This is a genomic window from Pseudomonas sp. Z18(2022) (assembly GCF_036346535.1).
In the GTDB taxonomy this organism is placed as follows: Bacteria; Pseudomonadota; Gammaproteobacteria; order Pseudomonadales; family Pseudomonadaceae; genus Aquipseudomonas; species Aquipseudomonas yamanorum_A.
Genome location: NZ_JAOTOA010000003.1, coordinates 223411 through 336812, shown reverse-complemented (window position 1 = coordinate 336812; position 113402 = coordinate 223411). Strand labels below are relative to the sequence as shown.

General features: G+C 61.7%; 104 protein-coding genes and 1 pseudogene (2 of these 105 only partly in view). 48 read left to right on the top strand and 57 right to left on the bottom strand.

Features of this window, described 5'->3' with window-relative positions; translation table 11 throughout:
* From V3W39_RS09615 to aspA, 7 genes are all read right to left on the bottom strand, one after another.
* Window positions 1-327: the start of a polyamine ABC transporter substrate-binding protein gene (locus V3W39_RS09615; protein ID WP_177079140.1), read on the bottom strand. Its footprint begins 765 nt before the window's first position; 327 of the gene's 1092 nt are visible here — the first part of the coding sequence; its start codon is at window positions 325-327; its stop codon lies off the left edge, out of view.
* Entirely contained in the window at window positions 324-1358 is a 1035-nt protein-coding gene (locus tag V3W39_RS09610) for a histone deacetylase family protein (protein ID WP_330212541.1), read from the bottom strand. The genes V3W39_RS09615 and V3W39_RS09610 overlap by 4 nt, the downstream gene beginning before the upstream one ends.
* A gap of 133 nt (window positions 1359-1491) precedes the next feature.
* Window positions 1492-2484 (bottom strand): AraC family transcriptional regulator, encoded by a 993-nt coding sequence (locus V3W39_RS09605; RefSeq protein ID WP_259195413.1) that lies wholly within the window; start codon window positions 2482-2484, stop codon window positions 1492-1494.
* Window positions 2485-2532: 48 nt separating this feature from the next.
* Complete coding sequence (locus V3W39_RS09600; protein WP_330212540.1) at window positions 2533-7101, bottom strand: hypothetical protein; 4569 nt, start codon at window positions 7099-7101, stop codon at window positions 2533-2535.
* Window positions 7102-7201: 100 nt separating this feature from the next.
* On the bottom strand, window positions 7202-8179 hold the full coding sequence (locus V3W39_RS09595; protein ID WP_259195415.1) for an asparaginase: 978 nt from the start codon (window positions 8177-8179) through the stop codon (window positions 7202-7204).
* An 86-nt stretch (window positions 8180-8265) separates the two neighbouring features.
* Entirely contained in the window at window positions 8266-9717 is a 1452-nt protein-coding gene (locus V3W39_RS09590) for an alanine/glycine:cation symporter family protein (RefSeq protein WP_259195416.1), read from the bottom strand.
* A 391-nt stretch (window positions 9718-10108) separates the two neighbouring features.
* Window positions 10109-11533, bottom strand: a complete 1425-nt coding sequence (gene aspA / locus V3W39_RS09585) for an aspartate ammonia-lyase (RefSeq protein ID WP_010168341.1) — start codon at window positions 11531-11533, stop codon at window positions 10109-10111.
* A 181-nt stretch (window positions 11534-11714) separates the two neighbouring features.
* Here aspA and V3W39_RS09580 point away from each other — a divergent pair, with 181 nt between their 5' ends.
* The 5 genes from V3W39_RS09580 to V3W39_RS09560 all read left to right on the top strand — a co-directional run bounded on the left by V3W39_RS09580 (window position 11715) and on the right by V3W39_RS09560 (window position 15510).
* Complete coding sequence (locus V3W39_RS09580; RefSeq protein WP_177043671.1) at window positions 11715-12623, top strand: LysR substrate-binding domain-containing protein; 909 nt, start codon at window positions 11715-11717, stop codon at window positions 12621-12623.
* Between the two features lie 331 nt (window positions 12624-12954).
* Entirely contained in the window at window positions 12955-13446 is a 492-nt protein-coding gene (gene purE, locus V3W39_RS09575; protein WP_003195648.1) for a 5-(carboxyamino)imidazole ribonucleotide mutase, read from the top strand.
* A 12-nt stretch (window positions 13447-13458) separates the two neighbouring features.
* Window positions 13459-14544 carry a 5-(carboxyamino)imidazole ribonucleotide synthase gene (locus tag V3W39_RS09570; protein WP_083356067.1) on the top strand — a complete coding sequence of 362 codons (1086 nt, stop codon included), beginning with the start codon at window positions 13459-13461 and terminating at the stop codon, window positions 14542-14544.
* A 105-nt stretch (window positions 14545-14649) separates the two neighbouring features.
* On the top strand, window positions 14650-14895 hold the full coding sequence (locus V3W39_RS09565) for a GlsB/YeaQ/YmgE family stress response membrane protein (protein ID WP_003213408.1): 246 nt from the start codon (window positions 14650-14652) through the stop codon (window positions 14893-14895).
* Between the two features lie 78 nt (window positions 14896-14973).
* A complete protein-coding gene (locus V3W39_RS09560; protein ID WP_177043673.1) occupies window positions 14974-15510 on the top strand; it encodes a DUF3299 domain-containing protein in 537 nt (178 codons plus the stop codon).
* A 58-nt stretch (window positions 15511-15568) separates the two neighbouring features.
* Here the strand turns inward: V3W39_RS09560 and V3W39_RS09555 are convergent, their stop codons facing one another.
* Entirely contained in the window at window positions 15569-16468 is a 900-nt protein-coding gene (locus tag V3W39_RS09555) for a D-hexose-6-phosphate mutarotase (RefSeq protein WP_330212539.1), read from the bottom strand.
* 58 nt (window positions 16469-16526) lie between these two features.
* On the bottom strand, window positions 16527-16931 hold the full coding sequence (locus tag V3W39_RS09550) for an acyl-CoA thioesterase (protein ID WP_003176975.1): 405 nt from the start codon (window positions 16929-16931) through the stop codon (window positions 16527-16529).
* 457 nt (window positions 16932-17388) lie between these two features.
* Between V3W39_RS09550 and V3W39_RS09545 the strand changes: the two genes are divergently transcribed.
* The 10 genes from V3W39_RS09545 (at window position 17389) to V3W39_RS09500 (ending at window position 28539) form a co-directional block, all read left to right on the top strand.
* Window positions 17389-18678, top strand: a complete 1290-nt coding sequence (locus V3W39_RS09545) for an MFS transporter (RefSeq protein WP_330212538.1) — start codon at window positions 17389-17391, stop codon at window positions 18676-18678.
* A 262-nt stretch (window positions 18679-18940) separates the two neighbouring features.
* Complete coding sequence (locus V3W39_RS09540; protein WP_065883793.1) at window positions 18941-19927, top strand: phosphate ABC transporter substrate-binding protein PstS; 987 nt, start codon at window positions 18941-18943, stop codon at window positions 19925-19927.
* Window positions 19928-20162: 235 nt separating this feature from the next.
* Window positions 20163-22448, top strand: coding sequence for an ABC transporter permease subunit (locus tag V3W39_RS09535; RefSeq protein WP_330212537.1), 2286 nt, complete (start codon window positions 20163-20165; stop codon window positions 22446-22448).
* A 15-nt stretch (window positions 22449-22463) separates the two neighbouring features.
* Window positions 22464-24134 (top strand): phosphate ABC transporter permease PstA, encoded by a 1671-nt coding sequence (pstA, locus tag V3W39_RS09530; RefSeq protein WP_177079145.1) that lies wholly within the window; start codon window positions 22464-22466, stop codon window positions 24132-24134.
* Window positions 24135-24309: 175 nt separating this feature from the next.
* Window positions 24310-25143, top strand: coding sequence for a phosphate ABC transporter ATP-binding protein PstB (gene pstB, locus V3W39_RS09525; RefSeq protein ID WP_177043677.1), 834 nt, complete (start codon window positions 24310-24312; stop codon window positions 25141-25143).
* Window positions 25144-25215: 72 nt separating this feature from the next.
* Window positions 25216-25977: a phosphate signaling complex protein PhoU gene (phoU, locus tag V3W39_RS09520; RefSeq protein WP_177043678.1), complete on the top strand. Its 762-nt coding sequence runs from the start codon at window positions 25216-25218 to the stop codon at window positions 25975-25977.
* A 124-nt stretch (window positions 25978-26101) separates the two neighbouring features.
* Window positions 26102-27001 carry a response regulator gene (locus V3W39_RS09515; protein WP_177043679.1) on the top strand — a complete coding sequence of 300 codons (900 nt, stop codon included), beginning with the start codon at window positions 26102-26104 and terminating at the stop codon, window positions 26999-27001.
* Between the two features lie 190 nt (window positions 27002-27191).
* Entirely contained in the window at window positions 27192-27515 is a 324-nt protein-coding gene (locus tag V3W39_RS09510) for a type II toxin-antitoxin system RelE/ParE family toxin (protein ID WP_259195425.1), read from the top strand.
* Window positions 27516-27519: 4 nt separating this feature from the next.
* Window positions 27520-27819 (top strand): helix-turn-helix domain-containing protein, encoded by a 300-nt coding sequence (locus tag V3W39_RS09505; RefSeq protein ID WP_259195426.1) that lies wholly within the window; start codon window positions 27520-27522, stop codon window positions 27817-27819.
* A 66-nt stretch (window positions 27820-27885) separates the two neighbouring features.
* Window positions 27886-28539: a M23 family metallopeptidase gene (locus V3W39_RS09500; protein ID WP_259195427.1), complete on the top strand. Its 654-nt coding sequence runs from the start codon at window positions 27886-27888 to the stop codon at window positions 28537-28539.
* Between the two features lie 3 nt (window positions 28540-28542).
* On the opposite strand, the gene V3W39_RS09495 is transcribed toward V3W39_RS09500, so the two are convergent.
* The 3 genes from V3W39_RS09495 to phoB all read right to left on the bottom strand — a co-directional run bounded on the left by V3W39_RS09495 (window position 28543) and on the right by phoB (window position 32063).
* Window positions 28543-29883, bottom strand: a complete 1341-nt coding sequence (locus V3W39_RS09495) for a hemolysin family protein (protein WP_076013189.1) — start codon at window positions 29881-29883, stop codon at window positions 28543-28545.
* Window positions 29884-30006: 123 nt separating this feature from the next.
* Window positions 30007-31329 (bottom strand): phosphate regulon sensor histidine kinase PhoR, encoded by a 1323-nt coding sequence (gene phoR, locus V3W39_RS09490; protein ID WP_177043681.1) that lies wholly within the window; start codon window positions 31327-31329, stop codon window positions 30007-30009.
* A 44-nt stretch (window positions 31330-31373) separates the two neighbouring features.
* Window positions 31374-32063, bottom strand: coding sequence for a phosphate regulon transcriptional regulator PhoB (phoB, locus tag V3W39_RS09485; protein WP_003195617.1), 690 nt, complete (start codon window positions 32061-32063; stop codon window positions 31374-31376).
* A gap of 152 nt (window positions 32064-32215) precedes the next feature.
* Between phoB and V3W39_RS09480 the strand changes: the two genes are divergently transcribed.
* Entirely contained in the window at window positions 32216-32596 is a 381-nt protein-coding gene (locus V3W39_RS09480; RefSeq protein ID WP_177043682.1) for a COG4315 family predicted lipoprotein, read from the top strand.
* A gap of 145 nt (window positions 32597-32741) precedes the next feature.
* Here V3W39_RS09480 and ubiA read toward each other — a convergent pair whose 3' ends face one another.
* Both ubiA and V3W39_RS09470 read right to left on the bottom strand, forming a co-directional pair.
* Window positions 32742-33632, bottom strand: a complete 891-nt coding sequence (ubiA, locus tag V3W39_RS09475) for a 4-hydroxybenzoate octaprenyltransferase (RefSeq protein WP_177043683.1) — start codon at window positions 33630-33632, stop codon at window positions 32742-32744.
* Complete coding sequence (locus tag V3W39_RS09470) at window positions 33632-34195, bottom strand: chorismate--pyruvate lyase family protein (RefSeq protein ID WP_259195428.1); 564 nt, start codon at window positions 34193-34195, stop codon at window positions 33632-33634. The genes ubiA and V3W39_RS09470 overlap by 1 nt, the downstream gene beginning before the upstream one ends.
* A gap of 196 nt (window positions 34196-34391) precedes the next feature.
* Between V3W39_RS09470 and V3W39_RS09465 the strand changes: the two genes are divergently transcribed.
* From V3W39_RS09465 to V3W39_RS09455, 3 genes are all read left to right on the top strand, one after another.
* A complete protein-coding gene (locus tag V3W39_RS09465; protein WP_003213373.1) occupies window positions 34392-34559 on the top strand; it encodes a rubredoxin in 168 nt (55 codons plus the stop codon).
* Between the two features lie 29 nt (window positions 34560-34588).
* Window positions 34589-35737 carry an NAD(P)/FAD-dependent oxidoreductase gene (locus V3W39_RS09460; RefSeq protein WP_259195430.1) on the top strand — a complete coding sequence of 383 codons (1149 nt, stop codon included), beginning with the start codon at window positions 34589-34591 and terminating at the stop codon, window positions 35735-35737.
* 191 nt (window positions 35738-35928) lie between these two features.
* Window positions 35929-36204: an HU family DNA-binding protein gene (locus tag V3W39_RS09455; RefSeq protein ID WP_003213368.1), complete on the top strand. Its 276-nt coding sequence runs from the start codon at window positions 35929-35931 to the stop codon at window positions 36202-36204.
* Between the two features lie 109 nt (window positions 36205-36313).
* Here V3W39_RS09455 and V3W39_RS09450 read toward each other — a convergent pair whose 3' ends face one another.
* From V3W39_RS09450 to tssA, 16 genes are all read right to left on the bottom strand, one after another.
* Entirely contained in the window at window positions 36314-36688 is a 375-nt protein-coding gene (locus V3W39_RS09450; RefSeq protein WP_330212536.1) for a DUF4259 domain-containing protein, read from the bottom strand.
* Window positions 36689-36822: 134 nt separating this feature from the next.
* Window positions 36823-37020, bottom strand: coding sequence for a hypothetical protein (locus V3W39_RS09445; RefSeq protein WP_330212535.1), 198 nt, complete (start codon window positions 37018-37020; stop codon window positions 36823-36825).
* 132 nt (window positions 37021-37152) lie between these two features.
* Window positions 37153-37914, bottom strand: coding sequence for a pentapeptide repeat-containing protein (locus tag V3W39_RS09440; protein ID WP_177043687.1), 762 nt, complete (start codon window positions 37912-37914; stop codon window positions 37153-37155).
* A gap of 11 nt (window positions 37915-37925) precedes the next feature.
* On the bottom strand, window positions 37926-38084 hold the full coding sequence (locus V3W39_RS09435; RefSeq protein WP_177043688.1) for a hypothetical protein: 159 nt from the start codon (window positions 38082-38084) through the stop codon (window positions 37926-37928).
* Between the two features lie 71 nt (window positions 38085-38155).
* The gene (locus tag V3W39_RS09430; protein ID WP_218171055.1) at window positions 38156-38743 is read right to left on the bottom strand and encodes a hypothetical protein; all 588 of its coding nucleotides are present in this window, start codon (window positions 38741-38743) and stop codon (window positions 38156-38158) included.
* Window positions 38743-43065: an RHS repeat-associated core domain-containing protein gene (locus V3W39_RS09425; RefSeq protein WP_330212534.1), complete on the bottom strand. Its 4323-nt coding sequence runs from the start codon at window positions 43063-43065 to the stop codon at window positions 38743-38745. Before V3W39_RS09425 ends, V3W39_RS09430 begins: the two co-directional genes overlap by 1 nt.
* Before the next feature lie 14 nt (window positions 43066-43079).
* Window positions 43080-43514, bottom strand: a complete 435-nt coding sequence (locus tag V3W39_RS09420; protein WP_259195435.1) for a DUF1795 domain-containing protein — start codon at window positions 43512-43514, stop codon at window positions 43080-43082.
* A gap of 15 nt (window positions 43515-43529) precedes the next feature.
* The gene (locus tag V3W39_RS09415) at window positions 43530-45476 is read right to left on the bottom strand and encodes a type VI secretion system Vgr family protein (protein WP_177112359.1); all 1947 of its coding nucleotides are present in this window, start codon (window positions 45474-45476) and stop codon (window positions 43530-43532) included.
* A gap of 3 nt (window positions 45477-45479) precedes the next feature.
* Window positions 45480-48143 (bottom strand): type VI secretion system ATPase TssH, encoded by a 2664-nt coding sequence (gene tssH, locus V3W39_RS09410; RefSeq protein WP_330212533.1) that lies wholly within the window; start codon window positions 48141-48143, stop codon window positions 45480-45482.
* Window positions 48136-49179, bottom strand: coding sequence for a type VI secretion system baseplate subunit TssG (tssG, locus tag V3W39_RS09405; protein WP_330212532.1), 1044 nt, complete (start codon window positions 49177-49179; stop codon window positions 48136-48138). Before tssG ends, tssH begins: the two co-directional genes overlap by 8 nt.
* Entirely contained in the window at window positions 49143-51002 is a 1860-nt protein-coding gene (gene tssF / locus V3W39_RS09400; protein ID WP_330212531.1) for a type VI secretion system baseplate subunit TssF, read from the bottom strand. Before tssF ends, tssG begins: the two co-directional genes overlap by 37 nt.
* Window positions 50999-51514: a type VI secretion system baseplate subunit TssE gene (tssE, locus tag V3W39_RS09395; RefSeq protein ID WP_010168272.1), complete on the bottom strand. Its 516-nt coding sequence runs from the start codon at window positions 51512-51514 to the stop codon at window positions 50999-51001. Before tssE ends, tssF begins: the two co-directional genes overlap by 4 nt.
* Window positions 51515-51733: 219 nt before the next feature.
* Window positions 51734-52222, bottom strand: coding sequence for an Hcp family type VI secretion system effector (locus tag V3W39_RS09390; RefSeq protein ID WP_003213345.1), 489 nt, complete (start codon window positions 52220-52222; stop codon window positions 51734-51736).
* Between the two features lie 174 nt (window positions 52223-52396).
* Window positions 52397-53893, bottom strand: a complete 1497-nt coding sequence (gene tssC, locus V3W39_RS09385; protein WP_017476732.1) for a type VI secretion system contractile sheath large subunit — start codon at window positions 53891-53893, stop codon at window positions 52397-52399.
* A 2-nt stretch (window positions 53894-53895) separates the two neighbouring features.
* Entirely contained in the window at window positions 53896-54402 is a 507-nt protein-coding gene (gene tssB, locus V3W39_RS09380; RefSeq protein ID WP_010168268.1) for a type VI secretion system contractile sheath small subunit, read from the bottom strand.
* Window positions 54403-54456: 54 nt separating this feature from the next.
* Window positions 54457-55476 carry a type VI secretion system protein TssA gene (tssA, locus tag V3W39_RS09375; RefSeq protein WP_330212530.1) on the bottom strand — a complete coding sequence of 340 codons (1020 nt, stop codon included), beginning with the start codon at window positions 55474-55476 and terminating at the stop codon, window positions 54457-54459.
* A gap of 404 nt (window positions 55477-55880) precedes the next feature.
* Between tssA and tagH the strand changes: the two genes are divergently transcribed.
* The 13 genes from tagH to V3W39_RS09310 all read left to right on the top strand — a co-directional run bounded on the left by tagH (window position 55881) and on the right by V3W39_RS09310 (window position 73390).
* Complete coding sequence (gene tagH, locus V3W39_RS09370) at window positions 55881-57203, top strand: type VI secretion system-associated FHA domain protein TagH (RefSeq protein WP_177079157.1); 1323 nt, start codon at window positions 55881-55883, stop codon at window positions 57201-57203.
* Between the two features lie 62 nt (window positions 57204-57265).
* On the top strand, window positions 57266-57772 hold the full coding sequence (gene tssJ, locus V3W39_RS09365; protein ID WP_177043696.1) for a type VI secretion system lipoprotein TssJ: 507 nt from the start codon (window positions 57266-57268) through the stop codon (window positions 57770-57772).
* Between the two features lie 14 nt (window positions 57773-57786).
* Window positions 57787-59121 carry a type VI secretion system baseplate subunit TssK gene (tssK, locus tag V3W39_RS09360; RefSeq protein ID WP_330212529.1) on the top strand — a complete coding sequence of 445 codons (1335 nt, stop codon included), beginning with the start codon at window positions 57787-57789 and terminating at the stop codon, window positions 59119-59121.
* A 6-nt stretch (window positions 59122-59127) separates the two neighbouring features.
* A complete protein-coding gene (locus tag V3W39_RS09355) occupies window positions 59128-60417 on the top strand; it encodes a DotU family type VI secretion system protein (protein WP_063033833.1) in 1290 nt (429 codons plus the stop codon).
* A complete protein-coding gene (tssM, locus tag V3W39_RS09350; RefSeq protein ID WP_330212528.1) occupies window positions 60414-63914 on the top strand; it encodes a type VI secretion system membrane subunit TssM in 3501 nt (1166 codons plus the stop codon). Before V3W39_RS09355 ends, tssM begins: the two co-directional genes overlap by 4 nt.
* Window positions 63911-64564, top strand: a complete 654-nt coding sequence (gene tagF / locus V3W39_RS09345) for a type VI secretion system-associated protein TagF (protein WP_177119971.1) — start codon at window positions 63911-63913, stop codon at window positions 64562-64564. Before tssM ends, tagF begins: the two co-directional genes overlap by 4 nt.
* Complete coding sequence (locus V3W39_RS09340; RefSeq protein ID WP_330212527.1) at window positions 64565-65284, top strand: PP2C family protein-serine/threonine phosphatase; 720 nt, start codon at window positions 64565-64567, stop codon at window positions 65282-65284.
* Window positions 65281-68283 carry a serine/threonine-protein kinase gene (locus tag V3W39_RS09335; RefSeq protein ID WP_330212526.1) on the top strand — a complete coding sequence of 1001 codons (3003 nt, stop codon included), beginning with the start codon at window positions 65281-65283 and terminating at the stop codon, window positions 68281-68283. Before V3W39_RS09340 ends, V3W39_RS09335 begins: the two co-directional genes overlap by 4 nt.
* Window positions 68283-68987: an ABC transporter ATP-binding protein gene (locus V3W39_RS09330; RefSeq protein WP_330212525.1), complete on the top strand. Its 705-nt coding sequence runs from the start codon at window positions 68283-68285 to the stop codon at window positions 68985-68987. Before V3W39_RS09335 ends, V3W39_RS09330 begins: the two co-directional genes overlap by 1 nt.
* Window positions 68987-70171 carry an ABC transporter permease gene (locus V3W39_RS09325; RefSeq protein WP_330212524.1) on the top strand — a complete coding sequence of 395 codons (1185 nt, stop codon included), beginning with the start codon at window positions 68987-68989 and terminating at the stop codon, window positions 70169-70171. The genes V3W39_RS09330 and V3W39_RS09325 overlap by 1 nt, the downstream gene beginning before the upstream one ends.
* Window positions 70164-71876 carry a formylglycine-generating enzyme family protein gene (locus V3W39_RS09320; RefSeq protein WP_330212523.1) on the top strand — a complete coding sequence of 571 codons (1713 nt, stop codon included), beginning with the start codon at window positions 70164-70166 and terminating at the stop codon, window positions 71874-71876. The genes V3W39_RS09325 and V3W39_RS09320 overlap by 8 nt, the downstream gene beginning before the upstream one ends.
* Before the next feature lie 84 nt (window positions 71877-71960).
* Window positions 71961-72884, top strand: coding sequence for a type VI secretion system-associated lipoprotein TagQ (tagQ, locus tag V3W39_RS09315; protein WP_010168230.1), 924 nt, complete (start codon window positions 71961-71963; stop codon window positions 72882-72884).
* Window positions 72885-73009: 125 nt separating this feature from the next.
* On the top strand, window positions 73010-73390 hold the full coding sequence (locus V3W39_RS09310; RefSeq protein ID WP_010168229.1) for a hypothetical protein: 381 nt from the start codon (window positions 73010-73012) through the stop codon (window positions 73388-73390).
* A 147-nt stretch (window positions 73391-73537) separates the two neighbouring features.
* Here the strand turns inward: V3W39_RS09310 and V3W39_RS09305 are convergent, their stop codons facing one another.
* The 9 genes from V3W39_RS09305 to exbB all read right to left on the bottom strand — a co-directional run bounded on the left by V3W39_RS09305 (window position 73538) and on the right by exbB (window position 82174).
* Window positions 73538-74938 carry an aminoacyl-tRNA deacylase and HDOD domain-containing protein gene (locus V3W39_RS09305; protein WP_177112372.1) on the bottom strand — a complete coding sequence of 467 codons (1401 nt, stop codon included), beginning with the start codon at window positions 74936-74938 and terminating at the stop codon, window positions 73538-73540.
* Window positions 74939-75016: 78 nt separating this feature from the next.
* Entirely contained in the window at window positions 75017-77092 is a 2076-nt protein-coding gene (recG, locus tag V3W39_RS09300; RefSeq protein WP_330212522.1) for an ATP-dependent DNA helicase RecG, read from the bottom strand.
* 8 nt (window positions 77093-77100) lie between these two features.
* Window positions 77101-78021, bottom strand: a complete 921-nt coding sequence (locus V3W39_RS09295; RefSeq protein WP_003213305.1) for a hydrogen peroxide-inducible genes activator — start codon at window positions 78019-78021, stop codon at window positions 77101-77103.
* A gap of 113 nt (window positions 78022-78134) precedes the next feature.
* Window positions 78135-78665, bottom strand: a complete 531-nt coding sequence (locus tag V3W39_RS09290; RefSeq protein ID WP_330212521.1) for an iron transporter — start codon at window positions 78663-78665, stop codon at window positions 78135-78137.
* Between the two features lie 19 nt (window positions 78666-78684).
* The gene (locus V3W39_RS09285) at window positions 78685-79503 is read right to left on the bottom strand and encodes an FTR1 family iron permease (RefSeq protein WP_177119976.1); all 819 of its coding nucleotides are present in this window, start codon (window positions 79501-79503) and stop codon (window positions 78685-78687) included.
* A gap of 3 nt (window positions 79504-79506) precedes the next feature.
* Complete coding sequence (locus V3W39_RS09280) at window positions 79507-79842, bottom strand: cupredoxin domain-containing protein (protein WP_330212520.1); 336 nt, start codon at window positions 79840-79842, stop codon at window positions 79507-79509.
* Window positions 79843-80009: 167 nt separating this feature from the next.
* Window positions 80010-80759 carry a TonB family protein gene (locus V3W39_RS09275; protein WP_177043710.1) on the bottom strand — a complete coding sequence of 250 codons (750 nt, stop codon included), beginning with the start codon at window positions 80757-80759 and terminating at the stop codon, window positions 80010-80012.
* A complete protein-coding gene (gene exbD / locus V3W39_RS09270) occupies window positions 80756-81181 on the bottom strand; it encodes a TonB system transport protein ExbD (protein WP_017476711.1) in 426 nt (141 codons plus the stop codon). Before exbD ends, V3W39_RS09275 begins: the two co-directional genes overlap by 4 nt.
* 6 nt (window positions 81182-81187) lie before the next feature.
* Window positions 81188-82174: a tonB-system energizer ExbB gene (gene exbB, locus V3W39_RS09265; protein WP_330212519.1), complete on the bottom strand. Its 987-nt coding sequence runs from the start codon at window positions 82172-82174 to the stop codon at window positions 81188-81190.
* A gap of 189 nt (window positions 82175-82363) precedes the next feature.
* Here exbB and V3W39_RS09260 point away from each other — a divergent pair, with 189 nt between their 5' ends.
* Window positions 82364-83215, top strand: coding sequence for an SDR family oxidoreductase (locus V3W39_RS09260; RefSeq protein WP_177119978.1), 852 nt, complete (start codon window positions 82364-82366; stop codon window positions 83213-83215).
* A gap of 5 nt (window positions 83216-83220) precedes the next feature.
* Here V3W39_RS09260 and V3W39_RS09255 read toward each other — a convergent pair whose 3' ends face one another.
* The 7 genes from V3W39_RS09255 to V3W39_RS09225 form a co-directional block, all read right to left on the bottom strand.
* Window positions 83221-83955, bottom strand: a complete 735-nt coding sequence (locus V3W39_RS09255) for a hypothetical protein (RefSeq protein WP_330212518.1) — start codon at window positions 83953-83955, stop codon at window positions 83221-83223.
* A 172-nt stretch (window positions 83956-84127) separates the two neighbouring features.
* On the bottom strand, window positions 84128-84871 hold the full coding sequence (locus V3W39_RS09250; protein WP_177079167.1) for a hypothetical protein: 744 nt from the start codon (window positions 84869-84871) through the stop codon (window positions 84128-84130).
* A 63-nt stretch (window positions 84872-84934) separates the two neighbouring features.
* Complete coding sequence (locus V3W39_RS09245; protein WP_003213288.1) at window positions 84935-85315, bottom strand: RidA family protein; 381 nt, start codon at window positions 85313-85315, stop codon at window positions 84935-84937.
* 36 nt (window positions 85316-85351) lie between these two features.
* Entirely contained in the window at window positions 85352-87457 is a 2106-nt protein-coding gene (gene spoT / locus V3W39_RS09240; RefSeq protein WP_008439435.1) for a bifunctional GTP diphosphokinase/guanosine-3',5'-bis pyrophosphate 3'-pyrophosphohydrolase, read from the bottom strand.
* 60 nt (window positions 87458-87517) lie between these two features.
* Complete coding sequence (gene rpoZ, locus V3W39_RS09235) at window positions 87518-87781, bottom strand: DNA-directed RNA polymerase subunit omega (RefSeq protein ID WP_003176920.1); 264 nt, start codon at window positions 87779-87781, stop codon at window positions 87518-87520.
* A gap of 167 nt (window positions 87782-87948) precedes the next feature.
* On the bottom strand, window positions 87949-88569 hold the full coding sequence (gmk, locus tag V3W39_RS09230; RefSeq protein WP_010168203.1) for a guanylate kinase: 621 nt from the start codon (window positions 88567-88569) through the stop codon (window positions 87949-87951).
* 11 nt (window positions 88570-88580) lie between these two features.
* Window positions 88581-89444, bottom strand: a complete 864-nt coding sequence (locus tag V3W39_RS09225) for a YicC/YloC family endoribonuclease (protein ID WP_177043715.1) — start codon at window positions 89442-89444, stop codon at window positions 88581-88583.
* A 216-nt stretch (window positions 89445-89660) separates the two neighbouring features.
* On the opposite strand from V3W39_RS09225, the gene rph reads away from it, so the two are divergent.
* Both rph and V3W39_RS09215 read left to right on the top strand, forming a co-directional pair.
* Window positions 89661-90383, top strand: coding sequence for a ribonuclease PH (gene rph / locus V3W39_RS09220; RefSeq protein WP_003213280.1), 723 nt, complete (start codon window positions 89661-89663; stop codon window positions 90381-90383).
* A gap of 22 nt (window positions 90384-90405) precedes the next feature.
* On the top strand, window positions 90406-90774 hold the full coding sequence (locus V3W39_RS09215; protein ID WP_088422066.1) for a DUF4870 domain-containing protein: 369 nt from the start codon (window positions 90406-90408) through the stop codon (window positions 90772-90774).
* A 58-nt stretch (window positions 90775-90832) separates the two neighbouring features.
* Here V3W39_RS09215 and V3W39_RS09210 read toward each other — a convergent pair whose 3' ends face one another.
* Window positions 90833-91612 carry an exodeoxyribonuclease III gene (locus V3W39_RS09210; RefSeq protein WP_003195493.1) on the bottom strand — a complete coding sequence of 260 codons (780 nt, stop codon included), beginning with the start codon at window positions 91610-91612 and terminating at the stop codon, window positions 90833-90835.
* Between the two features lie 82 nt (window positions 91613-91694).
* Between V3W39_RS09210 and pyrE the strand changes: the two genes are divergently transcribed.
* Window positions 91695-92339 carry an orotate phosphoribosyltransferase gene (pyrE, locus tag V3W39_RS09205; RefSeq protein WP_177043716.1) on the top strand — a complete coding sequence of 215 codons (645 nt, stop codon included), beginning with the start codon at window positions 91695-91697 and terminating at the stop codon, window positions 92337-92339.
* Between the two features lie 90 nt (window positions 92340-92429).
* On the opposite strand, the gene argB is transcribed toward pyrE, so the two are convergent.
* From argB to coaBC, 4 genes and pseudogenes are all read right to left on the bottom strand, one after another.
* Window positions 92430-93335 carry an acetylglutamate kinase gene (gene argB, locus V3W39_RS09200; protein ID WP_003213275.1) on the bottom strand — a complete coding sequence of 302 codons (906 nt, stop codon included), beginning with the start codon at window positions 93333-93335 and terminating at the stop codon, window positions 92430-92432.
* Between the two features lie 21 nt (window positions 93336-93356).
* Window positions 93357-94772: pseudogene (locus V3W39_RS09195) on the bottom strand (phosphomannomutase/phosphoglucomutase); the annotation flags it as partial.
* Between the two features lie 259 nt (window positions 94773-95031).
* Window positions 95032-95487, bottom strand: a complete 456-nt coding sequence (gene dut, locus V3W39_RS09190) for a dUTP diphosphatase (RefSeq protein WP_003213270.1) — start codon at window positions 95485-95487, stop codon at window positions 95032-95034.
* 5 nt (window positions 95488-95492) lie between these two features.
* Window positions 95493-96701 (bottom strand): bifunctional phosphopantothenoylcysteine decarboxylase/phosphopantothenate--cysteine ligase CoaBC, encoded by a 1209-nt coding sequence (coaBC, locus tag V3W39_RS09185; protein ID WP_010168193.1) that lies wholly within the window; start codon window positions 96699-96701, stop codon window positions 95493-95495.
* Window positions 96702-96831: 130 nt separating this feature from the next.
* Between coaBC and radC the strand changes: the two genes are divergently transcribed.
* Window positions 96832-97506: a RadC family protein gene (gene radC / locus V3W39_RS09180; protein ID WP_177079169.1), complete on the top strand. Its 675-nt coding sequence runs from the start codon at window positions 96832-96834 to the stop codon at window positions 97504-97506.
* A gap of 58 nt (window positions 97507-97564) precedes the next feature.
* Here radC and V3W39_RS09175 read toward each other — a convergent pair whose 3' ends face one another.
* A complete protein-coding gene (locus V3W39_RS09175; RefSeq protein ID WP_177043719.1) occupies window positions 97565-99157 on the bottom strand; it encodes an ABC transporter substrate-binding protein in 1593 nt (530 codons plus the stop codon).
* Window positions 99158-99615: 458 nt separating this feature from the next.
* Here V3W39_RS09175 and rpmB point away from each other — a divergent pair, with 458 nt between their 5' ends.
* Both rpmB and rpmG read left to right on the top strand, forming a co-directional pair.
* Window positions 99616-99849, top strand: a complete 234-nt coding sequence (gene rpmB / locus V3W39_RS09170; RefSeq protein ID WP_003213263.1) for a 50S ribosomal protein L28 — start codon at window positions 99616-99618, stop codon at window positions 99847-99849.
* A gap of 11 nt (window positions 99850-99860) precedes the next feature.
* Entirely contained in the window at window positions 99861-100016 is a 156-nt protein-coding gene (gene rpmG / locus V3W39_RS09165) for a 50S ribosomal protein L33 (protein ID WP_003176906.1), read from the top strand.
* Between the two features lie 71 nt (window positions 100017-100087).
* Here rpmG and V3W39_RS09160 read toward each other — a convergent pair whose 3' ends face one another.
* Entirely contained in the window at window positions 100088-100450 is a 363-nt protein-coding gene (locus V3W39_RS09160) for a cupin domain-containing protein (protein WP_177043720.1), read from the bottom strand.
* A 230-nt stretch (window positions 100451-100680) separates the two neighbouring features.
* On the opposite strand from V3W39_RS09160, the gene V3W39_RS09155 reads away from it, so the two are divergent.
* On the top strand, window positions 100681-102174 hold the full coding sequence (locus tag V3W39_RS09155; protein ID WP_177043721.1) for an aldehyde dehydrogenase: 1494 nt from the start codon (window positions 100681-100683) through the stop codon (window positions 102172-102174).
* 183 nt (window positions 102175-102357) lie between these two features.
* A complete protein-coding gene (locus tag V3W39_RS09150) occupies window positions 102358-103500 on the top strand; it encodes an MFS transporter (protein ID WP_259195464.1) in 1143 nt (380 codons plus the stop codon).
* 124 nt (window positions 103501-103624) lie between these two features.
* On the opposite strand, the gene V3W39_RS09145 is transcribed toward V3W39_RS09150, so the two are convergent.
* Complete coding sequence (locus V3W39_RS09145; RefSeq protein ID WP_177043723.1) at window positions 103625-105187, bottom strand: phospholipase D family protein; 1563 nt, start codon at window positions 105185-105187, stop codon at window positions 103625-103627.
* A gap of 62 nt (window positions 105188-105249) precedes the next feature.
* A complete protein-coding gene (locus V3W39_RS09140) occupies window positions 105250-106674 on the bottom strand; it encodes an aminotransferase-like domain-containing protein (RefSeq protein WP_330212517.1) in 1425 nt (474 codons plus the stop codon).
* A 165-nt stretch (window positions 106675-106839) separates the two neighbouring features.
* On the opposite strand from V3W39_RS09140, the gene V3W39_RS09135 reads away from it, so the two are divergent.
* On the top strand, window positions 106840-107076 hold the full coding sequence (locus tag V3W39_RS09135) for a DUF1127 domain-containing protein (protein ID WP_177079174.1): 237 nt from the start codon (window positions 106840-106842) through the stop codon (window positions 107074-107076).
* Window position 107077: 1 nt separating this feature from the next.
* Here the strand turns inward: V3W39_RS09135 and V3W39_RS09130 are convergent, their stop codons facing one another.
* Window positions 107078-108370 carry an NAD(P)/FAD-dependent oxidoreductase gene (locus tag V3W39_RS09130; protein ID WP_177079175.1) on the bottom strand — a complete coding sequence of 431 codons (1293 nt, stop codon included), beginning with the start codon at window positions 108368-108370 and terminating at the stop codon, window positions 107078-107080.
* Window positions 108371-108485: 115 nt separating this feature from the next.
* On the opposite strand from V3W39_RS09130, the gene V3W39_RS09125 reads away from it, so the two are divergent.
* Complete coding sequence (locus tag V3W39_RS09125) at window positions 108486-108839, top strand: YkgJ family cysteine cluster protein (RefSeq protein ID WP_177043727.1); 354 nt, start codon at window positions 108486-108488, stop codon at window positions 108837-108839.
* Window positions 108840-108842: 3 nt separating this feature from the next.
* Here the strand turns inward: V3W39_RS09125 and V3W39_RS09120 are convergent, their stop codons facing one another.
* Window positions 108843-109331 (bottom strand): Lrp/AsnC ligand binding domain-containing protein, encoded by a 489-nt coding sequence (locus V3W39_RS09120; protein ID WP_003206849.1) that lies wholly within the window; start codon window positions 109329-109331, stop codon window positions 108843-108845.
* Between the two features lie 156 nt (window positions 109332-109487).
* Between V3W39_RS09120 and dadA the strand changes: the two genes are divergently transcribed.
* The 5 genes from dadA to V3W39_RS09095 all read left to right on the top strand — a co-directional run.
* Window positions 109488-110789, top strand: a complete 1302-nt coding sequence (gene dadA, locus V3W39_RS09115; protein WP_063033857.1) for a D-amino acid dehydrogenase — start codon at window positions 109488-109490, stop codon at window positions 110787-110789.
* Window positions 110761-111114 carry a RidA family protein gene (locus V3W39_RS09110; RefSeq protein ID WP_046034864.1) on the top strand — a complete coding sequence of 118 codons (354 nt, stop codon included), beginning with the start codon at window positions 110761-110763 and terminating at the stop codon, window positions 111112-111114. The genes dadA and V3W39_RS09110 overlap by 29 nt, the downstream gene beginning before the upstream one ends.
* Window positions 111115-111194: 80 nt before the next feature.
* Window positions 111195-112271, top strand: coding sequence for an alanine racemase (gene alr / locus V3W39_RS09105; protein WP_177043728.1), 1077 nt, complete (start codon window positions 111195-111197; stop codon window positions 112269-112271).
* Between the two features lie 116 nt (window positions 112272-112387).
* Entirely contained in the window at window positions 112388-112936 is a 549-nt protein-coding gene (locus V3W39_RS09100) for a cupin domain-containing protein (protein ID WP_003208755.1), read from the top strand.
* A 182-nt stretch (window positions 112937-113118) separates the two neighbouring features.
* On the top strand, window positions 113119-113402 hold the 5' portion of the coding sequence (locus V3W39_RS09095) for a c-type cytochrome (RefSeq protein WP_003208757.1). It continues 133 nt past the right edge of the window; 284 of the gene's 417 nt are visible here — the first part of the coding sequence; the start codon lies at window positions 113119-113121; its stop codon lies beyond the right edge, outside the window.

Sequence of the window (113402 nt, the reverse complement as noted above, 5' to 3'; positions counted from 1 at the left end):
CTTGGGATCGAGGTGGTTCCAGTTCGGCAGTTTGCTGCGGTCCAGAGGCTGGAACACCGAGGCTTCGATCTGCTTGGCCAGGAACACGTTGGACGGCACCACCACGTCATAGCCGGAGTTGCCGGTCAGCAGCTTGGCTTCCAGGGCTTCGTTGGTGTCGAAGATGTCGTAGACCAGTTTGACCTTGGGGTTCTGGGCCTTGAAGTCTTCCAGGGCCTTGGGGGTGATGTAGTCGAACCAGTTGTAGACCCGCAGGGTGGTTTCTTCGGCGTGTGCCACACCGCTGAACACCGCGGCGCACAGGACCAGATGCTTGAGCATGTTCATGATGCTGCCCCCTCAAACCCTTCAAGAACGTTGACGGCGTTGATGCCGATTTCTTCGACGGCGTAGCCGCCTTCCATCACAAACAGGGTCGGCTTGCCCAGTTGGGCGATGCGCGCGCCCATGGCCAGGTAGTCCGGGCTGTCGAGCTTGAACTGCGAGATCGGGTCGTCCTTGAACGTGTCGACACCCAGGGACACCACCACGATGTCGGCGCCATAGCGCTGGATTTCCTCACAGGCCTGTTCCAGCGCCGCACTCCAGATATCCCAGCCCGAACCGGCCGGCAGCGGATAGTTGAAGTTGAATCCTTCGCCCGGGCCTTCCCCCGGCTCATCGGCGTAACCCAGGAAGAACGGAAACTCCGCTTCCGGGTGGCCGTGGATCGAGGTGAACAGCACGTCGCTGCGTTCGTAGAAGATCGATTGGGTGCCGTTGCCGTGGTGGTAGTCCACGTCAAGAATCGCGACCTTTTTGTGGCCCTGGTCGAGAAACGCCTGGGCGGCGATGGCGGCGTTGTTGAGGTAGCAATAGCCGCCCATCAAGTCGCTGGCAGCGTGATGCCCGGGCGGGCGACACAGCGCGAACGCACTGCGGGCGCCTTGCTGGATCGCTTGTTGGGCGGTCAGTGCCACCTGGGCTGCGCTGTAGGCGGCTTGCCAGGTGCCGGCGGTAATCGGCGCGCCGCCGTCGAAGCTGTAATAGCCAAGTTGGCCGTGCAGGCTGGTGGGAATCACCTTGCGCAAGGTGCGGGCGGGCCAGGTGTAGGGCAGCAAGTCGCCGTCCTGGTTAAATTCCGTCCAGCGTTGCCAGGCGCCTTTGAAGAAGTCCAGGTAGGCCGGGCTGTGGATACGTTGCAGCGGTGCCAGGCCGAAGTCGTGTGGCGCATGCACCGGGCCCAGCTCGCGGTCCTTGACCCGTTGCAGCACATGGTCGGCGCGGGAGGGCATTTCAAAGCAGGGCATCAACTGCCCGTCCATCAACTCGCAGCGGCCGTGGTGCAGGTGGTGATCGTCTGAATAGATCGTCAGCATATTGTTGTTCTCCGCAGGCTGTATCGGTGCATGCAGTCTTGCGGCGGGCAGGGTTTATGAGAACGGCAGGAGCGGCCAAAAGGGGATAAATACGGCCAATGTGTGTGACCGCAATTCGCCCCTCAATGGGGCGTCATGCGCGAAATTGGCTCGGCGCCACGCCGCTCCAGCGTACAAATGCGTGGCGGAAGCTGGCGGTCTCGCTGAAACCCAGGGTTTCGGCGATCCGATAGATCGGCAGCTCATCCTCCCCGAGCAACTGCTTGGCCCGCTCGAAGCGTAGCTCGTCGAGCAGTTCCTGGTAGCTGCAACCCTGTTCGTGCAGGTGCCTGCGCAGGGTGCGCGCCGAGCAGTTCATCTGTTGGGCCAACCCCTCAAGGCCGGGCGCGGCCTGCAATTGGCCGGCGAGCACTTGGCGGATTCGGCCCAGCCACGCCTGGCGGCCGGTGAACTCCAGGTTCTGCTTGCGGCAACGCTCGGCCATGGCTTGGTGGGTAACGGCGTCGGCCAGTGGCAACGGCTGGTCGAGCCAGCGTCTGTCGAAGGCAAAGGCATTGGCGGTGGCTTGAAACTGCAACGGGCAGTCGAAGCGTTCGCGGTAGCGCGCCTGATAATCCGGCGCGTCGTATTCAAAGCGCGCACCGAGCAATGGCAGCGGATGGCCCAGCAAGTCGTCGCAGATGACTTTCAGGGAGACCAGGCAGAACTCGACGTTGAAGGTTTCCAGCGCCGGGTTCTCCCGGTAATCGCCGGCGCTGAACCAGATGCGCTCGCCGTCTTCCACCAGGCTCAGCTCGAAAAGTGTTCCCAACAGCGCCGGATAACGCAGGGCCAGGCGCAAAGCGTCACCGAAGGTGGCACTGGTAAGCAGGGCATAACCGAGCATGCCGTAGGACGAAACGTGCATGCGCCGGCCCAGTTCCAGGCCGATATCCCGCTGCAACGCCACGGCATTGGCGCACACCCGCATCTCCTGGTTGGTGGTGATGCGGGTGTCGGCGCGGCTCAAGTCCGCCGGGCAGATGCCGCTGCCGGCGAGCAGGGTTTCAGCGGGCAGGCCCAGGTGCTTGAACGCGTCGAGTACCAGCGAGACGGCATTGAGGGTGGTGAGGTGGGAGTGCAGCATGCGGGGTTCCAGGCAAGGGTTGCCTGGAACCGAGCAAGTTGTGTGCCGTCACTCCGCCCCGAAGAACACTCGCCTTGCCTGTTCCAGGCTGATTTCACTGCGGTAGAAGTCGATCTTCTGTTGATCGCTCAGATTTGGGATGTGGTTGGCGTCCGCACCTTGGCGCACTTCTTCCGGGGTTTTAAGGCGTGCCGAGATAAATGACTTGGCCATGGTCCACGCGGCTGAATAGTGAAAGTGTGCGTACCAGAGGAGCATGTGGGTGCTGCGTTCGCTGATGGTGTACACGTCCAGATAGTCGGTCGGCCCCTTGCGCTGGCGGTTGACGGTTTTTTTGATGCTGATCTCATTTTTGCTTTTGAGCCACTCAATGCCCTCGACGGTGGGTGGCCGTTGCTTGATGGTGAGCAGCCGGTAGCTGCTGGCCTCCTCATACAGCTTCTTCACCGCAGTGCTGAGCTGTTTGCCCACGGTGGCGGCCGAGCGTGTCTCGCTTTCGGTGGCATTGCTCTGGGTAAGGGCGTGCTCGACGGCGTCGTTGGCCCGCTCCAGCGACATGGCATGCTGGTGCAGCATGTATTCGATGCCGGACGCGGTGCGGGTAGCCTCGCTGATCTGGGTACTGGCGCGTTGATTGAATGCCGGCAACCCGTCAAGCAATGCCTGGCCGGCGTCGATACTGGCCGGCAGGTCGAGCGCTGGAGCCGGCGTTGCGGAGGGCTTGATTTGCTGGACCCATTGCCCGGGCTGTTTCTCATGAAAGGTCGCCATCACTTGCTGGGTCAGCGGTGAGCGAATGTCCACCATGTCGGTCTCCAGCCCCGCCGGCGTCAGACGCGGCTCGCCGATGAGCACGCCGTTGTAGCGTGTGTTGATGAATTTCTTCTTGGGCCTGGGGGGCGTGGGAGGCGGGGTCGGGCGGCTTCTGAGGGATTCTCGGTCAGTGTGCAGCATGCCCAGCTCGATCAATGCCCGTCGAGCATAGATGCCGATCTGCTCACGCAAGCGCGCAATCGGCTGGTCCTGGGCCTGGTCGGGGAAGTCTTCCTGGAAGTCCTGCAAGCGTTCGTCGAGCGTCTTGAACTGCTCGATCAGGCTGTTGAGGGTTTCGATGCGTTCGTCGAGCCGTGCTTCGCTGCGTTCCTCCAGAGTATCGCGCAGGCTCTGCACGGCGATTTCGGCGGTATCGACAATGCGGTCGATGGCCACCCAGGCGTCTGGTGCGCTGGCTGTGCTGTTCTCGGACAAACACAAATTGCGCGCCAGGGTGACTTGCAGGGCGTTGAGGTCCTCGCGGGTGTACGCGGGCATCAGGCGTTTGGTGTACTGGATCAGTTGCAACCCTTCCCGTGCCAACCCCTGGAGACGGATGAAACGCGACTGCACGTAATCCAGGCGCGCGATCATGTCGCGGTTCATCTCGCTCATCTGCCGGGCGTCCGCGACATGCCGCTGTTGCGGGGATTCGGCTTGGATTTCGATCTGGTTGAGGACGGTCCTGAGCTTGGGCGTAAAGGTGGTAAGGGCTTCGGTAATGCCGGCCTGTGAGAGGTCCAGTTGCGCCTTCAGGTAGCCCAGGGCTTGTTGCTGATAGTTCGTCACCGGCGCAAAGACATTCAGAGTCTGCAGTTGCGTCAGTGCGGTTTCGTAGTCCTGGCGCTGGTTTTCCAGAGTGGCCAGGTACAGCCGGCGATGGGTGGCTTGCGCGGAGGTGGACGGCGCGTCGGCCATGGCATTCTGGACTTGTTGCAGATGGGTTTGGGCGGCGGTTTTTTCGCGCTCGAACTTCTCCAGCTTGGCACGCACCTCAAGGGCTTTCAGGCTCGCCACGTCCTTGGCCTTTTTGGTCTTGAGCTTGGGACCGCCACCACGCAGGCGCAGGCGCGTATCGATAAACCATTCGCCCTTGGCATTGTTGATCAGGGGTGGGCCGTTATGGCCTGGCTGTTTCGGGTCGATGATGACGACGGTATCGCCTTCATCCACCGTGACCTCAAACCAGCGCGGCCCCACCGGGGCATACCATTTTGGCCCCAGGGGGTAGAGATGCGTGTAGGCACCGGTGGCGGTGTTCTGGCTGCCCAGGCCTTGAGGCTTGCTGACTTTGATGCTGTCCAGCCGCTTCGCCAGGCTGCTTGCGGTGAGTGTTATGGCACCGCCGGTGTACAGGGATTGTGGATGATCGTGCGGCAGTTCGGGGCCGCTGATGTCCTTGAGTTGTTTCACATCCAGCGCGACGGGGGCGGCAGATACCGGCTTCTCGGCAGAGCTTGCGGGCAAACGGCGCCTGGCGGGCTGGGTGCGACGCACAGCGTGCAAGGTGATCGCCATGCCCAGGTTCATCAGCAGTTCAACGAGGGCCGCCCAGCGCTCCTGGTCTTTAGGGCGCTGCTGGGCGTCGACGACCTGTTGCAGTTGGTCCATGACTTGCCAGACCCACGCGGCGGCGCCCGCGGTACTGCCCAGAAATGGCAGCGCGGCATTCAGCGCCAGCCAGCCGGCGTGCTTGAAGGTGGCCCAGCGGTTTTCTGCATTCGACACCGATTGGCGGTCGGCCAACTCCACCAGCGCATTGGCGTTGGCCTTGAACAGGCTGGCGAGCAGGTCGCCGTTGAGCGGCGTGCCGCCGAGGCTCATGGGGCCGCTCATAATGAGCAGTTTGGCCGGGTCCACCAGAAAACGCACAACCGCCCACGGCGACGGCAATTGCCCCGGGAAGGTGTAGTTGGCGTAGTCATTGCGCACGGCCTCTGGCAGCCAGGCGAGCACTGCGTCCCGCAGGTCGAGGTCCTGGGTTATCGCGTAAAGCAGGTTGGTGGGTGACGGATATTGGATCAGCGGCGGTTCGAACAGCGGGCGATACAACAGGCACGGGCCAGTGCTTGGGTCCTGGGGGCCGATGACATACATATTCGCCACCTCATCGGCGGCGCCGCCGTCCCGGCGCAAGGGCAAAAAGGCCAGGGGCCGCAAGACGATGGGTTGGCCGTCTACCTGGCGGTCGGCGTCCAGTGGCTCCATCAGTGCCGCCACATACCGATAGCCGCGCTCGTCGATGCCGGACTGCCCGAGAATCTTGTACTGCAGGGCCAGCAATGGCAGTTGGATGCGCAGGTGCTGGCTGTACAGGGCTTGCCGGCGTGCCGATTCCTGCGGGTCGTCCAGCAGTTTTTGCTTGATCAGCAGGGGGTATTGGCGGCCGATATCGACCTGGCTTACGAGGCTTTCCACATAGTCCGTGGACAACCACTCGGGCACGCTGCGCGCGTTGTGCAGCACCAGGCTCTTGTTGCCCAAGGGCAGGGCGATCAGGTTTTGCAGCGCCAGGTCGACCAGGCTGAAGGTGGCCGTCTCGACCTTGCCAGGCACCGTGAACAGCCCCCAGACCACCTGGCTTTGCACGCGAATCTCGAGGTCGCCGAGGGTGAGCGCTGCGGCGTCGGCATGTTGCGCAATCATCTGCGTGCGCAGCGCATCGAGGGTGTACTCGCGCAGCGGCGCGATACCTTCCTGATAGGACGCGCCGGCGTTAGTGCTGTGCAGCGCCGCCAGCTCCTTGAGGTGTCTGGAGTACAACGCCATGTCGCTGCTGGACGCGCTCTTCAACCACTCGGGCAGCGCGTCCTGATACCACTGGATGTCCGGGCCATTGGAGGGAGTCAGGGTCTCGACTGCGGGCGGGGAACTTAGCGTCACGCCGTTGGCATCACCTTGGCGCATGGCGGAAAAATCAATCGCGCCGATGGCCTCGAGCTGGATTGCAATCAGCGCGCAGGCCTGCTGGTCGAAGAAGTTGCCGTCGGGTTCGAACAGTCGCCATTGCAGGGGCGCGTCGGACCCCGAGGCGATCACATACCGCGGCAAGGCCTTGCCCAGCTCCGCCAGGGAGTCGAATCGTTCATAACCGTGCAGCAGCGAGTACGTGAGAATAATCGTGCGGGTTTCATGGGTGCCGGCCAGTACTGCGATTGGCAGTACCTTGAGGCTGCTGGTATCTGTCTCCACACCTTGCCCAATATCGATCAGGCAGGCTTTGCAGGCGAACGGATCGCCCGTCCGGTTCAGGCGGTCGGGGTTGTTGAACAGCTGGCGCGCCATGTCGAAGTCCTTGCCTTTCCAGTTGGGGGCCGTGGTCACATCCCACATGTTGCGCAGGCAGGTGGACAGCATCTGCCACTGCGGCGCCATGCCGTTGCGGGTGTTCCAGAAGGCGAGCTGCTGCTCCTGATAAGCGCTGAGCATCACCGGCGCCAGCAGGTTGATCAGGTTACCGACCTCGCTGATGCGCACCGGCAAATGCACGGCCGGTACGGTAATGGGCTGTTGGGTGAGGAAGTGTTCACTCTCAATGAACACGCTTGGTACAGCAAGTACGGCCTGTATGGCGAGCACGTCGGTCAGCGCCTGGTAGTGCGCGGGGGCAGGCAGGATCTGATCGTCCACGATGTGCCAGGCGGGTGTGCAGACCAGGGTGATATCTGGGTCGATAGCCAGCGTCGGATATAAGTCCCGCAGCGATTGACGCAGCAGCGTTGCGGCGATTTCGCGGAAGGAGGGGCCGAGGCGCAGTTGGGTCAGCAAGGCGTCGGCGGCGTTGGAGTGGGTGGGTGAGGTCATGGGCGTGCCTGTCATGCGCATAGGGAAACCCGAGGCAAGACCTCGGGGTTTCCATGCTAAGCAGCGGCGCGCCAGGCAGGCGGTGGATATGTAGCGGGCTTTAGCTCAGCTCACCGCAGAGGTCGAGTTCGATCAGCCGGCGAACTTCGGCATTCTCCAGGCCCGCGCCGAGCAGCGCATTGAGCTTGCCGAACACCGCTTCCCGGGTCATCCCGCCGCCGGACAACACGCCCACGCTGCGCAAGCGGCTGCCGGCTTCATACACATCCAGCTCCACGCCGCCTTCATGGCATTGGGTAATGGCGACGACGATTACGCCGTTGTCCTGCGCCCGCTTGAGGCTGGCGAGGAATTCGGGGTTATCGCTCGGCCCGGTGCCGCTGCCGAAGCATTCGAGCACCAGCGCCTGGATGCCGCTGTCGATCAGCGCGTCCAACTGCGCGGCGCCAATGCCGGGCACCAATGGCAGCACGCCGACATTGGCCAGCCCCTTGGCCTGGCGGTAATGCAGCGCTGCCGGAAGCATTTCTGCCTGGGCCACGCCGCCGTTACGCTGCAACGCGGCAAACGGATGGCGACCAAAGCTGCGGATTTTTGCGCAGCGGGTTGGGGCCATCAGCACGCCGTGGAAATACAACTGCACGCCCGGTACCAGGCCTTCGCCCAAGGCCACCAGCGCGCCGCTGACGTTTTCCCAGGCATCGCTGTCGGGCACGCCGGCCGGCAGCATCGAACCGGTAAACACCACCGGTACAGGCAGGCCCAGCAGTTGGAAACTCATGGCCGCCGCACTGTAGGCCAGGGTGTCGGTGCCGTGCAGGATCAGCACGGCGTCGCAGCCGGCATCCACCGCTTCGATCACCGCCACACGCAAGCGCTGCCAGTAGGCGGGCGTCATGTTGGCGCTGTCGATCAGTGGGGACATTTCCTGGAAGCGCCAGGCCGGCACGTCCAGTTGGGCGAGGGCTTCGCTCATGCGGGCTTCAAAACCCGAAGCCGGCGCCAGGCCGTTTGCACTGGCCTGCATGCCGATGGTGCCACCGGTGTAGAGCACCATGATGTTAGTAGCTGGGGACATCGAAGAATCTCCTGAACGAAAAACGCCGCCGGGCCCAGAGCATGCCCAAGGCCGGGCGGCGTGTCATCTATCTAGGCTTGCGACGCTTAGCGCTGGGCTTGAGCGTTCAGCTCTGCCGTTGCTTGAGCGGCAGGTTCCGGCTTCACCGGATTAGCCGGCCAGGCCTTGCGGTCCAGGTCCAGGTCCGGGAACTGGCTGGAATCGAACACCGGAGTCTTGATGCCCGCAGCGCGCTGGTTGTCGTAGTCGTTCAGGATGCGCATGGCGATCTTGAACAGGAACGCCAGGGCGAACAGGTTGACGAACGCCAGCAGGGTCATGGTGATGTCGGCGAAGGCGAACACGGTGCCGAGGTTCTCGATGGAACCCCAGAAAATCAGCACCAGCACCAGCGCGCGGTAGCCCATCAACACCTTGCGGTTGTCGCCCACAATGAAGCGCAGGTTGCTCTCGCCGAGGTAGTAGTTGTACATGATCGAGGTGAACACGAACAACGCCAGGGCTACCGAGATGAACATCCGGCCCCAGTCACCCACCACGGCCGCCAGGGAGTTCTGGGTCAGGGCAATGCCGTCGCCTTCGAAGCCCGGGGTGTAGAAACCGGACAGCAGGATCAGCAGCGCGGTGCAGGTGCAGATCACGAAGGTGTCGAGGAATACGCTGAACGCCTGAACCACGCCTTGTGCGATCGGGTGTTCAACCGAGGCCACGGCCGCCACGTTAGGCGCACTGCCCAGACCGGCTTCGTTGGCGAACACGCCGCGCTTCACACCCATGATGATTGCGCTGCCCACCAGGCCACCGAAGGCTTGGTCGAGGCCGAAGGCGCTCTTGACGATGGTCGCGAGCATGGCCGGCACGTGGTCGAATTGCAGCACGATCACGTACAGGGTCACGGCGATGTAGACCAGGGTCTTGACCGGTACCAGCAGGTCCGCAATCGAGGCGATACGCTTGATCCCGCCGATGAACACCAGGCCCAGCAGCACGGCCAGGGCCAGGCCGGTGTAGGTGGTGTCCAGGCCAAACGCATTGTTAAGCGAGTGAGTCACGGCGTGGGCTTGCAGGCCGTTGAAGGCGAAACCGAAAGTCACCAGCAGCAGGAACGCCATCACCATGCCCAGCCAGCGTTTTTGCAGGCCGTGCTGAATGTAGTAAGCCGGGCCGCCACGGTAGGTGCCTTCAGCGTCGGTGCGCTTGTAGAGCTGGCCGAGGGAGCACTCGATAAAGCTCGAGGACATGCCCACCAGCGCGGTGACCCACATCCAGAACACGGCACCGGGGCCGCCCAGGGTCACGGCAATGCCGACGCCTGCGATGTTGCCGGCACCCACGCGCCCGGCGAGGCTGAGCATCAGCGCCTGGAACGAGCTGAGCTGGCCGGAGCTGCTCTTGAGGCTGTCTTTGAACACCGAAAACATGTGGAAAAAGTGACGCAACTGAACGAAACGCGAGCGGATCGTGAAGTAACCACCGAGCCCGACAATGAGCACGATCAATACTTTCCCTGAGAGGAAGTCGTTGATGACTTCTAGCATGGAGTGTTCCTCGCTGATTTTTCTAATGGCAAACGCAGGACGGTCCGACGCATCGCTCGGCACCAGGCAGTGCACGACGCTTCGCCCCAATCCTTTTGCGGGTGTTGTTATTCATGCGGTTTCGCGCTTCCCAGGGTCTCGTTACCGACGACCGCTGACGCGAAGAGGGGCGGCACTATACCTAGGAGTGTGTGATCCGTCTGCACGAGGCGATTAAAGGTTTCAGCCAAGGCGTTACGGGCAAGGCGGGTTTGCTGGGCGATCTTGGAGTTTTTATTGGCGTCATTTCACAACCTTGAGGCAAAAAAAAGGGCCTGAAGAACGAGCCTTCAGGCCCTCAAAAGGTGAGAGGTGTCTAGTCCCTCAACCTGGTGAGCGGTGCAACAAACGCTTAGGCCTTCAACGGGACCAAACGTGGGGCAATCATGTTTTCGGGGCGCAGGATGTCGTCGAGCATGGCGTCGTCGAGCAAGCCTTCTTCGCGCACCAGTTCCAGCACGCCGCGGCCGCTTTCAAGGGCAATACGGGCGATGCGGGTGGCGTTTTCATAGCCGATGTACGGGTTCAAAGCGGTGACCAGGCCGATGGAGTGTTCCACCAGCTCGCGGCAGCGGGCTTCGTTGGCGGTGATGCCGACGATGCAGTGCTCGCGCAGCATGTCCATGGCGCGTTGCAGCAGGCGGATCGAGTCGAAGATCTTGTAGGCGATCAACGGCTCCATCACGTTCAGTTGCAGCTGGCCGCCTTCGGCCGCGATGGTCAGCGCCAGATCGTTACCGATGATCTGGAACGCCACCTGGTTCACGGCCTCCGGGATTACCGGGTTGACCTTGCCGGGCATGATCGAGCTGCCTGGCTGGCGGGCCGGCAGGTTGATTTCGTTGATGCCGGTGCGTGGGCCGCTGGACAGCAGGCGCAGGTCGTTGCAGATCTTCGAGAGCTTCACCGCGGTACGCTTGAGCATGCCGGAGAACAGCACGAAGGCGCCCATGTCGGAGGTGGCTTCGATCAGGTCGGCAGCCGGTACCAGCGGCTGGCCGCTGATGGTGGCCAGGCGTTGAACGGCCAGGGCCTGGTAACGCGGGTCGGCGTTGATGCCGGTACCGATGGCGGTGCCGCCCAGGTTCACTTCGGTCAGCAGTTCTGGCGCCAGGGTTTTCAGGCGGGCCAGGTCTTCACCGAGGGTGGTGGCGAAGGCGCGGAATTCCTGGCCGAGGGTCATCGGCACGGCGTCTTGCAGCTGGGTACGGCCCATCTTCAGGACGTGGCTGAATTCTTCACCTTTGGCGGCGAACGACTGGATCAGGCTGTCGAGGCTGGCCAGCAGGGCGTCGTGGCCCAGCAGCAGACCCAGGCGGATCGCGGTCGGGTAGGCGTCGTTGGTCGACTGCGCCATGTTCACGTCGTTGTTGGGGTGCAGGTACTGGTATTCGCCCTTGTTGTGGCCCATGGCCTCCAACGCGATGTTGGCGATGACTTCGTTGGCATTCATGTTGGTTGAAGTGCCAGCGCCGCCTTGAATCATGTCCACCACGAACTCTTCGTGGAAATCGCCGCGGATCAGACGGGCACAGGCTTCGCTGATGGCAGCGTGCTTGGCTTCGCTGAGCTGGCCCAACTCGCGGTTGGCGTCAGCGGCCGCTTGCTTGACCATTGCCAGGCCGACCACCAATTTCGGGTAATGCGAAATCGGAACGCCCGAGAGGCGGAAGTTGTTCACCGCTCGCAGGGTCTGGATGCCGTAATACGCTTGAGCAGGTACTTCGAGTACGCCAAGCAGGTCTTTTTCTGTGCGGAAAGATGCAGCGGAGGACATGACGGAAATCATCTCGATATGGACCCGGGCTAGGCCGGAACGCTGTGAATGCTAGGCTTGCGGGAAGTTTTGGGCCAATGCTGTTAAACACTGGCCTATGCATAAACGGCATAATGTCGGTGTGACCCCGTTACCATGGCGGACGTGTGTGCCAAAATGGTGCGTGCCCCGGGAGGATGTGATGAACCTTGAAAGCAAATGGCTGGAAGACTTTAGCGCCCTGGCTGCTACTCGCAGCTTCTCCCAGGCGGCTGAGCGGCGCTTTGTCACCCAGCCGGCGTTCAGTCGGCGCATCCGCAGCCTGGAGGCGGCGCTGGGGCTGACCCTGGTCAATCGCTCGCGCACGCCGGTCGAACTGACGGCAGCGGGGCAGTTGTTCCTGGTCACCGCGCGTACCGTGGTCGAGCAGCTCGGCGAAGTGCTGCGGCACTTGCATCACCTGGAAGGCGGGCAGGGCGAAGTCATGCAGGTGGCGGCGGCCCACTCCCTGGCGCTGGGCTTTTTCCCACGCTGGATCGCGCAACTGCGCAATGAAGGACTGAACATCGCCACCCGGTTGGTCGCCACTAACGTCGGCGACGCGGTGCACGCGCTGCGCGAAGGCGGCTGCGACTTGATGCTGGCGTTCTACGACCCGGACGCCGCGATGCAGATGGACCCGGAGATTTTCCCGTCGCTGCACCTGGGCAACACCGAGATGCTCCCGGTGTGCGCCGCCGATGCTGACGGCAAGCCGCTGTTCGACCTGGAAGGCGAGGGCAGCGTGCCGCTGCTGGCCTACAGTGCCGGCGCGTTTCTCGGGCGTTCGGTAAACCTGTTGCTGCGCCAGCGAGCGCTGCGCTTCACCACGATTTACGAAACCGCCATGGCCGACAGCCTCAAAAGCATGGCCCTCGAAGGCCTGGGCATTGCCTGGGTGCCGCAGTTGAGCGTGCGGGCGGAGCTGGCGCGGGGCGAACTGGTGGTGTGCGGCGGTGCGCAATGGCATGTGCCGCTGGAGATTCGTTTGTACCGCTGCGCCCTGGTGCGCAAGGCGAACGTGCGGTTGTTGTGGCGCAAGCTGGAAGGTGGAGCGGCGCAGAATACCTGAGCCAACACAGGTCAAAGGTGGGAGCTGGCTTGCCTGCGATTGCGGTGGGTCAGCGCCTGAAATGTTGGCTGATACACCGTTATCGCAGGCAAGCCAGCTCCTACAGGGTTTTGCGGTGTTTTCGCTGACCTGGAAGTCAATAAAACCGCTACTTTGCGCCACTGGACAGATGGTCATTCCAGGGGCTGTTTATCTGCGTTATTACGGTATACTGCGCGGCCTTCGGCCGGTCCAACCGGCCTTAATTCGTACACCAAGCCACGCCGGATTTCCCGCGTGGCTTGTTGTTTTTTGACGCGCCTGCGGGCGCCCAGAGAGAAGAGGCACGACGATGAGTGCATTGGTTGGCGTGATCATGGGCTCCAAGTCCGATTGGTCCACCCTTAGCCACACCGCCGATATGCTGGAAAAACTCGGCATTCCCTACGAAGTGAAGGTGGTTTCCGCCCACCGCACTCCGGATTTGCTGTTCCAGTATGCCGATGAAGCAGAATCCCGTGGCATCGAGGTGATTATCGCCGGTGCCGGCGGTGCCGCTCACCTGCCTGGCATGTGTGCCGCCAAGACTCACCTGCCCGTGCTGGGCGTACCGGTGCAGTCGTCGATGCTCTCGGGCGTGGATTCGCTGTTGTCCATCGTGCAGATGCCCGCCGGTATTCCGGTGGCTACCCTGGCGATCGGCAAGGCCGGCGCGATCAACGCAGCATTGCTGTCTGCCAGCATCCTCGGCGCCAAGCACCCGCAGTTCCACGCGGTGCTGAAAAAATTCCGTGCTGAGCAGACAGACAGCGTCCTGGACAATCCGGACCCACGCATTGCCTGAGGTTGTTGATTGATGAAAATCGGTGTAATCGGTGGCGGCCAACTGGGTCGCATGCTGGCCCTGGCGGGTACGCCGCTGGGGATGAACTTCGCTTTCCTGGACCCGGCGCCAGACGCCTGCGCGGCTGCGCTGGGTGAACACCTGCGGGCTGACTACAGCGACCCGGATCACCTGCGCCAGCTGGCCGATGAAGTCGACCTGGTGACCTTCGAGTTCGAAAGCGTCCCGGCTGAAACCGTGGCCTTCCTGTCGCAGTTCGTGCCGGTGTACCCGAGTGCCGAAGCCTTGCGTATCGCTCGCGACCGCTGGTTCGAGAAGAGCATGTTCAAGGACCTGGGCATCCCGACGCCGGCCTTCGCCGACATCCAGTCCCAGGCCGACCTGGACGCTGCAGTCGCCTCCATCGGCCTGCCGGCCGTGCTGAAAACCCGCACCCTGGGTTACGACGGCAAGGGCCAGAAAGTCCTGCGCACCGCTGCCGATGTGGTCGGTACCTTCGCCGAGCTGGGCAGCGTCGCCTGCCTGCTGGAAGGCTTCGTGCCGTTCACCGGTGAAGTCTCGCTGATCGCCGTGCGTGCCCGGGATGGCGAAACCCGCTTCTACCCGCTGGTGCATAACACCCACGACAGCGGCATCCTCAAGCTGTCCGTGGCCAGCACCGACCACCCGCTGCAAGCCCTGGCCGAAGATTATTCGAGCCGCGTGCTCAAGCAGCTGGATTACGTCGGCGTGATGGCGTTCGAGTTCTTTGAAGTCGACGGCGGCCTCAAGGCCAACGAAATCGCTCCGCGAGTGCACAACTCCGGGCACTGGACCACCGAAGGCGCCGAGTGCAGCCAGTTCGAAAACCACCTGCGGGCGGTAGCGGGCTTGCCATTGGGCTCCACGGCCAAGGTCGGCGAGAGCGCCATGCTCAACTTCATCGGCGTGGTGCCGCCGGTTGAGCGCGTGATCGCCATCGACGACTGCCATCTGCATCACTACGGCAAGGCCTTCAAGGCCGGGCGCAAGGTCGGCCACGCCAACCTGCGCTGCAAGGACCGCGCGACGCTGCAAGCGCAGATCCTCAAGGTAGAGGCGTTGATCGCCGAGCAATAAGCCGAGTCCGACGGGAACCATTGGTGACCGTCGTCTCTCTGATTGCAGGACGCCAAAGTCTGACTAGGCTTTGGCTTACGCACACTCAATTCAGAGGGAAATGCCATGGGCATCATTGGAACCATCTTTATCGGCCTGATCGTCGGCCTGCTGGCGCGTTTCCTGAAACCAGGCGACGACAGCATGGGCTGGATCATGACCATCCTGCTGGGTATCGCCGGTTCGCTGGTTGCGACCTATGGTGGCCAGGCACTGGGCATCTATCAGGCTGGCCAGGGTGCAGGCTTCATCGGCGCGCTGGTAGGTGCCGTGGTACTGCTGGTGATCTACGGTCTGCTGAAAAAGAAGTAATTTAGCGACCAGGCCCTCTGCGCTGCGCAGGCGCAGAGGGCTAGAATGCCGGCACTGTATTCCTTGCCGAGCCTCTCCATGCGCCGTCTTCTGTTGACTCTTCTTTTGCTGGGCTGTGGCCTGGCGCACGCTGGCGAACTGCCGGAAACCGACTGGCTGGAACTGATGCCCAAGTCGGACCAGAAAGCCCTCGAAGAAATGCCCGAAATCGACCACAACTCCCCGGAAGCCCAAGGCACCTTCACCGCAAAGGGTGGCCTGAAGCAGAGCAAGGGCTTGCCAGCGGTGATGTATTCCACCAAGACCGTGGCCGCGATGAACGGCAAGAACATTCGCATCGGCGGCTACCCTGTGCCGCTGGAAACCGACGCCAAGGGCCGCAGCACGCTGTTCTTCCTGGTGCCTTACCCGGGCGCGTGCATCCACGTGCCGCCACCGCCGCCCAACCAGTTGGTGCTGGTGCGTTATCCCAAGGGGTTGAAGCTGGATGATATCTACACGCCGCTGTGGGTCACGGGCACGCTGAAGGTGGAGAAGGTCAACAACGACCTGGCCGATGCGGCCTATGCGCTGGATGCGGGGAAGGTACGGGCAGTCAAAGAGTCGGACTTGTAAGCCGCGACGCAATTCAAAATGTGGGAGCTGGCAAACCAGCTCCCACATTTGATTGGGTTTACAGGGCGATACCGCTGATGCTCACACCCAGGGTATGGCTTTCGCCCGGTGCCAGTGTCACCGCATCGTCCAGCACGTTCGCCGTCTCGATGCACAGCATGCCCTGCCAGCCGTCGTCGGCCATGTCGCTGAAGGCCTTGGCACGTTCGGTCCACGGGTTCCAGATCACCGTCGAGCGCGAGCCCGTGCTGGTGAGCTGGACGCGACGCTGCCAGTCTTTATCGACAATGTTCAGTTGCGCCGGCGTGTCGAGGTAGATGCGGTCGGTCTCGGCGGTGAAGTGCAGGAGCCCGGATTGCTGCTTGTGGGTCCAGCCGTCGGCGGTATCGATATAGGTCAGGCCGTCCAACCCTTCGACCTGCACCTTGCGTACATCACTGACGGCAAAGTAGCTGTGCAGCGCCTGGCTGAGGCTGACGGTCTCGGTGCCACGGTTATGGCTGGTCAGGCGGATGTGCAGTTGATCATCCAGCAGGATGCTCATCTTCACGTCGACCTGATGGGGCCAGCCCGGGAATCCACCTTCGGGCACCGGCAGCTCCAGCTCAACCTGCAGCGCTGTGCCTTGCGCTTCAACGCCCGCCAACGTCCAGTCGGCGGTCCGCACGAAACCATGGGCGCCAGCCGGCTCATCACCCTGGTACATGGCCTTGACGCTCTGCGGGTTACGGTCAAATACGCCAAACCACGGCCAGCACACCGGCACGCCGGTACGAATGCCTTTGCCTTTCTTGAACACCACTTCGTCGTTGGGCCAGATCAGCGGCTTCTCGCCGGCGCGCTGGTAGCTGACGATGTGCGCACCTTGCTGGGCCACCACCAATTCGGCGCCGTCATGGCGGATGCGCCAAGCATTCAGCTCATCCAGTTTTACGGTTTCAACGTTGGGTGTAGACATGGGCGCGCGCTCTCAATGGCAGACAATGGGGCAATGGACCGTCAAAACGTCGCGATGTTTAACGCGCCCGCGACGGAACCGAGCGGGTGCGACCGCTGCCGTCGATGGCCACGAACACAAACACTGCCTCGGTCACCTTGCGCCATTCGCTGGACAGCGGGTCGTCGCTCCATACTTCGACCATCATCTGGATCGAGCTGCGGCCGATTTCCAGGGCCTGGGTATAGAAGGACAATTGCGCGCCGACAGCCACCGGCACCAGGAATGCCATGCGGTCAATGGCGACGGTCGCCACGCGGCCACCGGCAACCTTGCTCGCCATGGCCGTGCCGGCCAGGTCCATCTGTGCGACCAGCCAGCCGCCGAAGATGTCGCCGAAACCGTTGGTTTCACGCGGGAGTGCGGTGATTTGCAGGGCGAGATCGCCTTGCGGGATAGGATCTTCTTGTTCGAGTTCGATCATGCCGGTGCCTCTGACCCGTGACGCTTCATGGGTATTTCAAGTGGATAGCCGTCTTCTGGAAAAACGTTTCAGCACCAACATACACCGCTCGATGCGTTTCTCGTAAGGCGTACTAAAGGGAAACTCTGCCAAATCGGCTGGCGGGCGGCCAACGACGTTTTGGCACAGCAGCCCCTCAAGGATGCGGGTCTGGCGCTTGCAATGGCCGAGTATATCGAGCCGTCGGCGCCACGACGACCTCCCGCGGCTCATTTGGTCGGTAAATAGACGCTGTATCGCGGCTTTTTCCGGCAACTGTGCTCCTGGTCATATTAATTGCCCCTCTGCGACGGGAATATTTCGCGGATCTGAACTGTTAAGTGCTCAACGCTGTGCTTTTTCAAGCGATTTGCTATCTTGCCAAGCCTGCCGCAAGTCCCGGGCTTGCCGTCCTGACTACTATAAGAGAAGCCTTGCCATGTCCTCCGTGCCCGCAAGCAGTGCGCAACCGTCGCGCCCGCTAACCCGCAACGACTACAAAACCCTGTCGCTGTCTGCCTTGGGCGGGGCGCTGGAGTTCTACGACTTCATCATTTTCGTGTTTTTCGCCACGGTAGTCGGGAAGCTGTTCTTCCCTGCCGACATGCCTGAATGGCTGCGCATGATGCAAACCTTCGGTATCTTCGCCGCCGGCTACCTGGCGCGGCCGCTGGGCGGGATCATCATGGCGCACTTCGGTGACCTGCTGGGCCGCAAGAAGATGTTCACCCTGAGCATCTTCATGATGGCCGTGCCGACCCTGATCATGGGCCTGCTGCCGACCTACGCGCAGATTGGCCTGTGGGCACCGATCCTGTTGCTGCTGATGCGGGTGATCCAGGGCGCGGCGATTGGGGGTGAAGTGCCGGGCGCCTGGGTATTCGTGTCCGAGCACGTGCCGCCGCGTCATATCGGTTATGCCTGCGGCACCCTGACCAGCGGCCTGACGGCGGGCATCCTTTTGGGTTCGCTGGTGGCAACCGTCATCAATACCCTCTACAGCCCGGAGCAGGTGTCGGATTACGCCTGGCGGATTCCTTTCCTGTTGGGCGGTGTGTTTGGCCTGCTGTCGGTATACCTGCGTCGCTGGCTGCATGAAACCCCGATCTTCGCCGAAATGCAGCAGCGCAAGACCCTGGCGGCTGAACTGCCATTGCGTGCCGTGCTGCGTGACCACCGTGGTGCCATCGTGCTGTCGATGCTGCTGACGTGGCTGCTGTCGGCGGGTGTGGTCGTCGTTATCCTGATGACGCCGACCGTGCTGCAAACGATCTACCACTTCAGCCCCACGGTGGCGCTGCAGGCCAATAGCCTGGCCATCGTTACCCTGAGCCTGGGGTGCATTGCCTCCGGTGCCCTGGCCGACCGTTTTGGTGCCGGCCGCGTGCTGATCATCGGTTGCGCCTTGTTGCTGGCCACTTCCTGGACGCTCTATCACAGCCTGATGGCTCACCCGGACTGGCTGTTCCCGTTGTACGCCTTGACCGGCCTGTTTGTAGGCACCATCGGTGTGGTCCCCTACGTCATGGTGAAAGCGTTCCCGCCGGTGGTGCGTTTCAGTGGCTTGTCGTTCTCCTACAATGTCGCCTACGCCGTATTCGGTGGCCTGACGCCATTGGCGGTGTCGCTGCTGATGAAGGAAAGCCCGATGGGCCCGGCCTACTACGTCGCTGCCCTGTGTGTGATGGGGACGCTGGTGGGTGCTTACCTCTGGAAACGCGGGCGCTGACTTACCGATAACCTTGTGGTGAGGGGGCAAGCTCCCTCACCACAGATTTTGCTCGGCAACGCTTACAGTGTGTTTCCAACGAACTGCTGCAGTCGCTTCAACCTCCTCGCAAGCCCCCGGATTTATTGATTTTCCCCTTCCTGACAGGTTTTTCATAAATGATGGCCTTTCATCTAATTGTCATATTCCAGACATAGAGTGTTCACACGGCCTACCGATACTTGGCCCCGATCCAATTATCCCTATCTGCTAGGAGCAAGGCATGAAACTGAAACGTTTGATGGCGGCAATGACTTTTGTCGCTGCTGGCGTTGCGACCGCTAACGCGGTAGCCGCTGGTGTTGACCCGGCCATTCCGGCTTACGTGAAGACCACTGGTGTGTCGGGCAACCTGTCCAGCGTTGGTTCCGATACCCTGGCAAACCTGATGACCTTGTGGGCTGAGGGTTACAAGAAGGAATACCCGAACGTCAACATCCAGATTCAGGCCGCCGGCTCCGCCACTGCACCACCTGCGCTGACTGAAGGCACCTCCAACCTGGGCCCGATGAGCCGCAAGATGAAGGACACCGAACTGGCTGCCTTCGAGCAGAAGTACGGCTACAAGCCAACCGCGATCCCGGTTGCCGTGGATGCCCTGGCCGTGTTCGTGCACAAGGACAACCCGATCCAGCACCTGACTATGGAACAGGTCGACGCGATCTTCTCCTCGACGCGTCTGTGCGGCGCCAAAGCTGACGTCAAGACCTGGGGCGACCTGGGCGTGACCGGCGACCTGGCCAACAAGCCAGTGCAACTGTTCGGTCGTAACTCGGTATCCGGCACCTACGGCTACTTCAAGGAAGAAGCCCTGTGCAAAGGCGACTACAAACCTAACGTGAACGAACAACCTGGTTCGGCGTCGGTTGTACAGTCCATCAGCTCCTCGCTGAACGGCATCGGTTACTCGGGCATCGGTTACAAGACCGCCAGCGTGAAAACCGTGGCCCTGGCCAAGAAAGGCAGCACTGAGTTCATCGAAGACAGCGAAGAAAACGCCCTGAACGGCAAATACCCGCTGTCGCGCTTCCTGTACGTTTACGTCAACAAAGCCCCGAACAAGCCTCTGGCCCCGCTGGAAGCCGAGTTCGTGAAGCTGGTTCTGTCCAAACAGGGCCAGGAAGTGGTAGTGAAAGACGGCTACATCCCGCTGCCAGCCAAAGTTGCCGCCAAGGCACTGGCTGACCTGGGTCTGAAAGAAGGCAACTAAGCCTGTAATACCCTGTGTAGGGGCAGGCTTTTAAGTGGGAGCGGGCTTGCCCGCGATGCTGGCGACGCGGTTCAAGGTTGAAATCGTGTTGATGCCATCGCGGGCAAGCCCGCTCCCACACAAGCCCGGCCTACACCATCAATTTTTTAATCCGCTGCCAGCCATGCTACGCGGCGGATTTCTTGCGTCACTACACTGTCATCTTTCTGTCATACAGGACCGCTAGGGTGTGCGCATGAATGATCTGGCCAATTCCACCATGACGACGACTTCTCCCCCCAAGCGCATTGATTTCAATACGCCTGAGCTGCAACGCAAGCGCCGTATTCGCGCGCTCAAGGATCGCCTGACCCGCTGGTATGTGCTGATTGGCGGCCTCGCCGTGCTGGGCGCGATCACCTTGATCTTCTTCTTTCTGGCCTACGTGGTCGCGCCGCTGTTCCACGGTGCCAACCTGACCAAGGAAGATGCGTTGACGCCGGCCTGGCTGCAGGACGCCGGCAAGTCGCTGATGATCTCCATGGAAGAGCAGAACCAGGTCGCCATGCGGGTTTCCGACAAGGGCCAGGCGCTGTTCTTCAACGTTGATACGGGTGCCGAGCTCAAGCGTGTAGACCTGCCGTTACCGGCCGGTGCCACAGTCGCCTCCATTGGTGAAGACCAGCCCGGCAGCCCGCTGGTGATCCTTGGCCTGTCCAACGGCCAGTCGCTGGTGTTCCGCCACACCTATAAAGTGTCGTACCCGGACGGCAAGAAAACCATCTCGCCAGCCATCGAATACCCTTACGGCGAAACGCCGATCGTCCTCGACGAACAAGGCCTCCCGCTTGAGCACGTAGCCTTGAACGCTACCGACTCGTCGCTGGTGGTGGCCGGTTCCAGCGGCGCCCATCTGAACGTGCTGTCCATCAGCCGTGAAGAAAACATGATGACCGAGGAAGTCACCACCGAGCAGAAGCGCATCGAACTGCCGCAGATGACCGAGCCGGTGAAAGCCATCTTCGTCGATCCGCGCCAGCAGTGGCTTTACGTGATCAACGGCCGTGCCCAAGCCGACGTTTTCAGCCTGCGGGACAAGAGCCTCAACGGTCGATACAAATTATTGGAAGATGGCGTGGCGCAAGTCACGGCCAGCACCCAACTGGTGGGCGGCATTTCGCTGATTATCGGTAACTCCAGCGGTGGCCTGGCGCAGTGGTTCATGGCCCGCGATCCGGACGGCGAGCAGCGCCTGAAGCAGATCCGCACCTTCCAGATGGGCACCGCGCCTATCGTTGAAATCACCGCCGAAGAGCGTCGCAAAGGCTTCACCGCCCTCGATGCTTCCGGCAAGTTCGGCGTGTTCCACAGCACCGCCCACCGCACGCTGCTGGTGGACAAGGTGGTCGACGGCACCGGTGTCTTCGGCATGTCGCCACGGGCCAACCGGGTGATCGTCGAAGCCGGCGGCAAGCTGCAACCGCTGTTGCTGGACAACCCGCACCCGGAAGTTTCCTGGAGCGCGTTGTGGAGCAAGGTCTGGTACGAAAACTACGACGAGCCTAAATACGTCTGGCAATCGACCGCCGCCAACACCGACTTCGAACCCAAGATGAGCCTGGCGCCGCTGACCTTCGGTACCTTGAAGGCTGCGTTCTACGCCATGCTGCTGGCGGCGCCACTGGCGGTTGCCGCTGCGATCTACACGGCCTACTTCATGGCCCCGAGCCTGCGCCGCAAGGTCAAGCCGGTGATCGAATTGATGGAAGCGATGCCGACGGTGATCCTCGGTTTCTTCGCCGGCCTGTTCCTGGCGCCGTATGTCGAAGGGCATCTGCCGGGGATTTTCAGCCTGCTGATGCTGTTGCCGATTGGCATCCTGGTGGCCGGTTTCATCTTCAGCCGCCTGCCTGAGTCGATCCGCCTGCGGGTCCCGGATGGCTGGGAAAGCGCGATCCTGATTCCGGTGATCCTGTTTGTGGGCTGGCTCTCGCTGTACATGAGCCCGTACCTGGAAACCTGGTTCTTCGGCGGCGACATGCGCATGTGGATCTCCCATGACCTGGGCATCACCTACGACCAGCGCAACGCCCTGGTAGTCGGCCTGGCCATGGGTTTTGCGGTGATCCCGAACATTTACTCCATCGCTGAAGATGCCGTGTTCAGCGTGCCGCGCGGCCTGACCCTGGGCTCCCTGGCCCTGGGCGCCACGCCATGGCAGACCATGACCCGCGTCGTCATCCTGACCGCCAGCCCGGGCATTTTCTCGGCGTTGATGATCGGCATGGGCCGTGCGGTGGGTGAAACCATGATCGTGCTGATGGCCACCGGCAACACCCCGGTGATGGAGATGAACCTGTTCGAGGGCCTGCGCACCCTGGCGGCCAACGTCGCGGTGGAAATGCCCGAGTCGGAAGTCGGCGGCAGCCACTACCGCGTGCTGTTCCTCTCGGCGCTGGTGCTGCTGCTGTTCACCTTCGTCATGAACACCCTCGCCGAGCTGATTCGTCAGCGTCTGCGCAAGAAATACTCGTCGCTTTAAGAAAGGTAGAAGTCTGTGAAACAGAACTCCCTGAATGGATGGTTCAAGAGCGGCGCCCCGGGCGTCTGGATCAGCGGTGGCGCGGTGTCCATCGCGGTCATCATGACCATTGGTTTGCTGGCCGTGATTGCTGTGCGTGGCCTGGGCCACTTCTGGCCGGCCGACCTGATCCAGGCCAACTACAACGTGCCGGGCCAGGAAAACCATATCGTCATCGGCGAAGTGGTGCAGAAAGAAGAAGTGCCCCGCGAGCGCCTGAAAAGCGCAGGCTTGCCGGTGCCCGACCAAGGCCCGGAGTTCATGACCCGCGAGCTGATCAAGGTCGGCAACCGTGACTTGAACGGCAACGACTTCACCTGGATCGTCGGCGAGTGGCTGACCAATCAGACCAAGCCCGCCGAACTGATGACCATCGAGCGTCGTGAGTGGGGCAACTTCTACGGCACCCTGGTCAACGTCAAGCAGGACGGCAAGGTGATCGCTGAAGGCGAGGCCGCCTGGCCGGAGCTGCAAGCCCGCGTCGACCGCGTCAACAAGCTCGCCGCCCAGCTCAAGACCCTTGAGAAGTCCGACATCGGCGCGATCAACGCCGGCCTCGAACGCATCCGCCTGCACGGTCGCAAACTGGAGCTGGAAGGCAAGCTGGACGCCACCGCTCAAGCCGACATGGACAGCGGCCGCGCCGAACTGAACAACCGCTACAAAGACATCGAAGCCCGCCTGGCCGACCTGCACACCCAGTTCAACCGCGACAGCCTCACCGCCCGCGATGGCAACGGCAAGGAAATCGAAATCGGCATCGGCAAGGTGGTGCACGCTTACCAGCCGAACGCCATGGGTTACCTGACCAAGGTCGGTTTCTACTTCAGCAAGGTCTGGGAATTCCTCAGCGATGACCCACGGGAAGCCAACACCGAAGGCGGGATTTTCCCGGCGATCTTCGGCACCGTGATGATGACCCTGATCATGGCGATGATCGTGACCCCGTTCGGCGTGCTGGCGGCGGTGTACCTGCGTGAGTACGCCAAGCAGAACACCCTGACCCGCATCATCCGCATCGCGGTGAACAACCTGGCCGGTGTGCCTGCCATCGTTTACGGCGTATTCGGCCTCGGCTTCTTCGTCTACGTACTGGGCGGCTCGGTCGACCGGCTGTTCTTCGCCGAAGCGTTGCCGGCGCCGACCTTCGGTACGCCGGGCCTGCTGTGGGCATCCCTGACCCTGGCGCTGCTGGCGGTGCCGGTGGTGATCGTGGCCACCGAAGAAGGCCTGGCGCGGATTCCCCGCACCGTACGTGAAGGCTCCCTGGCACTGGGCGCGACCAAGGCGGAAACGCTGTGGAAGATCGTGCTGCCGATGGCCAGCCCGGCGATGATGACCGGCATGATCCTCGCCGTGGCCCGCGCCGCCGGTGAAGTGGCGCCGCTGATGCTGGTGGGTGTGGTGAAACTGGCGCCGTCGCTGCCGGTGGACGGCAACTACCCTTACCTGCACCTGGACCAGAAGATCATGCACCTGGGCTTCCATATTTATGACGTCGGCTTCCAGAGCCCCAACGTCGAGGCCGCGCGGCCGCTGGTGTACGCCACTGCGTTGCTGCTGGTGCTGGTGATTGCCACGCTCAACCTGTCGGCGGTGTGGATTCGTAACCACCTGCGCGAGAAGTACAAGGCGCTGGACAGTTAAGCGGGCACCTGTGGGAGCTGGCTTGCCTGCGATGCAGGCGACTCGGTTGAACAGGTACACCGCGGTGATGCCATCGCAGGCAAGCCAGCTCCCACAGGGTTGGCGCTAGACACAGATTTTGAGTAAGCCGCCCCGGCGGTTCAACGAAACGAATTGGTAGCACAGGGAGCATCCCATGCAACAAGAAACCCATTCCCACGGCATCAACATGTCAGCCCTGGGTCGCGACAAGCAGAGCCTGAGCCTGGCCCAGGAAACCGTGGCCATCGAAGTGCCGGGCCTGAGCCTGTACTACGGCGACAAGCAGGCGCTGTTCGACGTCAGCATGAATATTCCGAAGCAGCGCGTGACCGCCTTCATCGGCCCGTCCGGCTGCGGCAAGTCGACCTTGCTGCGCACCTTCAACCGGATGAATGATCTGGTGGACGGCTGCCGCGTCGAGGGCGCGATCAACCTCTACGGCACCAACATCTACCGCAAGGGCGAAGACGTGGCCGAGTTGCGTCGCCGGGTGGGCATGGTGTTCCAGAAGCCCAACCCGTTTCCCAAGACCATCTACGAAAACGTGGTGTACGGCCTGCGCATCCAGGGCATCAACAAGAAGCGCATTCTCGACGAAGCCGTTGAATGGGCACTGAAAGGCGCGGCACTGTGGGATGAGGTCAAGGACCGCCTGCACGAATCGGCCCTGGGCCTGTCCGGCGGCCAGCAGCAACGTCTGGTGATCGCCCGCACCATCGCCGTGGAGCCGGAAGTGCTGCTGCTCGACGAACCGTGCTCGGCACTCGACCCGATCTCCACGCTGAAAGTCGAAGAGCTGATCTACGAACTGAAATCCAAGTTCACCATCGTGATCGTGACCCACAACATGCAACAGGCGGCGCGGGTTTCCGACTACACCGCGTTCATGTACATGGGCAAACTGGTGGAGTTTGGCGACACCGACACCCTGTTCACCAACCCGGCGAAGAAGCAGACCGAAGACTACATCACCGGTCGTTACGGCTAGCAGCTGGCAGGTTGCACACTGAACTGATGCTGCGGTCGACCGCACCTTACCGGACGTTCCAAGGACGCCAACATGATTAGCAAAGAAGGCCTTACCCATCACATCTCCGCGCAGTTCAACGCCGAGCTTGAGGAAGTGCGCAGCCACCTCCTCGCCATGGGCGGGCTGGTGGAGAAGCAAGTCAACGATGCCGTCACCGCGCTGATCGAGGCCGACTCGGGCCTGGCCCAGCAAGTGCGCGAGATCGACGACCAGATCAACCAGATGGAACGCAACATCGACGAAGAATGCCTGCGCATCCTGGCCCGTCGTCAGCCGGCGGCGTCCGACCTGCGTTTGATCATCAGCATCTCCAAGTCGGTGATCGACCTGGAGCGTATCGGCGACGAAGCCACCAAGATTGCCCGTCGCGCCATCCTGTTGTGCGAAGAGGGCGAAGCGCCGCGGGGCTACGTCGAAGTGCGCCACATCGGCGACCAGGTGCGCAACATGGTCCGCGATGCGCTGGATGCGTTTGCCCGTTTCGACGCCGAGCTGGCGTTGTCGGTGGCCCAGTACGACAAAGTCATCGACCGCGAATACAAGACCGCCTTGCGTGAACTGGCCACCTACATGATGGAAGACCCGCGCTCTATCTCGCGGGTGTTGAACATCATCTGGGTGCTGCGTTCCCTGGAGCGCATCGGTGACCACGCGCGCAATATCTCGGAACTGGTGATCTATCTGGTGCGTGGTACCGACGTACGACACATGGGCCTCAAGCGCATGAAAGCTGAAGTTGAAGGCACCGCCGATCAAATCCCTAATGTTCCTGGCGTTCCTGACGATAAGTAAGATTGCCCGAGAAATAAACGCCCGGCCTTTGGTCGGGCGTTTTTGTTTGCGGTGTCTGAATATTTGGCAAATTGCCATCAGGGAAGCGTTATGCTTGCCGAGGTTTTTATAGGATGAAGGGTCGATGAGCAAAGTCAGTGTATTGGTGGTGGATGACGCCTCGTTTATTCGCGATCTGGTGAAGAAGTGCCTGCGCAACTACTTCCCGGGGATCAAGATCGAAGATGCGGTGAACGGCAAAAAGGCCCAGGCCATCCTGATGCGCGAAACCTTCGACATGGTGCTGTGCGACTGGGAAATGCCGGAAATGTCTGGCCTGGAACTGTTGACCTGGTGCCGCGAGCAGCCTCATCTCAAAGCCATGCCGTTTGTGATGGTGACCAGCCGTGGCGACAAGGAAAACGTGGTGCAGGCGATCCAGGCCGGCGTTTCTGGCTACGTCAGCAAGCCGTTCACCAACGAACAGCTGCTGAACAAGGTCAAGCAGGCGCTGAACAAGATCGGCCGCCTCGACGCACTGATCGCCAGCGCACCGACCAAGATGAACTCGGCGTTCGGCAACGACTCCCTCAGCGCCCTGACCGGCGGCAAGCCTGAAGCGGTCAAGCCGGCTCCAGTGGCCGCACCCAGCAAAGGCCTGCTCAACAGCCCGCCGGTGCAGGCCGCTCCGGCAGCGTCGCCTGCCAGCGGGCGTGGCCAGGGCCAGTTACGGCTGTCCAGCGGCACCCAGCAATGTGTGATCAAGGCGCTGAGCATCAAGGAAGCGCTGCTGGTGGTGCGTCGCGGTGAAGTCCTGCCTCAGGTACTGGAAAGCGCCGTGCTCGACCTGGAGCAGGGCGACAACGCCGAAGTGGCGCGTCTTAACGGCTACCTGCACGCCGTCGTGGCCTACGAGCCCAAGCCGGACAGTGATTGGCTGCAACTGACCTTCCGGTTTATCGACCAGGATGCGCAGAAGCTCGATTACATCTCGCGGCTGATCGCCCGCGGGACTGCGCAGAAGCATTTTGTGCCGGGTGCGTGATTTCCCCTCTAATACCGGGAATCGACCAACCGTCTGATTCTCGGTCTTCGGCTTGATTTATATCGATTTGGATATAGTCTTTCGTTGGCAGCACCACTGCTATCAACTGTTCGCTACGCCTTGAAACATACCGCCCCCTCTCTGAGCTGAATCATCTATTACGCTTCTCCTTCCAGAACAGGAGAAGTGGATGCCAAGGCACAAGGATGTGGTGTTTGTGGGGAGCTCGCTCAAGGATCTCAAGTCGTTCCCGCTTGATGCGCGACGAGCCGCCGGTTTTCAGTTGGACCTCTTGCAGCAGGGGGAACAGCCTTTTGACTGCAAGCCGATGAAGACCATCGGGCGTGGCGTTCATGAGATCAGGATTTTCGACGAATCAGGAGCGTTTCGGGTTTTTTATGTGGTCAACCGGCCGGAGGCCATCTATGTGCTGCATGCGCTGCGTAAGACCACTCAGAAAACCGAAATGCGGGATATTGAATTGGCTCGCGCCAGACTGCAGGAGCTAGGTTAAGCCCATGACAGATCAACAGTTTCAAACCGAACGTTTCAGCAGTGTTTGGGATGCCCTGGAAGATACTCCCCAGCAGGCGGCCAACATGCGTTTGCGTTCAAAGCTCCTTCTGGAGCTGTGCAAAACCATTCGCAGTTGGGAGCTTTCCCAGAACGACGCAGCCCATCGACTTCACATCAGCCAGCCGCGCCTTAATGACGTTCTGAGCGGCAAGATCGACAAGTTCTCGCTGGATGCTTTGGTTAACCTGTCAGCAGCGGCTCATATGGACGTGGATATCTGCTTCACACCACTGCCGGCCTGAGGCCACTTAGCACTGTCATGATCCCTTGTTAGCCTGCCATTCAGTCGTCCCTGGCAGGCCAACCCCATGCTCGTGCGCTCACTGCTGTTCTGTGGACTGTTCGCCGTCGCCACGTCGGCGATGTCCATGACCCTCTACAAATCCATCGATGCCGACGGTGTCGTGGTCTTCAGCGACCGGTACACGCCCGGGGCGCAGGCGTTTGTGTATCAGGAGCGGGTGATACCCAAGCGGGTCTATCCTGCCCAACCCGCCGCGTCCTATCGTTATCCCTTGCCCTGGCGCGGCGGCCCGTTCCGTCTCACCCAAGGCCCGAATGGCACCTTCAGCCATTCCGAGCTCAAAAGCCGCTATGCGATGGACATCGCCATGCCTGAAGGCACGCCCATCATCGCGGCCCGTGGCGGCGTGGTACTGAAAACCGAGAACGACCAGAGCGGGCGCGGCGGCGACCCGTCGGGGAATTTCGTGCGGGTGCAGCACGATGACGGCACCCAGGGCGTGTATCTGCACCTCAAGCAAGGTTCGGTCAGCGTCAGGGAAGGGCAGCGAGTGGCGGTGGGCAGCCCGCTGGCGCTGTCGGGCAATACCGGCAACAGCAGCGGGCCGCATCTGCATTTTGTGGTGCAGCGCACGACGGCGTCGGGGCTGGTGTCGATTCCTTACGAATTCAACCAGCCGGTGCAGGCGTTGCCCAATTTTGCATTGGGCACGCGGTGAGGCTTAATCGAGCAGCAGCACCTTGGCCAATACGATCTTCGGCCCTTTCATCTTCTTGATAATGATGCGCAGGCCTTCGACTTCCAGCACTTCTTCCTCTTCCGGCACCCGTTTCAGGGTGTCGTAGATCAGCCCGGCGAGGGTTTCAGCTTCGATGTGGTCCAGGTCGACGCCCAGCAGGCGCTCGACCTTGAACAGCGGCGTGTCACCGCGTACCAACAGCTTGCCCGGCTGATACGCGAGGATGCCGCGCTCGGCCTTGCGGTGTTCGTCCTGGATGTCGCCTACCAGCACTTCCAGCACGTCTTCCATGGTCAGGTAGCCGATGATCTTGCCGTCGGCTTCTTCCACGAGGGCAAAGTGCGCGCCGCCTTTGCGGAACTGCTCGAGCAATTGCGACAGCGGCATGTGGCGCGATACGCGCTCCAGTGGGCGGGTCAGCTCGGCCAGGTTGAACGACTCGGGAATGTGGTCCAGGGCCGCCAGTTCCAACAGCAGGTCCTTGATGTGCAGCAGGCCGACGAACTCGTTGCGCACCGCGTCGTACACCGGGTAGCGGCTGAACTTGTGGCGACGGAACAGTGCCAGGATTTCCTTGAGCGGGGCGTTGAAGTCCAGGGTCACCAGGTCTTCCCGGGAGTTGGCCCAGTCCACCACTTCCAGCTCACCCATTTCCACGGCGGAGGCCAGTACACGCATGCCCTGGTCGCTCGGGTCCTGGCCACGGCTGGAGTGCAGGATCAGTTTCAGTTCTTCACGGCTGTAATGGTGCTCGTGGTGCGGGCCTGGCTCGCCCTGGCCGGCGATGCGCAGGATGGCATTGGCGCTGGCGTTGAGCAGGTAGATCGCCGGGTACATGGCCCAGTAGAACAGGTACAGCGGCACGGCGGTCCACAGCGACAGCAACTCGGGCTTGCGGATGGCCCAGGACTTGGGCGCCAGTTCACCGACCACGATGTGCAGGTACGAGATCACGAAGAAGGCGGCAAAGAACGACACGCCCTTGATCACTTCCGGCGATTGCACGCCGATTGCACCCAGTAACGGTTCGAGGATGTGCGCAAAGGCCGGCTCACCGACCCAGCCCAGGCCCAGGGAGGCGAGGGTGATACCCAGCTGGCAGGCCGACAGGTACGCGTCGAGCTGGCTGTGTACGGTGCGCAGGATCTGCCCGCGCCAGCCGTTTTTGTGGGCGATTGCCTCGACCCGGGTCGAGCGCAGTTTGACCATGGCAAATTCCGCCGCAACGAAGAAGCCGTTGAGCAGTACCAGGATCAGTGCAAAAAGAATCATGCCGAAGTCGGCGAAGAGTGTCGCGAGGGTGATGCCAGGGGAAGGGTCCATGATGGGGTTTTGCGGGTTCCGTCTAATCAAAAAGGGTGAGCAGGCGGCCTGAAAGGCAGGCGCAAGTCAGCCAATGTAGCGGCTGACGGGGCGCTTGCCTAGTGGCGGCTGCCGGATGGAGGGTCACTCGTCCTGATGAACGACCCGTGAACGTGTCACCTGGGCCGGCGGGAAATGACAGGTGAAGGTACTGCCATGGCCCAGCACGCTGCTGATTTCCAGCCGCGCGCGATGGCGCAGCAGCACATGCTTGACGATGGCCAGACCCAGCCCCGTGCCGCCGGTGTTGGAGTTGCGGCTGGAGTCGACGCGGTAGAAGCGCTCGGTGAGGCGCGGCAGGTGTTTGGCGTCGATGCCCATCCCCGAGTCCTGCACGCTGAGGTGTGCGCCCTGGTCATCGGCCCACCAGCGGATGCGGATATTGCCCTTGTCCTGGGTGTATTTGACGGCGTTGAACACCAGGTTGGAAAACGCGCTGCGTAACTCGCCCTCGCTGCCCTTGAGCAGGATCGACGGGTCGGCTTCCAGGGTGATGTTCTGTTCGCGTTGCCCGGACAGGGCCTGGGCGTCGCCCTTGATGGTCTGCAACAGGCTTTGCACCGACACCGGATGGTTGTCGGAGGGGTAGTCGGTGGCTTCGAGCTTGGCCAGCAACAGCAGGTCGTTAAGCAGGGTCTGCATGCGCGAGCCTTGCTGCTGCATTTGCTGCAGGGCGCGGGTCCAGCGCGGGTTCACGTCTTCGACGTTGTCGAGCAGCGTCTCCAGGTAGCCGCAGATCACCGTCAGCGGGGTGCGCAGTTCATGGGAGACGTTGGCGACGAAATCCTTGCGCATCTGTTCCAACTGATGGATGCGCGTGACATCGCGCACCAGCATCAAATGTTCGTTATTGCCATAGCGCGTCAGGTACAGCTGGATGCGTACGCGGTCGTTGGTCGGTGACGGGATTTCCAGGGCTTCTTCGTAGTTGTCCTGCTCGAAGTACTCCTTGAAGCGCGGGTGACGCACCAGGTTGGTCACCGGCTGGCCGCTGTCCTGGGGCGTCTTGAGGCCCAGCAGGGTTTCTGCGGCGCGGTTCCACCATTCCAGGTTGCCGTCGCTGTCGAGCATGATCACCGCGTCTTTCAGTGCGGCGGTGGATTCCTGCACCCGGTCGATCACTGCCTGCAGACGCCCGCGTACGCGCTGGTCGCGGCGTTGCAGGTGATAGATGCTGTCGAACACCTCGCCCCACAGGCCGTAGCCGTCGGGTGGTGCTTCATCGGGTTTGTGCTGGCGCAGCCACTCGTGCAGGCGCAGCAGTTGCTTGAGGGTCCAGCCGAGGTAGAGACCCAGGCCGACGGCCAGGCTCCAGCCGTAATAGCCGCTGACCAGGCCCACCAGCAGGCAGCCGGTGATCAACAGCAACATGTGGCGGATCAGGGTGCCATACCAGTTTTGGTTCACTTAAACACGCGTCCTTTCAGCTGTCTGGGGCAGTTGGATCCGGTTCAGCCTTTGGTGGAAAACCGGTAGCCGGTGCCGCGCACGGTTTGTACCAGATTCTCGTAAGCGTCGCCCAAGGCTTTGCGCAGGCGGCGGATATGCACGTCGACGGTGCGCTCCTCCACATACACGTTGCCGCCCCAGACCTGGTCCAGCAGTTGGCCGCGTGTGTAGGCGCGCTCTTGATGGGTCATGAAGAATTGCAGCAGGCGGTATTCGGTAGGGCCCATCTCGGCGGGTTTGCCGTCGATGGTCACGCGGTGGCTGATCGGATCGAGGATCAGGCCGTCGACTTCGATAGGCGCTTCGCCATCGGTGGGGCCGGCACGGCGCAGAACGGCTTTCAGACGGGCGACCAGTTCCCGTGGGGAAAAGGGCTTGGTGATGTAGTCATCGGCGCCAACTTCCAGGCCCTGGATCTTGTTGTCCTCTTCGCCCTTGGCGGTGAGCATGATGATCGGGATGTCCCCGGTCAGCTCGTCACGCTTCAGCCGGCGGGCCAGCTCGATGCCGGAGGTGCCGGGCAGCATCCAGTCCAGCAGGATCAGGTCAGGCTTGCGGTCGACGATAATGGCATGGGCCTGCTGGGAGTTCTCCGCCTCCAGGCAGTCATAGCCGGCCATTTCCAACGCAACGGCGATCATCTCGCGAATGGGCGCTTCGTCGTCAACGATCAGAATGCTCCTGCCAACCATGCTAAATCCTCTTGTCATTTAACTGTCTTGCGCCGCATTAGATAACGGAATTATTGCAGTCGTGTGACAGTAATTTAGTCGCTTGGGCAATCCTTGCCTCCCTGGACTACGCTTTGGGTCCGAATCCTGACAACCACAAAAGGAAGGTTCCCATGACTCACAGTACTTTTTCCTGGAAAGCCCTGCTGGTAACGGCCGCGTTAACGCTGCCGACACTGGCCTTTGCGGCAGACCCTGCGATGACCAAGGACGGGATGCTGGTGGACCACAAGGGCATGACCCTCTACACCTTTGCCAAGGATGCTGATGGCAAGTCCATGTGCAACGACAAGTGCGCCACCAACTGGCCGCCACTGATGGCCGAATCCACCGACAAGCCCATGGGCAAGTGGACCGTCATCACCCGTGACGACCAGAAAAGCCAGTGGGCCTACAGCGGCAAGCCGCTCTACACCTTCGTCATGGACAAGAAGGCCGGTGACATGACCGGCGAAGGCAAAATGGACGGTGCCTGGAAGGTTGCCAAGCCCTGATCTACGTCGACCTTGAGACCATCGCGGGCAAGCCCGCTCCCACAGTTGATCTTCAGCGCACACGAAATATGTGTTCAACAGAGATCCCTGTGGGAGCCGGGCTTGCCCGCGATTGCGTCGGCTCGAACGCCGCCATTCCCAAGCTCTAGCGAAACCCGTAGTCCGCCACAATCCCGACAAAAATCGCCAACCCGGCCCAGTGGTTGTGCAAAAACGCCTTGAAGCATTTGAGCCGGTCCTTGTCCCGGGTGTACCAGAACTCCCAGGCAAAACACCCGGCGGCCGCCAGCAAGCCCAGGTGGAACCAGCCGCCCAGCTCAAAGCGCATTCCCGCCAGCCACAGGCACACCAGTGCCAGGCCCTGCAAGGTCAGGATGATCACCCGGTCGGCATCGCCGAACAGAATGGCGGTGGATTTGACCCCGATTTTAAGGTCATCGTCGCGATCGGTCATGGCGTAGTACGTGTCGTAACCCACCGTCCACAACAGGTTGGCGATGTACAGCAGCCAGGCCGCCGCCGGCAGGCTGCCCGTCTCGGCGGTGAACGCCATCGGCATGCCCCAGGAAAACGCCGCGCCCAATACCACCTGCGGGTAATAGGTGTAGCGCTTCATGAACGGGTAGCTGGCCGCCAGCGCAAGGCCGCCCAGGGACAGCCAGATCGTCGTGGAGTTGGTCAGCAGCACCAGCAGGAAACTGATGAACATCAGCACCGCGAAGAACACCAGCGCCTCTTTCGAGCTGATCTTGCCGCTCACCAGCGGGCGCTGCTCGGTGCGCTTCACATGGCCGTCGACCTTGCGGTCGGCCCAGTCATTAATGACGCAGCCACCGGCCCGGGTGAGTACCACGCCGAGCACAAAGATCAGGATATTGAGCAGCGATGGCGAACCCTTGCCGGCAATCCACAGCGCCCACAGCGTAGGCCACAGCAGCAGATAAATGCCGATGGGCTTGTCCATGCGGGTCAGCTGGACGAAGTCCCAGGCCCTGGGGTTCAGGTGATTCAGGGATTTGAGCAGGCGCTGATACATCAGCAATTCTCCGGGTGGTCGTGCACGGCTTGCCACAAGGTCGGCAGGAAGATTTCGGCCACCAGCACGCTCAGCGGCCCGCGATCAAAGCGCGAGCGGCGCGCCCACAGGTGATCGGCCTGGTCCGCCGTGGGCAGCCATTCCCGTGGGTAACGGCACACCTCGATGGCCTGGCGCGTGAAGGCGTGGTCACAAAACAGCAACTCCCCCAGCGACCGGCTGCCCAACTCATCCATGTGCAAACCGTCACCCTGCAAGGCGCTGCGGGCCGCCACGCTGCGGGCAAACACCCACGGCTGGCCATGGCCACGCAAATACACCTCGCGCACCCAGCCGATGCTGGCGGCGGGCAAGTCCAGCGTGGCGCATTCGTCGTCCCGCAGTGGCTGCCAGCCTTCGAACAGCGGCGTCACGCTGAAGCCATCACCGGACAGGCGCGTGAGGCGCCGGGTCAGCGAACCTTCATCGAACAGCCAGTTGAGTGTCAGCGGCGCGGGCAGGGGGCTCAGAAGGCTCTGGGTCAGCCATCGGCAAACATCTGGAAGGGCGTTTGAATGCGGCACGGAGGGTCATTATTGGCAGTTAATGAGGCGGCGAGCTTACCATGGCGCCCTGGACTTTTGCCGGAGCGCGCCAGGCCCATGCGTCGATCATGCTTGCATCTGCGCCGGCTGATCAGTACAAAACGCCCTGAGCCGTGCGGCAAGGTTACATCTATCGACCGTCGGCCAACGCGCCTGGACCCTGAGGAAGCAAGTAATGAAGAAGTGGCAATGTGTCGTCTGTGGCCTGATCTACGACGAAAAAGACGGATGGCCGGATGACGGTATCGCTCCGGGCACCCTGTGGCAGGACGTTCCCGAAGACTGGCTGTGCCCGGACTGCGGTGTGGGCAAGATGGATTTCGAAATGATCGAAATCGGCTGAAACCAGAATTTAACTACAAGGAGAAAGGAATGAACGCACCTGTCGTGATCGTCGGCACGGGTTTGGCCGGTTATAACCTGGCTCGGGAGTTTCGCAAGCTCGATAGCGAGACCCCGCTGTTGCTGATCACTGCAGATGACGGGCGCTCCTACTCCAAGCCCATGCTCTCCACCGGCTTTGGCAAGAACAAGGAAGCCGACGGCCTGAGCATGGCCGAACCGGGCGCCATGGCCGAGCAACTGAAGGCCGAAGTGCGCACCCACACCCGCATCAGCGGCATCGACCCGGGCCACAAGCGCCTGTGGATCGGTGAGGAAGCGGTGGCCTATCGCGACCTGATCCTGGCCTGGGGCGCAGAAACCGTGCGGGTGCCGGTACAGGGCGACGCCGCCGAGCTGATTTTCCCGATCAACGACCTTGAAGACTACGCACGCTTTCGCGCGGCGGCGGCGGGTAAACGCCGGGTGCTGCTGCTGGGCGCCGGCCTGATCGGTTGCGAGTTCGCCAACGACCTGATCCTTGGCGGCTACGAGATCGACCTGGTGGCGCCGTGCGAGCAAGTTATGCCCACCCTGCTGCACCCGGCAGCGGCCGCAGCGGTGCAGGCCGGGCTGGAAGGCCTGGGAGCGCGTTTCCACCTGGGCCCGGTGCTCAATCGCCTGCAACGCAGCGCTGACGGCCTGGAAGCCCACCTGTCTGACGGTGAAGTAATCCAGTGCGACCTGGTGGTGTCTGCCATCGGCCTGCGCCCGCGGGTCGACCTGGCCGCCGCCGCCGGCTTGCAGACCAACCGCGGGATCATGGTCGACCGTCACCTCAAGACCTCCCACGCCAACATCTACGCCCTGGGCGACTGCGCCGAGGTCGATGGCCTGAACCTGCTGTACGTGATGCCGCTGATGAGCTGCGCCCGCGCGCTGGCCCAGACCCTGGCGGGCAACGCGACGGCCGTCAGCTACGGCCCGATGCCCGTCACGGTCAAAACCCCGATCTGCCCGCTGGTCGTCTCGCCACCGCCACGGGGCACCGAAGGCGTTTGGAGCGTCGAAGGGCAGGGCGCGGACATCAAGGCCCTGTGCCGCGACGCCAACGGGCGCCTGCTGGGTTATGCCCTGACTGGCACGGCCGTGATGGAAAAACTGGCCCTCAACAAAGAACTTCCGCCGTTGCTGGCGTAAATAGCGGTCGTTCTGTCGGATTAAGCATCATTTTGACCGTAGAAAGGTCGCCGTGAGACTGGCGCAGGCCCCGATGGCATGCCATCCTCACTCCCGTCTGCCGCAGAGTAGAGCCTGCGGCGCCTTGGGCGCTGCTCCGATAGAGAGCAGCACGGACATAACAACAAAAAACCGTCAAAGAGGCTTCACTTATGCGTAAACCAGAACTCGCAGCCGCTATTGCAGAAAAAGCAGACCTGACCAAAGAACAGGCCAACCGCGTACTCAACGCCGTACTTGAAGAAATCACCGGCGCGCTGCATCGCAAGGACAGCGTCACCCTGGTCGGCTTCGGCACCTTCCTGCAGCGCCACCGCGGCGCCCGCACCGGCAAAAACCCGCAAACCGGCGAGCCGGTGAAAATCAAGGCGAGCAACACCGTTGCGTTCAAGCCAGGCAAGTCGCTTAAAGACAGCGTCAATCCGTAAGTCATGTAGAACGCGCTACGCACATGCGAGTGTGAGCGCGGGATGAAAAATGGGCACGCCGACTGGGTCGGGTGCCCATTTTTTGTTGGGGGCTGGTACGTATGCCAGATTAAGCCAGTTCGCCTAAACGCGTTTTTAGAGCGTCGATTTGCTCTTCCACTGCCTTGATGACATCAGCACTGCCTCCCCACATATCAAGAAACCCCCAGTCTTCATTGGTTGGGTCAATCATTTGCGTCAGTATTGAAATCGCGTGCTGGATCAGGGGCTTCAGTTCTGCCAAAGGCTCCGCTGGCCATATATAGGGGTTGCCTAGGGTTTGTAATAGATAACAGGCAGCCCTAAAGGCGTCATAACGTTCTTCATTGGGATCAAACTGGTTAATTTCGCTGATCAGGACTGCGAAATTCTGTTGTTTCCAAAATTCTTGAAACCAGTCGGCGGCTTCATCGTTTTCCCAAGGGTTGTAATTCCAGGCGCCCATTTTTTACTCCTCAGAAAATTTTCCGCCGGTGACGGGGAAGGATTTATTTAATTGATCTGATGATGGTTGATCTAAATAAATCTACCCCCGTTTATAGTTCTCAGGCCTAGTCCTCACTCTATAAGCATTGCACTTTATAACACCATAGGGGTGTACGAAATAATTTTGTCGGCTATGAAATCAGCGGTCCATTCATGTTGGAAAATATAGTCGACAGCTTCCGGATCTAAAACACTATTTTCCAATAAATCCATGTCCGCATCTGTCTCTTCTTCAGTACCTTCGTTGCACTGAATTTTTAATATAAGCTTTATTAACTCGTCGCGAGACATAGCCAACTCCTAAGAAGTGATTTTCTCTGCCTAGTACATCCAAATTGAGTTTATAGGCGTAGGAGGGCAGGTTAGTGTGCGATAGATTAAAAGGCCACCCCCTCTTAATGTGTCTTTTCCCTTGTGTCTTTCTTAAGCATCTTGAAGAAGTGAGATAAATCGTGAGGTGAATTCCTTGCCCTCATAATCTTCAAGGTTTTCAATGTTGAAAACAGCGCCTCGTTGAGTTGTAAGTTTTAACAGTCGTCGCTTCAATATTTTATTGATCTGACTTTCAGTTTCTGCAGATATGATAGTAAGTGCTTTTTTTGCACGGACTGCCACGTCTTTGAAGAAAATGTGTTTGGCCTCGATGGGCGGGATTATGTTTTCCAGATTGCAGTTTTCAAAGGTTACATAATCGAGCTTGCAGAGTTCAAAGTCGGCAGAAAGCGGGGTGCTGGGTTGGTCTGATATGAAATTAACTTCCTGGAGTTTTCCAGCGAATTTAATGGCGGATATATTTTTTACATTAAATGAATTGTCAATGATTTTGCACTGAGAGAATGTGCAGTTGACGAAGGTGCAGTCCTTCAAGGACGCTTCTCGAAAGTCGCACTTCACAAACGTGCAGTTCTCAAATTCGCTATCGCTGAAACCTGATCCTTGAAAGTTTGTATTTTTGAACGAGCAATGGGTCAAGGATGTTTTATTGAAGAATCGCGAGCCGGAAAGGTCAGCTTTCTCAAAGTCGCAATCTTCCAAAATACATTGATCAAAAATCGGATCGCAGAGTTTCGCGTCTTTTAGTTTGCAACCACTGATCAGCTCGTTTTCAAAACGCGTTTTTTTAGGCAAAACGAGTCCGTCCTGCGCAACGCCGGACAGTACTTTTGATGGGATTTTGCCACTCACCATAATATTCCTCATAACCATTGCCCCAATCCTAAGGGTAAATGGTCTTCGTCTTCGTAAAGCTGGCTGGCGAAATCCTCCGCGCCGTCAGCCTCAATCGAGGCGGATTTCTTTTCAGCAACAGCCATCTCCGCGCCCCAGAAAACGTGACAGTCAGTCAGCTGGTTCATGTCCGATCTCTTAAAGCGTGCTTGAACATTGCGCTTAAACCCTCGCCTTAGATCCTATGATAATTCTCCAATTACATGAGGATGATGGGATGGAACTCCAAAAAAGAGTGATCGAAATCTAACTCTAGCAATTTCTCTTTGTACGCTTCTCCAATGATGATATTGAACGCTCCTCCCCAGCCCACCAAACGAAAGACCTCAGCACTCTCAGGGATTTTTTCGGCGATCAGTACCGGTTCGAAAAAAAAACGTCCTCTTGGATTTTGCCATTCCTTGGCCACGTGATCTTCGGGCCAGGCTTCGTATTTGGATAAGGCCCAATCGACGCAGTCGACATAATTGTAGGCATGCAAGAGTCGGTAACGTACTTTTTGGCTTTCGTGGGTGATGCGCAAATATTGCACACGCTCGGTCGCCAGGTTATCCAGCCCTTTAATAGACTCATCGAATACGAAGAAGTCCGCTCCGATTGTGTTGACCGGGGCGGTTATACCGTCGACAAGAATTTCATAATGCAGCGGTTTCAAATTGCACGGTGCTCGGCTATTGGAAAGCGCTATGTCATCGACCTCTTCGCCCTTGTAAATGAGCTCTCCAAGATTGACGTAACCATCCCATTTCTCACTGCTGACATTTGGATTGAGCTTGAAATAGTTCATTAATCAACCATCCTCAAAATTTTGTTAAGAGCGGATGTGGGGTCTAGCGCTTCCTTTTTAAGCTCTGCGAGCTCCGCTTTAAACTGATCCGATCCTTTTCTGCTAGCAGCTTTCAAACGTTTATAAATCTCTGCGTGCATTTTTTCAGGGTGCGGGCCTTTGTGTCCAGGCACATCAACTTTGTTCAACGGGTCATTGAGGACATCTCTGCGGGATTTGCCATTTTTGAACTTGCCCAACCCGTTTTTCTCAAACAGGACGCGAAATTTAGCAGTCCATTTAGAGTGTTTATTGGTGGCAATGTGATGTGTCGGCGCGCATGCCGAAAGCCCCCAAGGATCAACCCAGCCTGTCGGATTTACCGCGTACTGATATAGATTGATCCCCCCAGCCAACCCAATCGGATCCGGCGTCGTAAACCGCCCGACAGCCGGATCGTAAAACCTGAACGTATTGAAATGCAGCCCCGTTTCCCGATCCAGGTATTGCCCCTGAAATCGCAGGTTCTGTTCTTCAATGTAGGACGGCTCACGCACCTCTTCCGACGTGTTACCCCAGACACGATAGCTCGCGCGCCAAACATCGTGACCGTCGTCCTCAGTTAGCTGCTCCGGCAAGCCACTGAGGTCGTTGTGGTAGTAGCGGATTTTTTGCAGCGGCCCGATACCGTCGACCCGCGCAAGGGGTTCGTAACCCTCTTCCTCATAAATATAGAGGCTGGTTTGACTGTGTTTATGTTCCTGCAGCAGGCGTAATCCGTCCCAGGTGAAGCGCGTTACGCCCAGTGGATAGCCATCGTTGTCATGCTCTGTTTTTTCAGTGCGACGGCCCAATGGGTCGTAGGTCATCCTGACCACATTGCCGTTTTCGTTGTGCACTTCAACTAGTCGGTTTTCTGCGTCGTAGGCAAATCGCTGCAACCCTCGAGCAGCACTACGCTTTTCAATCATTCGACCAAAAGCATCGTATTTATAGCGTTTATCTTGGTAGGTGAGCAGCCTGTTATGCCTTACCAAGCCACCCTGTAGTGGGCCGTCGAGCAGGTTGGCTGCCGCGTCATAAGCAAAGGTCTCGGTCTGGCCTACCTGGTGGCTTGCGAGAATACGTTCGGTACTGTCGTAACCCAGCTGCTCTTGACGATCATGAACACGGTCAACACGCCGACGCCCGATCAGGTTATCGCTGGGATCGTAGCTGTAGTCAGTCTCAACCAACGGCGGCAACTGCCACGGTTGATCAATACTGCGGCGCTGGCGCGAGCGAACCCTTCCACTGCGGTCATACGCGGTGTTCGTTCTGAGTTGGCCCTGAGTGCGCTGCACTTCGCGATGCAGACGATCACGCTCGAAGTCGCTGATGACCTTCCCATCGAGATTCAACTGATGCAGGTGACCGCTGCCGTAGTAGAGGCGGTTCAGCCATCGACCGTCGGGCAACTGGGTCTGAATCAGGTTCCCCAATTCGTCGTAGTGATGCTGCAAGGAGCCCGCTGTGCTTTGCTCCTGCAGCAGTTGCCCCAGCGCGTCGTAGCTGAAACCCAGTCGCTGCTGCTGACCGTCAAGCGCGGTGAACGTGACGCCGACCAGTTGGTCGTTCAGATCATGTTCATAAACGGTGGAACCGTCCGCTGTCACTTTGCTGACCAGACGTCCAACAGCATCTCGCTGAAACTGGTGCGACAACGGCGCTACCGGTTCGCCTTCCGTCCCCGGCAGGTAGTCCACGGCGACGACATCATCCAGCGGATCATAGGTGTAGCAGCGCCGACTCTGGTCGAGGTCTTGCTGCTGAACCATGCGGTCGCACGCATCCCACTCAAAGCGATAGCTTTCGCCGTTCTCATTGGTCAGCTTGCGCAGTCGCCCATAGGCGTCGTGATCGAACATGACTGTGCGGTTGTGCGCGTCCCAGCGTTGTTTGACCAGGCCACGCAGGTCATAGGCATAGCGCGTGGTGCTACCGGCCGGGTCGACATGGGCCGTGAGGTAACCGCTGGTACTGCGTTGGAACTGCTCCACGCGACCATCCGGGAGCTGGCATTCCAGCAATAACCCCTCGGGTCCGTACCGGTAGCGAACCGACTCACCTTCCGCATTGGTCTGCACCACCAGATTGCCGAAGGCGTCGTATTGATAACGGGTGGGATAACCCGAGCAATCCACCGCTTCGACCAGTTGGCTCCATTCGTTCCAATGCAGCGTTTTGGTTTTTTCGGTGGCATCGATAATGCGCACCGGCTGGCCGAACCCGTCATAGACGTAGCGTGTGCTGTTGCCCAGTGGGTCGACTTCCTCGATACAGTTGCCGCGCTGGTCGTAGCGATAATGCCAACTGTTGCCTGCCGGGTCGGTTTCCACCTGGGGCAATGCCCAATGTGCCAACCACTGTGTGCCGCTGGTTCTGGACAGTGGGTCGATCACCGCGCTCAGGTTGCCGGACTCATCGTAATTGAAGCGCCACTGGCCGTTTTGTGGATCAATCGCGCCGAGCAACAGGCGATCTTCGTTCCATTCGAATTGCCAGGTATGGCCCAGGTTGTCGACGTAGCGGGTGATCTGGTACTGAGGGTTCCAATGCCGGGTGCTGACACGCATCAGGCCGTCGGTCACCCGGGTAATGCCGGCGTCGAGATCGTAGTCGAAGCTGTATTCATCGCCTGCGTCTGTCCAGTGGCGACTCACGCGCCACTCCTCACCGTGGGGCCCGGACACTGCCGCCCATTGATAGAAGCAGCGCAGGCCACTCGGCAGCTGGTGTTCGACCATTCGCCGGCCATGGTCATAAGCAAAGCGTCGACGGGTTGTACCTTGCACGTCCAGGACTTCAGACAGGTCGCCGTTGCTGTCATAGCGGTAACTGACGAGCACATCGCTGCGCGCATCGAAATGTTCCTGGCGCAGGTAACGCCGTTCGATGTGGCTCACGCGCCGTGGGTGTTCGGCCGAGTAGTTCAGTTCGACGTGCATCAAGTCATGGGTGTCGCGCAGGCGATGCAGCCGGCCCTGAGTGTCGTAGTCGAGAAAGATCCGCCCTTCATTGCGATCACCCAGCAGCTGCAGACGCATCCGCGCGCTGTTCAGCGGGTCGGGCTCGAACAGTCGATACAGACCGTCGATGCTCTCGATCAATACCGCGCCGTCGGCACTGCGCCTGACCGCAAGGCCTTGGCCCGGGTCGAACGCTCCGCCAAACAACGGGATGTAGCCGATCTCCAGGCGGCGCCCTTGCTCATCGATGTAGAGCAGGTTTTCGTCTGCATCTACCTCGATCGACACTTCATACGCAACGCTCCAGCCCGCGCCAAAGAGGCCGTCCTGGCGTGTGTCGAGGCTGCTGTAGAAGCGCTGCCAGTCTATCGGGAGCAAGCCCGGCAGCACGAAATCCAGCTCTTCATCCCCGCCGAGGATCTTGGCCCCAGTGGCACTGTGAACCGGATTGGGCGAACCATTCATGGCGCTCTTGAGCGCCGAAGTGACCTTGCTGGTTGCGTATGAGATGGCGCCACCCACCAGCAAACCACCGACCAGGCACGGCAGCTTGGTCCAGAAGCATTTCAGGTTGCCCCGCAACGCCATCACCACGGCAATTGCCAGGCCTACGCCCGGCGTTTTTCCGCTGCGAATTTCCTGCACCACGATGGTCCCGCCACCGATGCGCACATCCGGCGAGATCAGGCCCGGGGCTGTACCAATCTTGGCGTCGCACGTACTGCGATCGCCACTGCGCGCCGCAGGCTGGCCGTTGATGAACACCGAGCTGGACCCCTCGGCAATGAATTGCAGGGGCATGGGCGGGTGCTTGGTGCACGCCACGGTATCCAGCGGGCAAGGCTCGGTGCCGGGGGCAGGCGAGGCGACGGTCGGGCGCCACATTTGTGAGAAAAACTCCCCGGCCATGTCCAGGAAGCTGGGCGCCGGTGGCTCGCTGGGCGCGACCGGCACGGCCGTCATCTTGCCGGCGGCGCGGGCCGCCTTTTTGCCATTGATGAAGACGTCGTCCGAGCCGCTGGTGATAAAGGCGTCGATCACCGGCGGGAACACCCAGTTGGCGGCTGACTCGCACCAACTGGATATTTTCAGATCAGCCCCTGTTAGCCCCGCGGTAATGCCTACGACGGCACCCACGACCAACACCAGGGCAACGCCGCCGGTAGCGATAGTCGCACCGGTTGTTATGGCAACAGCCGCCGCTACCGCCAGGCAGCCCACAGTGGTGATCGCCGCATAGGCTGCCACTTCCAGTACACCGCCGAGAATATCGGCCATCACCGAGGTGTGCAGCAGTGCGTCGCCTTCGCGGGCAGCCCAGAGGTCTTCACTCATTGTTCAGACTCTGCTCAGGGGGTGACGGCAAAGTTGAGCGTGTTCTTGAGCGTTGCCCAATGTGCCGCCTCGGCAGGCCCCAGGGGCTGGGTCTTGACGTAGCTCAAGGCGATCAGGTTGCGTGTGCCGGGTATCTGCATTGCCAACTGATATTGGTAAATATTGTCGCTGCCCTTGTTGAAACGGTTCTGGACTTCAAAGGCGTCGATGTCCTGCGCCGGCCCCACCTTGATGGCTTGCGCTGGCGAATAACGAAGGTCTTTGACCTGCTGTTCGAGCTTTTTCAGCTGGCCCTCGAAGTTGTCTTGCAAGGTCTCGCCATCTGCCAACGGGCTGCGACTCACCACCAGCGTGGTGCCCAGCTTGGCGAATTTGAGAATGTTGATCGAGGTGTCCTGTACCTCAGCGTCGGGCAGGGTGAATTGGGCTTCGTTGATCAGGTAATTCATGGTGGATAAATCTCGTTATTGACCAGCGCCGGGCTTGCCGGGAAATTTTGATTCGACGGCGGACTTGATCGTGCTTTGCACACCTTGGGCGCCGGGCACCGTGCCCTTGTCGCTGCCCAGGTTGATATCCAGTTTGCCCTTCGTCTGGATTTTGCTGCTGCCGGTGGAAAACAGATTGAACGAGCCACAGGTCAGGTTGATGTCGCCGCCAGCCTTGAGCTCGATGACGCTGTCACCGCATACCAGGCGAATACTGTCGCCGGCCTCGATGGTGTAGGTCGTGGCGGCGCTGTCGGACTTGGCACCGCCCACAATCACGGTGTCGTTGTTGCGCACAACCCGCAGGCGGTTACTACCAATCGTCACCGTCTCGTTATGCCCAATACTCTTATTCCGGTCATGCCCCACCGAATGGCTCTCATCCACCTCAACCACGATGTCCTGATTCCGCTCGGCATGGATGTACAACTGCTCCAACCCCTTCTTGTCCTCCATGCGGATTTCATTGAAGTTGGCCGGTGTGCCGCCTTTGCTGGAGCGGCTTTTCATCCCGCTTTGGGTGGCGTTTTCCGGCAAGTCGTAAGGCACGGTCTGCTCGGCGTTGTACACCCTTCCGGTGATGATCGGCCGGTCCGGGTCGCCTTCCAGGAAGCTCACAATCACTTCCTGGCCGATCCGTGGAATCTGCATCGAGCCCCAGTTTTTCCCGGCCCAGGACTGTGACACGCGAATCCAGCACGAGCTGTTTTCGTTCGATTGGTCGTGGCGGTCCCAATAGAAATGCACCTTCACCCGGCCATATTGGTCGGTCCAGATTTCCTCGCCCTTGGGGCCCACCACCAGTGCGGTTTGCGGGCCTTTGACGATGGGCCGGTAGGTGTTGGCCAGCGGGCGGAAGCTCTGTTGTGCGTCGATGCAGGTGAGGGTGCTTTCGAACTGGGCCGAAGGCGCGCCACCTCCGCTTTCGAGGCTCTCCTGGGAGATGTAGTAACGGGCGCCGACGATCAGGTATTCGCGGTTCTGGTCGCGGCGGCTGAAGCCGGTGAGGCTGAACAGGTGTCCGGAACCCAGGCCCCGCGCGTTGCCGCTGAACTCCACTTGTTCGTGCAGGGTTTGCAGGGCTTCGATGCGGGTGCGCGCGTAGTGTTCGCCGTCTTCGCTTTTGACGTAGGTGCCGGGGTAGTCGTACAGCGGGTAGTCGCCGGCGGTGTGCGGGCGCGGCATGGCCGAGCGCACGTCGATGCTGGCGCTGGGGCGCTGGAAGTCGTAGTCGTTGAGCTCAAGGGAACCGGGCTGTACTTCCTGCGCCAGGTGCCAGTTGTGCATATGGTCGCGTTCGCGCTGCTGCGCGTCCTTGGGGTAGTACGGCACCGAGGCGTAGCCAGGCACGTTGGCGTGGGCGCCGTAGGCGTCGGCCAGCACCAGCACATGGCGGTCCTGTTCGTGGCGGAAGAAGTAGTAGATGCCTTCCTGTTCCATCAGGCGGCTGACGAAATCGAAGCTGGTCTCGCGGTACTGCACGCAGTATTCCCACTCGCGGTACGGCCGGCTCAAGGCGTCTTCGAAGTCGGAAAACCCCAGGTCGCGGAACACCTGCTTGATGATCTGCGGGATGCTCAGGTTCTGGAAAATCCGGCAGTCGGACGTGCGGCTCAGCAGCCACAACCACGGGCGCAGGGTCACCTGGTAACTGGCGAACTGGCCCTGGTCGATGTTCTGGCTGCAGCGCGCGACGATGCCGTGGAAGTGCCGCTCGCCACCGTCCGCCAGTTGCAGGTTCAGGCTCATGGGCTTGCCCAGCAACTGGTTGAGGTCGATGTTGGCGTCCAGCGAGGTCAGCTGCAATTCGAAGTTGAACAGCCGACCCAACTCTTCGCCGCCGCCCATTTCATTGAGCAACAGCACATCCGGCCCCAGGGGGCTGGTGATCTTGGCCAGGCGTGACGATTGGTTGAATAGCATTGTTTACGCCGCGTCGCTGAAGTCGTAGTGCAATTCGTTATCCCGCGTGCTGATGCGCACGCCTGCCAGTGCCTTGCCTTCGAGCATGCGGGTGAGGAATTCGCGGCTCATGTCCGGCAGCAGGCTGTTGGTCAGGAGGGTGTCGATCATCCGCCCGCCACTTTCGGTTTCGGTGCAGCGGGACACGATCAGGTCGACCACGTCGTCGTCGTAGTTGAAGTCGACCTTGTGGGTGTTCTCCACGCGCTTTTTGATGCGGTTGAGTTGCAGGCGAGTGATCGCTTTCAGCATCTCGTCGCTGAGCGGGTAGTACGGGATGGTCACCAGGCGGCCGAGCAGCGCCGGCGGGAAAATCTCCAGCAGCGGCTGGCGCAGGGCCTTGGCGATTTCTTCCGGCTCGGGGATGTTCGCCGGGTCCTTGCAGACCCGGGAAATCAACTCGGTACCGGCGTTGGTGGTGAGCAGGATCAAGGTGTTCTTGAAGTCGATCACCCGGCCTTCGCCGTCTTCCATCACGCCTTTGTCGAACACCTGGAAGAAGATCTCGTGCACGTCCGGGTGGGCTTTTTCCACTTCGTCCAGCAGCACCACGCTGTAGGGTTTGCGCCGCACGGCTTCGGTCAGCACGCCGCCTTCGCCGTAGCCGATGTAGCCCGGTGGCGCGCCCTTGAGGGTGGACACGGTGTGGGCTTCCTGGAACTCACTCATGTTGATGGTGATCACGTTCTGCTCGCCGCCGTACATGGCTTCGGCCAGGGCCAGGGCGGTTTCGGTCTTGCCCACGCCGGAGGTGCCGGCGAGCATGAACACGCCAATCGGCTTGCTCGGGTTGTCGAGGCCGGCGCGGGAGGTCTGGATGCGCTTGGCGATCATCTGCAAGGCATGGTCCTGGCCGATGATGCGTTTCTTCAGGTGCTGGTCGAGGTTGAGCACCGTCTCCAGTTCGTTGCGGGCCATGCGGCCCACCGGGATACCGGTCCAGTCGGCGACCACCGAGGCCACGGCCTGGTAATCCACGGTCGGCAGGATCAGCGGGGTTTCACCTTGCAGGGTGCTGAGGCGCTGTTGCAGGTCGACCAGTTGGGCGCGCAGTTCATCGTTGCCGCTGTCCACGACGCCGACTTTTTCACGCAACGTGGCGCGGGTAGCGAGCAACTCATCGACCAGGGTTTTCTCTTCGGCCCAGCGGGTTTCCAGAGTAGCCAGGCGCTCGCGTTCGGCGCTGAGCAGGGCTTCGCTGTTGGTCTGGCGCGCACCGATGGCGATGCCGATTGCATGCTCGCGGGCGATGATTTGCAGCTCGGTTTCCAGTGCCTCGATACGCCGCCGGCTGTCATCCACTTCCGCCGGCACCGCGTGCAGGCTGATGGCGACGCGGGCGCAGGCGGTGTCCAGCAGGCTGACGGATTTGTCCGGCAACTGGCGCGCCGGGATGTAGCGGTGGGACAGCTTCACCGAAGCTTCCAGCGCTTCATCGAGGATCTGCACCTGATGGTGCTTTTCCATGGTCGAGGCCACGCCGCGCATCATCAGCAGCGCCTTGTCTTCCGAGGGCTCGGCCACTTGCACCACCTGGAAACGGCGGGTCAGGGCCGGGTCTTTTTCGATGTGCTTCTTGTACTCGGCCCAGGTAGTGGCGGCCACGGTACGCAAGGTGCCGCGAGCCAGTGCAGGCTTGAGCAGGTTGGCCGCGTCACCGGTACCGGCGGCGCCACCGGCACCCACCAGGGTGTGGGCTTCGTCGATAAACAGGATGATCGGTTTCGGCGAAGCCTGGACGTCTTCGATGACCTGGCGCAGGCGCTGCTCGAACTCGCCTTTCATGCTCGCGCCGGCTTGCAGCAGGCCCACATCGAGGCTACGCAGTTCCACGTCTTTCAGTGCAGGCGGCACGTCGCCGGCGACGATGCGCAGGGCGAAGCCTTCCACCACAGCGGTCTTGCCGACGCCGGCTTCACCGGTGAGGATCGGGTTGTTCTGGCGCCGACGCATCAGGATATCCACCAGCTGGCGGATCTCTTCATCGCGCCCCACGATCGGGTCCAGCTTGCCGCTGCGGGCCTGCTCGGTCAGGTCGACGGTGAAACGCTTGAGGGCTTCCTGCTTGCCCATGGCGCTGGGGGCCATGGCGCCGCTGGCTTCGCCGGGTACGGCGCCGGCATTGAAACCGTCGCTGGCGCTCAGGGCGTTTTCCGGCGAATCACCGACGTATTCATCAAAGCGTTCGCTCAGTGCTTCGGCCTTGATCTTGTCGAACTCACCGGACAAGCCCAACAGCGCATGGCGCAGGCTTGGCGTCTTGAGAATCCCCAGCACCAGGTAACCGGTGCGCACCTGGCTTTCGCCAAACATCAGGCTGCCGTAGACCCAGCCACGCTCCACGGCTTCTTCCACATGGGACGACAGGTCGGTGATCGACGTCGAACCACGGGGCAGGCGGTCCAGGGCCTCGGTCAGGTCACGAGCCAGCCGCGCCGGCTCGACATTGAACTGGCGGATGATGCGGTGCAGGTCCGAGTCCTGCAGTTGCAGCAACTGGTGAAACCAGTGGGCCAGTTCCACATACGGGTTGCCCCGCAGTTTGCAGAACACGGTGGCGGCTTCGATGGCCTTGTAGGCCACGCTGTTGAGTTTGCCGAACAGTGCGGCGCGACTGATTTCACCCATGCTCTGGATTCCTTGAGGTGTTGGCGTGTTCGGCGTAATGCCGGGCCAGGATTAGGTCGTTGGCGTCGTGCCCGGGTTGGCCGAGCCAGGTGTTGAAGCCCAGGCGGAACTGGCCGTTGAGTTGCAGGGCCGGTACTTCCGGTTGTTGCAGGATCAGGTTCAGGTCCCAGTCCAGTTCATGGCCCAGGTACTCGGCGACCCACGCCACCAGCTCGTTGAACGGCTGGCTGCCGGGCAGCATGCCCATGTAGTCATCGAGCTTCAGCGGGCCGAGACGAATGCGGAATTTATGCTGGCGGTCCCACACATGGCTGCCCAGGCAAAAGTCCACGCCCAGCTGGTTGGCACTGACACTCACGCGGCTGCGCTCGGGCAGTTCCAGCCATTGGCCGACGTATTCTTCGATCTCCACCGGCAGCCCGAAGTACTCGCCGAGAATCGCCTTCAGGCCGTCCGGGTAGCGGGTTTGCGCCGACAGGTGGCCGCTGTAGTGCAGCTTTGCCGTGTCGGGGATCAGGCCCTGGTTGAGCAGGCTCGGGGTGCCTCGACCGCTCAAGGCGGCCAGGCGCGCCGACCAGTAGTCATCGTCCGGGCGGTCGTGGCTGACCGTGGGCCGCGCCTCCGCCCAGGCCCGGTAGAACAGGGTCAGCAGACGGTGGTGGAACACATCCAGGAAGCGCTTGCTGGTGCTGTCGGCATTGTTGCGCTGGCGCTCGCGCACGTACTCGGTGATGTGCAGCGGCAGCGGGCCGTTGGGGCCGCCGAGGCCAAAAAAGAACTGCTCCAGCCGTGCCGGTTTGCCATCCGCACCGGGCTCGACCGAGGCCAGTGTGGCCGGCGCAAAGGTGCAATCGGCCTGCTGCCCGAGGCGCAACGGATCATCCGCCAGGCGCAGGGAATGCCCCAGGCGTGGCAGGCCGGGCGATTCGCACTCGATACGACGCAGCGCCTGGAAGAAGTCATATTCCCAGGGCTCCTGATGCATCGCATCCAGGGTGGTCACAGGGTCGGACGGCGTCCGGGCTTGGCTTTCCATCGCATGATCTCGCCGCGTTCGGTGGTACGGATCACCGTCTCGGTAAAACTGTTGATCGACACGTAGCGTGCCAGGAACCGTTCAAACACTGCACCGAGCAGGAACACGCCGGTGCCGCGGAACGCGTTTTCATCAAATTCCAGGGTGATCTCCAACCCCCGGCCAAACACGATCGGGCCGGGCATCGGCAGGCGGCGGGTCACCGCCTTGCTGCTGACCTCGCGCAGGCCCTCGATCTGCAGTTGCAGGGCGGCGTCGTTGCTGTCGCCATACAGGCGCAGCAGCTCGCGCAGTGCGGCGGCGCCCTGGCCTTGTTCGCTCAGCGACAGGTAGTTCAACGACAACTGGCTGATCAGGCGCCAGGCCTTGGCATCGTGGGCATGACTGGCGCGCGGGCGGCTCGGCCCGGCGACGCAGCGCACCGCCAGCACCGGGGCACTGTCGGCCAGCGTGAAGTCAGTTTTGCCATTGCCCACGCTCATGAACAACGGCAAGTCGCGGTTGGTGCACAGGGCGGTGACGCCCAGTTGGCGCAGGTCATGACGGTACGGCGCTTGCTGGCTGTCCACCAGGCTGACGAAGGTTTCGCTGCCCACGTAGGTGGAGCGCGGCCCGTTGCGGCGTTGGTCGCTCGACAACACGCGGGGTTCGCGACGCACCGTGTAGTAAGCCTGGTCACGACCGTAGCGCGACGGATCGCGCACGGCGTAGAACGGCAAAAATGGCTGCTCTGGTCCGGTGCCGTGGCCCGTGATACCGCTCAGGGAGTGAATCTCGAAATCCATCGGCCGGGTGCGGTCGGCGATCACGTGGTGTTCGTTGACCCGCTCGGACAAGTGAATCCGATCCACGCGCTTGGGAAACAGGTTGATCGCCGGGGTGCAGAACGGCACGAATTGCGCCTTGCCGACGCTGCCTTCCAGGCTCGGATCGTGACGGTCGAACAGCACGATCAGCTCCAGATCCTGGCCGTCACAGCGTTTGACTGCGCGGCTCAGTTCAGCGAACTCCACGAACAGGAATCGGTGGGGCAGGGCGAAGTATTCCTGGAGCAAGCGATAGCCCTGGAAGGCGCGGGGCACCACCGGCATCGCAGCATCGGCGTCGTCAAAACCCCGGGAGCGCAATGCGTCCGGCGGCAGGCGCTCGACCCAGTCGCCACCAGGTTTGCGTGCAAACACCGCGCAGGCATTGCCCAGCAATTGTTCGTAGAGGCGGAACGGTTGCTCGTCGGCACCGCTGAGGTACAGCGGCAAGTTATCCAGAGCGAGGCTGTTGAACGGCAGTTCGGCACCGGTGCGCAGGGTCAGGCGCAGGCCGGCCTTGGCCTTGGGCTCACTGGCGGCCAGGCGTCCCAGCACCGCGGACGGGTTGCCGAAGTACTCGGCCTGGGCGACCTGCAACGGCCACAGCGTCACCGGGTGAGCGGTGCGGTACTCGCAGCAGGTCTGGGTTTCGCGGCCCAATGCGGCGCGCAATACGGTGTCGCGGGGCAGCGGAAAACCGCTGGCCAGGGAACCCTCATCGGGATCGGCCTGCAACTGCACCACGGTCATCGACGGGGTCGGCGCCAGGTAGTGCGGGTAGGCGATCTCCAGCAGGTTATTGGTGAAGGTCGGGTACTCGGCGTCGAGCTTGAGCTGGACCCGGGCCGTGAGATAGGCAAAGCCTTCGAGCAAGCGTTCGACGTACGGGTCGGCGCAGTCCATGCCGGACAGGGTCAGCCGACTGGCGATCTTCGGGTATTCCTTGGCGAACTCTGCGGCGCTTTCGCGCACGTGGTGCAGTTCCTGGTTGTACAGCTCCAGCAGGCGCGGGTTCATGGGCGTCTCCGCTGGTCGGCGTTCACCACACGCACATGGCCCGACTCCAGGTCCAGGTCGGTTTGCAGCAACAGGCGCAACGGCACCGGCTGCGCCCACAGGTCGCCCTCGATCTCGAAGCTCAAGGCGTTATGGTTCATCTCGCCATGGCCGACGCGTGCCTTGACCCGCAGGGTATGGCGCAGGATACGTGGCTCGAAGGTCGCGATAGCCTGTTGGATCAAGGCCTCCAGGGCACTCACGTCGACACTGGAGACACTGTTGCCCGCCAGCGCCGGCAGCCCGTAATTGACCACCGAGGTACCGGCCGGCGTGTGCAGCGTGGCATCGGCGTTGAGCAATGAAGTGGTGTTGAGCAGCCACGTCAGGTCACGCAGCACCGAGGCTTTCAATTGGCTCAGGGACAGCACGCGTTTGTCGGCGCTTTCCTTGGGATTGGTCGGGTCATCGTCGGTCAACCGGTCCAGCAGGGACGGTTGCAGACGATCGCGGGAAGCAATTTCAGTTACCACCAAAGCAGCTCCACGGACGGGTTGCGAGAGGAACAAAGTACCGACCCGTAGCAGCTGTCGAGCGAAGCGAGGCTGCGTTCGGCTGCGTTCGGCTGCGAAGCAGTCGTAAAACGGACACCGGGACTTATCAGTCAATTATCGGTGGCCGGATTGCGAGGACTTCGTCCTCGAACGCAGCCTCGCTCCGCTCGTCAGCGGCTACGGGGCGAGGGTTACAGATCAGCGTTTGGTGTTGGAGCGGATGTTCCAGCCAAACTTGATCGCGCCACCGTCTTTGGTGCCGTCGGCTTTCTGTGGCTGGTAGTCCACCATCACCTGGGCAAAGTTCAGGGTGACGTTTTCGGTCAGGCGATCATCGCTGCCCGAGCCGCCGGTGCTCAGGGAGGTCACCAGCACTTCTTCCAGGTTGATGATCATGTACTCGACCTGGCTTTCACCGCCGGCCTTGCGCACGGTCAGGGTGACCTTGTCGATGTGCTTGCCGCTGGCGCAGTGCATCATCAGGTTCGGCGAGGCCTTGTCGACGTACTTGGTCAGCGACAGGTCCTGGATGTTCACCTTGCCCGCGCCGCCGCCACCGCCCACGTGCATGTTGCCGGACTGGGCCATGCCCCAGCTCCAGTTCAACACGTCGATTTCGTCCTTGTGGGCCTTGTCCATGGACTCGCCCTTGATGTCGCCGATCTTGATGAAAATATCAACAGCCATGTTTTCTCCCTGTGTGGTCTCAGCCACGATATTTGGTTAACCCAAGGGCGGTGCTTTTCTGTGGGAGCCGGGCTTGCCCGCGATGGCATCACTGCGGTCTGACTGACAGACCGCGTCGCCTGCATCGCGGGCAAGCCCGGCTCCCACAAAAAGCCCGATCCCGGCGGATCTTTATTACGCGCCTTTCGCCGAAGGCAGTTTCGATACCAGACGCAGCGACACGGTCAGCCCTTCGAGCTGGTAGTGCGGGCGCAGGTAGAACCTGGAGTTGTAGTAACCCGGGTTGCCTTCAACGTCTTCCACGATCACTTCGGCGGCCGCCAATGGATGCTGGGCCTTGGTGGTTTCGGTGGAGTGCGCCGGGTCACCGTCGACGTAGTTGAGGATCCAGTCCTGCAACCAGCGCTGCATCTCGTCCTTCTCTTTGAAGGAGCCGATCTTGTCGCGCACGATGCACTTCAAGTAGTGGGCGAAACGGCAGGTGGCGAACAGGTACGGCAGGCGCGCGGCCAGGTTGGCGTTGGCGGTGGCGTCCGGGTCATCGTATTCGGCCGGTTTCTGCAACGACTGGGCGCCGATGAAGGCGGCGAAGTCGGTGTTTTTCTTGTGCAGCAGCGGCATGAAACCGTTCTTCGCCAGCTCCGCTTCACGGCGGTCGCTGATGGCGATTTCGGTCGGGCATTTCATGTCCACACCGCCGTCATCGGTCGGGAAGGTGTGGGCGGGCAGGTTCTCGACTTCACCGCCCGACTCCACGCCACGGATGCGCGAGCACCAGCCGAAGTGCTTGAACGAGCGGTTGATGTTCACCGCCATCGCGTACGCCGCGTTGGCCCAGGTGTACTTGGAGCTGTCGGCACCGTCGGTGTTTTCTTCGAAGGCGAAGGCTTCCACCGGGTCGGTCTTGGCGCCATACGGCAGGCGCGCCAGGAAGCGTGGCATGGTCAGGCCGATGTAGCGCGAGTCTTCCGATTCACGCAGGGAGCGCCAGCCGGCGTATTCCGGGGTGGTGAAGATCTTGGTCAGGTCGCGCGGGTTCGACAGTTCCTGCCACGAGCCCATGCCCATTACGGTCGGCGAGGCAGCGGCAATGAACGGCGCGTGCATCGCAGCGCAGACTTTCGACAGCTCGCCCAGCAGCTCTACGTCGGGAGGCGACTGGTCGAAGTAGTAATCGCCTACCAGGCAACCGTAAGGTTCGCCGCCGAACTGGCCGTATTCTTCTTCGTACATCTTCTTGAAGATCGGGCTCTGGTCCCACGCGGTGCCCTTGAATTTCTTCAGGGTCTTGTGCAGGTCCGGCTTGGAGATATTGAGCACGCGAATCTTCAGTTGCTCATCGCTCTCGGTGTTGTTCACCAGGTAGTGCAGGCCACGCCAGGCGCTTTCCAGCTGCTGGAAATCCTGGTGATGGATGATCTGGTTGACCTGGGCGGTGAGCTTGGCGTCGATGGCGGCGATGATCGATTCAATCGACTTGATCGCGTCGTTGGACACCAGGTCCGTCTGGGCCAGTGCCTGCTCGGCCAGGGTGCGTACTGCCGTTTCCACGGCTTCGCGGGCGCGCTCGGTCTTGGGTTTGAATTCTTGCAGCAGCAGCGACGCGAACTCGCTGGTTTCTTCGGTGGCGCCCAGGTTCTGGGCGCCTTCGCGTGCGGTATTCTCGGTCATGATTACTGATCCCCTGCCGGCTTCGGCGCGCTCGCAAGGGCCTGCAGCAATGCCGGGTCCTTGATCGCTTTCATGATGATTTCTTCAGCGCCGGTCTTGCCGTCCATGTAGGTCAGCAGGTTGGCCAGTTGCGTGCGGGCTTCGAGCAGCTTGTTCAGCGAATCGACCTTGCGCGCCACGGCGGCGGGGCTGAAGTCGTCCATGCTTTCGAAGGTGATGTCCAGGCTCAGGTTGCCTTCGCCGGTCAGCTCGTTTGGCACGTGGAACGCGACGCGTGGCTGCATGGCCTTGAGACGCGAGTCGAAGTTGTCGACGTCCACTTCAAGGAACTTGCGGTCGGCCACAGGCGCCAGAGGTTCGGCGGGCTTGCCGGCGAGATCGGCCATCACACCCATGACGAAGGGCAACTGGACCTTTTTCTCGGCGCCGTAGAGCTCGACGTCGTACTCGATCTGCACTCGAGGCGCACGGTTGCGCGCGATGAATTTCTGAGAACTTTGCTTCGCCACGTTGCTGCTCCTGGTCGCTTGAGCGACGGTGTTGTAACTGCGCGATCCGTACGCTTACTCGCTGTCCGGCCCACGCAGATTTTCAAATTGGGACATGCCGTCCGGAATCAGGTTGCGCACGATGGCCGCAAAGTCGGCGTGCACCAGATTCTTCGCCCTGTTCAACAGTACCGGCAGCGGGCTCGAAGGCTCGTGCCGGGTGTAGTACGCAAGGATTTTGTCGAGGCTGCGCAGCACTTCATCGCGGTTGGCGATGTCGCCGCTGGGGCGTGCTGCAACGGGCGCGGCGGGGTATTCAACCGAGGGGGCATTGTCGTCACTGACAACCTCGGGCTCGCTGGCGGCGCCACTGTGTGGGGCATATTGGTTGAGTATCTGCACGGCCTGCTTGAGCAGTTGCTTCAAGGGGCCGAGGTCTACGCCCTGGGCGGAACCGACCTGGTCGCTGACGTGTTGTTCGATGGCTTCGCAGGCCGTACGGGCGGCGTTCAGCGCGTCGCGGGTGGCTTGCAGTTGCTCGGCGTCGCTGTCGAGGAATGCGCCGTTGAGCTGTTCGGCACCGAGGTTTTCGCCGGGGAAAGGTTGCAGCCCGCTGGCATTCAGCGCAGCCCGCAGGCTGACGGGGCCGAAGGTGCGCGAGCGGGTGAGAATGGCTTCGCGCAGCAGGCGGATGTTCGCGTCGCTGGTCACGCCGCTGAGGGCGTTGATGCGCACGGTGGGGTCGTTGTCGTCATCGGCATCCAGGCGCGGATGCAGGTCGGCCCAGTACTCGCGCAGCAGCGCGTTGATCAGCGTGAGCGCGTCGGCAAGCCCCGCAATACCCTGGAGGGCGAGGGCGCTTTGCAACAGGAAATGGGTGATGCGCAGGTCTTTGCTGCGTTGCAGGAGGTCGAGGCTTTGCTGCTGGATGCTGCGCCATTCCGGAGGTTCGGCAGGCAGGATCGAGTCGCCCATGCTGCGCTCGGGTTGACCCTGTGCGGCACGCTCAAGATGCAAATAATCGGCGTCATATTCCAAGTCTTCGCCACAAGGCGAAGTCGCGGAAACGGCGGCGAGCAGCAGAGGCACATCCACTAAATTCGATCTCCCTATCAGCCCGTTAGATAACGGGCAACTCATGCATTAGTTGCGCGAGGAACTTTGCATGTTTTCTTGGTCATATTAAGCGCTTTGACATCGTGTTGATTTCAAAGTGCCATCATTGGTGTTCAAGAAGTTGTGCATTTTTGGTGTAGTACTTATGCCTTGTCAAGGTAAGCTATTCGCCCTCTATGACAGATGTGCGGTGCTTAACATCTTGTGCGACTGATCAGTCGAAGCAGGTGCCGGGGCAGGATTTTTGTCATAGAGGCCGGTTAAGATCAGCAATTACGCGGGTTGAAGCAGGCTTTCAAGGTATTGGAAGGATCTGTCGTGGATCTCTCGGGAGCACTTCTCCCCAGGGATGGCCGCGCGCGAAGTATCAGCAAGGAGGCAAGATGTCGCTGTGCTTGACTATCACTAGTTATCACAAGATTACCCCTGGCCAGTGCCCTGAAAAGTCCATGGAACAGGGAGTGATGGCTATTGGCCGCGGTTCCGAAAATGACTGGATACTGCCTGATCCCGAGCGCCTGGTTTCCACGCAACATTGCGTTATTCAGTACAAAGAGGGTCGTTATTATTTAACCGATAACAGCACTAATGGTGTTGAGTTAGTGCATGCCGGTATTCGTTTGCGCCGGGGAAACAGCGAGCCATTACACGACGGCGAACTGATCCGCATCGGTGATTACGAGATCCAGGCGCGCATCGATTTCAACCTGAAAGTGACAGACAACCCGGCGTTCGCCGGCGACTCCTCCAACAGCTTCGAAGCTCTGATGGGCGCCGCCGTAAAGGCCCCGACGCCGCAACCGGTGATCGCGCCGCAGTTCCAGGGCGCCTCGTCGATGGACACCCTGCCGGACCTGTTCGACTTCCTCGCGCCCACCAGCGTCCCGCCGGCCACCGTGCACGATCACGTGCCGGCCGAACAACACGACTTCCGCCCGCCGACGCCGCAGCCTGTGGTTGAGCCACCGGCGCCGGTGGTCTCCGGCTCGGTGATTCCTGAAGACTGGGATCTGTTCGGCGACGCCCCAGCGCCCAAGCCGCTTGCGCCGCCACCAGCGCCACCACCGATCATCGAGCCACCCAAGGTCGAGCAACCGCTCCCGGTGGCCGACGCCAATCAACCTGATTTGCTGCAAGCCTTCCTGCGCGGTGCGGGCCTTGATCAATTGCGCCTGGACAAGGCCCAGGCTGAAGCGCAGATGGAAAGCATCGGCCGCAGCTACCGGCTGATGGTCGAAGGCCTGATTGACGTGTTGCGTGCCCGCGCCAGCCTCAAGGGCGAGTTCCGCATGCAGCAGACGGTGATTCAACCGGTGGAAAACAACCCGTTGAAATTCGCTCCGAATGCCGATGAAGCGTTACTGCTGCTGCTACGCCACAGCAACCAGGCGTTTATGGCGCCGGACGTGGCCGTGCGCGACAGTTTTGATGATCTGCGTGCTCACCAACTGGCCGTCATGGCCGGGGTCGAAGCCGCCATCAAACACCTGCTGACACGCTTCGAACCGGCGCAGCTCGAAGAGCGCATGGGCAAGCCCGGCGGGCTGTCGAGCCTCTTTAACGGTTCGCGCCAGGCCCAGTACTGGCAACAGTTCACCGAGCTCTACAGCAATATTTCCCGCGAAGCCCAGGAAGATTTCCAGGACCTGTTCGGGCGTGAATTCAGCCGTGCCTACGAAGAGCACAGCACCCGACAGCGACGCTAAAAACACCGCCGCATCGCAACAATGGAACAACGGATAGCTAAGTACGTCATTGAGGACGCAGGATGATTCCCAGGTTTTTACTCGCAGCCGCTACAGCGTTTCTGCTGACGGCGTGTGCCAAGGACGCAGCCAAACCCGAGGCCCCCGAGGCTGAGGCCGACACCGCCGCCGTCGAGCTGCATTTTCACGCCATCTCCGGGCTCAACCCCGGTTCCAATGGCCAGGCAGCCCCGGTGCGGGTGCGGATTTTCGAACTGAAAAACGCCGCCACCTTCAGCCGTTCCGACTACTTCGCCCTGGCCGATCGCGCCCAGTCGACCCTCGGCCTCGACCTGCTCGACCAGGACGAAGTGGTGATCCAGCCCGGCCAGCAATTGAGCGTCCAGCGCGACCTCGACCCGTCCACCCGCCAGATCGGCCTGCTGGTGGGCTATCGCGAACTGGACCGCGCCGAGTGGCGCACCGTACTGAATGTGCCGGCGCGTCAGTACACCGAATACCAGATCAGCCTCGATGTGCATGCGGTGCGTGCCGACGTCGTGGCTCCCCCATCCAGCCCTGCCCAATAAGAATCGGAGCCCCCATGTCCTGGAACAATCGCGTGGTCTGGTCGGAAGGCATGTTCATCGGAACGCAGCACTTCCAGCAGCATGACCGTTACCTGGAAAACCTGATCGATGCGCGCAGTCGTCCGTTGTCGGCGGGGGCCTGGGGTTTCTCCGAGTTGTTGATCGACCAGGGCCTGCTGGCCCAGGGCAAGCTGGCGATCGTCTCGGCGCGTGGCCTGTTGCCCGACGGCACACCGTTCAATATCCCCCAGGATGACTTGGCGCCGAGCCCGCTGAACATCGACGAGCACCTGCGTGACGGCCTGGTCTACCTGGCGTTGCCCCTCAAGCGTGCCGGCGCCCGCGACACCGTCGACGAAGGCGAAGCCCTGGAAGCGGCGCGCTACGTCAGCCAGGTGCGCGAAGTGCGCGACGACAACGCGCCCTTCGAAAACCGCGCGCCCGTGGCGGTCGGCTCCCGCGCCTTGCGCCTGTTGACCGCCCAGGATGGCATCAGCGACTACGCCGCCATCGGCCTGGTGCGCATCAAGGAAAAACGCGCCGACCGCGCGCTGGTGCTGGACGACAGTTACATCCCGCCGGTACTCGACGTGACCGCCAGCAAACCGCTGGCCGCGTTTCGCAGCGAGCTGCTGGGCCTGCTGCACCAGCGTGGTGAAGCATTGGCCGGGCGCGTGGTCGCGTCTGGCGCCGGTGGCGCTTCAGAGATTGCCGACTTCATGCTGCTGCAACTGGTCAACCGCGCCCAACCGCTGATCCAGCACCTGAGCCAGTTGAGCCCGCTGCACCCGGAACGGTTCTTCAGCGAACTGGTGAGCCTGGCCGGCGAGTTCTCCACCTTCTCCACCAGTGGTCGCCGCCCCCAGGAATACCCGCAATACCAGCACGACGACCTGAGCCTGAGCTTCACCCCGGTGATGCAGGCCCTGCGTGAAGCACTGTCGATGCTGATCGACAGCAAGGCCACGCCGATCCCGATTGTCGAGAAAGCCTACGGCGTGCACGTGGCGATGCTGGCCGACAAAACCCTGATCGACAGCGCCAGTTTTATCCTGGTGGTACGCGCCGACGTGCCCGGCGAAACCCTGCGCGCGCGCTTCGGCCAGCAAAGCAAAGTCGGCTCGGTGGAACACATCCGCGACCTGGTCAACCTGCAACTGCCGGGCATTGGCCTGCTGCCGCTGCCGGTGGCGCCACGGCAGATTCCGTACCACGCAGGCTCCACCTACTACGAGCTGGACCGGGGCAGCGAGCACTGGCAGCAACTGAGCAACTCCGGTGGTTTTGCGTTCCACATCGCCGGCCAGTTCCCGGGGTTGAACCTGGCTTTCTGGGCCATCCGAGGATAATCCGCGATGCATCCGAATGACGATGACCGCACCCAGTTCATGCCGCGCCCGGGTGGCCGCGCGCCGGAGCCTGTTCGTGCAGAGCCGGCGCCGCTGTCGATGCCTGCCGCACCGATTTTGACCGGCAAGGCCCAAGGCCTGAACCCGCTGGAAAGCGCCGCCGGCCCGCTGCTGTCGCTGCTGACCCGCCTGCGCAACACAATCTCGCACCCTGCGCCGTCGAGCCTGCGTGCGCAGTTGCTGGCCTACCTGCGCCAGTTCGAAGAGCGTGCCGAGGCGGCCGGCGTGGCGCGCAATGACGTGCTGCTGGCGCGTTACGCGCTGTGCACCGCCCTCGATGAAGCGGTGCTGAGCACCCCGTGGGGCAGTGCCAGTGACTGGGGCAAGCAGAGCCTGCTGATCACCGTGCACAACGAAGCCTGGGGCGGCGAAAAGGTCTTCCAGTTGCTGGATCACTGCCTGCAAAGCCCGCGCGAACGCCTGTACCTGCTGGAGCTGTTGTACCTGTGCCTGTGCCTGGGTTTTGAAGGCCGCTACCGCGTGATGAACGACGGCCGCAGCCAGTTGGAAGCCCTGCGTGAGCGCACCGCGGCGGCGATTCGCAGTGCCCGTGGCGAGCATGAGCGCGAGCTGTCGCCCCATTGGCGCGGCGTGACCGTGGCCCGTGATCGCCTGGCGCAATTCATGCCGCCGTGGATCGCCGTGGCCATCGGCGTGGCGCTGCTGCTGGCGTTGCTGTTCGGGTTGCGGATGAAACTGGCGTCGGATGCCGAGCCGGTATTCAAGAACATTCATGCCCTGGGCGAGATCCCGGTGCAGGCCATCGACCGTCCGGTAGCCCAGCCGAAAATCATCGAGCGGCCACGCCTGGCGGGTTTCCTGGTGGAAGACATCAAGGCCGGCCGCGTCGCGGTGGAAGATGCCGTCGACCGTTCGGTGGTGACCATCCGTGGCGACGAACTGTTCGCCTCGGCCAGCTCCAGCATCGTCGATGACTTCCAGCCGCTGATGCTGCGCATCGCCGACGCCATCCGCAAGGTCAAGGGCCAGGTGCGCGTTACCGGCCACAGCGATAACCGTCCGATTGCCACCCTGCGGTTCCCGTCCAACTGGGCGTTGTCCGAGGCGCGGGCCAAGTCGGTGCTGGAGATTCTCGCGGCCAAGACCGGCCAGGCGGAACGCTTCAGCGCCGAAGGCCGCAGCGACACCGAGCCGGTGGCGACCAACGCCACCGCTGAAGGCCGTGCGCGCAATCGCCGGGTAGAAATCACCGTATTGGCGGAGGGGGTCGAGTGAAGGCGTTTTTCAGTTTTGTGATTCGCTGGGTGATCCCTTTGCTGGGCCTGATCGCCTTGAGCCTGATCATCTGGTTTGTGGGGCCGTTGCTCGATGTGCTGGTGCCGGAAGGGCGCCGCTGGGCGCTGATCATCCTGGTGTTCGCGGTGTGGATTGCCTACCGCGTATTCCGGGTGATCCAGGCCCGCCGTCAGGCGGCCGAAGTGATGCGCAGCCTCGCCGCAGAAACTCCGCCAGACCCTGCCAGCGTTGCTACTGCCGAAGAGCTGGCGACCCTGCGCCAGCGCATGGACGAAGCCCTGGCCCTGTTGAAAAAGGCCAAGCTGGGCGGTGATGAGCGCCGCAACCTGTATGAGTTGCCGTGGTACGTGATCATCGGCCCGCCGGGTTCGGGCAAGACCACCGCGCTGGTCAATTCCGGGCTGCACTTTCCCTTGGCCGCGCAACTGGGTGCCGGTGCGGTGCGTGGCGTGGGCGGTACGCGCAATTGCGATTGGTGGTTTACCGACCAGGCCGTATTGCTCGACACCGCTGGCCGCTACACCACCCAGGACAGCAACTCCACGGTGGACAAAGCCGCCTGGCTGGGCTTCCTTGACCTGCTGAAAAAGCAGCGTTCCCGGCGCCCGATTGACGGCGCGTTTATCGCCATCAGCCTCTCGGACCTGCTGCTGGGCAGCGACGCCGAGCGTGCTGCCCATGCCGCTGCGATCCGCCTGCGTATCCAGGAACTGTACACCCAGCTGGGCGTGCGTTTCCCGATCTACCTGATGCTCACCAAGCTCGACCTGGTGCCGGGCTTCATGGAGTTCTTCGACAACCTGAGCAAGGAAGAGCGCGCCCAGGTGTGGGGCATGACCTTCGCCCTGGACGACGGCAAGAACAGCGACAGCCCGCTGGCCCACCTGCAAAGCGAATTCGCCGGCCTGGAACAGCGCCTCAACGAGCGCCTGGTGGAACGCCTGCAACAGGAACGCGACCCGGCGCGGCGCGACCTGATCTACGGTTTCCCGCAGCAGTTCGGCGCGTTGAAGGATTGCCTGCAAGGCTTCCTCGAAGGCGTGTTCAAACCCAATGCCTTCGAAGAACGCGTGTTGCTGCGCGGCGTGTACTTCACCAGCGGCACCCAGGAAGGCAGCCCGATTGACCGCCTGATCGGCGCCATGGCCCAGAGCATGAACCTGGACCGCCAACACCTGGCGCGCCAGACCGGCACCGGGCGCAGCTACTTCATCGAAAAACTGTTCACCGCCGTGGCCTTCGCCGAGCGTGGCCTGGTGGGCGTCAACCCGAAGGTGGAGCGCCGCCGCAAGTGGATTGCCCGTGGTGTGCTGGCCGCAACCGTGGCGTTGGTGCTGGTGGTGAGCACCCTGTGGTGGGTGAGTTATCGCGCCAACCAGGCCTATATCGCCCAGGTCGACCAGAAGGTCGCGCCCCTGGGCCAGACCGTGCAGAACCTGAGCCCGGCGCAGCGCGAAGTGCTGGCGGTGCTGCCGTTGCTCAACGCCGTGAAGAACCTGGCGGGCGACTCGCCGAGCTGGTCCGAAGGCTTGGGCCTGTATCAGGGCGACATGCTTGAGGCCGAATCCGCCAGCGTCTACCGCAAGCTGTTGATCGCCGTGTTCGCGCCCCGTCTGGTGACGCGCATCGAAGAGCAACTGCACGGTGGCGGCAATTCCGATTTCCTCTACGAAGGCTTGAAGGCCTACCTGATGCTCGCGGATAACGAGCATTACGACCCGGACTTCATCAAGGCCTGGATCGCCCTGGACTGGGACCGCAACCTGCCACGGGACCTGCCGGCTGATCAGCGCCAGGCGTTGATCGGACATTTGCAGGCGTTGTTCGAACGTCATCCGCCAAGCGCCCGTCTCGACCCGCGCTTGATCGACGACTTGCGCCGGCAACTGCAACAACTGCCGGTGGCCCAGCGGGTGTACGACCGGATCAAACGCCAGAAACTGCCCGAAGACGTGCCGGACTTCCGCCTCAATGAGGCAGCGGGCCGCGATGCGGCGCTGGTGTTCAGTCGCAAGAGCGGCAAGCCGCTGGGTGAGCCCTTGAGCGGCTTCTTTACCGCCAAGGGTTATCGCCAGGGCTTCCTGCTGACCAGCCTGAACCAGACCGGCACCCTCGCTGAAGAGCAATGGGTGCTGGGCCGCGAACAGGCCGATCAACAGAACGTGGTCAGCCTCGCCGCCGATGTGCGTCGCCTGTATTTCCAGGACTATCAACGCCAGTGGGACGCCTTGCTGGCGGATATCGACTTTGTGCCGATCACCAGCGTGGCCCAGGCGGCCGACGTGTTGCGGGTGATATCCGGGCCGACCTCGCCGCTGAAAAAACTGCTGGTGGCGGTCTCCAAGGAGACCGACTTGCAGGCGGAAGAACGCCTGCTGGCCGCCAAGGGCGCGCCGGTTGAAGGCGGCGTCGACAAGCTCAAGGAACGCCTCGGCAGCCTGTTGGGTCAGGACCAGCCGAGCGCGAATGCACCGGCGGCCAGTGAAGATCCGGTGACGGCGCACTTCGCCGAACTCAACAGCATCGTCAGCAAGAACGAAGGCGAACCCGCGGCCATCGACGGCCTGCTTGCGGACATGAACGCGCTGTATGTGCAGGTCAGCGCGATGGTCGGTGCCAGTGGCGATGCGCTGCTGGGCGAGGCGAAAAACCAGGCAGCGGCTGCGGCCACGCGGGTCAGCCTGAATGCCGAACGCCAGCCACCGCTGGTGCAGGGCATGGTCAAGTCGGTGGTCAACTCCACCACCAACAGCATGATGGGCGGGGTGCGCAATCAACTGAACGCGGCGTGGGTCAGCGAAGTGGTGAACGTGTATCGCCAGTCCCTGGCCGGGCGTTATCCGATGTCGCCCGGCAGTGCGCGGGACGCGACGCTGGATGACTTCGGCCAGTTCTTCGGAGTGGGCGGGGTGATGGACAACTACTTCCGCAAGTACCTGCAGCCTTACGTCGACACCTCCACGCAGACCTGGCGCTGGCAGCCGGGCGCGGCGCAGAAGCTCGGCATTGCGCCGGGCGTGCTGCAAACCTTCCAGCGGGCTGCGACCATCCGGGATGCGTTTTTCCGTGCCGGTGGCACTCAGCCGATCGTGCGCTTTGAACTCAAACCGGTGGCGATGGACGCGACCATCACCCAGTTCCTGCTGGACCTCGACGGCCAACAATTGAGCTACGACCACGGCCCGAGTCGCCCGGTCGCGATGCAGTGGCCCAACCCCGGCAGCATTGGCGTGGTGCGCATTTCCATCATGCCGCCGTCGGCCAGCGGGCGTTCCGGCGTGACGCTGGACGGGCCGTGGGCCTGGTTCCGGCTGCTTGAGCAATCGGATCTGACCGCCGGCAACTCGCCGGACCGCTTCAACCTGCGGCTGCGGGTCGATGGTGCGAGCATCTCCTACGAGCTGCGGGCCAACAGCGCCTTCAACCCGTTCAAGAGCCGCGTGCTTAACGGCTTCAGCCTGCCGGAGCGGTTATGACCACGTTGGGCTTCTACGGCAAGCTGGCCAGCCGTGGCGACTTTGTCAGCCGCGCGCTGCCACAGAGTTTTATCGGCCCCTGGGACAGTTGGCTGGCGTCCGGATTGCTCGCCAGCCAGAACCACCTTGGGGCTGGCTGGTTGAACGCTTACCTGGTCAGCCCGCTGTGGCGCTTCGTGTTGGCGCCGGGTGTGTGCGGGCCGGACGCGGCGGTGGGCGTGGTGATGCCGAGCATCGACCGGGTGGGGCGCTATTTCCCGCTGACGGTGGCTGCGCTGTTGGATCACGACACCGACCCGGCCTCCGTCATCTGCGGCCCGGACGCCTGGTTTGAGCAGGCGGAAGAATTGCTGCTGAGCACGCTGGATGCCGGCGCTACGTTCGAAGGGTTCAGCGACGGCATCGACCGCCTCGGTGCGCCAGCCTGCCAGCCACGCCTGTCGGGCCGCCGCTTCGCCAGCCTGCAGCGCGTCGATGTCACCGACCCGCAAGGGCGGATGACCGCACTCGCCGAGCTGGCCTGTGAAGGTGCCAGCTTGTGGTGGGGCCGTGGCTCGCAACAGATTTCCCCCGGTTTATTGCGGTGTCAGGGCCTGCCTGCCGCCGGCGATTTTGCGCAATTTTTGCTCGGCCAAGAAGGTGTTGTGTAGATGCGGTCCACGTTCAAATCCGCCAGCAAAAGCCATGTCGGCATGGTTCGCCAAGTGAATGAAGACGCCTGCCTCGACCTGCCGGAAAACGGCCTGTGGGTGGTGGCCGACGGCATGGGCGGGCACGCGGCGGGAGATTACGTCAGCAGCCTGATCGTCGACAGCCTGCGCAGTCTGCCCGTGGGCCGTTCCCTTGAGGAATACACGGCGGCGTTGCGCAGCGACCTGTTGCGGGTCAATGGCGCGGTGCGCGAAGAAACCGCCCACCGGGGCGTGACCATGATGGGCAGCACGGTGGTGCTGCTCGCCACCCGAGGCTTGCGCGGCGTGTGCCTGTGGGCCGGCGACAGTCGCCTGTATCGCCTGCGGGACGGCGTGCTGGAAGGCATCTCCCGCGATCACAGCTACGTGCAGGACTTGCAGGACAGCGGCCTGCTCAGCGAAGCCGACGCCCGGGTGCATCCACGGGCGAATATCGTCACCCGCGCCATTGGTGTGGAAGCGCAGCTGGCGTTGTCGTCGGTCGACCTGTTGATCGCGCCTGGCGACAGTTACCTGCTGTGCAGCGACGGGTTGAACAAGACCGTCGAAGACCACGAGATTCGCGAAGTACTGGGCCATGACGAGCCGGATGAAATCGTCCGCAGCCTGGTGCACCTGGGGCTCAACCGCGGCGCGCCGGACAACATCACCGCCATCGTTGTGAAGGTGTCGACATGAACATCATCATTCCCGGCTACGACATCGAAGGCGAGATTGGCGTTGGCGCCATGGCCAGCGTGTACCTGGCAACCCAGCGCTCCCTGGAGCGCAAGGTTGCGTTGAAGATCATGGCCGCGGCGCTGGCGGCCGACCCAAGCTTCTGCGAACGCTTCCTGCGTGAAGGCAAGACCCTGGCGCGCCTGTCTCACCCGCACACCGTGACCATCCATGACATCGGCAATGTCGGTGAGCTGTATTACATGGCCATGGAATACCTGCCCAACGGCACGCTCAAGGAGCGCATCGCTGCCGGCCTGACGCCGGAGCAGGGGCTGACGTATATCCGCCAGATCGCGTCGGCGTTGGGTTATGCCCACGCCCAGGGTTTGGTGCACCGCGATGTGAAGCCGGCGAACATTCTGTTCCGCGCGGATGGCACGGCGGTGCTGTCGGACTTTGGTATCGCCAAGTCGCTGGATGACCGCACCCAGTTCACCCAGGCCGGGTTTGCCGTCGGCACGCCTAGCTACATGAGCCCGGAGCAGGCGCGGGGCCAGGAGATTGACGGGCGCGCCGACCTGTATGCGCTGGGCGTGGTGCTCTATGAAATCCTGGTGGGCAAGCTGCCGTACAACGGCACCGATGCGCTTTCCACGGCGCTGGCGCACCTGACTGAACCGCTGCCGGAATTGCCGGTGCACCACGGGCGTTATCAGGAAGTGCTGCGCAAGTTGCTGGCCAAGGACCCGGCGGAACGTTTCCCGGATGCGGCGGCGTTGCTGCTGGCGTTGGACCACTTGCCGAAGGAGGAGCAGGTGGAGGCGACGCTGATTCGGCCTTTGCCGATTCCGGTTCCAGTCTCGAATGACCTGGCCGGACTCACGCCGGTTTCCATCGAAATCCCGACCGATAAACCCCAGCCACAACCGGTGCGCCAATCGGTAGTGACACCGACGCAGCACTCCGCCGTGTCCGAACAAAACCGTGGGCCGGTGCTGGCGCTGGCAGCGGTTGCCGTGGCGGTCGCGCTGGCGATTGGCGGTGCGAGTTACTGGTGGCTGAAAGATGACGCGCCAGCCGCCGCGCCGCCAGTTGTCGAGGCTGCCAAAACCGTTACGCCGCCAGCCGCGCAACCTGTGGTCGTGGAGGCCGACGGCGGTCAACGCCCGTTGCTGATGGCCGGCAAGAAAACCCTGTTCCAGCGCGTATTGAGCAAGCCGGGCGCCAAGCTTTCCCACGAAGCGGGCGGGGCGCCGGGCGAAGGCTTGCCGGCGTTCTCTGTGCTCTATGTCTACCAGCGCAAGGACATCGACGCCAGCCCGTGGCTGCGTGTGGGCGCCGCCACCGACGGGCGCAGCGACGGCTGGTTGCCGGCGGCCCAAGTCAGCGACTGGAAGCAAAGCCTGGTGCTCAGGTTCACCGAGCGTTCGGGCCGGGCGCCGGTGATGTTCCTGCGCCAATCCGCCGAAGTGGAAAAGCTGCTGGCCGACCCTGCGGCGGCAAAAAACCTGTTGCTCAAGGTTCAGAAAAACAGCGAGGACAACCAGCAAGTGCTGGCCCTGGAACCCACCGCCAGCGCCGTCCCGCAGAACCAGTTCTACCTGCTGCCGATTTTCGACTCCAAGGAGAGCTTCGACGAAAACGGCCAGCCGGTGCAGTTGCTCAACGTCGCCTCCATCGACCCCGGCAACACGCCGAACACCGTGGCCAAGGCCGTTGCGCGCGCACCCGTGGCGGATGCCGACGCCTTCCGTACCGCGGTGGTGCTGGTGGTCGACACCACCGTCTCGATGCAGCCCTATATCGACCAGGTGCGCGACGTGGTGCACGAGCTGCAGACCCGCATCGCCGAGCGTGGCGAGCTGGACAGCGTGAGCTTCGGCCTGGTGGGCTTTCGCAACAGCATCAAGAAAACCCCGGGCCTGGAATACGTGGCCAAGACTCTGATCACCCTCGACCAGGGCCGCGACCCGCAACGCTTCCTCGACATGGCGCGGCAGGTGAAGGCATCCACCGTGTCCAGCCACTCGTTCAACGAAGATGCGTTCGCCGGGGTGATGCAGGCGGTGGAGGGCATGGACTGGTCCGGCTACGGCGGACGCCTGATCCTGCTCGTGACCGACGCCGGTGCGTTGCGCAAGAACGACCCGTTCGCCACCACCCAGATGAACGAGGCCGAAGTGCGCCAGGCGGCATTGGGCAAGCAGATCAAGATCTACGCCCTGCACCTGCGCACCGACGCCGGCAAGAAAACCCACAGCGGCGCCGAAACCCAATACCGCACCCTGACCGCCGACGCCAACCCGCAGATCGGCGATTTGTACACGCCGGTTCCGGGGGGTGATGTGCGCAAGTTCGGCGAGCGCGTCGACGAGATCGGCACCGTGTTTGCCAACCTGGTGCATCAGGTGCGCAGCAACACGCCGCAGCCGGTGCCGCTGCTCAGCGCTGCGCCGACCCTGGCAGACAAGTCCGCCGCCGTTGGTTATGCGATGCACATGGATTTCCTCGGGCGCAAGACCGCGAGCCAGGCGCCGCAACTGGTGAGTGCCTGGACCGCCGACCGCGACCTGACCAACACCGCGCTGCCGGCCTTCCAGGTGTGCGTGATGCTGACCAAGTTGCAGCTCAACGATTTGCAGCAATCGCTGAAACTGATCGTCGACGCGGCGCGCAAGACCCAGACCTCACCGAAGGATTTCTTCCAGGAAATCGCCAGCGCCTCGGCCTATATGAGCCGCGATCCACAGGCCTTGAAAAAAGGCGGAAACCTGGCTGACGGCGGCATCCTTGGCGAGTACCTGGAAGGCCTGCCGTACCGCAGCAAGTCGCTGAATATGACCCAGGATTTGTGGCTGTCGTTGAGCGTGGCCGAGCAGGAAGATTTTATCGACGAGCTGGATTCGAAGATTCGCCTCTACGAAACCTTCCACAACGATGTGGCGAATTGGGTCCGTTTCGGCGATGCCGAGCCGGGCGATGCGTTGTACCGCGTGCCGTTGTCGACGCTGCCGTAATGCTGAACCTGAGCGCGGTGCACAAGAGCCGGGGCGTGGGTGCCCAGCGCTACAGCCTGGTGATTCCGGGCCTGCAACTGCGTGCGGGTGAACAGCTGGCGGTGGTCGGGCCGAGCGGCTGCGGCAAGAGCACCCTGCTGGATTTGCTGGCGCTGGTATTGGCGCCGGATCAGGTCGGGCAGTTCGATTTCAACGGTGCCGACATCGCCGGGCTTTGGCGGGCTGATCGGCAAAGCGCGCTGGCGGATTTGCGCAGTCGGCACCTGGGTTATGTGCTGCAAACCGGTGGCCTGCTGGGCTTTCTCGATGTGCGCGGCAACATTGCGCTGTCGCGGCAACTGCTGGGCTTGAAGGACGACGGCAGCGTGGCGCGGTTGGCTGAGCAGTTGGAGATCACCGATCAGTTGGCTAAGAAGCCGGCGGCTTTGTCCGTGGGCCAGCGTCAGCGGGTCAGTTGCGCGAGGGCTCTGGCCCACGGCCCGCAACTGTTGCTGGCGGATGAGCCCACCGCGGCGCTCGACCCGTTGAACGCCGAGCGGGTGATGCAGGCGCTGCTGGCCCAGGCCCGGAATAACAGCGCCTGCTGCGTGATCGCCACCCATGACGAACCCCTGGCCCGTGCCAGCGGCTTGCAGGTGCGGCGCATCAGTTGCCGTCGCGACACCGACGGCGGCGTCACCGCCACCCTCGGGGAGGCCTGCTGATGCGTATCGCATTGGTGGCCTCCCTGGCCTGGCAGGATTACCGCAACGATGCGTGGCTGTCGGTGTGTTCGGTGCTTGCGCTGGTGGCCGTGATCGCGCCGCTGCTGGTGTTATTCGGCCTGAAATATGGACTGGTTGGCAGTTTGACCGAACGTTTGGAAAACGACCCGGCCACCCGGGAAATTATTCCGTTGGGCGGTGGTCGATTCAGCAGCGAATTTGTCCAGCAGCTCCGCCAGCGCGGCGACGTGGCGTTTGCCTTGCCGCGCACCCGGCAGATTGCGGCGACGGCGCAGTTGGGCGCCGTCACGGTGGAGATGCTGCCGACCGCCGACAATGACCCGTTGCTGGCCGGCATGCCAATGCCCAAGGGCCTGGATCAAATCGTCCTGAGCCATACCGCCGCCGAGAAGCTCGGGGCAAAGGCCGGGGATTGGCTGGAGGCGAGTTTCGGTCGCCAGGTGGCGGGCCGGGTCGAGGCGCAACGCACCCGGGTGCAACTGTTGCAGGTGTTGCCGCTGGAAGCCTTCGCCCGGGATGGATTGTTTGCGCCTCTGGGCTTGCTGGAGGCGGCGGAAGATTATCGCGATGGCCGCGCCGTGCCGGCGTTTGGCTGGGACGGCGATGCGGTAGGCGTGAGTGAGCAGCGGGTTTACCCGGCGTTCCGCTTGTATGCGCGGCGCCTGGTGGATGTGGAGCCGCTGCGGGTGTATTTCGCCGGGCAGAACGTGCTGGTGTCGACCCAGGCCCAGACCATCGCCCAGGTGCAGTCGTTGAGCCGCAACCTGTCGATCGTGTTCTGGATCATCGCCGGGCTGGCTCTGGCAGGTGCATTTGCCGCGATCTTTGCCGGCGCGCTGGCGGCGGTTGCACGCAAGCGCCGGGAATTGTCGGTGCTGCGGTTGTTGGGTTTTTCCACGGCGGGGCTGTTGCTGTTCGTGGTGTTGCAGGCGCTCTACAGCGCAGGGTTTGCCGCGGTGTTGAGCGGCGTGTTGTACGGCCTGGCAGAGTCAGGCCTGAACCAATTATTCGTGCAGGTGCCGGGCGAGTACGCCAGTCACCTGCTGGCGCGTCATTACGGCCTGGCCCTGGCTGCTGTCCTGGGCGTCAGCGCCGTGGCGGCGGCCTGTGGCGGTTGGCGTGTGGCGCGTATCCAGGCTTCTGAAGGAATCAGAGATGTATAAGTTACTGGGCGCCGCCGTGGCGCTGACCCTGGCCACTGTGGCTTGGGCCGATGAGGCAAGCGACAAGCTGGACAACCCCAAGCCGTTGCCGGACGACGTCAGCCTGCCGCTGCCCTGCGAAGGCAACATGGTGTTCCGCTACGCCTATGTGCTGGCCCAAGGCACCCTGGACGACCGTGAGATCAGCCTCGGCTACCCGTTCAGCGAAGGCGAGGCGGGCTACCAGCAGTCGTTCATTTCCGGTTATCGCCGCGACTTTATCAACGGCCAGTTCACCCTCAAGGACCTGCCCAAGGACTGGAACAAGGTCATCGCCCCGCTGATGCCCAAGACCGACGCCAAGACCCCGCTCAAGCCGATGCTGTACTTCATCGGCAAGTACGAAGTCACCGCCCGGCAATACGCCCAGGTCATGTCCCAGGCGCAATCCCTGGCCAGCGGCGAGCCGGCCCCGGCGTGCGACGTACCCACCGGCATGGCGGCGCGGTTGCCCAAGGTCAAGCTGTCGCGCTTTGAGGCTGAGCGCTTCTCGGCGGTGTACAGCGCCTGGCTGATGAAATACCACCGCGACTTGCTCCCGGTGAGTGGCCGCGGCGCTTCGGCGGATGACGGCGGCCTGGGCTTTGTGCGCCTGCCCACCGAAGTGGAATGGGAGTTCGCCGCACGCGGCGGCCAGGCGGTCAGCCGTCAGGACCTGGAAGGCCGGCTATTCCCGCGGCGCACCGAAGGCAGTGAAAGCGACGGCCCGCTTGCCGATTACGCAGTATTCAACCAGGTCGCCGGTGGCACCGGCCAGGCTGCACGGTTGATGCCCATCGGCACCAAATTGCCCAACCCGATCGGCATGTTCGATGTGATCGGCAACGCGGCGGAAATGGTCCAGGAATCGTTCCAGCTGGTGCACGCCGGGCGTCGCCAGGGCACCTACGGCGGCTTTGTGGTCAAGGGCGGCAACTACCTGGAAGGCGAGGGCACGCTGTTTACCGGCATGCGCCGCGAGTACCCGTTGTTCGCCGCCGACGGCACCGAACAAAGCAACGAGACCACCGGCTTTCGCGTGGCGATTGGCGCCTTGTCGGCACCCCGCTCGCGCTACAAGGAACTGTTCGCCCAGTGGCAGAAAGAAGGCCGCCTGGCCTCGCTGACCGACGCCATCGACGACGCCCAGGACCCGACCAAGCGCCTGGACAGCATCATCGCCGCCAGCGTCGACCCGCGCCTGCAAGCCGAACTTGGACTGGTCAACGAAGAGCTCAAGCGCAACGTCTCGCTGATCGCCCAGCAGCGCGAAGAAGCGGCCGGCAACCTGATTCAGTCTGCGGCCCTGGTGGCCGAGACCATCAACAACTACAACATCCGCCTGATCAATTTGCAGAAGAGCCGCCAGCAGGCCATCGACGCCAAGGACGAGGCCAGCGCGCAGCTGTTTGCCACGGCGATCACCAATGGCCGCAGTGCGCTGGACGGTGCGGTGGCGATCTACATCGACAACCTGGCCACCGGCACGCGCTACACCGATGCGGTGATCCAGGCGCAGTTTCAACGGATCAAGGAAGAGTTGGATCGCAAGCCGGTGCTGGGCAAGAGCCTGGTGACGCGCGCGACGTTATTCGTTCGCCATGTGGGCAACTACCGCAAGCAACAGCGGGCCGACCCGGCAACGATTTTGAAGGAATTGCTCGCAGCGAGCGGTCAGCGGTCTTGACCGTTGGTTGTATGGCGAGCTTGGAAGGGACTCAGGCGGCGGTGGGCCGTGCTGGGCAAGTCAAACTTAAAAGAGAACACACCTATGCTTTTTTCCCGTAAGGCGGTTTCCAAGCGTCATCTGCTGTTGATCGCTGCCGGTTTCAGCACTGTGCTGACCGGTTGCGCAACGTCGCCGACCTCCAAGGTCGCCTCGACCACCAAGGTCGAGTACTACCCGAACTGCTACGAGCCGGTGCAGCACCTGCGCGCCACCGATTCGGACCTCACCAAGTCGGTCGTCACCGGTGCGGCTATCGGCGCCGCCGGTGGTGCACTGTTGGGCGCCCTGACCGGCGACTCCGACAAGCGCGGCCGCAATGCCGCCATCGGCGCAGCGGGCGGCGCCCTGGCCGGTGGTGCCGCGGGTTACTACACCGAGCGCCAGAAGCAGATCACCGATGACAACCAGCGCATCGCTTCCTACGCCACTGACGTCAACAAGCGCGCCTCCGACATCGACCGCAGCACCGCGTACGCCAAGGCGTCCCAGCAGTGCTACCAGAGCGCATTCACCAAGCTGGTGGCTGACCGCAAGGCCAAGACCGTCAATGACGTTGAAGGCCGCAAGCGCCTGGCGGAAATTGTCTCCGGCCTGAAAGAGTCCAACGACCTGATCGTGGCAGTCAACGGCAAGGCCAGCGAAGACCTGAACAACTACACCCAGGCTTACGAGCAGGACCTGCAACAAGTGGGCGTACAACGTGCCGACGTAGTAACGGTTGCGACTGCCGATACCACGCCGGTGGTGACGCCAGCCAAAGGCAAGAAGCCGGTAAAAGTGGCGAAGAAGCCTGTGTTGCCAACCGTGCCGAAAGAAGCGGTCGCCACCGAGAAAACTATCCAGACAGCGCAGACCAAGCAAGCTGAAAGCAAGCAGGTCGCCAGCGCCGGTAAAGCGCAGATCGAAGGCACGTGCCGCGATCCAAACCTGGCGGACTGGGCTCCGGTTCCTTGCCCTAACGTCTGAGTGAAGTTGTTGCTATAAGCGTTAAACGCCAGCCGATCTCCTGCTAAAACGGGAGATCGGTAGCGTTATTTGCACAATTCGTTAAACTGCTGCGGCCACTCAATAATTACACTGAGGCCGTGTGCATGAAATTTCGTTTTCTTCTCTGGATGCTTGGCCTGTTGATGGGCAAAGCCAGCCGCACCAACCCTGCGTTCCAGCAGCAGTTGGGTGACAAGGACCTGGCGTTCCAGCTGCAAACCCTCGACGGCAAGGTTGCCCGTCACTTCATCGTCAAAGACCAGCGCATCACCAGCCGTTCGGGTGTTCATCCTGCGCCGGCGTTTGCCATTGCCTTTAAAGACGCCGCCTACGGCTTTGCCACGATGCAGGCGAAGAACAAGCAACTGGCGTTCATGACGGGGATTCAGGACAAGTCGATCCAGATCAAGGGCAACCCGGCACTGGTGATCTGGTTCCAGGGGTTGACCAAGTATTTGAAGCCGAAGAAAAAGCCGAAGGCTTGATGGCTGCACCCCAACTCATGGGGTGAGAATGCTTGCTGTGGCGAGGGAGCTTGCTCCCGCTGGGCTGCGAAGCGGCCCCGGCTTTTTTGGGAGTGCTGCGCACTCCAGCGGGAGCAAGCTCCCTCGCCACATTGATCTCCTGAGGCTTCAGGCCTGGCTGAACTGGGATGCCAACTCCCGCAGCAACGTTTCCGCATCCAGCACTTTAGCCACCACATCCTCCGCCTTGTCCCGCGTTAGCCCCAGGCGCTCAAGCAGTTCGTCCGGGATCTCTTCATCCGGCCCGGAACCGATACCACGACTGCGCAACAGGCGCACGGCCAGGCACACCAGGTTCGGGTACTCAGCATATTGCCCGTCGTAGGTCGGGTCGTGCTGGAAGCGCAGGGCGGTGGACAGTTCGTCCGGCATGTCCCAATAACGCATCAGCCACGCACCAATCTGCTCGCGGCTGATACCCAGCAGATGCTGCTCGATGTAGCTGTGGCACAGGTGCGGGTTGACCTCCAGGTGCCGGCAGATCAGCGAAAAGTGCGGCGGGAACACGTGGGCCAGCAACAAGTAGCCAAAGTTGTGCAGCAGGCCGGCGAGGTACGTCAGGCCGGCTTCCGGGCGCTGGGCGCGGGGCATGGCACGGGTCAGCCCTTCGATCACGGCGGCGGTGTAGATCGACTGGTGCCAGTACGGAGTGGCCTGTTGCGGCTGGTCCTTGGGCAGGCTCAAGGTCTTGCCCAGGGCCAGGCCCAGCGCGAGGTTGATCACCAAATCAAAGCCCAGCACGCGGACGATGGCGTCTTCCACCGAACGGATCTTGCCCGGCGAAGCGTAGTAGGGCGATGCCGCCCAGCTCACCACTTGGGCGGCCAGGGCCGGGTCGGTTTCCACCACACCGGTGATGTCGTCGATGGTGGCGTTGGGGTCGACCCGCAGCTTGATGATCTTTTGCGCCGTGTCGGCCAGCGGTGGAATCTCGATGGTCGCTTCCAGGCGCTGCTGGATACGGCGGGCGGTGAACGCCTGCATCGCCTGGGTGATTTCCTCGCGGTCGTCGTTGGGGCGATCAAGGTTCGGCCGGATGCTGCTCAGTGGCTCGCCGAAGCTGGCGGCGCTGGCCTTGGTCAGCATGCTCTTGAAGGCGTCGCTGGAAATCTCCAGCAGCAGCCCCGCCTCACCCGAATGCACCAGCACGGTGGGTTCACGCAGCAGGCTTTCTTCGTACAGGCACGGGGAGCTGGTCAGCGGCGGCAGGCCGGGCAGCAGGCTCAGGCTGTGTTTGCCAAGCATGCGTTCGAGGCGCTCGGGGGACACGGCCGTGAGGCGCCGGCCGGTCAGTTCGGCCAGACGATTGAGGTCCAGCAATTGGTTCTGCGGAAACATCACCATGAGTGCACCCACGGCATCATCGAGCAGCACTGCCTGAACCTTTTGCGCCGGGTTCAGGCCAGGCCGTTCGGCAACTTCCGTGTAGCTGATGGCGAGCTTTGCAAGCAGCGTCCGAATCACCGAGGGGGCGGTCGGTGGGGCTGTGGCGAGGGCAACTTCTGACATGGCCTGAATCCAATTTCCTACAGTCATTGGAGTATAACCAGCTTGATACAAGTGAGGGTTGTCTAAGTGAGTCAGCCGTCACACTTGGCCGTATTGCTGCCCATGTCGAAGCCAGCGGTCCAGCAATGGGCTGACATGTTCCGGCCAGCGCTCGATCAACGCCTGGGCGGCATCGCGCACGGCGGGCAGCAGGTCGGCGTCGCGCATCAGGTCGGCCACCTTGAATTGCAGCAGGCCGGTCTGGCGGGTGCCGAGCATTTCGCCGGGGCCGCGCAGTTCGAGGTCTTTTTCAGCGATCACGAAACCGTCGTTGGTTTCACGCATGATCCCCAGGCGCTGGCGGCCGATCTGTGACAGCGGCGGATGGTACAGCAGCACGCAATGACTGGCGGCGCTGCCCCGGCCCACGCGGCCACGCAATTGGTGCAGTTGCGCCAGGCCCAGGCGCTCGGGGTTTTCGATGATCATCAGGCTGGCGTTGGGCACGTCGACGCCGACTTCGATCACCGTGGTAGCCACCAGCAATTGCAGGTTGCCGGCCTTGAACTCGGCCATCACCGCGGCTTTTTCCACGGGCTTCATGCGGCCGTGAATCAGCCCGACCTTGAGTTCGCCCAACGCACTGGTGAGGTCTTCATAGGTGGTTTCGGCGGCCTGGCAGGTCAGCTCCTCGGATTCTTCGATCAGCGTGCATACCCAATACGCCTGGCGGCCTTCGGCACAGGCGCCGCGTACCCGTTCGATCACCTCGACCCGGCGGGTGTCGGTGACCAGCACGGTGTTGACCGGCGTTCGGCCCGGCGGCAGTTCGTCGAGGATCGAGGTGTCGAGGTCGGCGTAGGCACTCATGGCCAGGGTGCGCGGGATCGGCGTGGCGGTCATGATCAACTGGTGCGGGCTCATGCGGCCGCCCACGCCTTTCTGGCGCAGGGCCAGGCGCTGCTGCACGCCGAAGCGGTGCTGTTCGTCGATGATCACCAGCGCCAGGTTCTTGAATTTCACTTCGTCCTGGAACAGTGCGTGAGTGCCCACCACCATCGGGGCGCCGGCGGCGATTTGTTCCAGGGCGGCTACGCGGTTCTTGCCCTTGAGCTTGCCGGCCAGCCAGGCGACTTCCAGGCCCAGGGGTTCGAGCCAGCGCTTGAAGGTGATGAAGTGCTGTTCGGCGAGAATCTCGGTGGGCGCCATCAGCGCCACCTGATAGCCGGCTTCGAGAGCTTGCAGCGCGGCGAGGGCGGCGACCACGGTTTTACCCGCGCCCACGTCACCCTGGATCAGCCGCAGCATCGGCTCTTTCTGGCTCAGGTCGTAGGCGATTTCATTGCCGACCCGCTGCTGGGCGCCCGTCGGTGCAAACCCCAGGTTGGCCAGGTATTGCGCAGGCAGGCGCTTGGCCTTGGGCATGGCCGGCGCGCGCAGCGAACGCATGCTCTCGCGCAAGCGTTGCTGCGACAGTTGGTGGGTCAGCAGTTCTTCGAACGCCAGGCGATGTTGGGCCCAGTGATGACCGAGGGCCAACTCGTCGACGTCGGCGTCGGCGGGTGGGTGATGCAGGTAACGAATCGCATCATCCAGCGGTGCCAGTTGGTAGTCGCGCGCCAGTTCCTGAGGCAGCCAGTCGGGCAGGCTTTTGGGTCCGAGCATCGTCAGGGTTTGCATGCACAACTGGCGCAGGCGCTGTTGGGTCAGGCCTTCGGTGAGCGGGTAGATCGGCGTGAGGGTGGTGTCCACCGGCGGCGGCTCGTCGCCGGTAATGGCGCGGTATTCCGGGTGGTAGATTTCCAGCCCCGAAGCGCCGGGCCGGGCTTCGCCGTAGCAACGCACGCGGGTGCCCCGCTTGAGGCCTTCCCTCTGGGCATTGCTGAAGTGGTAGAAGCGCAGGCTCAGGCCGCCGGTGCCGTCTTGCAGGCGCACGACTAAACTGCGGCGTTTGCCCATCACCACGTCGGCGCCGCTGACGGTGCCTTCGACCACCGCGTCCTGCCCGGGACGCAATTGGCCGATGGGCACCACGCGGGTGCGGTCCTGGTAACGCAGGGGCAGGTGGAACAATACGTCCTGGAGATTTTCCAGGCCGACCTTGGCCAATTTCTCGGCCATGGCCTCCCCGACACCCTTGAGTGCCGTCACCGACACCTGCGACAGCTCAGTCATACCGTTACTTAGCTCGCAGCAGGCGGCTTGGCCACCGAACACAGGCGGATCGAGTCGGCGAGGATTTCAATCGCTTTCGGGCGTGGGAAGCTCGCGCGCCAGGCAATCGCCACGGTGCGGAACGGCACCGGCGGCGTGAGTGGGCGCACGGCGATCACGCCGGGAGCGTAGTGATGGCTATCGACCGCCGACAGCGGCAGGATCGAAATGCCCAGGCCGGAGGCGACCATATGCCGAATGGTTTCCAGGGAGCTGGATTCCACGGTGGTGTGCTTGGCGCCGTCGTTGCCCTTGGTCAGGGTCGGGCAGGCTTCCAGTACCTGGTCGCGGAAGCAGTGGCCTTCGCCCAGCAACAGCAGGCTCTTGTCGTTGAGCAGGCCCGCGTCGATGGTGTCTTTCTGCGTCCAGGGGTGGGACGCCGGCATCAGCACGTAGAACGGCTCATCGTAGAGTGGCAGTGTCAGCACGTCTGCCTCGTTGAACGGCAGGGCGATGATGATCGCGTCGAGCTCGCCGTTGCGCAGTTTGTCGCGCAGCACGTGGGTGAAGTTTTCTTCGATATACAGCGGCATCTGCGGCGCGACGCGGTGCAGTTGCGGAATCAGGTGCGGGAACAGGTACGGGCCGACGGTGTAGATGGCGCCGACTTTCAGCGGTGCGGTCAGCTGGTTCTTGCCGGCCTGGGCAAGTTCGCGAATGCTTTGGGCCTGTTCCAGGACCTTCTGGGCCTGGGCGACGATGCCTTCGCCCACGGGCGTGAGGCGCACGGCGCTTTTGCTGCGCTCGAAAATCAGCACACCGAGTTCGTCTTCAAGCTTTTTCACACCCACCGACAGCGTCGGCTGGCTGACGTGGCAACGCTCGGCCGCGTGGCCGAAGTGCTGCTCTTGGGCGAGGGTAACGATGTAGCGTAATTCTGTAAGAGTCATAGCGGGCGTCCATGAGGTTGCGGGCCAAGCATACCGGCTGCAATCGATAGACGCACGTTATCAGACAGCATGGGGTTTACGACACCTGGTAATCAGGTGTCGCGTTCATGCTTTCAGCTTTGCGGGTATTTGAAGGTGAAGGTTTTGGTGAAAGGGCCCCACCATTCCGGTACGCCGGTTTCCTTGTCCACATGGTGGAAGAAGCCTTTGATCTGCGGGCTTTCATAGCGCAGTACCACGGTGTAGGTGCCGGGGCCGTCCATTTTCACGTTGTTGGCATAGTGGGCGCCGTCTTTGGCCACCATCGGCAGCAAGGTGCCGATTTCCTTGTAGTCGGGCGAGCCCTGCTTGACCAGCGAGTAGGTGATGGTCAGGTAGGGCACCCACTCGCCGTTGGACAGGCCGTACTTGTTGTCGGCGGTGGCGTGCACGTCCGTCTCAAGGTGCACCGAGTCCTTGCTCATCACCATGCCCGGTGGCATGGGGGCCATTTCGATGCCGACCAGATAGGAGGAGGCGATTTCCATGTCGTTGACCTGGACCGGTCCGCCAATCGGGTACTCGCGGGCTTGGGTCAGGGTGGAAGCGGCCAGGGCGCTGACAAGTACCAGTGCGGCGGCCAGGGGATTGCGCAGGTGTTTCATGGTGGGGCTCCTAGGGCAGTTAACGTGATTGCGTCGGACGTGAATGCAGCAAGCGGTTACCCAGCACCAGGAGCGCGAGGGTGACGGACCAGGCGACCAACTGGACGCCCAGCGGCCGGTCGGTGTAGCCCACCAGCGCGGTCAATGCGCGGCCGGTGAGGCTGCCATCGGAGACCAGCCAGGAGGTGTCCCAGAGTTGGTAGCCCCAGGCGGGAATCAGGTCGATACCGGCGAGGATCGCAGCCGCCCGACCGGCCATGCCGGCGGCGAGCAAGGCAATCATCCAGCCGGTAATCGAGAACAGGCGCTTGAGGCTGATGGCGACCAGCCCGCGGTACATCAGCCAGGACAGCGCGGCGCCGGCGGCGATGCCGAGCACGCCACCGGTCAGCATCGACAGTGGGTCTGCCTGGCTTGATGCAGCGATGCCATAGAGGAACAGCACGATTTCCGAGCCTTCGCGCAGCACGGCCACGGTGATCACCACGGCCAGGGCCCAGAGTGATTTTTCGCCAGTGAGTACCGCATTGCCCGCGCTGCGCAGTTGGGTTGCCAGCTCGCGACCGTGGCTGGCCATCCACAGGTTGTGCCAGCCCAGCATCACGACGGCGACCACCAGAATGGCTGCGTTGAAAATTTCCTGGCCGAAGCCTTGCAGCGCCTGGGTGATTGCGCCGGTAAAGAGCGCGAGGATGCCGGCGCCCAATACGCCGGCCGCGATCCCGCCGCCGATAAACAGTCCGCGCCTTGCCAGGCCTTGGGTGGCGGCCATCACGATGCCCACCACAATCCCGGCTTCCAGTACTTCACGAAACACGATCAACAGACAGGCCAGCATGGCTTACTCCTTGGCCGCGACGGCAGTGACCGTGCCTTTGGCCTGGTCTGGGTGGTAGTCATCGAAGAAGGTGTAGGCGCCGGGATGCAGCGGGCCTGCAAACACCGTCACGGTGTTACCGGGGACGATGATTTTTTCGAATTTCATGTCGTAGCTTTCGAACTCATCGACGCTTTCGTCATGGCTGGTGAGTTGAATACGAAAGCGCTCGCCGGCCGGTACCTCGAAACTTGAGGGGCTGAAGGTGTGGTTTTGAATGACCAGGGTGACCAGCTGATCCGCATGGGCTGCGACGGGAAAAGCCAGTAGGAGGAGAGCCAGCCGGGCAAGGTTGGGCATGCCGAATGTCCGCTAATGAGAACTATTCGCGGATGATTGGCTTTGTCTTTAAATGTTACAAGTGAAGATGGAGTTAGGTAGCGGCCTGTTCAACCGTGGTTCAGGTTGCGGTGGCGCGGGGGGAGGGAACAGCAGCCGTGGGCACCCGAGAGTGCCCACGGTGAGGATTACCGGCGACGTTTTTCGATGTTGTAAACGAACGGTGCAACGATCTCGATGCTGCCGCCTTTCAACATGTCGGCCGGCGGCTTGGGCAGCGGCTGGGCACGACGGATCATGTCGAGAGTCGCGCGGTCCAGGTCGGCGTTGCCGGAGCGGCCGACCAGTTCGTAGGACAGCACGTTGCCATCGGCATCCACCACGAAACGCAAGCGGTTCAGGCCTTCCTTGCCGCGTGCCTGGGCACTTGCCGGGTACTTTTTATACTTGGCCAAGTGGCCGAGCAGCGTGCTTTCCCAGGTGGCCTTGGCCGCGATCTGCTGCGGCGAAGGGCCCGGTTGAGGCTGGGCGGATTTTTCCGTAGGCGCGTTGTTCTGCGGAGTTTCGCTCGGCGGCTCTTCGGAAGGTTTTTCCTTGGGCGGATCGGGCTTCTTCTCTACAGGCTTGGGCGGCTGCGGTTTTGGCTTGGGCTTGACCGGCTTTGGCACCTGGATCGTCGGCTTGGGTGCTTCCGCCAGTTTCGGCAATGGCAGCTCTTCCACCGGCGCGGGCGGTTGCGGCGGCGTGATCACCTTCGGCGGGGCCGGAGGTGGTGGCGCCGGCATCGGTGCCAGGTCGATGACCATGGCCGCCGGTGGCAGCTGGACCATATGTGGCGCCGACCACTGGAGCGCGATGATGATCGCGACGGCGTGGACGCCCAGCACGACGGCGAGGCTGGTGCCATAACGCGTCAGTTTGTGGCGCGTCGTGATCATTTCTTGGCTGCCGTCTCAAGTCCGACCAGGCCTACCTTGAGGTAACCGGCTGCCCGCAGGGCATCCATCACGCTCATCAGGTCGCCGTAGTCCACGCCCTTGTCGGCCTGGAAGAAGATGGTCGTGTCTTTCTTGCCCTGGGTCTTGGCGTCGAGCACCGCGCCCAGGGTTTCGGATTTCACTTCTTCTTCGCCCAGGAACAGACGCTGGTCCGCCTTGACGCTGAGGAATATCGGCTTCTCTGGCCGCGGCGCAGGTTTCGCGCTGGAGGCAGGCAGGTCGACCTTGATGTCCACGGTAGCCAATGGTGCGGCCACCATGAAGATGATCAGCAGCACCAGCATCACGTCGATAAACGGCGTGACGTTGATTTCGTGGTTCTCGACGAGCTCGTCGTCGCCTTGATTCAAATGCAGGCCCATGGCCGATTACCCCACTTTCACCATGTGCGGTTGCGAGCTGCGCTCGGTAGGCAGGTGATCGAGGTCACGGCTGACCAGCAACAGGACTTCTGCCGAAGCGTCCGATACTTGGGCCTTGTAGCCGGCGATCGAACGGGCGAAGACGTTGTAGATGACCACCGCAGGAATCGCGGCAACCAGGCCCAGTGCGGTTGCCAGCAGGGCTTCGGCAATGCCGGGCGCCACGACGGCGAGGTTGGTGGTCTGGGTTTTGGCGATGCCGATGAAGCTGTTCATGATGCCCCACACGGTACCGAACAGACCGACGAAGGGCGCGGTGGAACCGATGGTTGCCAGCACGCCGGTGCCGTTGCTCATGTTGCGACCGCAGGCGGCAACCAGGCGCTCCAGGCGGAAGCTGACGCGTTCCTTGATGCCTTCTTTTTCACGGCTGTTGGCCGACAGGCGCATCTCTTCGAGTGCGTCGTGAACCAGCAGGTTCGCCAGGGTGCCCTTCTTCGCCGCGCTTTCGCTGGCTTCCTTCAGGGTGGTGGCTTTTTTCAGGTGGACGATTTCAGTGCGCAGGCGACGCTTGGCGCCCAGCAGCTCGAAGCCCTTGGCGATCCAGATGGTCCAGGTGATGATCGAGGCGATGGCCAGGCCGATCATCACGATCTTCACGATGATGTCAGCGTTCTGGTACATGCCCCAGGGCGACAGGTCGTGGGCCATGCCCAGGCTGTTGTCTTCTTCCAGCACGACGCCGGTCTCGTCAGCCGGTGCGCCTTCGGCGGCGAGGGCAGGGTCGGTGGCAGCCGGTGCGGCAGCCGGAGCAGGAGCATTTTGCTCGTGGGCTGGCGCGGTGGCAGCAGGCTGGGCAGCCGGCGCAGTGTTGTCGGCGAATGCGGCGGTCGGTGCCAGCAGAACGCTGAACAGCACTGCAGCAATCGCACGCCAGGCGCGGGACGGGCTGTGAGGCTTGGTTGGCGAAGCGGGGGATGTATTGCGTGTCATGCTGGCCGGACCTGAGAGAAAAAATGAGTGGTTGTCCTTCCAGACCTGTAACGGGTCGAGGACAAAAGGGCGGTTATTATTGCAAGTAATTCTTGTTAACAGAAGCAATACGGATACTTTATTTGTCGTTTTGCTGGCCGCTGGTCATCTGCGGGGGCTAATCTTGACCTTTGAGAACGGAGTTTTGTGATGTCTGCGCCTTCTGTGGTGATTGCCGGTTGCGGCGATGTCGGTAGCCGTCTGGCCACCCAATTGCTGGCCCAGGGCTGGGAGGTTCATGGCCTGCGCCGGGATATCTCGCGCCTTCCCAAGGGTGTTATTGGCATTGCCGGCGACCTCTTCAATGAAGACTGCCCCGACACCTGGCCGGTGGGCGGGGTGGATTACCTGGTGTACTGCGCGGCGGCCACCGATCACGACGAGGCCGGCTATCGCGCCGCTTACGTGCAGGGGTTGCAGCATGTGCTGGAGTGGTTGAACGACTACGGCCAGGAGCCTAAACATCTGCTGTTTGTATCCAGCAGCAGCGTGTATGGGCAGCAGAATGGTGAGTGGGTCGACGAAAGCTCCGAGACCCAGGCGGGCGGTTATTCCGGGCAAGTGATGCTGGAAGCCGAGCAAGTGGCATTGAATAGCGGCATTCCCGCGAGCGTCGTGCGCCTGACCGGTATCTACGGCCCCGGCCGGGAATGGCTGTTGAGCCAGGTGCGCCAGGGTTATCGTGTGGCGATTGATCCACCTTTATATGGCAACCGCATCCACGCGGATGACGCTGCGGGTTTGCTGGCGTTTTTGCTGCAACACGTGGAGCAGGGCGGTGTGCTGGATAAATGCTACATCGGCGTCGACGACGCTCCGGCACCGCTGGCCGACGTGGTGGGCTGGTTGCGCGAATACCTTGGCGTGACCGAATGGGCCGAGAACGCCAGCGTGCGTCGGGCCGGCAGCAAGCAATGCAGCAACGCCCGGGCCAAGGCGCTGGGCTGGGTGCCACGTTATCCCAGTTATCGCGAAGGGTATGCGGCCATTCTCGAGGGTTGATGGCGTCACTGTTTTTCCAGCAGCCACTGGCGTGGCCCTGGAGTGAGCTGGGGGATTTCGTCGGGCTGGGACAGGTTGATCGCCTGGAGAATTTCCAGCCGTTTGCCGTAGCGGACGAAAATCCACCCGTCTCCGACATCGCCCTTGCCCAGGTAGAGCGTGTCATTGCCTGCGCCCTGGGTGGCGCAATCGCCGCCCAGGCACAGCTCGTACCGGTCGTTTTGCGCCAGGCCTGACACGCGGCCATCCGCCGTGAACACTACGATGTTGCCGGTGCCTTGGCCTTCAATGATTTTCCACTGGCCGCCCATATAGGCTGAGTTCAGCGCCTGCCGGAAGGTTGTGCCCCACTTCGCTCCCGCCGAAGCTGGCGGTTCAGGGCGTCTAAACACTTGCCCGGCATAACGCTCTGTGGGGAGTTGGATCAACTGTTTGCCATCCGATTGAAGCTCGTCGGTGCCATGGCCGTTGTAGTCGACGGTCCATAGGCCCGGCGCCTTCGGCAGCAATTGGCCCTCGCCGAGCTCGAACGCATTGCTGACTTGCGCCTTGCCGCTTCGGGTGTCGATGTTCCATTCCAGGTTCAAACCGTGGGCATCGATGGCTCGCAACAAAGGCCGGCCTTGGGCGGCTGAATCGATGGCCGCCTGATTGATCCACAGCCCGCTGATGTCGGTTGTTGGTGGCGTATGGGTGCAGCCGCCAAGCAGGATCAGGCTAAGGACAAGTAATGTGCGCATGGCGGCAATCCCTGGACGGTAAAAACCATGGGGCCCAATGTAGGAGCGAGCTTGCTCGCGAAAAACGCAAAGACACCGCGTTAATTCAGGATGCTGGCGTTATCGTTGACGCCCTTCGCGAGCAAGCTTGCTCCTACAGAAAAAAGGAGCCCGTGGGCTCCTTTTTTCTGTATCACTGTTTTTCCAGCAACCACTGCCGCGGCCCCGGGGTAAACGAGGGCACCTCGTCAGCCTGGGCAGTATTGATCGCCTGGAAGATTTCCAGTTGTTTGCCTTTGCGCGCAAAGATCCACGGGTTGCCCTGGCCGTTCAGTTGCAGCCAGATGCTGTCGTAGCCGCCGCTCATGGAGGCGCAATCGCCTGCCAGGCACAGCGAGTACTGATCGGCGCCCGGCAGGCCGGTCACCTGGCCATTGGCCTGGAACTGCACGGTCGCGCCTTCGCCATTGCCGCTGCTGATCTTCCAGGTGCCGCCCATATAAGCGGCGTACAGCGTGCGCTCGAAGTTGGCGCCCAGCGGCGCGCCTTCGGGGGCAGGGTCTTTGGCACGGGCGAACAGTTGCTCGGGCTCGTTATCATTGGCCCCTTGCAGCAGTTGTTTGCCTTTACGCTTGAGTTCGGTGGCGGTGCCACCGTAGAAATCGACACTCCAGGCGCCGGATTTTTCACCCAGCAACTTGCCTTCAGCGACTTCAAAACCGTTGTAGTAGCGGGCCTGGGATGCTTTGGTGTTCACCTCCCATTCGAGGTTCGGACCATAGCTCTGCAGGGCTTCACGCAAAGGGCCGCCCTTGGCTGCCGCATCGATGGCGGCCTGGTTGATCCAGGTGCCGCTCACATCCAGGTCGGCGGGATTGCTGGCGCAGCCGCCGAGCAGCAGGGCGAGCAACGAAGAGGCAACGAGCGCTTTGCGCATTACGAAATCCTTCCAAGAACCAATTCGGCGCAGCCTTCCCGTGGAAGCGCTGCGCCGGATGTTTTACTCGATGACCAGAATGGCGTCCATCTCAACCTGCGCGCCCTTTGGCAGGGCGGCAACGCCGATGGCGGCGCGGGCTGGGTAGGGTTGTTCGAAGTACTTGCCCATGATCTCGTTGACCTTGGCGAAGTGGCTCAGGTCGGTGAGGAAGATGTTCAGCTTGACGATGTCCTTGAACGAACCGCCTGCGGCTTCGGCAACCGACTTCAGGTTTTCGAAGACCTGGATGGTTTGTGCTTCAAAGCCTTCAACCAACTCCATGGTTTTTGGGTCCAGTGGAATCTGGCCGGACATGTAGACGGTATTGCCCGCCTTGATCGCCTGGGAATAAGTACCGATTGCTGCTGGTGCCTTGTCGCTGGTGATAACAGTCTTGGTCATGAGGACTCCTTGTAATGGGCGGGGCTAAATGAAGAGCTAGGCGCGCATCCGGGTGATGCGGATGACCCCGGTCAGGGCGCGCAGTTTCTTGATTACGCGGGCCAGGTGCACGCGGTCGTGCACGCTGACCACCAGTTGGACCACGCTGATGCGGCCATCGCGTTCGTCCATGCTGATTTTCTCGATATTGCCGTCGGCCGCATTGACGCTGCTGGCCAGCAGGGCGATCAGGCCGCGCTGGTGTTCCAGCTCGACCCGCAGTTCGACGTTGAATTCGCCGGTGACATCCTTGGCCCACGAAAGCTGGATGCATTTCTCGGGGTTGTGGCGGATTTCACTGATGTTGCGGCAGTTGTCCAGGTGCACCACCATGCCTTTGCCGGCGGACAGGTGGCCAACAATCGGGTCGCCCGGGATCGGCGTGCAGCATTTGGCGTAGCTGAGCACCAGGCCTTCGGTGCCGCGAATCGCCAGCGGGCCTTCGGGGCTTGGCAGTTGTTCGCCTTCGCCCAGCAGGCGGCGGGCGACCACATAGGCCATGCGGTTGCCCAGGCCAATGTCTTCCAGCAAGTCTTCGATCAGTTCCTGGCGGTACTCGTGGAGCATCGCCTGCACGCGCTCGGCCGGGATCTTGTCCAGGGAGCTGTCGAAGCCGTTGAGCACCTTGTTCAGCAGGCGTTCGCCCAGGCTGATGGACTCGGAGCGGCGTTGCAGTTTCAGGGCGTGACGGATGTGGGTACGGGCCTTGCCGGTAACCACGAAGTTGAGCCAGGCCGGGTTCGGGCGTGCGCCCGGTGCGCTGACGATCTCCACCGTGGAGCCGCTTTGCAGCGGTTCCGACAGCGGGGCCAGTCGACGATTGATCCGACAGGCTATGCAGCTGTTACCCACGTCGGTGTGCACCGCGTAGGCGAAGTCGACCGCCGTGGAGCCTTTGGGCAGCTCCATGATCCGGCCTTTGGGTGTGAACACGTAGACCTCGTCCGGGAACAGGTCGATCTTCACGCTTTCGATAAATTCCAGGGAGTTGCCGGCACGTTGCTGCATTTCCAGCACGCCCTTGACCCACTGGCGGGCGCGGGCATGGGTGCCTTTTGGCTGCTCGTCACCGGTGGACTTGTACAGCCAGTGGGCGGCGATGCCGTTGTTGGCCATCTCTTCCATTTCGCGGGTGCGGATCTGGATCTCGATCGGCACCCCGTGCATACCGAACAGCGTCGTATGCAGCGACTGATAGCCGTTGGCCTTGGGAATCGCGATGTAGTCCTTGAAGCGTCCCGGCAGGGGCTTGTACAAATTATGTACAGCACCCAGCACGCGGTAGCAGGTATCGACCTTGTCGACGATGATCCGGAACGCGTACACGTCCATGATCTCGTTGAAGGCCCGGCGCTTGCCGCGCATCTTCTTGTAGATGCCGTAGATGTGTTTCTGCCGGCCGCTGACCTCGCCCTCGATCTCATCGATCGCCAGGCAGTGGCTCAGGGACTCTTCGATCTTGTTGACGATTTCCTTGCGGTTGCCCCGGGCGCGCTTGACTGCCTGGTAGATGCGTGCGGAACGCATCGGGTGCATGGCTTTGAAGCCGAGGTCTTCGAACTCGATACGAATGGCGTGCATGCCCAGCCGGTTGGCGATGGGCGCGTAGATTTCCAGGGTTTCCTTGGCGATGCGCCGGCGTTTTTCGCCGGACAGCACTTCCAGCGTGCGCATGTTGTGCAGCCGGTCGGCCAGCTTCACGAGGATCACGCGGATGTCCCGGGCCATGGCCATGGCCATCTTCTGGAAGTTTTCCGCCTGGGCTTCGGCCTTGGTCTCGAAGTTCATCTGGGTCAGTTTGCTGACCCCGTCGACCAGTTCGGCCACGGTTTCGCCAAATTGCGCACTGAGCGCTTCCTTGGCAATGCCGGTGTCTTCGATCACGTCATGCAGCATCGCAGCCATCAAACTCTGATGGTCCATGTGCATGTCGGCAAGAATGTTTGCCACGGCAAGAGGATGCGTGACGTACGCCTCACCACTGCGGCGGCGTTGGCCGTCGTGGGCTTGTTCGGCGTAGAAATACGCTCGGCGGACCAGGTTGACCTGGTCTGGGCCGAGGTAGGTCGATAAGCGATCGGCGAGGGCGTCTATGCTCGGCAAAGTATTAACTCCTGCCGTTGGCTGTGACCCCGCGCCGTGCTACGTCGACCAGGCATAGGCTTAGACGGCCTCGTTGGACTCGTCCTCGAACGCTGCAAACAGCGGTTCGTCTTCAACGATTTCGGCGTTGGCGATGAACTCGTAGCTCATCAGGCCTTCAGCGATTTCACGCAGGGCTACAACGGTAGGCTTGTCGTTTTCCCACTGGACCAGGGGCTCTTTGCCGCCAGTGGCCAGTTGACGGGCACGCTTGGTAGAGAGCATGACCAGCTCAAAGCGGTTATCCACGTGTTCTAGGCAGTCTTCAACGGTTACGCGGGCCATGGTATTCCTCGGAGCGAATGCAATATGCGCGCTGCCCGGTTGGGCGAGCGGACTGAACAGTTTAAAAAATCACCAGCGTTTAGGGAAGCGCTGATTTTTCGCAGGCCATCGCAAACGCGCTACAAGTGCCAATGTAAAGCCCTTGCAGCGGTTTTGGGAAGAGCCAATCAGCCGAGCAGTTCAGCCAATAATTTGCCGAAACGCTGCTGCTGACGCTTTTGCTGAAGCTGATTGGTGCGGAAAATTGCCTTCAAATCGTCCAGGGCGTGGGCGAAATCGTCGTTGATGATCAGGTAGTCGTAGTCGACGTAGTGGCTCATTTCACTGACGGCTTCGCGCATGCGGCCTTCGATGATCTCGTCGCTGTCCTGGCCACGGTTGGTCAGGCGCTGGTGCAGCGCTTCCAGTGATGGCGGCAGGATGAAGATCGAACGGGCTTTCGGCATCAGCTGGCGCACCTGCTCGGCGCCCTGCCAGTCGATTTCCAGGATCAGGTCGTGGCCTTCGTCCAGGGTCTGCTGCAGGTGGCTTTGCGAGGTGCCGTAGAGGTTGCCGAACACTTCGGCGCGCTCGAGGAAATCACCGTGCTCGATCATCTTCACGAACTCGGTGCGCTCGACGAAGTGGTAGTGCACGCCGTTCACTTCACCCGGGCGCATGGCGCGGGTGGTGTGGGACACCGAGATGCGGATCTGCTCGTCAGCGTCGGTCAGGGCTTTGACCAGGCTGCTTTTGCCCGCGCCCGATGGGGCAGAAATGATGTAGAGGGTGCCGGTGCTGTGGGTCATGTCAGGGTGCCTTACTCGATATTCTGTACTTGTTCGCGCATTTGCTCGATCAACACTTTGAGGTTGACCGCCGCCTGTGTGCTGCGCGGATCAAAGGCTTTGGAGCCCAGTGTATTGGCTTCGCGGTTGAGTTCCTGCATCAGGAAGTCCAGGCGCCGACCGGCGGCACCGGCCGACTTGAGCACGCGGCGCACTTCCAGGATGTGGGTGCTCAGGCGGTCGAGTTCTTCGGCGACGTCGCTCTTCTGTGCCAGCAGCACCATTTCTTGCTCAAGACGTACCGGATCCAGCTCGGCCTGCATGTCGGTGAAGCGGTCCAGGACCTTCTGGCGCTGGGTGGCAAGCATCTGCGGCACCAGTTCGCGCAGGGTCACCACGTCTTGTTCGATGGAGGTCAGGCGGTCGCTGATCAGGCGGGCCAGTTCGGCACCTTCGCGTTCGCGGCCGGCCTTGAGTTCTTTCAAGCCCTGGTTGAACAGGGCAAGGGCCTCGGCATTCAGGGCTTGCGGGTCGGTGGCGTCGGCCACCAGCACGCCGGGCCAGGCCAGCACTTCCAGTGGATTGATGGCGGCAGGCTGTTTGATCAGGCCGGCGATGGTTTCGGCGGCGGCGACCAATTGGGCTGCGCGCTCGCGATCCACTTGCAACGGCTTGCCAGTGGTTTCCTCGGTAAAGCGCAGGGTGCATTCCAGCTTGCCGCGGGAGATGCCTTGGCGCAGTGCCTCACGGACCGCGCCTTCGAGGTCGCGAAACGATTCCGGCAGGCGCAGGTGCGGCTCCAGGTAGCGGCTGTTGACCGAGCGCAATTCCCAGCTCAGGGTGCCTTGGACGCCGGCTTTTTCGACGCGGGCGAAGGCGGTCATGCTGTGCACCATGGAGGTACCTCGCGATGCAGTCCCGCAAACGGGCGGGCTGATGGGTAGATTGAAGCCGACAGGCTGCGAAGGCGCAGGATTGTAGCTCAACGGGACGGGTGGCCCCAAACAGTGGCTTCGCTGCCTGGTTTGTAACAGGATTTTTTAGTCGTGCCGATCAGGGCTGGCGGCTCTATAATGCTCGGCAGTTTTTCGTCCTCCGTACAGGTATCCCCTATGAAACGTCCAAGTGGTCGCGCTGCCGATCAGCTCCGCTCGATCCGCATCACCCGCAACTACACCAAACACGCCGAGGGATCCGTACTGGTCGAGTTTGGCGATACCAAGGTTATCTGCACCGTCAGCGTCGAAAATGGCGTGCCGCGTTTCCTCAAGGGCCAGGGCCAGGGTTGGTTGACCGCCGAATACGGCATGCTGCCGCGCGCCACCGGCGAGCGTAACCAGCGTGAAGCCAGCCGTGGCAAGCAAGGCGGCCGCACCCTGGAAATCCAGCGCCTGATCGGCCGTTCCCTGCGTGCTGCGCTGGACATGTCCAAGCTGGGCGACGTCACCCTGTACGTCGACTGCGACGTGATCCAGGCCGACGGTGGCACCCGCACGGCATCCATCACCGGTGCCATGGTTGCCCTGGTCGATGCGCTCAAAGTCATCAAGAAACGTGGCGGCCTGAAAGGCGGCGATCCGCTCAAGCAGATGATCGCGGCAGTGTCGGTCGGCATGTATCAGGGCGAGCCTGTGCTGGATCTAGACTATCTTGAAGATTCGGCTGCCGAGACCGATCTGAACGTGGTGATGACCAGCACCGGTGGTTTCATCGAAGTGCAGGGCACCGCCGAAGGCGCGCCATTCCAGCCGGCAGACCTGAACGCCATGCTGGCGCTGGCCCAGAAAGGCATGACCGAGATCTTCGAACTGCAGAACGCCGCATTGGCGGACTGATTCAACCCCAAGGAGCTACGCCATGAGTGACAGTCAACTTCCACTGCCGACACCGTCCAAGGAAGTTCGCCAGTGGGCGATGCTCTGTCACTTCGCGGCGTTCTTCGGGTTGATGTTCCCATTCGGCAGCCTGCTCGGGCCGTTGATTCTCTGGCAGGTGAAGAAGGACACGGACCCGTTCATTGATGACCAGGGCAAGGAAGCGCTGAACTTCCAGATCACCGTGGGCATCGCCTGGGCGGTCTGCTTCCTGCTGGGCTTTATCGTGATCGGCTTCGTGTTGATGACCGTGCTGGTGATTGGCGCGGTGGTGATGACGATCATTGCCGGCATCAAGGCCAACAAGGGCGTGGCTTATCGTTATCCGTGGACGTTGCGGTTGATCAAATAACCACCGCCCACAAAAAAACCGACAGCGATGTCGGTTTTTTTGTGCCAGGAAAAAGACCTTAGATGGTCAGTGTCCAGTCGTAGTCCACGATCAGCGGCGCGTGCTGCGAGAAGCGCGGCTGGCGTGGCAGGCGTGCGCTGCGAACGAAGCGGCGCAGGCCCGGGGTCAGCAGTTGGTAATCAAAACGCCAGCCCAGATTCAGCATCTCGGCCTGTTCGTTATCCGGCCACCAGCTGTACTGGTCGCCTTCGCGGCTGACTTCCCGCAGGGCATCGACATAGCCCATGTTGCCGACAATCTCGTCCATCCAGGCCCGTTCCGGCGCCAGAAAACCCGGGGATTGCTGGCTGTCGCGCCAATTCTTGATATCCAGCTTCTGTTGCGCCACGTACAGCGAGCCACAGTAAATGTACTCGCGACGTTTGCGCCGCTGTTTATCCAGATAACGGGCGAAGTCGTCCATTAGCTTGAACTTCTGGTTCAAGTCTTCATCGCCATTCTGCCCTGATGGAAGCAGCAAGGTCGCAATGCTGACCTTATCGAAATCGGCTTGCAGGTAGCGCCCGTAGCGGTCGGCTGTCTCGAAGCCGAGGCCGCTGATGACCGCCTTGGGTTGCAACCGCGAATACAAAGCCACGCCACCTTGGGTGGGAACTTCGGCATCACAGGCATAAAGGAAGTAGCCATCCAGTTGGAAGGCTGGGTCGTCCAGTTCAAAGGCGGAGGCGCGGGTGTCCTGCAGGCAGATGACGTCGGCATTCTGGGCTTGCAGCCAACTGAGCAAACCACGCTCGACTGCAGCCTGAATACCATTGACGTTCACACTGATGATCCGCATAAATGGCCCCAAAAATCGCGTGCGTGTATGATACACGCCGTCTACCTAATTAGCTAAATCCGTGGTATCTGAGGCTTTTTTCATGCAGGCGTATCAACGCGATTTCATTCGTTTTGCCATCGATCGCGGCGTATTGCGCTTCGGTGAGTTCACTCTGAAGTCCGGGCGCACCAGCCCTTACTTCTTCAATGCCGGCCTTTTCAACTCGGGTTCTGCCCTGGCGCAGCTGGGTCGTTTCTATGCGGCCGCCATCGTTGAAAGTGGTATTTCCTTCGACGTGCTGTTCGGCCCGGCCTACAAGGGCATTCCCCTGGCCGCCGCGACCGCCGTGGCGTTGGCTGAACATCACGGGCAGGATCTGCCATGGTGCTTCAACCGCAAGGAAGCCAAGGCACACGGCGAAGGCGGCAGCCTGGTGGGCGCACCGCTCAAGGGCGACGTGCTGATCATCGATGACGTGATCACTGCCGGCACCGCGATTCGCGAGGTGATGCAGATCATCGCTTCCCAGGACGGCGCCAAGGCCGCCGGCGTGTTGATCGCGCTGAACCGCCAGGAGCGTGGCAACGGTGAATTGTCGGCGATCCAGGAAGTGGAGCGCGATTTCGCGATTCCGGTGGTGAGCATCGTATCGCTGAACCAGGTGTTGCAGTTCCTGGAAGACGACCCGCAGCTCAAGCAGCATTTGCCGGCGGTCAAGGCCTATCGCGAGCAGTTCGGCGTTTGATCTGAAAGCCAGGCAATAAAAAAGCCCCACCCCCTGTAGGAGCGAGCAAGCTCGCTCCTACAGGGGGTGGGGCTTTTAGTTTTCCAGTGCTTAAGGGCGCTTGCGATTGCTGATCAGGGTACCCACACCGGTGTCGGTGAAGATTTCCAGCAGGATCGCATTTGGAACCCGGCCGTCCAGGATCAACGAACTGCCGACGCCGCCTTGCACCGCTTCCAGTGCGCAACGGATCTTCGGCAGCATGCCGCCGTAGATGGTGCCGTCGGCGATCAGGTCGTCCACTTGCTGGGTCGTCAGGCCGGTCAGGACCTTGCCTTCCTTGTCCATCAAGCCGGCGATGTTGGTGAGCAGCATCAGCTTCTCGGCCTTCAGCGCCTCGGCCACCTTGCCGGCCACCAGGTCGGCGTTGATGTTGTAGGACTCACCGTTGGCACCCACGCCGATAGGCGCGATCACCGGAATGAAATCGCCTTTCACCAGCAGGTTCAGCAGATCGGTGTTGATGCCGATCACTTCGCCCACCTGGCCGATGTCGATGATTTCCGGCTGGGTCATCTCCGGGGTCTTGCGGGTCACGGTGAGCTTCTTCGCGCGGATCAGCTCGGCGTCCTTGCCGGTCAGGCCGATGGCGCTGCCGCCATGACGGTTGATCAGGTTGACGATGTCTTTGTTCACCTGGCCGCCCAGGACCATCTCCACCACGTCCATGGTCTGGGCGTCGGTCACGCGCATGCCGTCGATGAAATGACTCTCGATGGACAGGCGTTTGAGCAGGTCACCGATTTGCGGGCCGCCACCGTGTACCACCACCGGGTTGATCCCGACGGCTTTCATCAACACGATGTCGCGGGCAAAGCCGGTCTTCAGCTCGTCGCTTTCCATGGCATTGCCGCCGTACTTGATCACCAGCGTCTTGCCGACGTAGCGTCGAATGTAAGGCAACGCTTCGGAAAGGACCTTGGCGGTATTGGCGGCGGCTTCGCGTTCGAGGGTCATTCAGGGCTCCGGTACAAAAAATCAGAACGGTAATTGGAGATCAGGGGCAACACGTTTCAACTGGGCGTGGAACACGTCCTTGATGCGCTGCAACTCAGCCTCGGAATCCGCCTCGAAACGCAGCACCAGCACCGGTGTGGTGTTGGACGCGCGAACCAGGCCCCAGCCTTTGGCGTAATCGACCCGCACGCCGTCAATGGTGGTCAGGTTGGCGCCTTCGCCCCATTGCGCATCGTGCAGTGCGTCAATGATGCTGAATTTGCTCTCTTCGGTCACATGGATATTGATCTCTGGCGTAGAAATATCATCCGGGAAGGTTGCAAACAGGTCTTCGGCGGTGGATTTTTCGTTGCTGAGGATCTCCAGCAGACGAGCGGCGCTGTAAATACCGTCGTCAAAACCGAACCAGCGCTCTTTGAAGAACACGTGGCCGCTCATTTCGCCGGCCAACAGGGCGCCGGTTTCCTTCATTTTCTTTTTGATCAACGAGTGACCGGTCTTCCACATTAGCGGACGCCCGCCGTATTCCTTGATCAGCGGCGTCAGGCGGCGGGTGCATTTGACGTCGAAGATGATCTCGGCGCCCGGGTTGCGTGCCACGACGTCGCGGGCAAACAGCATCAGCAGGCGGTCCGGGAACACGATATTGCCGGTGTTGGTCACCACACCGACGCGGTCGCCGTCGCCATCGAACGCCAGGCCCAGGTCGGCGCCGGTTTCCTTGACCTTGGCGATCAGGTCCACCAGGTTTTCAGGCTTGCCCGGGTCCGGGTGGTGGTTGGGGAAGTTGCCGTCCACCTCGCAAAACAGCGGGATCACTTCGCAGTTCAGGGCTTCGATCAGTTGCGGGGCGATCACGCCGGCCGCGCCGTTGCCGCAATCCACCACCACTTTCAGGCGGCGGGCGAGTTTGACGTCGCGGGTGATTTCGTCCGAATAACGATCGAGAATCTCAACCTTGGTGATGGTGCCGGCACCGCTGGTCAGGTCGTTGGTCTTCAGGCGGGTGTGCAGGGCCTGGATCTGTTCGTTGGCCAGGGTATCGCCGGCGATCACGATCTTGAAGCCGTTGTAGTCCGACGGGTTGTGGCTGCCGGTGAGCATCACGCCCGACTTGCCGGCCAGTACGTTGGCCGCGTAGTACAGCGCCGGCGTCGGCACCAGGCCTACATCGCTCACATGGCAGCCGCTGTCGGCCAGGCCCTGGATCAGTTGCTCCACCAGCTCGGGGCCGGACAGGCGGCCGTCACGGCCTACGGACACGTTGGGCTCGCCCTGGGCCAGGCTCTGGGAGCCAATGGCGCGGCCGATCCAGTAGGCGGTCTCGGCGGTCAGGGTCTTGGGGACCACGCCACGGATGTCATAGGCGCGGAAAATGCTGTCGGGAAATGACGGGGCGACTCGGGCTGCGTTGCTCATTGCGGGGGGGAACTCCATCTGAAAAGGGCGGGGCTGGCCTCAAGGGTGCTGACCGGCAGGCTCAAACTGAAGGGTAAGACGGCGTTTTTGGCATAGAGTTCGTGGTGCAAAAGTGCCATCGGCGCCGGAGCTCCGCCCTTTTGCCCGCCTAATGCCCTGATTTCACTGGGGAAATCTTGCTGATAAGTTCCGCGCATTCTTCATCCTGAAAGGCCATGCGTTGGCGTCAGGCCGGGTGAGGCACCCGGCCAGGTTCGGCTAAGTCAGTTCAGCTTAGTCAGTGGCTGCCGGAATGCCCGAAGCCGCCTGCACCGCGCTGGGTTTCGTCGAATTCTTCGACCAGTTCGAAGTGCGCCTGCACCACCGGCACCAGTACAAGCTGGGCAATGCGCTCGCCGACGGCGATGTTGAACGCGGTCTGGCCGCGGTTCCAGCACGACACCATGAGCTCGCCCTGGTAGTCCGAATCGATCAGGCCCACCAGGTTGCCGAGGACGATCCCGTGTTTGTGGCCCAGGCCGGAGCGCGGCAGGATCAGCGCCGCCAGGCCAGGGTCGCCCACGTAGATCGACAGGCCGGTCGGAATCAGAATGGTCTGGCCCGGCTCAAGCACGGTGTCCTGCTTGAGCATGGCGCGCAGGTCGAGGCCGGCGGAGCCCGGAGTGGCGTAGGCCGGCAGCGGGAATTCGTTGCCGATGCGTGGGTCGAGGATCTTGGCTTGCAAAGCGTGCATGGAAATTAAACCTGGTTCAGCCGTAGGGCGATAAAAGAGATCAGTTGGCGGGCAATCTTGCCCTTGCTGGTCTGGGCGAAAACGGTAGCGTGCAACTCGCGGTCGATCACGCTGATGGCATTTTCCTCGCTGTTGAAGCCGATGCTCGGGTTGGCGACATCGTTGGCGACAATCAGGTCGAGGTTTTTGTCTTTCAGTTTGCGTGCGGCGTAGTCCAGCAGATGCTCGGTCTCGGCAGCGAAACCGACGCTGAACGGACGGTCTTCACGGGTGGCGATGGTGGCCAGAATGTCCGGGTTGCGGACCATTTGCAGGAGCAGGCCGTCGCCGCTTGTAGGGTCTTTCTTGAGCTTCTGTGGTGCAACCACTTCCGGGCGGTAGTCCGCCACCGCTGCCGAAGCGATGAACAGGTCGCAGGGAATCGCCGCCTCACAGGCCGCCAGCATGTCGCGGGCGCTGACTACGTCGATTCGGGTGACGCGATCTGGGGTCGGCAGATGCACCGGACCGGTGATCAAGGTCACCCGTGCGCCTGCCTCGACCGCTGCTTCAGCCAGGGCAAAGCCCATTTTTCCTGAGCTATGGTTGGTGATGTAACGCACCGGGTCGATGTTTTCCTGGGTCGGGCCGGCGGTGATCAGCACGTGCTTGCCGGTCAGGGCCAGGTGCTGGAAGCAGTCGGCGGCACATTGGGCGAGGTCGGTGGCTTCGAGCATGCGGCCCATGCCCACGTCGCCACAGGCCTGGCTGCCGGAGGCCGGGCCGAAGACCTTGAGGCCGCGGCTTTGCAGGAGTTGGGTGTTGGCCTGGGTGGCCGGGTCGCGCCACATGGCCTGGTTCATGGCCGGGGCGATGGCCACGGTGGCGTCGGTGGCCAGCACCAGGGTGGTCAGCAGGTCGTCGGCAATGCCTTGGGCCAGGCGGGCGATCAGGTCGGCGGTGGCCGGGGCGATCAGTACCAGGTCGGCCCATTTGGCCAGCTCGATGTGGCCCATGGCAGCTTCGGCCGCAGGGTCCAGCAGGTCGAGGTGAACCGGGTGGCCGGACAAGGCTTGCATGGTCAACGGGGTAATGAATTCACTGCCGCCACGGGTCATGACCACGCGCACTTCGGCGCCTTGGTCCAGGAGCCTGCGAACCAGCTCTGCGCTCTTGTAGGCGGCAATGCCGCCGCCGACGCCGAGAACGATGCGTTTCCGATACAGACGCTGCATTGGCTTGCCTTTCCAGTTCAGTGATGGCGTTGCGATGCCCCCTCCCCAGGTGAAATCGCACGCAAAAAGATGGCCTAAGATACCACAGCGTCCGCCATGCAACAGCGGCGCACATGCACACGGAGGTGGGATGAGTATTCGCGATTGGCCCGCAGCAGAGCGTCCGCGGGAGAAGCTGTTGGAGTTGGGCGCGGAGAACCTTTCCGACGCTGAGTTGCTGGCGATTTTCCTGCGTACCGGGGTGGCCGGTAAAAGTGCCGTGGACCTGGCACGTCACCTTCTGGCGCAGTTTGGCAGCCTGCGCTCGCTGATGGAGGCCAGGCAGGCGGTGTTCAGCCAGCATTTGGGGTTGGGGGCGGCCAAGTTCGCCCAGCTCCAGGCGGTGCTGGAGATGGCCCGCCGTCATTTGGCCGAGCGTCTGCGTAACGATTCGGTGCTGGAAAGCCCGGTGGCCGTGCGCGACTACCTCAAGGCGCTGCTACGCCACGAGCCCCACGAGATATTCGGCTGCCTGTTTCTCGACGCCAAGCATCGGGTGTTGGGCTTTGAGAAGCTGTTTCAAGGGACTATCGACAACGCCACGGTCTACCCCCGGCAAGTGGTCAAGCGCGCCCTGGACTACAACGCTGCGGCACTGATCCTGTGCCACAACCATCCTTCCGGCAACGCCGAACCAAGCATGGCTGATCGAAAATTGACCAAGGTGCTGCAAAAGGCCCTGGAAATGGTGGACGTGCGGGTACTGGACCACATCATCGTGGGGGAGGGTGACCCGCTGTCGATGGCGGAGTATGGGTGGATGTAGGGTGAAAGCAGCTGCAAGTGGCAAGCTGCAAGCCTCGAGCAGGCTTGCAGCTTGGAGCTTATGGCTTGACGCTGACTTTCGAGTAATCCTGGCGACCAAACGGGCTCACCTGATACCCCTCGACATTCTTGCGCGTCAGGGCAAACGCGGTCGGGTGCGCCAGTGGCAGCCATAGCGCCTGTTGCTGGATCTGCGCCTGGGCCTGTTGGTACAGCTTGCTGCGCACGCCTTGTTCGCTGGTGGTCTTGCCGGCGCTGATCAGCTTGTCCAGCGCAGGGTCGCAGTAGCGGGCGAAGTTGGTGCCGGACTTCACCGCCGCGCAGGAGAACTGCGGCGTGAGGAAGTTATCCGGGTCGCCGTTGTCGCCGGCCCAGCCCATGAACAGCAGGTCGTGCTCGCCGGCCTTGGCGCGGCGGATCAGTTCGCCCCATTCGATCACGCGGATTTCAGCCTGGATGCCGACCTTGGCCAGGTCTGCTTGCAGCAACTGCGCGCCCAGGCTTGGGTTGGGGTTCAGCAGGCTGCCCGACGGCCGGGTCCAGATGGTGGTCTTGAAGCCATCCTTGAGCCCGGCGCGGTCCAGTAGCTGCTTGGCCTTGGCGATGTCTTGCGGATAGCCCGGCAATTCCTTGGCGTAGCTCCAGGTGTTGGGCGGATACGGGCCGTTGGCGGCTTCGGCGGTGCCTTCAAATACGGCCTTGAGGTAGCTGGCCTTGTCGAAGGCCAGGTTGATCGCCTGGCGAACTTCAGGCTTATCCAGCGGCGGATGCTGGCTGTTGATGGCGACGAACGCGGTCATGAAGGCTGCGGTTTTCTCGATCTTCAGGTCAGCGTCTTTCTTGGCGGCATCGATGTCCAGCGGCTTGGGCGACAAGGCGATCTGGCATTCGTCGCGACGCAATCTCTGCAGGCGCACGTTGGCGTCCGGGGTGATCGCAAAGATCAGGTTGTCCACCGCAGGCTTGCCGGCGAAATAGTCCGGGTTGGCCTTGTAGCGAATCGTCGCGTCTTTCTGGAAACGCCCGAAAACGAACGGCCCGGTGCCGATAGGCTGGCTGTTGAGCTTCTCGGGTGTGCCGGCCTTGAGCAGCTTGTCGGCGTACTCCGCCGGGTAGATCGAGGCAAAGCCCATGCTCAATGCGGCGAGGAAGGTCGAGTCGGCGTGGTCCAGGGTAAAGCGCACGGTCAGCGGGTCGAGGGCGTCGATCTTTTTGATCAGCGTGGGCAATTGCAGCGACTGGGCGTGGGGGAAGCCGCTCTGGGCGATCTTGTGCCACGGGTTGGCCGGGTCGAGCATGCGCTCGAAGCTGAAGCGCACGTCTTCGGCGGTCAGGGTGCGGCTTGGGGTGAAGTACTCGGTGCGATGGAATTTCACATCCGGGTGCAGCTTGAAGGTGTAGGTCAGGCCATCCGGCGACACTTCCCAACTGTCCGCAAGGCTCGGGACCAACTTGCCGCTGGTGGCGTCGAAGTCCACCAGGCGGTTCATCAATACGTCTGCCGAGGCGTTGGTGGTGGTCAGCGAGTTGTATTGCACCACGTCGAAGCCTTCGGGGCTGGCTTCGGTGCAGACGCTCAAGGTGGTGGCCGCCTGGGCGTGTGCAGCAATAAAAAGAGGGGCTAGCAATAGCGGTAGGGCAGCGAGGCGCATATTCGGTTTCCTTTGCAGATCGAAGGCCCATCTGCGAGTGCAGTCTGGAAAAGTCCTACCGTAGTGGCCTGATTCACAAATGACTAGCCCATTTTTGCCTGTGCTTTTGCCTCAAATACTGTTTTGATGGCGCCTCAGGTCGTTTTGCCGAGCACTTTGCAGTGCGTGCGGGCGCTGTAAATCATTCTGTGCGACGAGCGGTTAGCTTCTATAGCGGCCCACCCTGGCAACGGCTCAGGCGTCCATGGCCTGGATTTACGCGTGTAAAAACACACGGCCTGTTGTTGCACTGGGGTCTTTCTGGTATAAAGCAGCGCTCTTTTCTAGGGGCCCGGTTCCTTCGCTAGTAGGTGTAGCCGGTAAGACCCTAAAGAAACGCGGCGCCTGGCGCCAAATGACTGAGAGATTAAGCGGCCAACCCATGCCGGGTTGGGCATGTGGTTTTAGAGGGCTGAGGCATGTCGAGAGTCTGTCAAGTTACCGGTAAGGGTCCGGTGACTGGGAATAACATTTCCCACGCAAACAACAAAACCCGTCGTCGTTTCCTGCCAAACCTGCAGCATCATCGCTTTTGGGTTGAAGAAGAGAAACGTTTTGTCCGTCTGCGCGTATCTGCCAAAGGCATGCGTGTTATCGACAAGCGTGGCATCACTGTCGTGCTGGCCGAACTGCGCCGCGACGGCAAAATCTAAGGAGCTAAATCATGCGTGAATTGATTCGAATGATCTCTAGCGCCGGTACTGGTCACTTCTACACTACCGACAAGAACAAGCGTACTACCCCGGACAAGCTCGAAAAGAAAATGTTCGACCCGCGCGTTCGCAAGCACGTGATCTACAAAGAAGGCAAAATCAAGTAATTGGTTTTCTTTCTTGTGAAAAAAAGCCCGTATCTCACGATGCGGGCTTTTTTTTGTGCCTGAAGAATTGATCAGGCCTTTTCTTCGAACACCACGTAGATCTTGCGGCACGGCTCCAGCACTTCCCAGGTGCCGCTGAAACCGGCCGGGATGACGAAGCGGTCGCCGGCCCGCAAGGTCTTGGCGTTGCCATCGGCGTCACGCAATACAGAGACGCCCTGCACGATCTCGCAGTACTCATGCTCGGTGTAGTTGACCTTCCACTGCCCGACGTCACCCTCCCAGACCCCGGCGCTCATCTGGCCGCACGGACTGTTGTAGTGGTTGTAGACGGTTTGCTCGGGATCGCCCTTGAGGATTTTCTCCGCGGCCGGACGGTAGCGGTCAGGTTCGGTCCTGGCCTGGCTGAAGTCGACGATATTCTGGATGTTCATGGGTGTGTCCCGTCTGGCCTGCGGTTGGAGAGCTCAAAGTCTATGTTTATTAAAATGAACATCGCAAGGGCGTTTGCTGGCGTTATGTCAAATATATTGAAACATCCATCGTCGCTGGTTTAGGGTGGCAGCTGCCTTGAGCCGAACAGCTGGCTGGCCGGGCAAGAATTCTTCGAAGGTGCCTGGGTACATCGCCCGGCCCTTGTATTCAATAAGAGGAGGACACTCGCATGACCACCCTGACCCGTGCCGACTGGGAACAGCGCGCCAAGGATCTGAAGATCGAAGGCCGCGCCTACATCAATGGCGAATACACCGCCGCCGTTTCCGGCGACACGTTCGAATGCCTCAGCCCGGTCGATGGCCGCCTGCTGACAACCGTTGCCAGCTGTGACGTCGCTGACGCCCAGCGTGCCGTAGAAAACGCCCGCGCCACGTTCAATTCCGGTGCCTGGTCGCGCCTGGCGCCGGCCAAGCGCAAAGCCACCATGATCCGTTTCGCCGGCTTGCTCAAGGCCAACGCCGAAGAGCTGGCCCTGCTTGAAACCCTGGACATGGGCAAGCCAATCAGCGATTCCCTGTACATCGACGTTCCCGGCGCGGCGCAAGCCCTGAGCTGGAGCGGCGAGGCCATCGACAAGATCTACGACGAAGTCGCAGCCACCCCCCACGACCAACTGGGCCTGGTGACTCGTGAGCCAGTCGGTGTTGTCGCGGCCATCGTGCCGTGGAACTTCCCGCTGATGATGGCCTGCTGGAAACTCGGGCCGGCGCTGTCCACCGGTAACTCGGTGATCCTCAAGCCGTCTGAAAAGTCGCCGCTGACCGCCATCCGTATCGCTGCCCTGGCCGTTGAAGCCGGGATCCCGAAAGGCGTGTTCAACGTGCTGCCGGGTTATGGCCACACCGTGGGCAACGCCTTGGCGCTGCACATGGACGTCGACACCCTGGTGTTCACCGGCTCCACCAAGATCGCCAAGCAACTGCTGATTCGCTCCGGCGAGTCGAACATGAAGCGCGTCTGGCTGGAAGCTGGCGGCAAGAGCCCGAACATCGTGTTTGCCGATGCCCCGGACCTGCAAGCCGCCGCCGAATCCGCGGCCGGCGCCATCGCCTTCAACCAGGGCGAAGTGTGCACCGCGGGTTCGCGCCTGCTGGTAGAGCGCTCCATCAAGGATAAATTCCTGCCGCTGGTGATCGAGGCCCTCAAGGCCTGGAAGCCGGGCAACCCGCTGGACCCGGCCACCACGGTCGGAGCACTGGTGGACACCCAGCAGATGAACACCGTGCTGTCGTACATCGAGGCCGGGCACGCCGATGGAGCCAAGCTGGTGGCCGGTGGCAAGCGCACGTTGCAGGAAAGCGGCGGCACCTATGTCGAGCCGACGATTTTCGACGGCGTGACCAACGCCATGAAGATCGCCCAGGAAGAAATCTTCGGCCCGGTACTGTCGGTGATTGCCTTCGACAGCGTGGAAGAAGCCATCGCGATCGCCAACGACACCCAATACGGCCTGGCCGCTGCGGTGTGGACGTCGAACATCTCCAAGGCGCACCTCACCGCCAAGGCACTGCGTGCCGGTAGCGTGTGGGTCAACCAGTACGATGGCGGCGACATGACCGCGCCGTTTGGTGGCTTCAAGCAGTCGGGTAACGGCCGCGACAAGTCGCTGCACGCGTTCGACAAGTACACCGAGCTGAAGGCGACCTGGATCAAGCTGTAAGTAACACTCGCAATCCCCTGTAGGAGCGAGCTTGTGTGGGAGCTGGCTTGCCTGCGATAGCATCACCGTGGTGTGACTGACACACCTCGGTGCCTGCATCGCGGGCAAGCCCGGCTCCCACATGGGTAAGCTCCTACAGTTCGTTTGCAGCCCTGAAAAATAATGATCCACAGGAGCGTGGAAATGCGTTGGGCGACCTATTTCGCCGTGCTGGCGTCGGTCTTGAGCGTGGGCCTGGCCCTGGGCGTGAGCATGCCACTGGTGTCCCTGCGTCTGGAAAGCTGGGGCTACGGCAGCTTCGCCATCGGTGTGATGGCCGCGATGCCGGCCTTCGGTGTGCTGCTCGGCGCCAAGGTCTCCAGCGGCCTGGCCTCGCGCCTGGGCACGGCGAACCTGATGCGCCTGTGCCTGTGGGGCGGGGCGATTTCCATCGGTTTGCTGGCGGTATTGCCCAGCTACCCGGTGTGGCTGGTGCTGCGGCTGATGATCGGGGTGATCCTGACCATCGTGTTTATCCTCGGCGAAAGCTGGATCAACCAACTGGTGATCGAACGCTGGCGCGGCCGTCTGGTGGCGCTGTATGGCTGCAGCTATGCCTTGAGCCAGCTGTCGGGCCCGTTGCTGCTGGGCGCGCTGGGCACCGATAACGACATTGGCTTCTGGGTGGGCGTCGGCCTGCTGACGTTCTCGCCGATCCTGCTGCTGGGCCGCTCCGGCGCGCCCACTGCCGAGTCCTTCAGCGTGACCTTCGGCGACCTGCTGCGCTTCTGCCAGGGCTTGCCGGCGATTGCCTGGGCGGTGGCGTTATTCGCCGCATTTGAGGCAATGATTCTTACGCTGTTGCCGGTGTATTGCCTGCAGCAGGGCTTCACCGCCGAGATCGCCCTGGCGATGGTCAGCACCGTGGTGGTCGGTGATGCGTTGCTGCAGCTGCCGATTGGCGCATTGGCGGATTACCTGCCTCGACGCACGCTGTTTCTCGGCTGTGCGCTGATGCTGCTGGCGACGAGCCTGGCGATTCCGCTGCTGTTGGAGACGCTGATGATCTGGCCGGTGTGGGTGCTGTTCGGCGCCAGCGCCGGCGGGTTGTTCACTTTGTCGCTGATCCTGATTGGCGAGCGCTACCGCGACGACGCGCTGGTGCGCGCCAATGCCCACATCGCGCAGCTGTGGGGCATTGGCTGCCTGATCGGGCCGTTGGTGGCGGGTGCCGGCAGCCAGTGGATCAGCGGGCATGCCTTGCCGCTGCTGATGGCGGCGGGAGCGTTGGGGTTGGTGGTTCTGCTGCTTCGCCAAGGAGCATTCGGGGCTGTGCAGCCAGCCTGAACTTGAAATGCGATCACCTGTGGGAGCCGGGCTTGCCCGCGATAGCGGAGTGTCAGCACCGGATACGTAAACTGACACTCCGCCATCGCAGGCAAGCCAGCTCCCACAAGGCTCTGTGCTGTTCTTAAAGCATGCGTTCCAGCCCGACGGATGTGGCGAACCAGGCATTGAACCGGCGCCACCAACTGCCCGGTTCGCGGGTCAGGGTGTGCAGTTGGCCGTTGTCTTCGGTCACCCATACCACCTGGCCATCCTGCAGCTTCGCCTCGTAGCTGAGGGCCGGCGCCATACCTTCCAGTGCCAGGTTGCGCACGTGCTCCGCCAGTTCCGGGCTGTCCACCAGCACTCCGACTTCGGTGTTCCACAGCACCGACCGCGGGTCGAAGTTGAATGAGCCGATGAAGGATTTCTCCCGGTCAAAGATGATCGCCTTGCTGTGCAGGCTGGAATCCGAGCCGTGGAAGGTGCCTTTGCGGAACAGATGCGGGCCACTGCCGCCGCCGTCTCCGGGCTGGCGGCGCAACTCGTACAGCTTTACCCCGTGTTCCAGCAGCGCCTTGCGATAGGGCGCATAGCCGCCGTGCACCGCAGGCACGTCGGTGGCTTCCAGGGAGTTGGTCAGCAGGCTCACCGACACCCCGGCATCCGCACGACCCGTCAGGTACACCAGGCCAGGCTGCCCCGGTACGAAATAAGCCGAAATCATCATCAGCTCATGGCTGACACCTTCCAGCTCCGGCGCCAGTTGGGTGGTCAACAGCAGCCGTGGATCCGGGTCGGCCTTGGCCAGGACTTTGCTCGGCGCGTCCCACAGTGCCTGGTTCCAGGCCCAGATCAGCTCGCGGCGCCAGGTGTCCATGCGCGGCTGGGTCTTGTAGGTGCGCAGGCGGTTATACAGCGCATGATTCTGCTGGCGTGACTGCGCAAGGGACTCCTCCAGGCGTACGCGAGCGCTGGCCAGGTCGCCTTTGGAGGCGCTGCTGACGAAGTCGCCGATGGGCTTGCTCAGCGCACTGTTCCAGTACTGATCGAAGCTGTGGCCCAGTTGCTCGGCCACCGGGCCCACGCTGAGCATGTCGATATCGGTGAAGTTGAGGTTGGGTTCGGCATCGAAATACTCATCCCCCAGGTTGCGCCCGCCGACGATGGCCACACTGTTGTCCGCCAGCCACAGCTTGTTGTGCATGCGCCGGTGTTGCAGCGAGAGGTCGAACAGCCGCGCCATGGCCCGCGTCACGCCGGTGCTGCGGCCCAGGTGCAGCGGGTTGAACAGGCGGATCTGGATCTGCGGGTGGGCGGCGAGGGTGGCGATGATCTGGTCCAGGCCGTCGCTGGTGGTGTCGTCCAGCAGGATGCGCACGCGCACGCCACGGTCGGCGGCCTTGAGCAGTTCATCCACGAGCATGCGGGTGCTGATGCCGTCGTGGACGATGTAGTACTGCAGGTCGAGGCTGGTCTGGGCGTTGCGGATCAGTTCGGCGCGGGCCATGAAGGCTTCGCTGCTGTTGGGCAGCAGGCGGAACCCGGAGCGGCCTTTGTATGGCGCGGCCTGGGCCTGGATCGAGCGGCCGAATGACGACTCACTGGCTGGCAGCGCCTCGCTGGGTGTGCGCGGCGTATCAATTGTGGCGCAGCCGCCCAGGGCCAGGATGCCCAGCAGGAAAAACGGTAATAGCCGTTGGGTCATCAATGACATGGGTTCCGGATCAGCGCAGTTGTCGGCATATGACGGCTATTTCCCGAGAAAGGTCAGTCCACTGTTTCGGCCAGCATCCTGATGGCAGTTGCACCGACCTTGCGCACAGCTTCTTCGATTTGTGGCGTTGGCTTGGCAGCGTAGTTCATGCGCAGGCAGTTCCTGTACTTGCCGGACGCGGAAAAGATGCTTCCCACAGCAATCTGTACACCTTCATCCACCAATACCCGGTTGAGCTTCAAGGTGTCGAAGCCTTCGGGCAACTCCACCCACAGCATGAAGCTGCCCTGGGGACGGCTGGCACGGGTGCCCGCCGGGAAGTAGCGGCTGACCCAATCGAGCATCAAGTCGCGATTACGCTGGTATTGGGTACGCATCCGCCGCAAATGCGGTTCGAAATGCCCGTTCTTGAGGAATTCGGCAATGGCGATCTGCGGCTGGGTCGCGGTAGAACCGGTGCTGATGTATTTCATGTGTAGCACGCGCTCCAGGTAACGACCGGGTGCAACCCAGCCGATCCGCAGCCCGGGCGCCAGGGTTTTCGAGAAGGAGCTGCACAGTACGACGCGGCCATCTTCGTCGAAGGATTTTATGGTGCGTGGACGCGGGTAGCTGTAGGCCAATTCTCCATACACATCGTCTTCGATGATGGCCACGTCAAAACGCTGGGCCAGGGTCAGCAGAGCGCGTTTACGCGACTCCGGCATGATGTAGCCCAGCGGGTTGTTGCAGTTGGGGGTCAGCTGTATGACCTTGATCGGCCACTGTTCCAAGGCCAGCTCCAGCGCGTCCAGGGTGATGCCGGTGAGCGGGTCGGTGGGGATTTCCAGGGCCTTCATGCCCAGGCCCTTCAGGGTTTGCATGGCGCCGTGGAAGCTTGGCGAGTCGACGGCAACAATGTCGCCGGGCTCGCAAATCGCGTGGATGCTCGCGGACAGCGCCTCGTGGCAGCCGGTGGTGATCACCAGGTCCTGGGGCGTCAGTTGGCAGCCTGAATCGAGCATCTGGCGGGCAATCTGTTCGCGCAGGTCCAGGTTGCCGTGGATGGTGTCGTAATACAGCCCCGGCATGTCCTGGCGTCGACTGATCCGCGCCAGGCTGCGCAGCAAGGGTTTCATGGTTGGCGACAATACATCCGGCATGCCACGGCCCAACTGTATGGTGTCTTTGCGTGGCACTGCGCGGATCAGCTCCAGCACCTGGTCCCACTGGGAAATCTCCACCGGGCGCTGGGCCGGGCGGCCTACGGCGGGCAGGGCCGGCAAGTCGCGGCCTACCGGCACGAAGTAGCCGGACTTGGGTTTGGGCATCGCCAGGCCATTGTCTTCCAGCACACGATAGGCCTGCTGCACGGTGCTCAGGCTGACCCCGTGCTCCACACTCAAGGCCCGCACCGACGGCAATCGATCCCCCGGGCGATAGAAGCCCTGCTCGATGCGCGTGCCCAACAGTTCGGCGAGGTTGACGTATAGCGTCATGGCGATACTTCCTGGTGACCAGTACAGATAGCCTGAAAATACAGGATTCAGCCGCAGATAGGCAGGTTCTGTATGGATTTAATACTAGATGGTTGAATCTGTCATGGTTTCGCCCGCCGGCTCATCCTACGGACTCATGGCAATGCGTAAATGAGGGGCAGGAAAATGAGCGGTTTGAGCGATGTGCGGTTGGCGTTACACAGTCAGGAACTGGAAGCCGGGCAGGAGCGGCGCATGGTGGCGCGCACCGCGGCCTGCGCATTCAGTTCATGGGCGCTGTTCTGGCACCGCATACACACGCGCAAGACCTTGCTGGAACTGACCCCGGAGCAACTGCGTGACGTGGGCCTGAGCGCCGAACAGGCACGCCGGGAAGGGTTGAAACCCTTCTGGCGCGGTTGATTCAGACCAGCTCTTTCAACCGGTGCCAGAGCATTCCCAAGGCCAACAGCGGCGAGCGCAAGTGCTTGCCGCCCGGGAAGGTGATGTGCGGCACCTTGGCAAACAGATCAAACCGCCCGCTTTGCTGGCCGCTGATAGCTTCTCCCAGCAGCCTGCCTGCCAGGTGTGTGGCATTGAGGCCGTGGCCGGCATAGGCCTGGGCGAAATATACGTTGGGCTGGTCGGCCAGGCGGCCAATCTGCGGCAGGCGGTTGGCACCGATGCCGATCATGCCGCCCCACTGGTAATCGATGTTCACGTTGGCCAGCTGTGGGAACACCTGCAGCATTTTCGGACGCATATAGGCGCCTATGTCCTTCGGATCCCGACCGGAATAATGGCAGGCACCGCCGAACAGCAAGCGTCGGTCGGCTGACAGCCGGAAGTAGTCCACCGTCACCCGCTGGTCACACACCGCCATGTTTTGCGGCAGCAACTCGGCTGCCTGTGCTTCGCTCAAGGGCTCGGTGGCGATGATGTAGCTGCCGGCAGGCAGCACCTTGCCGCTCAAATGCGGGTTGAGGCCGTTCAGATAGGCGTTGCAGCCCAGCACCAGGGTCTTGGCGCGCACATTGCCTTGGGCGGTATGCACGTTGACCTCCGGGCCGTAATCGATGCGCACCGCCGCGGAATGCTCGAACAACTGCACGCCCAACTGCTGTGCCGCAGCCGCCTCGCCGAGGGCCAGGTTCAGCGGGTGCAGGTGGCCGGAACCCATGTCGATCATGCCGCCCACATAGCGGTTGGAGCCAATCACGCTGCGCATCTCGCTGGCTTGCAGCAGGCGCACTTCATGGCGATAGCCGAGGCCTTGCAGCTCTTCGGCGTCGGCGGCCAGGTGTTCAAGGTCGCGGGGCTTGTTGGCCAAGTCGCAGTAGCCCCAGGTCAGGTCGCAGGCGATCTGCGAGCGCTCGACTCGCTGGCGCACGATTTCCACGGCTTCCAGGCCCATCAGTTTCATCTGGCGCACGCCATCGGTGCCGATGACGTTGGTGAATTGATCCAGGCCATGGCCTACGCCGCGAATCAACTGCCCGCCGTTGCGCCCGCTGGCGCCCCAGGCGATTTTGCGGGCCTCCAGCAGGACCACGCTGAGGCCCCGCTCGGCCAGTTCCAGAGCGGTATTCAGCCCCGAAAAGCCGCCGCCGACCACGCACACATCGGCCACGATTTCACCTGTCAGCACCGGATAATCGGGCTGCGGGAAACTGCTGGCTGCGTAGTAGGAATTGGCGTGCCGGGCGCTGGCGGTCATGGGGAGCATCCCTGTTTGGAAAATTTGACGCAGGATACAGCGGTCGGGCGAAGCTGTCTCACCGGGGGCTTTTAGGGCAGAATCCACGCCTATTCGCCGTTCGGTCCCTGTGTCGATGAGTTGCAACAGTCAGAAAGTCAACGCGCTGCGCCGCCAGATTCCCTCGTTCGAGTGCGTCCCGGGTTGCCATGACTGCTGTGGGCCGGTGACCACTTCCACTGAGGAAATGTCGCGCCTGCCGCGCAAGACCGCCGCCGAGCAGGAAGCGGCGATGGATGAACTCAACTGCGTGCACCTGGGCCCCAATGGCTGCACGGTGTACGACGAGCGCCCGCTGATTTGCCGCCTGTTCGGCACCACGCCGACCTTGCCTTGCCCGAATGACCGCCGGCCGGTGGAGTTGATCCATCCAAGAGTGGAAAAGCAGATTCACGAATACATGGCGAGCACGCGGCAAGTGCTGGTCTAGCGCTTAATCCGGGATCGGCAGGTTCAAACTCTCCTTCACCTCTTCCATCACGATATAGCTCTTGGACTCCCGCACATGGGGCAGCTTGAGCAGGATATCGCCGAGCAATTTGCGGTACGACGCCATCTCTGAAATCCGCGCTTTCACCAGATAGTCGAAGTCCCCGGACACGAGGTGACACTCCAGTACATGGGGCAGCTTCAGCACGGCGCGTCGGAATTCTTCAAAGGTGTCGCCAGACTTGTAGTCGAGGCTGATCTCGACAAACACCAGCAAACTGCCCTTCAAATGCTGCGGATTGAGCCGGGCGTTGTAGCCCATGATGATCCCTTCGCGCTCCAGGCGCCGGACCCGCTCGGTGCACGGCGTGGTCGACAGGCCAACCTTTTCCCCCAGCTCAGTAAACGAAATCCGCCCGTCTGCCTGCAGGATGCGCAGGATGTTGCGGTCGATCTTGTCCAGCTCCCGCTTGGTCTGAGTGTTGGTCCGCATAGGGGATGCTCCTCCGTGAAAAGGGTTTTTGCCGAGAATTGTCGCCAAATATAGGCAGTTATATAGTGAAATGCACTGGCGATTGCTTTTTATACTGCCCACATCTTTGTGCTGAACAACAAACGTCAGCGGTCAAGCCGTGATGAGGGAATAAAAATGCGCGTTCTGGTCTTGGGTAGCGGTGTCATTGGCGTGGCCAGTGCCTACTATTTGGCACGAGCTGGTTTTGAAGTGGTCGTGGTCGACCGTCAACCGGCCGTGGCCATGGAGACCAGTTTTGCCAACGCCGGGCAGATCTCGCCGGGCTACGCCTCGCCATGGGCCGCGCCGGGGGTGCCGCTCAAGGCCATCAAGTGGCTGCTGGAGCGCCACGCGCCTCTGGCGATCAAGGCCACCGCCGACATCGACCAATACCTGTGGATGGCGCAGATGCTGCGCAACTGCACCGCCAGCCGGTATGCGGTGAACAAGGAGCGCATGGTGCGCCTGTCCGAGTACAGCCGTGACTGCATTGACGAACTGCGCGCTGAAACCGGTATCGCCTACGAAGGCCGCACCCTGGGGACTACCCAGCTGTTCCGCACCCAGGCCCAGCTGGATGGTGCTGCCAAGGACATCGCGGTACTGAAAGAGTCTGGCGTGCCCTACGAGCTGCTGGACCGCGCCGGCATTGCCCGCGTCGAACCGGCCCTGGCCAGCGTCACCGATATCCTCGCCGGTGCCCTGCGCCTGCCGAACGACCAGACCGGCGACTGTCAGATGTTTACCACCCGCCTTGCCGACATGTGCAAGCAACTGGGTGTCGAATTCCGCTTCGAGCAAGATATCCAGCGCCTGGACTACGCCGGTGACCGCATCAACGGCGTGTGGATCGACGGCAAGCTGGAAACCGCCGACCGCTACGTGCTGGCCCTCGGCAGCTACTCGCCGAAACTGCTCAAGCCGCTGGGGATCAAGGCGCCGGTGTACCCGCTCAAGGGTTACTCGATGACCGTGCCGATCACCAATGCGGCGATGGCCCCGACCTCGACCATTCTCGATGAGACCTACAAGGTCGCGATCACCCGTTTCGACAACCGCATCCGCGTCGGTGGCATGGCTGAAATAGCCGGTTTTGACCTGTCGCTGAACCCGCGCCGGCGGGAAACCCTGGAGATGATCGTCAACGACCTTTATCCTCAGGGCGGTGATTTGAGCCAGGCCAGTTTCTGGACCGGCCTGCGCCCGACCACCCCGGACGGCACGCCGATCGTGGGGGCCACCCCGTTCAAAAACCTGTTCCTGAACACCGGCCACGGCACCCTCGGCTGGACCATGGCCTGTGGCTCTGGTCGTTTGCTGGCCGACCTGATGGCGAAGAAAACGCCGCAGATCAGTGCCGAAGGCCTCGATATTTCCCGTTACGGCAACCACCAGGAGTCCGCAAAACATGTCAATCCAGCGCCAGCTCACCAATGAGCGCATGAGCCAGATCGTTGTCCACAGCGGTACCGTGTATCTGGCGGGGCAAGTCGGCGACGACATGAGCGCCGGGATTGAACAGCAGACCCGCGAAACCCTGGTCAATATCGAGCGTTTGCTGGACCTGGCCGGTACCGACAAGAGCAAGTTGCTGTCGGTGACCATCTACCTGAAAGACATCGACGCGGACTTCGCCGGGATGAACGCGGTATGGGACAAGTGGCTGCCAAAAGGCGTCGCGCCGGCCCGTGCCACGGTTGAAGCGAAACTCTGCGAACCGGAAATCCTGGTTGAGCTGTCTGTTGTGGCCGCTCTGCCTTAAGCAAAAAATCCTCTCCCGGTGCCTGCGTTGTCAGCGGGTACCGGTTTTTTCTTCCCACTGCCGCCTAGAAGCCCGCCGCCATGCGTCCTGCCCGTGCCCTGATCGACCTCCAAGCCCTGCGCCATAACTACCAACTGGCCCGTGAAGTCACGGCCGGAGCGAAAGCCCTCGCCGTGATCAAGGCCGATGCCTACGGGCATGGTGCCGTGCGTGTTGCCCAGGCGCTGGAAGCCGAGGCGGACGGGTTTGCGGTGGCGTGCATCGAGGAAGCGCTGGAACTGCGGGCCGCCGGGATTCGCGGGCCGGTGCTGTTGCTCGAAGGGTTTTTCGAAGCCGACGAACTGCCGCTGATCATCGAGCATGATTTGTGGTGCGTGGTGCATTCGCTGTGGCAACTGGACGCGATTGAACAGGCGCCCCTCAGCAAACCGCTGACCGTCTGGCTCAAGCTCGATTCCGGCATGCACCGTGTTGGCTTGCACCCCAAGGACTATCACGACGCCTACCAGCGCCTGCTGGCCAGCGGCAAGGTCGCGAAGATCGTGCTGATGAGCCACTTCGCCCGTGCCGACGAGCTGGACAGCACCAGCAGCGACGAACAAGTGGCGGTGTTTGAAGCGGCGCGCCAGGGCTTGTCGGCTCAGGTCAGCCTGCGCAATTCGCCGTCGGTGCTGGGCTGGCCGAACGTTTCCAGCGACTGGGTACGCCCGGGCATCATGCTCTACGGCGCCACGCCGTTTGGCGAAGACCAGGCCATCGCCGCGCGTTTGCAGCCGGTGATGACCCTGGAATCGAAAGTCATCTGCGTACGTGAACTGCCGGCCGGCGAGCCGGTGGGTTACGGCGCGAAGTTCATCACCCCGAAGCCGATGCGCATCGGCGTGGTTGCCATGGGTTACGCCGATGGCTACCCGCGTCACGCCCCGACCGGCACGCCGGTGCTGGTGGCCGGCCAGCGCAGCCAGTTGCTGGGCCGGGTGTCGATGGACATGCTGTGTATCGACCTGACGGACGTGCCCCAGGCCGGGCTCGGTTCCACCGTCGAATTGTGGGGCAAAAACATCCTCGCCAGTGACGTCGCCACCGCCGCCGACACCATTCCCTACCAGATATTCTGCAACCTGCGCCGGGTGCCACGGCTCTATTCCGGCGCTTGAGCGGCACCCACGAATGGCAGATCCCGGGATTTAGGCCAAAGTGTTGTAAATACTGAACGCTGTCGCCATGATAACGCTCAATTACAACAACGCCTGAATCCTAGGAGGCTCCTGCATTGGACGTCGGCGAACGACTGCAATCCATCCGTAAACTGAAAGGTCTTTCCCAGCGTGAGCTTGCCAAGCGCGCGGGCGTCACCAACAGCACCATTTCGATGATCGAAAAAAACAGTGTCAGCCCCTCCATCAGCTCCTTGCGCAAGGTGCTGGGCGGCATCCCCATGTCGATGGTGGAGTTCTTTTCCGAGGAGATCCTCCAGGAAAAACCGACCCAGATCGTCTATAAAGCCAATGAGCTGATCGACATCTCCGACGGCGCCGTCACCATGAAACTGGTGGGCCGCGCGCATCCGAGCCGTGCGATTGCGTTCCTCAACGAGATCTACCCGCCAGGTGCTGATACCGGCGAAGAGATGCTCACCCATGAGGGCGAGGAAACCGGGATCCTGGTGGAAGGTCGCCTGGAGCTGGTGGTGGGCCTTGAAACTTTTGTGCTCGAAGCCGGCGATAGCTACTACTTTGAAAGCACCAAGCCGCATCGTTTTCGCAATCCGTTCGAAGTGCCGGCGCGACTAATCAGCGCAGCCACACCCGCGAACTTTTAAGAAAAGAGGCGTCCTGCCTACGTCGCAGAGACTCCCGTAGCAGCATTCCGCCATGCTGAATCTCCCCTTGGTTAATAGGGTTGTTTCGGCGGGGCGGGCTAACCGTTATACTTTCGCCGCCTGCGAAACCGTGGCCGCAGGCGTGAATAGCCACCATTGAGGGTGAACGCGTGAACCTAATTATGAAAATGCTGGCTGCACCAGCAACCGTACTGGCCCTATGGGCCGTCAGCGCTCAAGCTGCGACCAATGATGAAATTGCCAAACGCCTGGAGCCTGTCGGCCAGGTGTGTGTCCAGGGGCAAGAGTGCAAGGGGATGGAAGTCGCCGTGGCCGCGGGCGGCGGCGGTGGCGCGAAATCGCCGGATGACGTGATCGCCAAACACTGCAACGCTTGCCACGGTACCGGCCTGTTGGGCGCACCGAAAATCGGTGATACCGCCGCCTGGAAAGACCGCGCAGACCA

What these genes read in the sequence shown, in the direction of transcription:
- V3W39_RS09610 (WP_330212541.1), bottom strand. Translation starts at nt 1,358, where the DNA reads ATGCTGACGATCTATTCAGACGATCACCACCTGCACCACGGCCGCTGC.
- V3W39_RS09160 (WP_177043720.1), bottom strand. Translation starts at nt 100,450, where the DNA reads ATGAACATCCAGAATATCGTCGACTTCAGCCAGGCCAGGACCGAACCT.
- rpmG (WP_003176906.1), top strand. Translation starts at nt 99,861, where the DNA reads ATGCGTGAATTGATTCGAATGATCTCTAGCGCCGGTACTGGTCACTTC.
- tssK (WP_330212529.1), top strand. Translation starts at nt 57,787, where the DNA reads ATGTCCTGGAACAATCGCGTGGTCTGGTCGGAAGGCATGTTCATCGGA.
- ubiA (WP_177043683.1), bottom strand. Translation starts at nt 33,632, where the DNA reads ATGTATCAGCGCCTGCTCAAATCCCTGAATCACCTGAACCCCAGGGCC.
- V3W39_RS09295 (WP_003213305.1), bottom strand. Translation starts at nt 78,021, where the DNA reads ATGACTCTTACAGAATTACGCTACATCGTTACCCTCGCCCAAGAGCAG.
- tagF (WP_177119971.1), top strand. Translation starts at nt 63,911, where the DNA reads ATGACCACGTTGGGCTTCTACGGCAAGCTGGCCAGCCGTGGCGACTTT.
- exbB (WP_330212519.1), bottom strand. Translation starts at nt 82,174, where the DNA reads ATGACACGCAATACATCCCCCGCTTCGCCAACCAAGCCTCACAGCCCG.
- V3W39_RS09155 (WP_177043721.1), top strand. Translation starts at nt 100,681, where the DNA reads ATGACCACCCTGACCCGTGCCGACTGGGAACAGCGCGCCAAGGATCTG.
- V3W39_RS09455 (WP_003213368.1), top strand. Translation starts at nt 35,929, where the DNA reads ATGCGTAAACCAGAACTCGCAGCCGCTATTGCAGAAAAAGCAGACCTG.
- V3W39_RS09260 (WP_177119978.1), top strand. Translation starts at nt 82,364, where the DNA reads ATGTCTGCGCCTTCTGTGGTGATTGCCGGTTGCGGCGATGTCGGTAGC.
- argB (WP_003213275.1), bottom strand. Translation starts at nt 93,335, where the DNA reads ATGACCCTCGAACGCGAAGCCGCCGCCAATACCGCCAAGGTCCTTTCC.
- V3W39_RS09355 (WP_063033833.1), top strand. Translation starts at nt 59,128, where the DNA reads ATGCATCCGAATGACGATGACCGCACCCAGTTCATGCCGCGCCCGGGT.
- tssJ (WP_177043696.1), top strand. Translation starts at nt 57,266, where the DNA reads ATGATTCCCAGGTTTTTACTCGCAGCCGCTACAGCGTTTCTGCTGACG.
- coaBC (WP_010168193.1), bottom strand. Translation starts at nt 96,701, where the DNA reads ATGCAGCGTCTGTATCGGAAACGCATCGTTCTCGGCGTCGGCGGCGGC.
- V3W39_RS09590 (WP_259195416.1), bottom strand. Translation starts at nt 9,717, where the DNA reads ATGCTAGAAGTCATCAACGACTTCCTCTCAGGGAAAGTATTGATCGTG.
- tssG (WP_330212532.1), bottom strand. Translation starts at nt 49,179, where the DNA reads ATGGAAAGCCAAGCCCGGACGCCGTCCGACCCTGTGACCACCCTGGAT.
- tagQ (WP_010168230.1), top strand. Translation starts at nt 71,961, where the DNA reads ATGCTTTTTTCCCGTAAGGCGGTTTCCAAGCGTCATCTGCTGTTGATC.
- V3W39_RS09595 (WP_259195415.1), bottom strand. Translation starts at nt 8,179, where the DNA reads ATGTCCCCAGCTACTAACATCATGGTGCTCTACACCGGTGGCACCATC.
- V3W39_RS09310 (WP_010168229.1), top strand. Translation starts at nt 73,010, where the DNA reads ATGAAATTTCGTTTTCTTCTCTGGATGCTTGGCCTGTTGATGGGCAAA.
- V3W39_RS09565 (WP_003213408.1), top strand. Translation starts at nt 14,650, where the DNA reads ATGGGCATCATTGGAACCATCTTTATCGGCCTGATCGTCGGCCTGCTG.
- phoB (WP_003195617.1), bottom strand. Translation starts at nt 32,063, where the DNA reads ATGGTTGGCAGGAGCATTCTGATCGTTGACGACGAAGCGCCCATTCGC.
- V3W39_RS09175 (WP_177043719.1), bottom strand. Translation starts at nt 99,157, where the DNA reads ATGCGCCTCGCTGCCCTACCGCTATTGCTAGCCCCTCTTTTTATTGCT.
- aspA (WP_010168341.1), bottom strand. Translation starts at nt 11,533, where the DNA reads ATGTCCTCCGCTGCATCTTTCCGCACAGAAAAAGACCTGCTTGGCGTA.
- V3W39_RS09150 (WP_259195464.1), top strand. Translation starts at nt 102,358, where the DNA reads ATGCGTTGGGCGACCTATTTCGCCGTGCTGGCGTCGGTCTTGAGCGTG.
- V3W39_RS09135 (WP_177079174.1), top strand. Translation starts at nt 106,840, where the DNA reads ATGAGCGGTTTGAGCGATGTGCGGTTGGCGTTACACAGTCAGGAACTG.
- V3W39_RS09280 (WP_330212520.1), bottom strand. Translation starts at nt 79,842, where the DNA reads ATGCCCAACCTTGCCCGGCTGGCTCTCCTCCTACTGGCTTTTCCCGTC.
- V3W39_RS09535 (WP_330212537.1), top strand. Translation starts at nt 20,163, where the DNA reads ATGAATGATCTGGCCAATTCCACCATGACGACGACTTCTCCCCCCAAG.
- V3W39_RS09140 (WP_330212517.1), bottom strand. Translation starts at nt 106,674, where the DNA reads ATGACGCTATACGTCAACCTCGCCGAACTGTTGGGCACGCGCATCGAG.
- V3W39_RS09500 (WP_259195427.1), top strand. Translation starts at nt 27,886, where the DNA reads ATGCTCGTGCGCTCACTGCTGTTCTGTGGACTGTTCGCCGTCGCCACG.
- radC (WP_177079169.1), top strand. Translation starts at nt 96,832, where the DNA reads ATGAGTATTCGCGATTGGCCCGCAGCAGAGCGTCCGCGGGAGAAGCTG.
- tssC (WP_017476732.1), bottom strand. Translation starts at nt 53,893, where the DNA reads ATGACCGAGAATACCGCACGCGAAGGCGCCCAGAACCTGGGCGCCACC.
- V3W39_RS09245 (WP_003213288.1), bottom strand. Translation starts at nt 85,315, where the DNA reads ATGACCAAGACTGTTATCACCAGCGACAAGGCACCAGCAGCAATCGGT.
- V3W39_RS09600 (WP_330212540.1), bottom strand. Translation starts at nt 7,101, where the DNA reads ATGACCTCACCCACCCACTCCAACGCCGCCGACGCCTTGCTGACCCAA.
- rph (WP_003213280.1), top strand. Translation starts at nt 89,661, where the DNA reads ATGAAACGTCCAAGTGGTCGCGCTGCCGATCAGCTCCGCTCGATCCGC.
- V3W39_RS09110 (WP_046034864.1), top strand. Translation starts at nt 110,761, where the DNA reads ATGTCAATCCAGCGCCAGCTCACCAATGAGCGCATGAGCCAGATCGTT.
- V3W39_RS09210 (WP_003195493.1), bottom strand. Translation starts at nt 91,612, where the DNA reads ATGCGGATCATCAGTGTGAACGTCAATGGTATTCAGGCTGCAGTCGAG.
- V3W39_RS09550 (WP_003176975.1), bottom strand. Translation starts at nt 16,931, where the DNA reads ATGATCGAACTCGAACAAGAAGATCCTATCCCGCAAGGCGATCTCGCC.
- V3W39_RS09330 (WP_330212525.1), top strand. Translation starts at nt 68,283, where the DNA reads ATGCTGAACCTGAGCGCGGTGCACAAGAGCCGGGGCGTGGGTGCCCAG.
- V3W39_RS09425 (WP_330212534.1), bottom strand. Translation starts at nt 43,065, where the DNA reads ATGAGTGAAGACCTCTGGGCTGCCCGCGAAGGCGACGCACTGCTGCAC.
- rpoZ (WP_003176920.1), bottom strand. Translation starts at nt 87,781, where the DNA reads ATGGCCCGCGTAACCGTTGAAGACTGCCTAGAACACGTGGATAACCGC.
- V3W39_RS09495 (WP_076013189.1), bottom strand. Translation starts at nt 29,883, where the DNA reads ATGGACCCTTCCCCTGGCATCACCCTCGCGACACTCTTCGCCGACTTC.
- phoU (WP_177043678.1), top strand. Translation starts at nt 25,216, where the DNA reads ATGATTAGCAAAGAAGGCCTTACCCATCACATCTCCGCGCAGTTCAAC.
- V3W39_RS09445 (WP_330212535.1), bottom strand. Translation starts at nt 37,020, where the DNA reads ATGTCTCGCGACGAGTTAATAAAGCTTATATTAAAAATTCAGTGCAAC.
- V3W39_RS09450 (WP_330212536.1), bottom strand. Translation starts at nt 36,688, where the DNA reads ATGGGCGCCTGGAATTACAACCCTTGGGAAAACGATGAAGCCGCCGAC.
- rpmB (WP_003213263.1), top strand. Translation starts at nt 99,616, where the DNA reads ATGTCGAGAGTCTGTCAAGTTACCGGTAAGGGTCCGGTGACTGGGAAT.
- V3W39_RS09335 (WP_330212526.1), top strand. Translation starts at nt 65,281, where the DNA reads ATGAACATCATCATTCCCGGCTACGACATCGAAGGCGAGATTGGCGTT.
- tagH (WP_177079157.1), top strand. Translation starts at nt 55,881, where the DNA reads ATGTCGCTGTGCTTGACTATCACTAGTTATCACAAGATTACCCCTGGC.
- V3W39_RS09435 (WP_177043688.1), bottom strand. Translation starts at nt 38,084, where the DNA reads ATGAACCAGCTGACTGACTGTCACGTTTTCTGGGGCGCGGAGATGGCT.
- alr (WP_177043728.1), top strand. Translation starts at nt 111,195, where the DNA reads ATGCGTCCTGCCCGTGCCCTGATCGACCTCCAAGCCCTGCGCCATAAC.
- V3W39_RS09215 (WP_088422066.1), top strand. Translation starts at nt 90,406, where the DNA reads ATGAGTGACAGTCAACTTCCACTGCCGACACCGTCCAAGGAAGTTCGC.
- tssH (WP_330212533.1), bottom strand. Translation starts at nt 48,143, where the DNA reads ATGGGTGAAATCAGTCGCGCCGCACTGTTCGGCAAACTCAACAGCGTG.
- pyrE (WP_177043716.1), top strand. Translation starts at nt 91,695, where the DNA reads ATGCAGGCGTATCAACGCGATTTCATTCGTTTTGCCATCGATCGCGGC.
- exbD (WP_017476711.1), bottom strand. Translation starts at nt 81,181, where the DNA reads ATGGGCCTGCATTTGAATCAAGGCGACGACGAGCTCGTCGAGAACCAC.
- V3W39_RS09465 (WP_003213373.1), top strand. Translation starts at nt 34,392, where the DNA reads ATGAAGAAGTGGCAATGTGTCGTCTGTGGCCTGATCTACGACGAAAAA.
- V3W39_RS09540 (WP_065883793.1), top strand. Translation starts at nt 18,941, where the DNA reads ATGAAACTGAAACGTTTGATGGCGGCAATGACTTTTGTCGCTGCTGGC.
- purE (WP_003195648.1), top strand. Translation starts at nt 12,955, where the DNA reads ATGAGTGCATTGGTTGGCGTGATCATGGGCTCCAAGTCCGATTGGTCC.
- V3W39_RS09255 (WP_330212518.1), bottom strand. Translation starts at nt 83,955, where the DNA reads ATGCGCACATTACTTGTCCTTAGCCTGATCCTGCTTGGCGGCTGCACC.
- V3W39_RS09285 (WP_177119976.1), bottom strand. Translation starts at nt 79,503, where the DNA reads ATGCTGGCCTGTCTGTTGATCGTGTTTCGTGAAGTACTGGAAGCCGGG.
- V3W39_RS09305 (WP_177112372.1), bottom strand. Translation starts at nt 74,938, where the DNA reads ATGTCAGAAGTTGCCCTCGCCACAGCCCCACCGACCGCCCCCTCGGTG.
- pstB (WP_177043677.1), top strand. Translation starts at nt 24,310, where the DNA reads ATGCAACAAGAAACCCATTCCCACGGCATCAACATGTCAGCCCTGGGT.
- V3W39_RS09225 (WP_177043715.1), bottom strand. Translation starts at nt 89,444, where the DNA reads ATGGTGCACAGCATGACCGCCTTCGCCCGCGTCGAAAAAGCCGGCGTC.
- V3W39_RS09510 (WP_259195425.1), top strand. Translation starts at nt 27,192, where the DNA reads ATGCCAAGGCACAAGGATGTGGTGTTTGTGGGGAGCTCGCTCAAGGAT.
- V3W39_RS09545 (WP_330212538.1), top strand. Translation starts at nt 17,389, where the DNA reads ATGTCCTCCGTGCCCGCAAGCAGTGCGCAACCGTCGCGCCCGCTAACC.
- gmk (WP_010168203.1), bottom strand. Translation starts at nt 88,569, where the DNA reads ATGACCCACAGCACCGGCACCCTCTACATCATTTCTGCCCCATCGGGC.
- V3W39_RS09325 (WP_330212524.1), top strand. Translation starts at nt 68,987, where the DNA reads ATGCGTATCGCATTGGTGGCCTCCCTGGCCTGGCAGGATTACCGCAAC.
- V3W39_RS09320 (WP_330212523.1), top strand. Translation starts at nt 70,164, where the DNA reads ATGTATAAGTTACTGGGCGCCGCCGTGGCGCTGACCCTGGCCACTGTG.
- dut (WP_003213270.1), bottom strand. Translation starts at nt 95,487, where the DNA reads ATGCACGCTTTGCAAGCCAAGATCCTCGACCCACGCATCGGCAACGAA.
- V3W39_RS09460 (WP_259195430.1), top strand. Translation starts at nt 34,589, where the DNA reads ATGAACGCACCTGTCGTGATCGTCGGCACGGGTTTGGCCGGTTATAAC.
- V3W39_RS09145 (WP_177043723.1), bottom strand. Translation starts at nt 105,187, where the DNA reads ATGACCCAACGGCTATTACCGTTTTTCCTGCTGGGCATCCTGGCCCTG.
- V3W39_RS09420 (WP_259195435.1), bottom strand. Translation starts at nt 43,514, where the DNA reads ATGAATTACCTGATCAACGAAGCCCAATTCACCCTGCCCGACGCTGAG.
- V3W39_RS09275 (WP_177043710.1), bottom strand. Translation starts at nt 80,759, where the DNA reads ATGATCACGACGCGCCACAAACTGACGCGTTATGGCACCAGCCTCGCC.
- recG (WP_330212522.1), bottom strand. Translation starts at nt 77,092, where the DNA reads ATGACTGAGCTGTCGCAGGTGTCGGTGACGGCACTCAAGGGTGTCGGG.
- V3W39_RS09555 (WP_330212539.1), bottom strand. Translation starts at nt 16,468, where the DNA reads ATGTCTACACCCAACGTTGAAACCGTAAAACTGGATGAGCTGAATGCT.
- tssF (WP_330212531.1), bottom strand. Translation starts at nt 51,002, where the DNA reads ATGAACCCGCGCCTGCTGGAGCTGTACAACCAGGAACTGCACCACGTG.
- V3W39_RS09480 (WP_177043682.1), top strand. Translation starts at nt 32,216, where the DNA reads ATGACTCACAGTACTTTTTCCTGGAAAGCCCTGCTGGTAACGGCCGCG.
- V3W39_RS09250 (WP_177079167.1), bottom strand. Translation starts at nt 84,871, where the DNA reads ATGCGCAAAGCGCTCGTTGCCTCTTCGTTGCTCGCCCTGCTGCTCGGC.
- V3W39_RS09515 (WP_177043679.1), top strand. Translation starts at nt 26,102, where the DNA reads ATGAGCAAAGTCAGTGTATTGGTGGTGGATGACGCCTCGTTTATTCGC.
- V3W39_RS09130 (WP_177079175.1), bottom strand. Translation starts at nt 108,370, where the DNA reads ATGACCGCCAGCGCCCGGCACGCCAATTCCTACTACGCAGCCAGCAGT.
- dadA (WP_063033857.1), top strand. Translation starts at nt 109,488, where the DNA reads ATGCGCGTTCTGGTCTTGGGTAGCGGTGTCATTGGCGTGGCCAGTGCC.
- V3W39_RS09430 (WP_218171055.1), bottom strand. Translation starts at nt 38,743, where the DNA reads ATGAACTATTTCAAGCTCAATCCAAATGTCAGCAGTGAGAAATGGGAT.
- V3W39_RS09415 (WP_177112359.1), bottom strand. Translation starts at nt 45,476, where the DNA reads ATGCTATTCAACCAATCGTCACGCCTGGCCAAGATCACCAGCCCCCTG.
- V3W39_RS09560 (WP_177043673.1), top strand. Translation starts at nt 14,974, where the DNA reads ATGCGCCGTCTTCTGTTGACTCTTCTTTTGCTGGGCTGTGGCCTGGCG.
- V3W39_RS09340 (WP_330212527.1), top strand. Translation starts at nt 64,565, where the DNA reads ATGCGGTCCACGTTCAAATCCGCCAGCAAAAGCCATGTCGGCATGGTT.
- V3W39_RS09570 (WP_083356067.1), top strand. Translation starts at nt 13,459, where the DNA reads ATGAAAATCGGTGTAATCGGTGGCGGCCAACTGGGTCGCATGCTGGCC.
- V3W39_RS09120 (WP_003206849.1), bottom strand. Translation starts at nt 109,331, where the DNA reads ATGCGGACCAACACTCAGACCAAGCGGGAGCTGGACAAGATCGACCGC.
- V3W39_RS09605 (WP_259195413.1), bottom strand. Translation starts at nt 2,484, where the DNA reads ATGCTGCACTCCCACCTCACCACCCTCAATGCCGTCTCGCTGGTACTC.
- V3W39_RS09125 (WP_177043727.1), top strand. Translation starts at nt 108,486, where the DNA reads ATGAGTTGCAACAGTCAGAAAGTCAACGCGCTGCGCCGCCAGATTCCC.
- V3W39_RS09390 (WP_003213345.1), bottom strand. Translation starts at nt 52,222, where the DNA reads ATGGCTGTTGATATTTTCATCAAGATCGGCGACATCAAGGGCGAGTCC.
- V3W39_RS09505 (WP_259195426.1), top strand. Translation starts at nt 27,520, where the DNA reads ATGACAGATCAACAGTTTCAAACCGAACGTTTCAGCAGTGTTTGGGAT.
- V3W39_RS09290 (WP_330212521.1), bottom strand. Translation starts at nt 78,665, where the DNA reads ATGAAACACCTGCGCAATCCCCTGGCCGCCGCACTGGTACTTGTCAGC.
- V3W39_RS09580 (WP_177043671.1), top strand. Translation starts at nt 11,715, where the DNA reads ATGAACCTTGAAAGCAAATGGCTGGAAGACTTTAGCGCCCTGGCTGCT.